Genomic DNA, 95,851 nt, shown 5'->3' on the forward strand with positions numbered 1-95,851 from the left:
GTGGGAGCGCACCGACCGCGTCGACGCGCTGAAGGCGGCCGTCGGCCTGTAGACGGCGGTCGGCCCGCAGGAAGCGGTGCGGCCGGTACGACCGGCTCGGCGGTTCGCCGGGAAACGGGGCGAGGAGGGCGCGGTCACCGCGCCCTCCTCGCCCCGTCGGCTTGTCCGTCCCGTCTGGTAGACAGAAGGCGTGAGCGGCGAGAACGACCCCGGCGCGGGTGGCGAGCGGGCCCCGGAAGGCGGCGAGCAGCTCGCGCTCATCCGGGAGACCGTGCGCAAGGCGAAGGAGCCCCGCGCGAAACCCAGGACCTGGCGCGGGGCCGCCCTCGCCGAAGGCCTGCCGGTGGCGCGCGTGCTGGTCGACAAGGGACTGCTGCACCTCGACCAGTTCTTCGACTACGCCGTGCCCGCCGCCATGGACGCCGACGCCCGTCCCGGCGTCCGCGTCCGCGTCCGGTTCGGCGCCCGCGTCGTCAAGGGGCGCCGGGAGGGCGGCACACTTCACGACGGCTTCATCGTTGAGCGCCGTGCCGACACCGACTTCCACGGTCCGCTCGCCCCCCTCGCCCAGGTGCTGTCCACCGAGCCGGTCCTCAGCCCCCGCCTGCTCGCCCTGTGCCGCCAGGTCGCCGATCGCTACGCGGGCGCGCTCGCCGACGTCGTCCAGCTCGCCGTACCCCCGCGGATGGCGCGGGCCGAGCGCGAGCCCTCGTCCCCGCGGCCCGCTCGCGCCGAGGCGGGGCCGCCCGCGGTGCCCGCGCCCGGCACCTGGGCCCGGTACGCCACAGGGCCGGCCTACCTGCAGGCGCTGGCCCGCGGCGACACCCCGCGGGCGGTCTGGCTCGCGCTGCCGGGCCCGCACTGGCCGCGGGAACTCGCTCTCGCGCTGGCCACCACCCTCGCCTCGGGGCGCGGCGCCCTCGCCGTCCTCCCCGACGGAAGGGCCGCGGCCCGCGTGGACGCCGCCCTGACCGCGCTGGTCGGTGAGGGGCGGCATGTGATGCTGACCGCCGACGCGGGGCCGGAGGAGCGGTACCGCAGGTGGCTCGCGGTCAGCCGGGGCGCGGTCCGTGCCGTCGTGGGCACCCGCGCCGCCATGTTCGCGCCCGTCGCCGACCTCGGCCTGATCGCCCTGTGGGACGACGGGGACACCAGCCACGCCGAGCCGCACGCCCCCCAGCCGCACGCCCGCGACGTCCTGCTGCTGCGCTCCCGCGAGGAACGCACCGCCTTCCTGCTGGGCGGCGTCACGACCACGGTCGAGGGCGCGCAGCTCGTCGACAGCGGGTGGGCGCTGCCGCTGGCCGCCTCCCGCGAGGAGGTGCGCGCGGCCGCGCCCCTGATCCGTACGATCGGCGACGCCGACGAGGCCCGTGACGAGGCCGCCCGCGCGGCCCGGCTGCCGTCGCTGGCCTGGCAGGTCACCAAGGAGGCGCTGACCCGCGGACCCGTCCTGGTCCAGGTGCCCCGGCGCGGATACGTGCCCGGGCTCGGCTGCGACCGCTGCCGCGAGCCGGCCCGCTGCGCCCACTGCTCCGGCCCCCTGGAACTGCGTGACCAGCGCGGCACCCCCGCCTGCGGCTGGTGCGGGCGGCCCGCGGCCGACTGGACCTGCCCGGCCTGCGGGGGCCGCAAGCTGCGCGCGCGTGTCGTCGGGGCCCGGCGCACCGCCGAGGAGCTGGGCCGCGCGTTCCCGCAGGTGCCGGTGCGCACCTCGGGGCGCGATACCGTCCTCGCCTCGGTGGGCGCCGCTCCGGCCCTGGTCATCGCCACCCCCGGGGCCGAACCGGTCGCCGACGAGGGCTACGCCGCCGCCCTGCTGCTGGACGGCTGGGCGCTGCTGGGCCGGCCCGACCTCCGTGCCGGCGAGGAGGCGCTGCGCCGCTGGGCCCTGGCCGCCTCTCTGGTGCGGCCGGCCTCGCGGGGCGGCACCGTGGTCGTCCTGGCCGAGCCCACGCAGCGACCGGTCCAGGCGCTCGTCCGGTGGGACCCGGCCGGGCACGCCCGGCGCGAACTGGCCGAGCGGGCGGAGCTGCGCTTCCCGCCGGTGTCCCGGATGGCCTCGGTCACCGGATCGCCCGCCGCCCTCGCCGACCTGGCGGACACGGTGCGGCTCCCGCCCGGCACAGAGGTGCTGGGCCCGGTGCCGGCGCCGCCTCCCGCCCGCCGCCGCCGACCGGGCGACCCCGCCGCCCCGGACGAACCCCGCGAGCGGCTCCTGCTCCGCGTGCCGCCGGGCAGCGGGGCCGCCCTCGCCACGGCGCTGAAGGAGGCCCAGGTCCTGCGGGCGACGCGGGGGGCGGCGGAACCCGTGGCGATCAGGATGGACCCACCGGACATCGGCTGAGCGCGGCCGCCGGTGACACGCACGGCGCGTACGCCCGGGGGTACGGGTGGCGCGTGCGCCGGTACGGCCGGTACGCGGGCGTGGCCGGGGTGCGGTCGGTGGCGGCCGGGTGCCGCGGCCGGGTGTCGCGGCCGCGCCTCGTTCGGTGGCGGCCGTGCGTCGCTCGGTGGCTGCCGGGTGGCCGCTGCCGGAGGCCGTGCCGGGGCCGGGTGGGCGTTGGTGGGCGTCGGCGGGCGTCGGCGGTGGAGCCGGTTGGGTGGCCGGCGCCCGGCCGTGCCCGCGCCGAGTGGGGTCAGGTCCCGGGCGGGCGCGGCGCAGCCGCTGCGCCGCTCAGCCGCCGCCCGGCACCGCCATGTGCGCCGCACCGCCGTGTGCGCCGCTCAGCCATTGCGTGGGGACGGGACGGAGGCGGCGTCGGGCACCGTCCTGGCCGCCGGGACGGTGGCCGGCCGGGCCGCGGTCTCCTCCGCCGGGGCGGCCGTGCTCGCGCGGCGCCCTCCGTAGCGGCGGTGGACAGCCTGCTTGGTCACGCCGAGGGCGGAGCCCACCGCGTCCCAGGAGAAGCCGAGCGAGCGGTCGAACTCGACCGCGGCCGTCACCAGCGTCTCCACGCTGTCCCTGAGCTCCTGGGCGAGCCGCACGGTGGGCGCCGGCGCCCGCCCGTACACCACGAAGCCGGTGGAGGGGCCGCCGCGGCGCGGCCGGTACACATTGCCCAGCTGGGCGGTCAGCGTGCGCAGCGCGTCCACCTGGCGGCGGACCCGCTCGATGTCCCGCACCAGCAGGTGCAGGCTTGCCCGCGCCTGGGCGTCGGGAGTTGCGTGGTCGGGCATCAACAAGCCTCCGGAGCCGGCGGTACAGGGAGTCAAACGGTCAAACAAGTCAAACTCACTTGACCAACGCGCCACCGCCGCCGGGGGTCACGCACCCAGGGGCACGGTTCCCTCCCGAGGGGCGCACGCCGCGGTGCGCACCCCCTGCCCGCCCCCGGCCTAGAATTGACCGGCCCGTCCCGCCGAACCCAGGAGATGCGCCCGTGTCCGTCAAGCCCATCCGCCTCCTCGGCGATCCGGTGCCGTGCACGACGACTGGGCCGGGCACCACCTTCCAGGCCGGCCCGCGCACCGAGAGGCAGCACCCCGCACGATGAGGCTCGTCTTCGCCGGCACCCCCGAGGCCGCCGTTCCCGCGCTCGACGCCCTGCTCGACTCCGGACGGCACGAGGTCGTGGCCGTCGTCACCCGGCCGGACGCCACCGCCGGCCGCGGCCGCAGGCTGGTCGCGAGCCCCGTGGCGCGCCGCGCCGAGGAGGCCGGGATCGAGGTCCTCAAGCCGTCGCGGCCGCGCGACGAGGACTTCCTGGCCCGGCTCCGTGAGATCGCCCCCGACTGCTGCCCGGTCGTCGCCTACGGCGCCCTGCTGCCCAAGGCCGCCCTCGACGTGCCCCGGCGCGGCTGGGTGAACCTGCACTTCTCGCTGCTGCCCGCGTGGCGCGGCGCCGCGCCGGTCCAGCACGCGGTCATGGCCGGGGACGAGGTGACCGGTGCCTCCACCTTCCTCATCGAGCAGGGCCTGGACTCCGGCCCGGTCTACGGCGTGGTCACCGAGGCGATCGGGCCCGCGGACACCAGTGGAGACCTGCTGGGCCGGCTCTCGCGCAGCGGCGCCCGCCTGCTGGCCGCGACGATGGACGGCATCGAGGACGGCACCCTGGCCGCCCAGCCGCAACCTTCCGACGGGATCACCCTCGCACCCAAGATCACCGTCGAGGACGCCGCCGTGGACTGGACGGCTCCGGCCCTGCGGGTGGACCGGCTCGTCCGCGCCTGCACCCCCGCCCCCGGCGCCTGGACGCTGGTGGGCGGCGAGCGCCTCAAGCTCGGGCCGGTCCGTCCCGTCCCCGAGCGCACCGACCTCGCCCCCGGCGAACTCGCCGTGTCGAAGCACTCGGTCCTCGCGGGCACCGGCAGCCACGCCGTCGAACTCGGCGAGGTCCGGGCCGTCGGCAAGAAGCCGATGTCCGCGGCGGACTGGGCCCGCGGGGTCCGCCCGGCGCCGGGAACCCGGCTGGGGGCCTGAGTACCCGGCCGCCGACCGCCGGGGGCCGCTCGCGGCGGCCCCCGTACCCTTGGGGCGTCACGTCTCACACGCCTCATCGGGATCCGGAGCACCTTCACGCCGTGAACGACCAGCCGCGCCCCCCTGCCCGGCGCAAGCCGCCGCAGCCCACGTCCCAGCAATCCCGCAACCGGCAGTCCCCGCAGTCCCCGCAGTCCCGGCAGGGCGCACCGCGGCGGGGAAGGCCGCCCGCCTCCGGCGGGGGGACCCCGAACCGGCGTCCCCGCAAGGACCCCGTGCGGGTGCTGGCATTCGACGTGCTGCGGGCGGTGGGGGAGCGGGACGCCTACGCGAACCTGGTGCTGCCGGGAATGCTGCGCGCCGCCGAGGAGGAGGCCGCGCGCACCGGCACGCGGTTCGACCGCAGGGACGCGGCGCTGGCCACCGAGCTGGTGTACGGGACGCTGCGCCACCAGGGGACGTACGACGCCGTGATCGCCGCGTGCGTGGACCGGCCGCTGCGCGAGGTGGACCCGCCCGTGCTGGACGTACTGGCGCTGGGCGCCCACCAGCTCCTCGGTACCCGTATCCCGACGCACGCCGCCGTCTCGGCGAGCGTGGAGCTGGCCCGGGTCGTCCTGGGCGACGGCCGGGCCCGGTTCGTGAACGCGGTGCTCCGCAAGGTCGCCGCGCGCGACCTGCCCGAGTGGCTGGACGAGGTCGCCCCGCCCTACGACGAGGACCCGGAGGACCATCTCGCGGTCGTGCACTCGCACCCGCGGTGGGTGGTCGGCGCCCTGTGGGACGCGCTCGGCGGCGGGCGCGCCGGCATCGAGGAACTGCTCGCGGCCGACAACGAGCGGCCCGAGGTGACGCTGGTGGCGCGGCCCGGGCGGGTCACCCCCGAGGAGGTCGCCGCCACGCTGCCCGAGGGCGCGGTCCGGCCCGGCGACTGGTCGCCGTACGCGCTGCGGCTGGCCGAGGGCGGCGACCCGTCGGCGGTCGACGCGGTACGCGAGGGCCGCGCCGGCGTCCAGGACGAAGGCAGCCAGCTGGTGGCCCTGGCCCTGGCCGCCGCGCCCCTGGACGGTCCCGACCGCCGCTGGCTCGACGGCTGCGCCGGGCCGGGCGGCAAGGCCGCGCTGCTGGCCGCGCTGGCCGCGGAGCGCGGCGCCGTACTGGTCGCCGCCGAGAAGCAGCCGCACCGGGCCCGGCTGGTGGGCCGCGCGCTGGCCGGCAACCCGGGGCCGTACCAGGTGGTGGTGGCCGACGGGACGCGCCCGGCCTGGGCGCCGGGAGCCTTCGACCGGGTGCTGGTCGACGTGCCGTGCACGGGCCTGGGTGCGCTGCGGCGCCGGCCTGAGGCCCGCTGGCGGCGCAGGGCCGAGGACGTGCCCGGGTTCGGCCCGCTCCAGCGCTCCCTGCTCACCGAGGCGCTGCGGGCGGTGCGGGTCGGCGGTGTCGTCGGCTACGCCACCTGCTCCCCGCACCTGGCCGAGACCCGCGCGGTGGTCGAGGACGTGCTGCGCTCGCCGCACGCCCCCGCCGCCGAACCCGTCGACGCGCGCCCCCTCCTGCCCGGCGTACCCGCCCTGGGCGAGGGCCCGCACGTGCAGCTGTGGCCCCACCTGCACGGCACCGACGCGATGTACCTCGCGCTGCTGCGGCGCACCGCCTGACGCCCGGGCACCGCCCGCCCGGGGCACGCGGCGGCAGCGCCGGCCCCGGGCGGACCGGCGCTGTCCGTCGGCCAGGACCCGGATCCTCGGATACTCAGATCCTCAGATCCGCAGTTCTTCGGGTCCTCAGGCCCTCAGGCCCTCGGGTCCTCGGGTCCTCAGGCCCTCGGCGCACTACCGACCCCGCTTCACCGCCACGTCCCGGCCGTCCACGGACGACGGCGGGTCCACCCGGTGGCCGGGAGTGCCCAGCTTGCTGGGCAGCCACACGCGGTCGCCCAGGTCGAGGGTGATCGCGGACACCAGGACCGAGCGGACCACGAAGGTGTCCAGCAGGACGCCGAAGGCCACCGCGAAGCCGATCTCGGCGAAACCGACGACCGGCAGCGTGCCCAGGACGGCGAAGGTGCCGGCCAGGACCAGACCGGCCGAGGTGATCACCCCGCCGGTCGCCGCGAGGCCGATGCGCACACCGTCCCGCGTGCCGTGCGTGGCGCTCTCCTCGCGGATGCGGGTCATCAGGAAGATGTTGTAGTCGATGCCGAGGGCCACCAGGAAGACGAAGACGAACAGCGGGAAGGCCGTGTCCTCGCCCTTGAAGTTGAACAGGTGTTCGAAGACGAGCGCGCTCACCCCCAGCGCCGCGGCGAACGACAGCACGACCGTGCCGATCAGCACCAGCGGCGCGACCACCGCCCTCAGCAGCACCGCCAGGATCAGCAGCACCACGAGCAGGATCAGCGGGATCAGCAGCTTGTCGTCGTGGGTCGAGGCGGCCGCGGTGTCCTTGATGACCGCCGTCCCGCCGCCCACCTTGGCGTCCGCGCCCGGGATCCGGTGCAGCGAGGTGCGCGCCCGGTCCACGGTGGCCTTGGCCGCCGCGCTGTCCGGGCGGGAGGTGAGGGTGGCCTCGTAGTAGACCTTCCCGTTCATGACCGGCGAGACGCCGGGCGGGGTGCCGATCGAGGCGGGCACCACGCCGCTGAGCGTGGACAACCGGGACTTCACCTGTGCCGCCGCGCCGGCATTGGCGATGACGACCAGCGGCTGCCCGCCGCCGGCCGGGAAGTACCGCACCTGGACCCGCTGGCCGACCACCGAGTCGGGGGTGTTCGTGAAGCTGTCCGACTGCGCCAGGCCGCTCGCGCTCAGCGAGAACAGGCCGAAGCCCAGCGCGCCCAGCACCGCCACGGTGGTGACCCAGACCGTGCGCGGCCGGTTGCTGATCCGGCCGCCGATCCGGGCCCACAGGCCCGTCCTGGTCGGTTCCGGGGTGCCGACGTGCGGGATCGCCGGCCAGAACACCCAGCGTCCGAAGATCACCAGCAGGGCGGGGAACAGCGTCAGCATCGCGACCAGGCCCACGGCCACGCCCACGGCGGCGACCGGGCCGAGACCCGAGGTGGAGTTCATCTCCGCCGCCAGCAGGCACAGCATGCTGAGCGCCACGGTGGCCGCGGACGCGATGATCGCCGGGCCCGCGCGGTGCAGGGCGAGCGCCATCGCCTCGTGCCGGTCCTCGTGCCTGCGCAGTTCCTCCCGGTAGCGGGCCACCAGCAGCAGCGCGTAGTCCGTACCGGCGCCGAACACCAGCACCGTCAGGATGCCCGCGCTCTGCGCGTTGACCACCAGGCCGGCGTGTCTGGCCAGCAGGTAGACCACGGCCTCGGCGCTGAACAGGGCGCCCACCACGGACACCACCGGCAGCAGGAGCAGGCTCAGACTGCGGTAGGTGATCAGCAGGATCACGACGACCACGGCCAGCGCGGAGTACAGCAGGGTGCCGTCGATGCCCTTGAAGGCGTCGTTGGAGTCGGCCGCGAAGCCGCCGGGGCCGGTGACGTACACCTGCAGCCCGCTGTCACCCTTGCTCGCTGTCGCCTTGAGCTGATCGACCGCGTCCGACAGCGACGTCCAGCCGCTCTTGTCGACCTTGATGGGCACGATGAACTGAGCGGCCTGCGGCGACTGCGGCCGGTTCAGGATCGGGCCGACCGTCCGCGCGCCGAGGATGCCGTGCGCGGTCATCGCCTTGACCGCGGTCACGTCCTGGCCGATCTTCGCGGTGTCGGCCGGCGTCAGCCCGCCGGGCCGGGTGTAGACGACGACCGCGGGCGCCGTCTCGGGCACGAACTGCTTCTGCAGGTCGAGCACCTTCGTCGACTCGGCGTTGCTGGGCAGCCAGCTCGCCGCGTCGTTCTTCTGTGCGTCGGTGAGCTTCTGCGCCAGCGGTGAGACCACCACCAGCACGATCACCCACAGGGCGAGTACCACCCATTTGCTGCGTCGTCCGCAGACGACATGAGCCATCCGTCCAGCTCCGACCGCCATCTGTGCGATCCCCCAGGTTCGTCCGTGGTGTCCCCCTGCCCTCCCGCCGCGCCTGGAACCGCATTCCGGGTGCCGGAGCACGCTTGCCTGGAGAGTGGCCAGGAACAGCATGGCACTCGCGTTCGGAATTCGCTCGGCGGATACGGCGAATGCGTCCGTGCCATGGCGGAGCGCGACCACGCGCGGTCCGCCCCTGTCCCCGCGCGGTCCGCCCCCGTCCCCGCCCGTCCCCGCCGCCGGGACCCCGCGCCCGGGGTACGCGCGCCCGGCGCCCGCCCCCGGCAACCGCCCGTCCCCGCCGCCGTAGCCGTACCTTCACCGGATGTGGACGGTCCGCGTGCCCGAGGCCGCCCGCCGATCTGGTTTGCTGGGCATATGAGCGTGCAGATCAGCCCGAGCATCCTTGCCGCCGACTTCGCCAGGCTGGCCGACGAGGCGCAGGCGGTGGAAGGAGCCGACTGGCTCCATGTCGATGTCATGGACAACCATTTCGTCCCCAACCTGACGCTGGGCCTCCCGGTCGTCGAGTCGCTGCGCAAGGCCACCGGCATACCGCTCGACTGCCACCTGATGATCGAGGAGCCCGACCGCTGGGGGCCGGCCTACGTGGAGGCCGGGGCCGGCTCGGTCACCTTCCACGCGGAGGCGGCGGCGGCGCCGGTGCGGCTGGCCCGGGAGATCAGGGCGAAGGGCGCCCGCGCCTCGATGGCGCTGCGGCCCGCGACCCCGATCGAGCCGTACGAGGACCTGCTGCCCGAGCTGGACATGGTGCTCGTCATGACGGTGGAACCCGGCTTCGGCGGGCAGGCGTTCCTCGACGTCATGCTGCCGAAGATCCGCCGGACCAGGGCGCTGATCGAGAGGTACGGACTGAACATGTGGCTCCAGGTCGACGGCGGGGTGTCCGCCGAGACCATCGAGCGGTGCGCGGAGGCGGGCGCCGACGTGTTCGTCGCGGGTTCGGCCGTGTACGGCGCCGACGACCCGGCCGCGGCCGTGCGCAGCCTGCGCGAGCAGGCCGCGGCGGCCCGCGGGCGCTGACGCGGGCGGTCGGGAGCGGTGCGCGCGCCGATCCGCGGCAGCCGTAACTTACGCGCCCGTAACGTCGGGCGTCTGCGAGGATGGGCGCCGGGGTTGGCCCCGGCGGTGGCTGGTGGACGATCAGATGGCAACTGGGGAGAAGTGACGTGAGCACAGGCCGCACTCAGGTGCGCATGGGCCCCGGCGAGATGGTCCAGGCGGCGGCGATGGCGCGTCGCTTCTACCTGGAGGGAAAGTCCAAGATCCAGATCGCCGAGGAGTTCGGGGTCAGCCGGTTCAAGGTGGCCCGGGTGCTGGAGACGGCGCTGGAGCGCGACCTCGTGCGGATCGAGATCCGGGTCCCCGCCGAACTCGACGCCGAGCGCTCCGACGCGCTGCGCGCCCACTACGGACTGCGGCACGCGGTCGTCGTCGAGACCCCGGCGGAGCAGGCCGACGCGCCCGACCCGGAGAACCTCGGCGCGGTCGCCGCCGGGCTGCTCGGCGAGCTCGTCACCGACGGGGACGTGCTCGGCCTGGCCTGGGGCCGCTCGATCATCACCATGGCCAACGCGCTGGACCGGCTCGCGCCCTGCACGGTGGTGCAGCTCACCGGGGTGTACGACGTGGGCACCGCCGAGCGCGGCTCGGTGGAGGCCGTCCGTACCGCCGCCGCCGTCTCCGGCGGCGAGGCGCACCCGCTGTACGCCCCGATGGTCCTCGCCGACCCGGCCACCGCCGCCGCGCTGCGGGCCCAGAGCCAGATCGCCGCCGCCATGGGCTACTTCGACAAGGTCACCGTCGCCGTGGTGTCGATCGGTTCGTGGGCGCCGGGCATCTCGACCGTCCACGACGCCCTCACCGACGCCGAGCGCGACCACTACGCCGGGCTCGGCGTCGCCGCCGAGATGTCCTCCCACCTGTTCGACGCCCAGGGCCGCAGAGTGGGCCGCGACCTGGGGGAGCGGTGCATCACCATCGAGGCGGACCGGCTGCGCCGCATCCCCGAGGTGCTGGCCATCGCCGGCGGCAAGCGCAAGGCCGCCGCCATCGACGCCGTACTGCGCTCCGGACTGGTCACGAGCCTGGTGACCGACGTCGCCGCCGCCGATCACCTGCTGAACTCCACCGGCCCCGCACCCCGGCCCGCCCTGGACCGGGCGGACCCGGACGGCTCGTGACGCCCCGCTGCCCGTGCGGACCGGGGCTCGTCCCGCGCGGCGGCCCACGGGAGTACGGCTGCACGTGAGGACCGGGCGGCTCGGGCGGGCGGCGCGGCGCGCGGTGCCACCGCCTCGATGATCGTCTGTGGCAGCATCGGCGCATGCCGCCGACCGCCGAGGGTGCCGCGCAGCCGCTGGTCCTGGACCTGACCGGGGTCAGCGACCGGCAGGGGTTCATGGACCGCGCCGCCGCCGATCTGGGCCTGCCCGGCTGGTTCGGGCGCAACTGGGACGCGCTGGCCGACTGCCTCGCCGACCTGTCCTGGTGGCCGCCCGGGCCCGGCGGCCGGCTGCTCCACGTCCGCGGCTGGCGGGAGTACGCCGGCGAGCTCCCGCGCGAGTGGCGCATCGTCAAGGACATCCTGCGCGACGCCGAAGGCTTCTGGCGCCGGGCCGGGACCGCCCTCGCGGTCGTCGTCGAGGACGACGTGGACGACACGGCCGGCGACGGGGAGCGGCCCGCACACCGAACCGGCGCCGCGCCGTCCTGAAGGCCCCCTCGCCGGCCGCCCGGCGCCCACCGGCGGCGTCCCGGCGTACCCGCGGCGCGCCCCCGTACCCGCCGCGCCTGCCCGCGGCGCACCCCGCACCGGCCCGGCGGGCGTTTGGCGGAAAGCACAGCGGGGAACGGGCAGTGTCGGCCGAATCCACAGAAACGGCCCCGGGCGCTCTCGCCCGCGCCCGTCATCGGGGATCATGGGACGAGGAGCCGCAGCCGAGGCCATCGCGAGCCGGCTGACTCCCCGCCCGCCGCCCGAGCAACACCGCAGGTGAGAGAGTCAGCATGCGTTTCCTCAACGACGTGTCCCCGGCGTACGACCTGACGTACGACGACGTTTTCATGGTGCCCAGCCGCAGCGCCGTGGCCTCGCGGCAGGACGTGGACCTGCGGTCGCCCGACGGCACCGGCACCACCATCCCGCTCGTGGTGGCCAACATGACCGCCATCGCCGGCCGCCGCATGGCGGAGACCGTGGCCCGCCGGGGCGCGCTCGCCGTCATCCCGCAGGACATCCCCATCGACGTGGTCACCGAGGTGATCGGCTGGGTCAAGCGGCGCCACCTCGTCCTCGACACGCCCATCACGCTCGCCCCGCACCAGACCGTCGCCGACGCGCTGTCCCTGCTGCCCAAGCGGGCGCACGGCGCGGGCGTGGTGGTCGAGGACGAGCGGCCGGTCGGCGTCGTCACCGAGTCCGACCTGACCGGCGTGGACCGCTTCACCCAGCTCTCCGAGGTGATGTCGCGCGACCTGCTGCTGCTCGACGCGGCGATGGACCCGCGTGACGCCTTCAACGCCCTGGAGGAGGGGCACCGCAAGCTCGCCCCGGCCGTGGACGGCGACGGGCGGCTCGCCGGGATCCTCACCCGTACCGCCGCGCTGCGCGCCACCCTCTACCAGCCCGCCGTCGACGCCGAGGGGCGGCTGCGGATCGCCGCCGCCATCGGCATCAACGGCGACGTGGCGGGCAAGGCCAAGCAGCTCCTCGACGCAGGCGTGGACACCCTCGTGGTGGACACCGCCCACGGCCACCAGGAGACGATGCTCGCCGCCGTCCGCGCCGTGCGCGCGCTCGGCCCCCGCGTGCCCCTGGTGGCGGGCAACGTCGTCGCCGCCGAGGGCGTGCGCGACCTCGTCGAGGCCGGCGCCGACATCGTCAAGGTCGGCGTCGGGCCCGGCGCGATGTGTACCACCCGCATGATGACCGGCGTGGGCCGCCCCCAGTTCTCCGCCGTCCTGGAGTGCGCCGCCGAGGCCCGCAGGCACGGCAAGCACGTCTGGGCCGACGGCGGGGTCCGGCACCCGCGCGACGTCGCCATGGCGCTCGCGGCCGGCGCGTCCAACGTGATGATCGGCTCCTGGTTCGCCGGGACGTACGAGTCGCCGGGCGACCTGCAGCAGGCTGCCGACGGGCGGCTGTACAAGGAGTCCTTCGGCATGGCCTCGGCCCGCGCGGTCCGCAACCGCACGAGCGAGGACTCCGCGTACGACCGGGCCCGCAAGGCGCTGTTCGAGGAGGGGATCTCCACCTCCCGGATGTACCTGGACCCGGCCCGGCCGGGCGTGGAGGACCTGATCGACGCGATCGTCGCCGGGGTGCGCAGCTCGTGCACGTACGCCGGCGCGGCCACGCTCGAGGACTTCGCCGAGCGCGCGATAGTCGGCGTGCAGAGTGCCGCCGGCTACGCCGAGGGCAAGCCGCTGCACGTGAGCTGGACCTGAGGCCGGATAGCCTCGGGGCCGCCGCGGGAGCCGTCCGCGGCGGCCCCGCCCGTCCCGCGCCGTCCCGGCGCACGAGCAAGGACTGCGACCGCCCGCTGTGCCGCTGAACGAACTCGACGAACGCATCGTCCGCGCCCTCGCCGCCGACGCCCGCCGCTCCTACGCCGACATCGGCGCCGAGGTCGGCCTTTCCGCGCCCGCCGTCAAGCGCCGGGTGGACCGGCTGCTCGCGGCGGGCGCCATCACCGGCTTCACCGTGCGCGTCGACCCGGCGGCGCTGGGCTGGCACACCGAGGCGCTGATCGAGCTGTACTGCCGGCACAACACCTCGCCCTCCGACATCAGGCGCGGCCTGGCCCGCTATCCCGAGGTCGCCTCCGCGTCCACGGTGACCGGTGACGCGGACGCGGTGGTGCAGGTCTTCGCCTCCGACGTGCGCCACTTCGAGCAGGTGCTGGAGCGGATCGCGGGCGAGCCGTTCGTGACCAGGACCAAGTCGGTGCTGGTGCTCTCGCCGCTGCTGCGCCGGTACGGCGCGGGCAGCCCGGAGTAGGGGTAATGTCGCCATTAGTGGTGATCGTCAGGTTTCGCCGGTCCCGACGGGGTGACCAAGGCCGGTGAGGCCGGAAGCGACCGGCCGAGGAGGCGACGACATGATCACGCGCGAGCAGATTCCCCGGATCGTGGGCCATCCCGTGTACGACGCCCAGGGCAAGAGGATCGGTCCCGCCAAGCACATGTACCTCGACGACGCGACCGGCGACCCGGTGTGGGTGACGGTCAGGACCGGCTTCCTCGGGAAGCGCGAGATCTTCGTGCCGACCGGCGCCGCGCGGGTCGTCGAGGACCACCTGGAGGTGCCCTTCGTCAAGGAGAAGGTGAAGGGCGCGCCGACCGTCGCCCTGGACACGCAGGGGCACCTGTCCGCCGACCAGGAGCGCAGGCTCTACGGCTACTACGGGCTGGAGGCCGCGGAGCCGTCCGACGCCGCCGCGGGCACCGGGCGCGACCAGGGGGACACCTCCGCGCCCACCACCATGTCCGGCAGCGAGGCGGGCGTCGGAACCGGCCAGGTCCCCGAGGGCGACTGGGCTGCCACCTGCGGCCCCGGCGAGAGCCCCGTGGCCGGCCGCAAGGCCGCCGGCACCGGAGCCGATACGGGAGCCGAAGCCGGCACCGGAGCCGGCACCGGCACGCCGGCGGAGGCCGACCGGCCCGGCCGGGCCGGGCACCAGAGGTGGCCCGAGGCGGAGATGGGCCCGGGCACCGGCAGGCGGCCGGAGGATCCCGACCAGCCCTGACGGCCGGGCGGGCCGCCGCGGATCGCGTCGCCGCGCCCCGGGGGCCCGCACCCCGGTTTCCGCGGGCGGGCCTGCCCGGGCCCCGTACCCGGCCCCGTACCCCGCCCGCCGCGGTCCGAGCGGCGGCGGCGCGCAACGAATCGCCGCCGCGGGGCCCTCGCACGCAACGAATCGACCCCTGAGCCGCAACGATCGTGGCTTGTCGCCCGCCCCACCCTGCCCGTACCGTCGAAGGAGTTCGACCACACCCCACCTGACCAGGCGAAAGAGGGTTCATGACGCCGTTGCGCACCGCGCTGCTGCAAGGGCCGGCCGGTGTGCCGGAAAGCGTGGAGCAGAGCCTGGGGGTGCTGGAGGAGGCGGCCGGGCGGGCCGCGGCGCGCGGCGCGCGCGTGCTGGTGACCAGCGAGATGTTCCTGACCGGGTACGCGGTCGGGGAGCGCGTCGCCGAACTCGCCGAGACGCGGCGCGGTCCGGCGGGGGAGCGGGTGGCGCGGATCGCCGCGCGGCACGGGATCGCGATCGCGTACGGCTACCCCGAGCGCGACGGGCAGGCCGTGTTCAACGCGGCCCGGCTGGTCGGCCCGGACGGCGCCGGCCTCGCGGACTACCGCAAGACGCATCTGTTCGGCCCCTACGAGCGCGCCGCCTTCACCCCCGGTGACACGCAGGTGGTCCAGGCCGGCCTCGACGGCCACCGGGTCGGCCTGCTGATCTGCTACGACGTCGAGTTCCCCGAGGCGGTGCGGGCCCACGCCCTGGCCGGCACCGAGGTGCTCCTCGTGCCGACCGCGCTGATGCGGCCCTACGAGTTCGTGTCCACGACCCTCGTGCCCACCCGCGCCTACGAGAACGGGATCCACATCGCGTACGCCAACAGGTGCGGCCCCGAAGGGGAATGGGACTTCGCCGGGCTGAGCGCCCTGGCCGGACCGGACGGCACGGTCAGGGCGCGGGCGGGGGCGGGCGCCGAATTCCTCGTCGCCGACGCCGACCCGGCCGTGCTGCGCGCCGCCCGCGAGGAGACCCCGTACCTGGCCGACCGCCGCCCCGAGCTGTACCGCACCCACCTCGGCTGACCGCAGCCCGCCCCGCCGCAGCATCAGGAGAGCCATGACGTCCGTGCCCACCGCCGTCCACGACGAGCAGCACGCCCAGGCACAGGCCGAACCCCCGGTCACCATGTTCGGGCCGGACTTCCCGTTCGCCTACGACGACTTCCTCGCGCACCCCGCGGGTCTGGGCGCCGTGCCCCCCACCGAGCACGGCACCGAGGTCGCGGTCATCGGCGGCGGCCTGTCCGGCATCGTGACCGCCTACGAGCTGATGAGGATGGGCCTGCGGCCGGTGGTGTACGAGGCGGACCGGATCGGCGGCCGGCTGCGCACCGTCGGCTTCGACGGCTGCGACCCGGGCCTGACCGCCGAGATGGGCGCGATGCGCTTCCCGCCGTCGTCCACCGCCTTCCAGCACTACGTCGACCTGGTGGGGCTCACCACCCGGCCGTTCCCCAACCCCCTGGCGCCCTCGACGCCTTCCACGGTCGTCGACCTCAAGGGCGAGACGCACTACGCGCGGACCCTGGAGGACCTTCCCGAGGTCTACCACCAGGTGATGGACGCCTGGAACACCTGCCTGGAGGAGGGCGCGGACTTCTCCCGGATGCAGCGGGCCCTGCGCGAGCGGGACGTGCCGGTGATCCGCGAGATCTGGTCCGCCCTGGTGGAAAGGCTGGACAACCAGACCTTCTACGGATTCCTGTGCGACTCCCCGGCGTTCCGCTCCTTCCGGCACCGCGAGATCTTCGGCCAGGTCGGCTTCGGCACCGGCGGCTGGGACACCGACTTCCCCAACTCCATCCTGGAGATCCTGCGGGTCGTCTACACCGGCGCCGACGACGACCACCGCGGCATCGTCGGCGGCAGCCAGCAACTGCCGCTGCGGCTGTGGGAGCGCGAGCCCGACAAGGCCGTCCACTGGCCGCGCGGCACCTCGCTGAGCTCCCTGCACGGCGGCGCGCCGCGCCCCGCCGTCACCGGCCTGCACCGCACCGCCGGCAACCGCATCACCGTCACCGACGCCACCGGCGACATCCGCTCCTACAAGGCGGCCGTCTTCACCGCGCAGAGCTGGATGCTGCTGTCCAAGATCGCCTGCGACGACGCGCTCTTCCCGATCGACCACTGGACGGCGATCGAACGCACCCACTACATGGAGTCCAGCAAGCTGTTCGTCCCGGTCGACCGGCCGTTCTGGCGGGACGTGGACCCGCGCACCGGCCGCGACACGATGTCGATGACGCTCACCGACCGGATGACCCGCGGCACCTACCTGCTGGACGACGGCCCGGACCGGCCGGCCGCGATCTGCCTGTCGTACACGTGGTGCGACGACAGCCTGAAATGGCTGCCGCTGAGCGCGCACGAGCGGATGGAGGTCATGCTCAAGTCGCTCGGCGAGATCTACCCGGGGGTGGACATCAGGAAGCACGTCATCGGCAACCCGGTGACCGTCTCCTGGGAGAACGAGCCGTACTTCATGGGCGCGTTCAAGGCGAACCTGCCCGGCCACTACCGCTACCAGCGGCGGCTGTTCACCCACTTCGTGCAGGACGCCCTGCCCGCCGACAAGCGCGGCATCTTCCTTGCGGGGGACGACGTCTCGTGGACCGCGGGCTGGGCCGAGGGCGCCGTGCAGACCGCGCTCAACGCGGTGTGGGGCGTCATGCACCACCTCGGCGGCGGCACCGACCCGCTCAACCCGGGCCCGGGCGACGTGTACGACGAGATAGCGCCGGTGCTGCTGCCCGAGGACTGATCCGGCCGGGCGTCCCGCGGCCCGGCTACGGGGACGGCCGGCCGGCCCGGCGCGGCACGTCCCCGAGCGGGGTGAGCAGCAGCCGCCCGAGCACGGCGACCGCCGCGTCCAGCCGGGCCGCGCAACTCCCGTACGGGCCGGGGGCGCCGCGCAGCGCCCACAGCAGCCGGGCCGCCGCCCAGGCCGCGTCCCTGGCCCGCTCCAGGCTCCACGCCCCGACCAGGTGGGTCAGCGGCTCGGCCGCCTCCAGCGGGTCGGGGCCCGGCATCAGCTCCTCGCGCACCCGCGTCTCGATCGCCGTCAGCACCTCGCCGACCAGGTCGAAGTCGCCCTCAAGGGCCGCCGGTTCACGGCCGCCGGCCCGGCAGGTGTCCACCACGGCGAGCGCGAGGTCGTGCCCCACATGGGCATTGATACCTGCCAGCGCGAACTGCAGTGGCCGTACGCCCCGGTGGCCGCGCATCCGCAGCAGGGGCCGCCAGCACGCCGGCGTCCGGCGCCCGCCGCGGCCGTCCCCGACCGCCGCCAGGTAACGCCCCGCGAACCGCGCCGCCAGCTCGCCGGCCGCGCCCGGATCGGCGAACCCGCCCGCCGCCAGCCGCCCTTCGACCTCCTCGGTGACCGAGAGGTACACCCGGTTGAAGACCGCCACCCCGTCGTGCCGGGGGAGCGCGGTGTCCAGGGCGCGCATCCGCGCCAGCACCTGCCGTACGTCCTCGGGAGCGGCCTCGCGTACCGTCGTCATGGGACACAGCGTGCCGACCCCCGGGCGGGCCGGCCGTCACAACACCCCGGCGTCCCGCGCCGTCCACACGGACGGGTACAGCGGGCGGAAGCCCAGCTCGTCGCGGATGCGCAGGGTGGACACGATGCCCTCCCAGGGGTCGGGCAGCGGCCGGGCGGCCATGCCGCCGGGCAGCTCGGCGCCGTTCACCAGGTGCAGTTCGACCGCCGTGACGGGCGCGTCGTCGGCGATGTTCCAGATCCGCCCGCCGGGACCCGCGGCGAACAGCACCCGCAGCAGGCCCTGCGCGACGTCCGCGTGGTGGACCATGTGCAGCCGCTGGTGGGCGGCCCACCGGCCGGCCCACCGCAGCGACTGCGCCAGATGCGGATCGCCCTCGCCGTAGACGAACGCCAGGCGGGCCACCCGCACGTCCATGCCGCCCTCGGCGTGCAGCGCCAGCAGGCCCCGCTCGGCCTCCCGCTTGGACGCCGGGTAGGCGCCCCAGCCGGCGGTCCCGGGCGCGGGCTCGTCGTCCTCGGTGGCCGGGCGCCCGAGACCCGCGCCGTACACCAGGTTGGTGCTGACCTGTACGAAGCGGCGGGCGCCTGCCTCCGCCGCGGCCCGCGCGAGGCGGAGGGCGGCGTCCTGGTTGACCGCCCACGCCTCGTCGTCGGGAACGCCCCGGAAGGCGGCGGCGATGTTGACCACCGCGTCCACGCCCGCGACCGCCTCGCGCACGTCGGACGGGTCGCGCAGGTCGCCCAGGGCCACCTCCGCGCCCAGCCGGGCCGACGGCTCGGCCCGCGCCGCATCACGTACCAGCACTCGTACGGAGCCGTCCGCGCCCGCCCGCCGCAGCAGCCGGGGGACGAACCTGCGCCCGACTTCGCCCGTCGTCCCGGTGACCAGGATCCTCATCGCCCACTCCTTGCTCGTGCCGGACGTCTTCGTGCCGGACGTCTTCGTGCCGGACGTCTTTGTGTCGGCCGTCTTCGTGCCGGACGCCGTCCGTGCCGGCCCTTCCGGTCGTGCCGTCCACCGTGCAGGGGGCGCCGCGCGGGCGGGAGAGACCCGTCGATCCAGGGAGTGGCACTCCCTGGATAGCGACCGCGCCGAGCCCCATGCTGGAGCGGTGGACCGACCGGAGCTCGCCGACTTCCTGCGCAGGTGCCGTACCCGGCTCGCCCCCGCCGACGTGGGGCTCGCCGGCGGCGCCAGGCGCCGCACCCCCGGCCTGCGCAGGGAGGAGGTGGCCCACCTCGCGGGCATGTCCGCGGACTACTACACGCGCCTGGAGCAGTCCCGCGGCCCGCGCCCGTCACGGCAGATGCTCGCCGCGCTGGCCAGGGCGCTGCGGCTGACCGCCGACGAGCGCGACCACTTGTTCCACCTGGCCGGCGAGGAGCCGCCGAGGGAGGCCGGCGGCAGCACCCATGTCCGTCCCGGCCTGCTGCTGATCCTGGACCGGCTGCACGACACGCCCGCGCAGGTGCTCAGCGACTTCGGTGACGTCCTCGCGCAGAACGCCATGGCGGCGGCCCTGCACGGCGACGCCTTCTCCCGGCCGCCGCACATGCGCAACATCGTGCGGCGGGCCTTCACCGACAACGACGTGCTCGCCCGGTACCCCGCGGAGGACCGCGAGACCTTGCTGCGCGCCCACGTGGCCAACCTGCGCGCGGTGCTCGCCGCGCGACCGGACGACCCGCGGCCGGCGGCGCTGGTCGCGGAACTGCGCGCGTCCAGCCCGCACTTCGCCCGGCTGTGGGAGGAGCACCGGGTCGCCGTGCGGCGCTCGGACACCAAGCGCGTCCTGCATCCCGTGGTGGGCCCGCTGGAACTCGACTGCGAGGTGCTGCTGAGCGCCGAGCACGACCAGCGGCTCGTCGTCTACACCGCGCGGCCGGGCTCCGACTCCTACGAGAGACTGCGGCTTCTGCGTGTGGTCGGCCTCCAGGACCTGACCGTCGGCTGACACGGCCGGGGTTTGATCCGAGGCAACGGCCTCGCGGTGTACGGCGGGTGGCGGCGCGCCCCCGCCATGGCGTAATCCCGCGAGTGGAATTGACCGGGACCTCACTCGACGCGGCGTGTCCGACCGCTACCGTGGAGTCACGGTCCGGCGGGCTCGATTCCCCCGTGCGCGCCCGCCGGACCCTTCGCCCCCACCTGAGGCGCGCCCATGGCGCCCGGGCCCGGGTGGGGCGGCGTCCGCGCCACGACCACGCCTCCGGCGGGAGCCCCGCGTCCACCGCTACCGCTACCCCCACCGTCCGGCGGCCCCGGCGGCGCGGCGGCCGGTGCCGGGGCCACGACACCGGCCCCCACCACGAGCCCCAGGGTCAGCAGCGCGACGAGCCCGAAGGACACGGTCAGCGAACTCGCCCCGGCGATCCCCCCGATGGCCGCCGGAGCGATCAGGCCCGAGGTGTAGGTGACCGTCGCGACGCCCGCGATGGCCTGGCTCGGCACCGGCCCGCGCCGGCCCGCCGCCGCGAAGCACAGCGGCACCACGACCGCTATGCCGACGCCGAGCAGCGCGAAGCCCGCGATGGCCGGGACCGGGGAGCGGGAGACGACCACCAGCGTGGCGCCGGCCGTGGCGACCACCCCGCCCGCCCGTACCGTCGTGACGGCGCCGAGCCGGCGCACCGCGAGGTCGCCCACCAGCCGGGAGACGGCCATCGTGCAGGAGAACGCGGTGTACGCGACGGCCGCGACCGCGGGCGAGGCGTGCGCGATGTCCCGCAGGTACACCGCGCACCAGTCCGAGGTGCCGCCCTCGGCGAAGACCGCGCAGAAGCCGACCGCGCCGATGACCAGCGCGGCTCGCGGCGGCAGGGCGAACCGCGGCGGCGCCGCCTCGCCGGCCCGGGCACGTACGTCCGGCGCGCGCGAGCCCGCGGCCAGGGCGACACCCACGAGCACCGCCGCCACCGCCGCCAGGTGGACGCGGGCGTCGAGCCCGGCGTGCGCCGCCGGCACGCCTATGGCGGCGCCGATCAGCGTGCCCGCGCTCCACATCCCGTGCAGCCCCGACATGATCGACTTGCCCTTGCGCTCCTCGACGGCGACCCCGAGGGCGTTCATCACCACGTCCGCCGTCCCGGCGCACGCGCCGAAGGCGAGCAGGCTCGCGCACAGCCACGGCAGCCCGGGAGCGAGCGCGGGCAGCGCGAGCACCGCGCACCACAGGCTCAGCAGCAGCCGTATCGCCGCCCGTCCGCCGAGCCGGTGCATGAGCCGCCCGGCCAGCGGCATCGCCAGCGACGAGCCGAGAGCCGGGCAGACCAGGGCCAGCCCGAGCGCGGCGGGACCCAGGCCCAGGTGGTCCTTGATCCACGGGATGCGGGTGGCGAACGTGCCGGCCACGGCCCCGTGCACCGCGAAGGCGGTGGCGACGGCGGCATGGGCGCGGCGCACGTCGAAGGGGGCGCGGGCGGCGGCCTCGGCACTCTGCGGCGAACTCATGCGCGGTAAACTATCAGGAAGCCTGCCTGAAAATTAAGCCCTCGCTCGACCGCGAGGCCGGCCGGAGCCCGCCGCCCGGTTCTGGGAGGATCGCCGCATGACCGTCACCCGTGAGCGTCCGGGGCGCGGAGCGTCGCCGCGCACCGCCCGCGCGATCAACGACCGGCTCGCCCTGCGGCTGCTCCAGGAGGAAGGGCCGCTGACCGCCGGGCAGTTGAAGGAGCTCACCGGGATGTCCCGGCCGAGCGTGGCCGACCTGGTCGAACGCCTCCAGGACTCCGGGCTGATCGAAGTCGTCGGGGAGGCGGGCGAGGCGCGCCGCGGCCCCAACGCCCGGGTCTACGGGATCGTCGCGGACCGGGCCCACGTGGCCGGCCTCGACGTCCGCATCGAGAGCATCGGCGTGGAGGTGGCCGACCTGCTCGGCCGCACCGTCTCGCGCGCCTGCGTACCCGTCGCCGAGGGCGCCGACCCCGCCGGCGTCGTCGAGGACGGGCTGCGGGTCCTGCGCGAGGCCGCGCACGCCGCCGGCGGCGTACCGCTGCACACGGCGGCCTTCGGGGCGCCCGGCCTCGTCGACCCGGTCACCGGGCGGCTGCGGGCCTCCGGCGGGCTGCCCGCGTGGCACGGCGACCTCGTGGACGAGGTACGGCGCCGGCTGGCCATTCCCGTCCTGCTGGAGAACGAGGTGAACCTCGCCGCTGTCGCGGAGCAGCGGGTCCGCGCGGCGGCCGGCGAGGTCGCGGACACCTTCGTCCTGCTGTGGATCGGGGGCGGGGTCGGCGCCGGCGTCGTCCTGGACGGGCGGCTGCGGCGCGGCATCTCCGGCGGCGCGGGCGAGGTCGGCTTCCTGCCGCTGTCCGCGACGGGCGAACTGCCCGAGGCCGCCGACTGCGACAACGGCTACCACGGGCTGGTGGGCAGCCAGGGCGTCTGCCGGCTCGCCGCCGACCACGGGCTGCCCGTCCCCGGCACCGGCGCGGACGCGACCGCCGCGGCGGCGGTGGTCCGCGCGGCCCTGACCGCCGGCCCCTCCGGCGAGCCCTTCCTGCGGGAACTCGCCCTGCGCGTCGCGCTGGGCGCGGCCACCGTCTGCGCCGTCCTCGACCCCGGCCGGGTCGTCCTGGCCGGCGAGGTCGCGGAGGCCGGGGGCGCCGCCCTGGCCGCCATGGTCGCCGAGCGCCTCGCCGGGCTCTCCCCGCTGCGTACCCGGGTGGAGCCGACGGCGGTCGAGGGAGGCGCCATCCTGCGCGGAGCCGTGATCACGGCGATGGACGCGGCCCAGGAGGCGCTGTTCGCCCCCGCGGGGTGAGCGGACCCCCACCGCGCCCCGCGTGAGCCATGACACAGGAAGACCCTGGAAGCCGGGATCCATGGCGTGGCACACTTGACCGCGTACCAAGTGACGTTCGCGCACTCCGGGGTCGGTGAAAGTCCGAACCGGCGGTTACAGTCCGCGACCCGGCCGCAGCCAGTGGCCGGTTGACCAGGTGAAATTCCTGGACCGACGGTTAAAGTCCGGATGGGAGGCAGTGCGCGGCGGGCGTTCACGACGGTGCGCCGCCGTTCGGCGGGCCGCGTTCGCGAGAGCGTGGCCGCGCGGGGTCGGGCGGCTCACCCCCCTGTGGCGTCCGCCAGGTTCGACCGCCCCGGAGTCCGTGCCCGAAGAGGCAGGAGGACCCGGTGGCCACCACCACGGAAACAGACGCGATGCGCCGCGCCGTCGAACTCGCCGGCCGCTCGCTGGGCCACACGGCGCCCAACCCCGTGGTCGGCTGCGTGATCCTGGACGCCTCGGGCGCCGTCGCGGGCGAGGGCCGGCACCTCAGGGCGGGCGGCCCGCACGCCGAGGTGCACGCCCTGACCGCCGCGGGAGCCGCGGCACGCGGCGGCACCGCCGTCGTCACCCTGGAACCCTGCAACCACACCGGACGCACCGGCCCCTGCGCGCAGGCCCTGATCGAGGCCGGGATCGCCCGCGTGGTGTACGCGGTGGCCGACCCCAGCGCCGCGGCGGCCGGCGGCGCCGCCACCCTGCGCGCCGCCGGCGTCGACGTCGAGGGCGGCGTGCTCGCCGCCGAGGCGGAGGCCGTCAACGTCGCCTGGCTGACCGCGATGCGCAAGGGCCGCCCGTACGTGCGCTGGAAGTACGGCGCCACCCTCGACGGCCGGGTCGCCGCCGCGGACGGCACCAGCCGCTGGATCACCTCGCCCGAGTCCCGCGCGGACGTGCACAGGCTGCGCGCCGAGGCCGACGCCGTGGTCGTGGGTTCCGGCACCCTGATCGCCGACGACCCGCACCTGGCGGTGCGCGGCATCGAGGGCGCCACCCAGCCGCTGCGGGTCGTGGTCGACACCCGGGCCCGTATCGCCCCCACCGCCCCCGTACTGGACGGCACCGCGCCCACCCTGGTCGCCGTCGGCAAGGACGCGGACACCGCCCACCTGCCCGGCGTCGACATCGTGCGGCTGCCGTACGCGCGCGGCGGCACGGGGCTCGACATCGCCGCCCTGCTCGCCGAACTGCACGACCGCGGGACGCGCTCGGTGCTGCTGGAGGGCGGACCCACGCTGGCAGGGGCGTTCGTCGCCGCGGGCGCGGTCGACTCGGTCGTCGCCTACCTGGCCCCCGCACTGCTCGGCGCCGGCCCGAACGCCCTGGCCGACGCCGGAATCCCCACCCTCGCGCGGGCGTTGCGGCTCGACGTGACCGACGTCGTCCGCCTCGGCCCCGACCTGCGCGTCACCGCAGTCCCCACCGTCACTCAGGAGAGCTGAAGTGTTCACCGGAATCGTCGAAGAACTGGGTGAGATCACCGCCGTCGAGGACCTCGGCGACGCCTCCCGTTTCACCGTGCGCGGGCCTGTCGTGACCGAGGGCGCCCGCCATGGCGACTCCATCGCCGTCAACGGGGTGTGCCTGACCGTGGTCGACCTCGCCGACGGCGCCTTCACCGCCGACGTCATGGCCGAGACCCTGAAGCGTTCGAGCCTCGGCGCCCTCGCCCCCGGCTCCCGGGTCAACCTCGAACGCCCGATGGCGCTGGGCGGCCGCCTCGGCGGACACCTCGTCCAGGGCCACGTCGACGGCACCGGCACCGTGCTGGAGCGCACCCCGGCCGAGCACTGGGAGATCGTACGGATCTCGCTGCCGGCCGAACTGTCGGCCTACGTCGTCGAGAAGGGCTCCATCACGGTCGACGGCATCAGCCTCACCGTCGTCGAGGCCGGCCCCGACGCCTTCACCGTCAGCCTCATCCCGACCACCCTCGCGCTGACCACCCTGGGCCTGAAGCAGCCCGGCGACCCGGTCAACCTCGAAGTCGACGTCATCGCCAAGTACGTCGAGCGGATGCTCGGCCGCGGCCCGCGCGAGCCGGAGGACGTCAGGTGAGCGCCCTGCACTGGCTGAACAGCGAGGCGTTCACCGCCTTCGACCAGCACGTGATGTGGTCCGACATGATCGGCAACCTGCTGGGCCTGGCCGCCCTCGCGCTGGGCTGGCGGCGGGCGATGCTGACCTGGCCGGTCCAACTCCTGTCCGGCGTCGTGCTCGTGGCCGCGTTCTGGTCGGCCCACCTGGGCGGCGGCGTCGGCAAGCAGTTCGTGGTGATCACCGTCGCGGTGTGGGGCTGGTTCCAGTGGCGGCGCGGCCGGGCCGGCACCGGCCAGGTGGCGGTCCGGTTCGCCACCTGGCGCGAGCGGGCGCTGCTGGTGGCCGCCACCGCGGTGGGCACGATCGCCGTCGCCTCGCTCTTCCTCGCCCACCCGTCGCTGTCCTGGAACCCCTGGCCGGACGCCTACATCTTCGTCGGCACGCTCGCGGCGATGTTCGCCCAGGCCCGCGGCTGGGTCGAGTTCTGGTTCGCCTGGCTCGCCGTCGACGTGGTCGGCGTACCGCTCAACTTCCACAGCGGCCTGCCGTTCTCCGGCCTGGTGTACATCGTCTACTTCGTCCTGGTGATCGCCGGGATGTACGCCTGGTGGCAGCAGACCCGGCGGCCCGCGACGGCGACCGGGGCCGCCACCTTGAACACCGCCCCCACGACCGCCCCCACGACTGCCCCCACGACCACCGCCACCGCCGCCGACGGCGGTGCCCGGCCAGAGACCAGCACCGCCCCGGAGGGAGTGACGGTATGACCACCGTGACCGCACCGCACGGAAAGCTGCCCGGCGAGGAATGGTACGAGGAGGCCGAGCCCCTCGTGCTCGACTCCGTCGAGCGGGCCGTCGCCGACATCGCGGCCGGCCGCCCCGTCGTGGTCGTCGACGACGAGGACCGGGAGAACGAGGGCGATCTGATCGTCGCCGCCGAGCTCGTCACCCCGGAGATCGTCGCGTTCATGATGGCCGCGTGCCGCGGCCTGATCTGCGTGCCCATGCCGGGAACCGACCTGGACCGGCTCGAACTGCCGCAGATGGTCGCCGACAACACCGAGTCGATGCGCACCGCCTTCACCGTCTCGGTGGACGCGGGTGCCGCGCACGGCGTGAGCACCGGCATCTCCGCCGCCGACCGGGCCACCACGATCCGGCTCCTGACCGAACCCGGTTCGCGCCCCGCCGACTTCGTACGGCCCGGCCACGTCTTCCCGCTGCGGGCCCGCCCCGGCGGCGTCCTGGAGCGGCCCGGCCACACCGAGGCCGGGGTGGACCTGGCCCGGCTGGCCGGACTGCGGCCCGCGGCGGCGATCGTCGAGATCGCCCGCGAGGACGGCACCATGGCCCGCCTGCCGGACCTGGTGGTCTTCGCCCGCAAGCACGGCCTGGCGATCATCTCCATCGCGGACCTCGTCGCCCACCGCCGGTCGGCCGAGGCGCCGGTCGTCCTCCGGCCGGCCGAGGAACCCGCCGTCCGCCGGTCGGCCGAGGCGCCGACTGACCTCCGGCCGACCGAGGCACCCGCCGTCCGCCGGGAGGCCAGCACCGACCTGCCCACCGCGTACGGCCCCTTCCGGGCCCACGGCTACCGCGCCGCCGACGGCGTGGAGCACATCGCGCTGGTCGCCGGCGACATCGGCGACGGCGAGGACGTCCTGGTCCGGGTGCACTCCGAGTGCCTGACCGGCGACGTCCTCGGCTCCCGGCGCTGCGACTGCGGCCCGCAACTGCAGCAGGCCCTGCGCAAGGTGGCGGCCGAGGGCCGCGGGGTGGTGGTCTACCTGCGCGGCCACGAGGGCCGCGGCATCGGCCTGCTGTCGAAGCTGCGCGCCTACGAACTCCAGGAGCGCGGCCGCGACACTCTCGACGCCAACCTGGAGCTGGGCCTGCCCGCCGACGCCCGCGACTACGGGGCCGCCGCCCGCATCCTCGCCGACCTCGGCGTACGCTCGCTGCGGCTGATGACCAACAACCCGGCCAAGACCGGGGCGCTGGCCGGTCAGGACCTGCGGGTGCTGGGCCGCGAGCCGATGCCCGTGGCCGCCGGCGAGCACAACCTGCGGTACCTGCGCACCAAGCGGGACCGGATGGGCCACGACCTGCCGTGGCTGGACGCGGCCGGCGGCTGATCCCGCCGCCGGGTCCGGCCCACCCGTAACACAATCCGGCATGTCCGGCCGGTCCCGTGGGGACCGGGCACACGACGCACCACCAAGCACCGAGCACCAAGCACCGAGCACCAAGCACCGAGGAGAGAAGTGAGCGGTAAGGGCGCCCCCGAGCTGACCGTGAAGAACTGCGGCGACCTGCGGGTCGCGGTGATCGCGGCGCAGTGGCACACCCAGGTGATGGACGGCCTGCTGGACGGGGCCACGCGCGCCCTGCGGGACCTCGGCATCGACGAGCCGACCGTGCTGCGGGTGCCGGGCAGTTTCGAACTGCCCGTCGTCGCCAAGGTGCTGGCCGGCCGCGGGTACGACGCGGTGGTGGCCCTCGGGGTCATCATCCGCGGCGGCACCCCGCACTTCGAGTACGTCTCGCAGGGCGTGACCGCCGGGCTGACGCAGGTCGCGGTGGAGACCGGGGTGCCGGTCGGCTTCGGCATCCTGACCTGCGACACCGAGGAACAGGCCCTGGACCGGGCGGGACTGCCCGGATCCGCGGAGGACAAGGGCCACGAGGCGGTCACCGCCGCCGTCGCGACGGCGACCGTTCTCCGATCGGTATCCGAACCGTGGCGGTGAGCGGCGGCCGGTTCCCCGTACGCTAGGACCACCATGGCCAACAAGACATTCGAGGAGCTCTTCGACGAGCTCCGGCACAAGGCCGCCACCGGCGACCCCAGCACGTCACGCACCGCCGAACTCGTCGGCAAGGGCGTGCACGCGATCGGCAAGAAGGTGGTGGAGGAGGCCGCCGAGGTGTGGATGGCCGCCGAGTACGAGGGCGCCGACGCCACCGCCGAGGAGATCTCCCAGCTGCTGTACCACGTCCAGGTGATGATGGTCGCCCGCGGCATCTCGCTGGCCGACGTCTACGCCCACCTGTGACCGCCCCGACCCGCTCCCCGTACGACACCCGCACGCGCGAAGAGAAGGAAACCGCCCCCATGCTGCGCATCGCCGTCCCGAACAAGGGCTCCCTGTCGGCACCCGCGGCGGCCATGCTGCACGAGGCCGGCTACCGGCAGCGCACGGAGTCCAAGGAACTGGTCATGGTGGACCGCGACAACGGGGTGGAGTTCTTCTACCTGCGGCCGCGGGACATCGCGATCTACGTCAGCTCCGGCCGGCTCGACATCGGCATCACCGGCCGGGACCTGCTGCTGGACTCCGGCGCGGGCGCGGAGGAGATCATGCAGCTGGGCTTCGCCCGCTCCACCTTCCGGTACGCGGGCAGGCCCGGCGTCGCGCGGAGCGTCGGTGACCTCGGCGGCATGACGATCGCCACCTCGTACGAGGGCGTGGTCGCCAAGCACCTGGCCGACCACGGCGTGGACGCCTCCGTGGTGCACCTCGACGGCGCCGTCGAGACGGCGGTCAAGCTCGGCGTGGCCGAGGTGATCGCCGACGTGGTGGAGACCGGCACCTCGCTGCGCAACGCCGGCCTGGAGACCTTCGGCGAGCCGATCATGGAGTCCGAGGCGATCGTCGTCCGGCGCACGGGCGCGGACCCCCAGGAGGGCAAGGTCCAGCAGTTCCTGCGCCGCCTGCAGGGCGTCCTGGTGGCCCGGCGGTACGTGATGATGGACTACGACATCCGCGCCGAGCAGGTCGAGAAGGCCGTCGCCCTCACTCCCGGCCTGGAGTCGCCGACGGTCTCCCCGCTGCACCACGAGGGCTGGGTCGCCGTCCGCGCGATGGTCCCCACCAGCGACGCCCAGCGGATCATGGACGAGCTGTACGACCTGGGCGCGCGCGCCATCCTGACCACCGGCATCCACGCCGCACGGCTGTGACGGCGCCATGACCGCCCCGGCGCCCGAGCCCCTGCCCGTGACCTTCCGGCCCGCGGTGACGCGGGCGGTGCTGCTGTCCATCGCGGCCGCGCTGTTCACGACCCTCACGACGGTCGCCGCGCTGATGCCCGAGGAGGGCGCGGAGCCGTGGAGCGTCGGCGACCGGGTCACGGTCGGGGTGGCCGCGGCGGTGATATCCGGTGGTCTCGTGCTGCTGGCCAGGCCCAAGGCGGTCGCCGACGCCGACGGGCTCACGGTCGTCAACGTGCGGGTGACGCGGCGCCTGGCCTGGCCGCAGGTGGTACGGGTGAACCTGCGCGACGGCGACGCCTGGGTCCATCTGGACCTCGCCGACGGCACCACCCTCGCGGTGATGGCCATCCAGCCGGGAATCGCCAGGCGGCGGGCCCTGCGCGACGCCCGGCGGCTGCGGGACCTGGTCGAGGCGCTGGGCGAGGCCCGCGATCCTTCGCGGCTGCGGCCGGAATGACTACCCTGGATCCGAGCGGCGCCCACCGCGCCCGCCCCGCACCTTTTCGGCCGTGCACGCCGCGAACCGTGCCGTACGCGCCGGCGCGCATCCCGCGCGCCGCGGGGCCCCGACCGACCGAGGAGTGACACTCACACCCCGATGGACGAACCGTCCGGTAGTACCTGCGCCGCCCCTCCCTCCGCGCACCAGGGAGCGGCGGCACCATGAGCACCTCGTTGCTGCTGCTCGCAGCCGCCTTCGTTCTGATCCTCGCCAACGGATTCTTCGTCGCCGCCGAATTCGGCCTGGTGACCGTCGAGCGCCCGGCCGCCGAACGCGCCGCGGCCGACGGCGACCGGCGCGCCCGCGGTGTGGTGGCGGCGCTGCGCAACCTCTCCTTCCAGCTCTCCGGGACCCAGCTCGGCATCACCATCACCTCCCTGGTGGTCGGCATGCTCGCCGAGCCCGCCCTCGCCGACCTCCTCGGCGGGCCGCTGCGGGCCGCCGGCGTGCCGAAGGGCGCGGCCCCCGGCTTCGCCGTGGCCGTCGGGATGATGGTCGCCTCCGGCGTGCAGATGGTCATCGGCGAGCTGGTGCCCAAGAACTGGGCCGTCTCGCGCCCGCTGGCCGTCGCCCGGGTGGTGGCCGGGCCCCAGCGTGCCTTCTCCCGCGCCCTGCGCCCGGTCATCGACGTACTCAACCGGGCCGCCAACCGCCTGGTCCGGCTGCTCGGCGTCGAACCGGCCGACGAGCTCGCGTCCGCCCGCACCCCCACCGAGCTGGTCTCCCTGGCCAAGCACTCGGCGCTGGCCGGCGCGCTGGAACAGGACACCGCCGACCTGTTCGTCCGCACCCTCTCGCTCGGCGACCTCACCGCCGAGAACGTGATGACCCCCCGGGTGCGGGTCAGCGCGCTGGAGGACACCGCGACCGCCGCCGACGTCCTCAACCTGACCCGCGCCACCGGCCTGTCCCGCTTCCCGGTCTACCGGGAGCGGCTGGACGACATCACCGGCATGGTCCACCTCAAGGACGCCCTCGCCGTCCCCGCCGACCTGCGCGGCCGCACCCCGGCCGGCCGCATAGCGGTCGCCCCGCTGCTCGTGCCGGAGACCCTGCCCGGACGGCAGCTGCTGGAACTGCTGCGCAGCCAGCAGCCGATCGCGGTGGTCGTCGACGAGTACGGCGGCACGGCCGGCGTGGTCACCCTGGAGGACATCGTCGAGGAACTGGTCGGCGAGGTGCGCGACGAGCACGATGCCGCCGACCTGCCGGAACTCGGCGCCGCCCCCGCCGAGAACGGGCACCCGGCCTGGGACGCCGACGGCGGCTGCCGCATCGACACCCTGGCCCGCATCGGGCTCACCGCCCCCGAGGGCCCGTACGAGACGGTGGCCGGACTCGTCGCCGACCTGCTCGAACGCATCCCGGAGGCGGGTGACACCGCGGTGCTCCCCGGCTGGCTGCTGCGGGTCGAGGAGGTCGGCCACCACCGGGCCGAGCGCGTGCGGATCGTGCGTACCGGGCCCGTCGCGGGGGAGGAGAGCGAACGATGAGCGTTCTCCAACTCCTGTTCGCCGTGCTGCTGGTGCTCGGCAACGCCTTCTTCGTCGGCGCCGAGTTCGCCCTGGTCTCGGTGCGCCGCAGCCAGATCGAGCCGCTCGCCGGGGAGCAGCGGCGGGCCCGTACCGTCCTGTACGGCCTGGAGCACCTGCCGCAGATGATGGCCGCCGCCCAGTTCGGTGTCACCGTCTGCTCGCTGACGCTGGGCGCGGTGGCCGAACCGACCGTCGCCCACCTGATGGAACCGGTGTTCGCCGCCGCGCACGTCCCCGGCGACCTGGCGCACGCCGTCGGGTACGTCCTCGCCCTCGCGCTGGTGGTGTCCCTGCACCTGGTGATCGGCGAGCTGGTGCCGAAGAACCTGGCCATGGCCGACCCGGAGCGGACCGCGCTGCGGCTCAGCCCGGGGCTGGTCGGCTTCGCCCGCGTCTTCCGCCCGGTGATCGTGGTGCTGGGCGCCTGCGCCCGGCTGGTCCTGCGGGCCTTCGGCGTCGAGCCCAAGGACGAGGTCGACGCGGTCTTCACCAGCGCGGAGCTGACCGTGCTCGTCGAGGACGCCCGCCGGGCCGGCCTGCTCGACCGCGACGAGCAGGAGCGCCTGGAGGACGCCCTGGAGCTGGGCACCCGCCCGGTCACCGAGGTGCTCCTCACGCCCGGTGAGCTGGTCACCCTCGAACCCAGCGCGACCCCGCGCGAGGTCGAGGAACTCACCGTGCGCACCGGCTACTCCCGCTTCCCGGTCGCCGCCCCCGCGGCCGACGGGCCCGCCTACCTGGGCTACCTCCACGTCAAGGACGTCCTGGACGTGGAGGACCTCGACGCGCCGCTGCCGCGGCGGCTGTGGCGCCCCATGGTCACCCTGCGGGCCGACCTCCCGCTCGACGACGCCCTCACCGCGATGCGGCGGGCCGCCTCCCACCTGGCCGCCGTCGCCGAGCCGGGCGGGCGGGTGCTCGGGCTCGTCGCGCTGGAGGACGTGCTGGAGATGCTGGTGGGCGAGGTCAGGGATCCCGCCCACCCCGATCCGGAGGTGCCGGGGCCCGCGGCCCACTCGGTCCGCGCGGACCCGGGCGAACTCGTGCGGTGACCCGCGGTCACTGCTCGCCGGGGTCCGGGGGCTGCACGCCCGGGCCCCGGCCCGAGAGCACCTCGCCGTACGCCTGCATCAGGTCGGGCAGGCGCAGCGTCGAGAGTTCCTCGCGGCCCGGCGTCGCGGGGTACTCCGACAGGCGCAGGTCGCGGTAGGCGCAGCTCTTCTCGTACAGGGTGCGCAGGAAGCGGCCGTTGCCGAGTTCGTCGATCCAGCCCTGCTCCACGACGTGGCCGCTGATCGCCCCCAGCTCGTCCAGCGCCTCCTCGTCCCAGTGGTCGCCGTTCTCGGCGGCCAGCACCTGGCCGATGGCGGTGAGCTCGCCGGGCCGGTAGCTGGGGAAATCCACGCGGGTGGTGAAGCGGGACCCGAGGCCGGGGTTGACGGCCAGCAGCCGGTCCATGCCCTCCGGGTAGCCGGCCAGGATCACCACCAGCCGGTCCCGGTTGTCCTCGGCCCGCTTGAGCAGCACCTGCAGGGCCTCGTCGCCGTACGCGTCGCCCTTGCTGTAGCCGGAGTTGGACAGGGCATACGCCTCGTCCACGAACAGCACCCCGCCCAGGGCGGAGTCGATCAGCTCGTTGGCCTTGACCGCGGTCTGGCCGAGGAACTCGCCGACCAGGTCCGAGCGCTGGGCCTCGACCAGGTGGTCGCCGCCGAGCAGCCCGAGGGCGTAGAAGACCCGGCCCAGGATGCGGGCCACCGTGGTCTTGCCGGTGCCGGACGGCCCGGAGAAGACGAAGTGCCGCTTGGGCGGCTGCACCGGCAGGCCCTGCCCGGCCCGCAGCCGGGCCATCCGCAGTTGTGCGGACAGCGCCCTGACCTGTCGCTTGACCGGCTCCAGGCCGACCATCCGGTCGAGTTCGGCCAGCGCCTCGGCAAGCAGCACGGGGCCGGAGCCGCCGAGCGGGAGCTGCGCGGGGCCGGCCGTGGCGGGCGCGGTCCGGTCCCGGGTGCCGTCGTCCAGCGGCCCGCCGGACAGCAGCGACTCGTCCAGGTCAGGGCCGCCCGGGCCGCTCGCGGCGCCCGGCTCGGGCAGCAGCTCCAGGTCGGCGCCGCCCTCGGGGACCGCCTGGCCGGCGCCGGACAGCGGTACGGCGGCCACGCCCGCCGTCTCGTCCAGGCCGTCGTCGGTCTCGTGGATCGCGGCGAGCCGGGCCGCGGTGTCCATGAAGGCCGGGTCGACGCGGTGCACCGCGCGGTAGAGCGGCACGGCGGCGGCGGTGCGGCCGGTGCCCTCGTGGGCACGCGCCAGCCAGTACCGCAGCTCCTTGCGCTGCGGCTGCTCGCTGCGGCAGCGCATCAGGGCGGCGGCCAGCAGCGGTTCGGCCTGTCCGCACATGTCCAGCCGCACCCGCGCCATACCGCCGAACAGGCCCGCCTCGATGCCGAGGACCGGATCACCGAGCAGCGGCTCGGTGTGCCGCACCAGGTGCTCCCAGTCCTTGACCAGGTAAGCGCGGCAGGCGTGCAGGAAGCGGACCTGCGGGTCGGTGTCTATCGGCGGGCAGTCGGCCAGCGCCCGGTCCAGTTCGGCGACGTGGCGGCCGTCGAGCCAGTGCGAGGCGTGCGCCAGCAGCAGGTCGCGGCCGGTCTCCAGCACCGGCTGCACCCACCATCCCAGCCAGTACCAGGAGTTGAGGGTCCTGCGGTGGGCCGCCCGCTGCTCGCCGAAGCGGTCCCGGTGCCGGTACATCTGCAGCAGCGCGGTGGGGGTGTCCGCCCGCAGCGCGTGCAGACCGAGCCAGGCGTCGGCCATCCCGGGGTCCACCCGGACCGCGGCCTTGAACTCCTCCTCCGCCTGGGCGTAGGCGCCCACCGTGTAGGCGTCCACGCCGCGCAGCCACGCCAGATCGGCCGGGGAGCCCGGGCGGCCGGTGCCGAAGTCCATCAAGTCCCCACCCATCCGTCCCCGCCGCGCCGTCTCGCTCACCCCAACCCGGGCGTGCCGGGCAGTAGTTGAGGCGCGCGGTGGTTCCCCAGCCCGTACCGCGGCGCCCTTTTCGCATCGTACCCGCGATGCCTGGAACACCGAAGGGCGCCGTGGCACGCGAGACGGCGGACCGCGGCGGGCGGGGGCGGCCGGCGTGCGCCGGGGCGCGGGAGCGTACGGGCGCCACCGCGTCACGCAGGGTGAGGAGAGGGGGGTCGCAGACCGGACAATACGGGCCCGGGGGCAGGACGGAGCCCCCGGTCACGGGGGAACAACCGGGGGCTCCGTGTTTGCGGAAGCGGCATTCCGGCCGCTTGGTTGAAAACGTAATTGCTGGATACCCCCAGGGTCAAGCAGTGTCGGTCACCCCGGGGGACGCGCCGGCGCGGCGACCGCGCGCCGACGCCGCGCCCTCACTCAGGGTGATCACGGCGGGCCCGCTCGGTGCGGACGGCGGGCCCCGGAACGGCCCGGTAGCCGGACGGGGTCTGATGGACCAGCAGATCGGCGAACGGCCGGGAGGGGTCGGCGGCGAAGTGGGCGTCCTCCTCGCGGGTCCAGCCGGTCCAGAACGCCGCCAGCTCCTCGCCGTCCCTGCGCCGGCCCCGCACCCGCGCGGTCGCCGGGTCCACCTCCAGCCACAGCAGCAGCGACAGGTACGGGCGCAGCGCGGCCCGTCCCGTCCCGACGCCCTCCAGCAGCACCACCGGGGCCGGCGGGACCTCCCGCTGCCCGGTGAACCGGCGGGCCGTCCAGTCGTACACCTCGTGCCCGGCCGTCCGCCCGGCGGCCAGCGGCGTGAGGACCTGCTCGGCCAGCCGGGTGGTCCAGCCGAACGGCTCCTCATGGGTGGCCAGATCGTCCGTGTGGACCACCGGCGCGCCCCCGGCCCCCTCCGCCAGCCGCCGGGCGATCGTGGTCTTGCCCGCCCCGGCGTGGCCGTCCACGGCCACCAGCCGCACCTGCCCGCAGCGCGGGGCCAGGTCGGGCAGCATCGCGGCCAGGTGCGGGAGCGTCAGGTCGTCCATGCGGCCGAGGGTACGGGGGCGCGGGCCCGCGGCACGCCGGGCGGCGCGCGTGCCGCCCGGCGCGCCGCGGACGCGGGGTCCGCACGTAGGGTGCGCGTCGCGGCGGCGCCGATTACGGTGGTCGGGTGACCGAGACCGAGGCCGGCGGGCGAGCCGGCGTGTTGTTCCCGCCGGAGCGGGTGGAGACGGCGCGGCGGGCGACCGAGGACGCCGCGTTCGACGCTCTGCTGGTGACTCCCGGAGCGGACCTGCGGTACCTGACGGGGTACCAGGCGCTGCCGCTGGAGCGGCTGACCTGCCTGGTGGTGCCCGCCCGCGCCGAGCCCTTCCTGGTGGTGCCCGAGCTGGAGCGGCCCGCGGCGCAGGCGTCCCCGGCCGGGAGGCTGGGCATCGAGATCGTCGGCTTCGCGGAGACCGAGGACGCGTACGAGCTCGTCGCCCGGCGGCTGCCGCCGGGGACCAGGCGGTTCGCCGTGGACAACCACATGTGGGCGGAGAAGCTGCTGGCCTTCCAGGACGCCCTGCCCGGCGCCCAGCCCGGGCTGGCCGGGGACGTGCTGTCGGTGCTGCGGATGCGCAAGAGCGCGGCCGAGGTGGCCGCCCTGCGCCGGGCGGGCGCCGCGATCGACCGGGTGCACGACGCGATGGGGGAGTGGCTGCGGCCCGGACGCACCGAGCGCGAGGTCGCGCGGGACATCGCGGACGCGATCGTGGCGGCCGGGCACGACCACGCGGACTTCGTCATCGTGGGCTCGGGGCCGAACAGCGCCAGCCCCCACCACGAGGTGTCCGACCGGGTGATCGAGCCGGGCGACCCGGTGGTCGTCGACATCGGCGGCACGACCGCCGAGGGCTACTGCTCCGACTCCACCCGCACCTACGCCGTCGGCGAGCCGCCGGCCGCGTTCCTGGAGCTGTACCGGGTCCTGCTGCGCGCCCAGACCGCGCAGACCGAGGCGGTGCGGCCGGGCGTCACCGCCGAGGAACTCGACGCGGTGGGCCGGGACATCATCACCGCGGCGGGCCACGGCGAGCACTTCATCCACCGCACCGGGCACGGCATCGGCCTGGAGACGCACGAGGAGCCGTACATCGTGGCCGGGAGCAAGCGGCCGCTGGAGCCGGGCATGGCGTTCTCCGTGGAACCGGGCATCTACCTGCCCGGGACCTTCGGCGCCCGTATCGAGGACATCGCGGTCTGCACGGAAACGGGCGGCGAGCGGCTCAATCTGACGGGACGTGACCTGGTGGTTCTGCCCGGCTGACCGGCCGGACGGCCGCCAGTGGACCAGACCAATATTGGTACCCGGCGCGCCCCGGAAACCCTGGTGGAAACGGCGGGTGAACTGCGATGGTGGTGCGCACCCACCCCGGCCGACACGGACGCGGGCGGGAACTTTCCCGGTTCACGACGAGGGAAAACGAGGGTAATCAGCCATGACCACTCACGCGCCCCGGCGGGCCGTGCTGACCGCCGCGCTCGTCGCGGCGGCGGCCACCGCCACCGCGACGTCCGCCTCCGCCGCGACGTCCGCCTCCGGCGGCGGCCCGGTCGCCCCGCAGGCCGCGCCCGCCGGCTCCGGCCCGGGATCGGACCCGGGCCCCGACGACGCCCCCGTCGACTACCACGCCTGGACGTCGCACGCCGACTGGCTGTTCGGGGAGCACCGCGGCACCGTCCCGGTGGCCGGGCCCCGGCCCGGGGTGCGGATCGGCCGCGCGACCGGCACCTTCGACTACACCGACCCGCACACCGGCACCACCGCGACCTGGGAGTCGGCCTCCTGGACGTCCCCGGCGCACACCGTGCCCCACCCGGCGAGCGAGCTGGTCTCGTCATGGAACGCGCACACCCCGGCCGGCACCTGGATCCAGGTCGAACTGCTGGGCACGTACACCGACGGCACGAGCACTCCCGCGTACGTCATGGGCCGCTGGACCGCGGGCGACGGCCCCGAGGACATCCGGCGCACCTCGGTGGACGGCCAGAGCGACGGCCGGAGCAGCATCTGGACGGACACCTTCGCCATCGACGACACGAGCGCCGGCCCGCTGCTTGCCTCGTACCGGCTGCGGCTGACCCTCTTCCGCAGGCCGGGCAGCGGCCTGACGCCCACCGTGTGGCGGCTGGGCGCGATGGCGTCGGACATCCCGGACCGCTTCACCGTGCCCGCCTCGGTGCCGGGCCCGGGCGGCACCGGTATCGAACTGCCGGTGCCGCGCTACTCGCAGGACATCCACAAGGGCCAGTACCCGCAGTACGACAACGGCGGCGAGGCGTGGTGCAGCCCGACCTCCTCGACGATGGTCATCGAGTACTGGGGCCGCGGCCCGACCGCCGCCGACCTGGCCTGGGTGGACCCGAGCTACGCCGACCCCCAGGTCGACCAGGGCGCCCGCTTCACCTACGACTACCAGTACGAGGGGTGCGGCAACTGGCCGTTCAACGCGGCGTACGCGGCCACGTACCAGGACCTGCAGGGGGTCGTGACCCGGCTGCGCTCGCTGAACGACGTGGAGCGGCTGATCAGGGCCGGCATCCCGGTGATAACGTCCCAGTCCTTCCTGTCCGCCGAGCTGGACGGCGCCGGCTACAGCACCTCGGGCCACCTGATGTGCGTCATCGGCTTCACGCCCGAGGGCGACGTGGTGGCCAACGACCCGGCCAGCCCCACCGACGACGCGGTCCACCACGTCTACAAGCGGGCGCAGTTCGAGACCGTGTGGCTGCGCACCAAGCGGATCAACGCCTCGGGCAAGGTGAGCGGCGGCTCCGGCGGGGTCTGCTACCTGTACTTCCCGGCCCGGCCCAGCCCCGGCCAGCGCCGCGCGCTGGCATCGGTCGGCGTGGTCTGACGGCCGCTCACGGGCCCGGGTCCGCAGCCTCGCGACGAGGCGCGCGGACCCGGGCCCGCCGCTGTCGGGGGCCGGGGCCGGCTCCAAGCGGCTGCAGGGCTGCGAGACAGCGGGCGAGGTCCCGGACAGCGGCCGGTGGTAGAGACCAATTTTGTGGGTTGCTCTAAAGGTCTGGACCAACTCATTGACGGGTTCGCGTCACAGCAGGATTCTGCTGCCACGTTCCCCACAGGAGGTCCGACGTGAAACGTCCCAAAGCCCTCGGTTCCGGCCTGGCGGCCGCCGCCCTGGCCGTCGCGGCGATCGGCACCGCCACCGCGCTGGGCGCGGGGCAGGCCAGCGGCGCCACCGCCTCGGCCGCCGCGCTGAGCAGCCAGTGGTACGCCGCCGCCCCCTACCTCATGCCGCTGGACAACGACCCGCCCAGCGCCACCGCCATCATGGACGCCACCGGCCTGAAGGCGTTCCAGCTCGCGTTCGTCCTGGCCCCGAACGGCGGCGGCTGCAGCCCGACCTGGGGCGGCACCGGTGCGGTGTCCTCCGACACCGCCGTGGCCGGCGTCATCTCGGCGATCAGGGCCAAGGGCGGCGACGTGTCCGTCTCGATCGGGGGGTACGGCGGCACCAAGCTGGGGCAGACCTGTTCCGACCCCGCGTCCACCGCCGCCGCGTACCAGCAGGTCATCGACAAATACCAGCTCCACGCGATCGACTTCGACCTGGAGGAGCCGGAGTACGAGAACAGCGCCGCGGTGCACAACGAGATCGGCGCGGCCAAGATCCTGCAGCAGGACAACCCCGGCCTCTACATCTCGGTGACCACCGCGGGCACCGCGGCCGGCACCGGGTGGTTCGGCCAGCAGATGCTGAACGAGGCCAAGTCGCAGGGCTTCACGCCGAACAACTTCTCCATCATGCCGTTCGACGGCGGCTTCAACGGCGCCGCCTCCCAGACCGCCGCGCTCACCGCGTTCAACGGCCTGCTGCGGTCGACCTTCGGCTGGGACACCGCCACCGCCTACGCCCACGAGGGCTTCTCCGGGATGAACGGCCGCAGCGACTCGGGCGAGTACTTCTACCAGTCGGACTTCCAGACCGTCCTGGACTACGCCACCGGCCACGGCATGGGCCGGTTCACCTTCTGGTCGCTCAACCGGGACCGCCAGTGCAACCCGCCGGACAACAACGGCACGACCTCCGGCACGTGCAGCAGCGTGCCCCAGGCCGCCTGGGACTTCGCCAAGTTCTCGGTCCGGTTCGCCGGTGCCACCCCGCCGGTCACCCCGCCGCCCACCACGCCCCCGCCCACCTCGCCCGGCGGCTCCTGCGCCGGCGTCGCCGACTGGTCGGCGAGCGCGGTCTACGTCGGCGGCAACGAGGTCCAGTGGGGCGGCCACAAGTGGAAGGCCAAGTGGTGGACCACGAACGAGGAGCCCGGTACCACGGGTGAGTGGGGCGTCTGGCAGGACGAGGGCCCCTGCTGAACCCCGGATCAGCCCGGATGCCCGGACCGGCCGGCCGGTCACCCGGATCACCCGGACCGCCGCCGCCCTGACCACCCGCGGCGGCGGCATGGGCACCCGGCCCGGATCTCCGGGCACCGGTCCCCGGGTCCGGCATGATTGCCGGTCCGATTGCCTGCGGCGGCAATCCGCCGCGCGCTCCGAATTCGGCGGCGGGCCGGTGGCGGGAATGCGCCACTGGCCCGCCGCCCCGGTGTGCGCACCCTCGCAGGTGCGCGTTTTCGCATGTGCACATGCCGGTGGTTGTTGACCAAAACGGACGTTCCATCTCCGGTTCGGTGTTTCACTCCGAACAGGTGATCAGTAGCCTCGGGTTGAGCATGACTGCCCCGTACATCCGGACGAAGACCCGTCCCCGGCACCTCCGTTGAGCCCCTTGACCTGGAGACACCGACAGTGACCGACCGTCCCTCCTGGGCACCGCAGGGTATTGATCTCACCGTGCCCAGCGTTTCCCGGATCTACGACTACTTCCTCGGCGGTTCGCACAACTTCGAGGTGGACCGGGAAGCGGCCCGGATCGCGATCAAGGCGTTCCCCAGCATTCCCAAGATCAGCCAGGAGAACCGGGCGGTCATGCGCCGCGCGGTGCGTTTCGCGATGGACCGCGGAATCACCCAGTTCCTGGACATCGGCTCCGGCATTCCGACCTTTGGAAACGTGCACGAGGTCGCGCAGGCGAACGACCCGCGCGCCCGGGTGGTCTACGTCGACAACGACCCGGTCGCCGTCGCCCACAGCCGGGCGGTCCTGGAGGGCAACCCCAACGCCACCGCCCTCGCCGGTGACCTGCGCGACCCGCTGTCGATCCTGGACGCGCCGGAGACCCGGCGGATGCTGGACCTGGACCGGCCGGTGGCCCTGATGCTCGTCGCCGTGGTCCACTTCCTGCCCGACGACGAGCGGCCCGAAGAGATCATCGCCGCCCTGCGCGAGGCTCTCGCGCCCGGCAGCGCCATGGTCATCACCCACGCCACACTGGACGGCCCCACCCCGCAGGGCCAGCGCGGGGCCCAGGAGGTCTACCAGCGCACCGCCACCCCGCTGATCATGCGCAGCCGCGAGGAGCTGGAACGGTTCTTCGAGGGTTTCGAACTGGTCGAGCCGGGTGTGGTGCCGCTGCCCTACTGGCGGCCCGACACACCGCCGAGCGAGGACGACGATCCGGGCGTCACGCACGGCCTGGCCGGTGTGGGGCTGAAGGCGTGACCATGGGGCCGGCGGCGGCCGGGCACGAGGAGGGGACGGTGCCCGAGGGGGCACCGGAGGACAGTATCCGGCGGTTCGCCGCCATCTGGAGCCGGGCGATCTTCCCGGTGACCGCCACGTCGATGACCCGCGTCGAGTTCGAGGACCACCTGGTGCCGCTGGCCCGGGTGCTCAGCGACGCGCTGCGGGCCGCGCCCTTCGACCCGCGGGCCGCCGTCCCTGTCGGCACTGCCCTGGTCGACGCGCATTGCACCGACCCCGAGGCACTGCCCAGCATCCTCGGCGTCATCGACGCCTACCTGGTGCTCTACTGCACCCCCGGCCTGCCCGTGGACGAGGCCCGGGCCCGCTGCTCCCGGCTGCAGCACGCGGTCGCCGTCGGCTTCTCGCAGGCGCTTCGCGAACGCACCCTGCACGAGCAGGAGTCCATCCTGCGTGCCGCCATCACCGCGCAGGCCGAGGCCGAGAAGGCACTGGCCGCCAGCGAGGCGCGGTTCCGCGCGGTCTTCGAGAGCGCCGCCATCGGCATCGGCATCGCCGACCTGGACGGCCGGGTGCTGGAGATCAACGAGGCGCTGACCCGCATGTTCGGCAGCGAGGCGCACGTCATGCGGCGCAACGTCGGCGAGTGGGTGCACCCCGACAACGGCCCCGAGGTCCGCGGCCTCAACGGCGAGCTGGTCCGCGGGGAGCGCGAGGGCTACCACGTCGAGAAGGCGTACCCCCGGGCCGACGGCTCGGTGCTGTGGGCCAACCTCAAGGTGTCGCTGCTGCGCGACGCGGCCGGCCGGCCGCAGTACCAGCTCGCGCTCCTGGAGGACGTCACCGAGCGGCGCGCGCTGCTGCGCCGGCTGCGGCACCAGGCCACCCACGACGCCCTGACCGGACTGCCCAACCGGGCGCACTTCTTCGAGAGCCTGGACCGGGCACTGTCCGGCGGCCCCGGCAGCCGGATCGGGGTCTGCTACCTCGACCTCGACGGGTTCAAGGCCGTCAACGACAGCCTGGGCCACGCGGTCGGCGACCGCCTGCTGGTCGCCGTCGCCGAACGCCTGCACGGCTGCCTGACCTCGCCCGACCAGCTGGTGGCCCGTATCGGCGGCGACGAGTTCGTGGCCCTGTACACCGACCCGCCGGACGCCGCCGAGGTCGTCGCGCTGGCCGAGCGGATCCTGGCCGCGCTGTCCACCCCGGTCACCCTGGACGGCCGCGAACTGCCCGTGCACTGCAGCATCGGCATCGTCCACGGCCCGGCGAACAGCCGCGCGGCCGCCGACGTGCTGCGCAGCGCCGACATCACCATGTACCGCGCCAAGGAACTGGGCGGCAACCGGTACGAGGTGGCCGACCCGGACGCCGACGCCCGCGCCATCACCCGCCACGGCCTGACCAACCGGCTGCCCGGCGCCCTGGAGCGCGGCGAGTTCTTCATCGAGTACCAGCCGCTGATCGGGCTGGAGGACGGCGGGGTACGCGGCGCGGAGGCGCTGGTGCGCTGGCTGCACCCGGTGCACGGGGTGCTCGGCCCCGACCAGTTCATCCCGCTCGCCGAGAGCACCGGGCAGATCGTGCCGCTGGGCCGCTGGGTGCTGCAGGAGGCCGCCCGGCAGGCCCGCTCCTGGACGATGGGGGGCGCCACCTGCTCGCCGCACGTCAGCGTCAACCTCTCACCCATCCAGCTCCACCACCCCGACCTGGTCAGCGAGGTCGCCAGGGCGCTCGACGAGAGCGGCCTGCCGCCCGCCTCGCTGTGCCTGGAGGTGACCGAGAGCGCGCTGATCGGCGCCGACGAGGACGCGCTCAAGCCGCTGCGGCGGATCGCCGACCTCGGCGTCGAGATCGCCCTGGACGACTTCGGCACCGGCTACTCCAACCTGTCCTCGCTGCGCTGGCTGCCGGTCAGCGTCCTCAAGCTGGACCGGGCCTTCACCCGGGGCCTGCGGCAGAACCCGCCGGACCCGGTCGACTCCAAGATCGTCGAAGGCGTCGTCTCGCTGGCGCACGGCCTCGGGCTGACCGTCACCGTCGAGGGCGTCGAGACCAGGACCCAGGCCGAGCACCTGCGCGACCTGGGCTGCGACACCGGCCAGGGCTGGTACTACGCCCGCCCGGGCCCGCCGGAGTCCCTGCACAAGCTCGCCCTGGCCGACGCCGGCTGAGCCGGCCGCGCACGCGCCATGGAGGATGCCCGGTCCGGGTGACGCGCGCCCGCCGATCGGGCATACTCCAACCCTCCGGATTCGTTGATCGCACCGTGCCGTGATCCGGCGCGGAAGGATCGGATCCGGGCAGAGCCCGAGGACGGTTGCGCCACACCCGCGGCGGCGACCGCCTACGCCCCCGACAGGGAGGAGTGTGCCGCCATGCCGCAGCAAGCCCCGTACGGCCCCGGGCCGGTGGTCCGGCAACTGCCCACCGACGAAGCCCGCGACCTGCTGGAGCTGACGCGCGACATCGCCCGGCGGGAGATCGCCCCCGCCGCGGCGGCGCAGGAGGAGGCGGGACGCTTCCCCCGCGAGGTCTTCACCCTGATCGGCCGGGCCGGCCTGCTCGGCCTGCCGTACGAGGAGGAGTACGGCGGGGGCGGCCAGCCGTACGAGGTGTACCTGCAGGTCCTGGAGGAGCTCGCGGCGGCCCGCCTCACCGTCGGCCTCGGGGTCAGCGTCCACACCCTGGCCAGCCACGCGGTCGCGAAGTTCGGCAGCAAGCAGCAGCGGGCCGATCACCTGCCGCACATGCTCGGCGGCGAGCTGCTGGGCGCGTACTGCCTGTCCGAGCCCACCTCGGGGTCGGACGCCGCTTCCCTGCGGACCCGGGCGGTACGCGACGGCGAGCAGTGGACCCTGGACGGCACCAAGGCGTGGATCACCCACGGCGGGGTCGCCGACTTCTACACCGTGCTGGCGCGCAGCGGCGGCGAGGGCGCCCGGGGCATCACCGCCTACCTGGTGCCCGGCGACGCGCCCGGCCTGACCGCGGCCGCGCCCGAGCGCAAGATGGGCCTGAAGGGCTCGCCCACCGCGCAGCTCCACTTCGACGGCGTCACCGTTCCCGACAGCCGCCGGATCGGCGAGGAGGGGCAGGGCTTCGCCATCGCGCTGTCCGCGCTGGACTCCGGGCGGCTGGGCATCGCGGCCTGCGCCATCGGCGTGGCGCAGGCCGCGATGGAGGCGGCGGTCGGCTACATGGGGGAGCGGCGGCAGTTCGCCCATCCGCTCACCGACTTCCAGGGCCTGCGCTTCATGCTCGCCGACATGGCCACCAGGATCGAGGCAGGCCGTGCCCTGTACCTCTCCGCCGCCCGGCTGCGCGACGCCGGCCGGCCGTTCGCCGCGCAGGCCGCCATGGCGAAGCTGTTCTGCACCGACACCGCCATGCAGGTGACCACCGACGCCGTGCAGTTGCTGGGCGGCTACGGCTACACCGCCGACTTCCCCGTCGAGCGCTACATGCGCGAGGCGAAGGTGCTGCAGATCGTCGAGGGCACCAACCAGATCCAGCGCATGGTCATCGCCCGGCACGTCGCGGGACCCGAGACGCGGGACTGACCGGACGCGGGACCGGCCGGACGCGGGACCGGCCGGACGCGGCGCGGGCCGCGCCCGGCGGTGGTGCCGCGCCCCCCGCGGGCGCGGCGTTCTCCTTCGCCGGTCCGCCGTCCGGGAGGCGTTCCCCCATGCGGCGGCTCCGGTGTTTCCGGTGTTGCGGTGTTTCTCGCGGCTCCGGTGTTCCCGCGTTTCCGGCGGCTCCGGCGTCCGGGGCGTCCCGGGCGGCTCAGGCGGCCAGCCGCGCGGCCCGCACCCGCATCGGGCGCGAGCCCGCGCCGCCGACGTGGGAGAAGGGCTGGGTGCGCCAGTCGAGACCGGCGGGCAGCGTCAGCAGCGCGGCCAGGTCCTGCTCGGGGCCGGGCCGCGAACCGTCCGCCACGGGCAGCGCGTCCGTCACCGGCAGGCCCGAGCCACCGCAGACGGTCAGGCCGAAGGGGTTCCAGGGAGTCGGGCACAGGGCGTGCTCGGGGAAGCGGTCCTCGCCGGCCAGGACCGTGATGGGCTGCCGGCATTCCGGGCAGCTCAGCCGCACGGCGTCGGCGAGGTCCTCGTCGAGCGGCTCGTCCGCGTCGTCGGCGTCATCGGCTTCGTCCAGCGGGGCGGCGAGCGCGAGGTCGCGTTCGTCACCCTCCTCGAACGCGGGCTTGTTACGCTCGCTCCGGCTGTTGCGCGCAGAGTTACGCATGCGAATCCCCCTTGGGTGGAGTGCCCTCCATCGGGCCGGCCCGGCGTCACGCTCGCGGCCATAGCGAGCACTTCCCGCCGCGCTACGCGGGTAATCGCGCCACCGGGAGCACTGGGGGCACGCACGGTGTGGCCTTCGTCACATTCTTCGTCATGGCCGGAACGTGCGCCCCCGATGTGCGCCCGCGCACCCCCTGCGCCCCCCCGCGGAGGGGGTTGCGGCGACGGCTTGTACAGTGCCCGGCGGGCGAGGCCGCACGGGCCCGCCGACGTGCGGACGACTGGCGGGACGGCGCTCACGATGCGAACCAACTGGGCGGGAAACCTCGCCTTCTCGGCCGAGCGGACGCACCGCCCGGCGACCCTCGGCGAACTGCGCTCCCTCGTGGCCGGCAGCCGCCGGGTCAAGGCCCTGGGCAGCGGGCACTCCTTCAGCGACGTCGCCGACACCGACGGCGACCTCGTCGAACTCACCGCGCTGCCCCGGGAGGCCGATCTCGACGGCGCCACGGGCGCGGTGCGGGTCTCGGCCGGCATCCGCTACGCCGAACTGGCCGAAATCCTGCACGAAAAGGGCCGCGCGCTGCCCAACATGGCCTCGCTGCCACACATCTCGGTGGCCGGCTCGGTCGCCACCGGCACCCACGGCTCCGGCAGCGCCAACGGCTCCCTCGGCACCGCCGTGCGCTCCCTCGAACTGGTCACCGCGGACGGCGGCACCCGCACCCTCAGCCGCGGCGACGACGACTTCGAGGGCGCCGTCGTGGCGCTCGGCGCCCTCGGCGTGGTCACCCACCTCACCCTGGACACCGTCCCCGCCTTCGACGTCGCCCAGCGCGTCCTGACCGGACTCGCGCTTCCCCACGCCACCGCCCACTTCGAGGCGATCACCTCGGCCGCCTACAGCGTCAGCCTGTTCACCGACTGGCGGGAGCCGCGCTTCACCCAGGTCTGGCTGAAGCAGCTCGCCGGCCGCCCCGTCCCCGACCTGCCGTGGGCCGAACCCGCCACGCGGCCCGTGCACCCCGTACCCGGCATGGACCCCGTGAACTGCACCGCCCAGCTCGGCGAGCCCGGTCCGTGGCACGAGCGGCTGCCGCACTTCCGGCCCGGCTTCATGCCCAGCAGCGGCGAGGAGCTGCAATCGGAGTACCTGCTGGCGCGCGAGCACGCCGTACCGGCCCTGGAGGCGCTGGCGGACATACGCGGGGCCATCGCCCCCGTGCTGCAGATCTGCGAGGTCCGCACCGTCGCCGCCGACCGGCTGTGGCTCAGCCCCGCGTACGGGCGCGACACCGTCGCCCTGCACTTCACCTGGGTCAAGGACCCCGAGGCCGTGCGGCCCGTGCTGGCCCGTGTCGAGGAGGCGCTGCGCCCCTTCGACCCGCGCCCGCACTGGGGCAAGGTGTTCACCATCGCGCCCGAGCGGATACGGGACGCCTATCCCCGCATGCCCGACTTCCTGCGCCTGGTCGCCGCCACCGACCCCGAGGGCACCTTCCGCAACGCCTTCCTGCGGCGGCTGCTGGACCTCTGACCGGGCGCCCGCGCGAACCCGGCGCGATCCATACATGACAGAAACGGCCGGCCTGGCGGTAAGGTCGTCGGCTGTGGAGGAGCTGGACCGGCAGATCGTGGAACTGCTCGTGGCCGACGGGCGCATGAGCTACACCGACCTGGGCAAGGCCACGGGCCTGTCCACGTCGGCGGTGCACCAGCGGGTGCGCAGGCTGGAGCAGCGCGGCGTGATCCGCGGGTACGCGGCCGTCATCGACCCCGAGGCCGTCGGCCTGTCGCTGACCGCGTTCATCTCCGTCAAGCCGTTCGACCCCAGCGCCCCCGACGACATCGCCGACCGGCTCGCCGACGTCCCCGAGATCGAGGCGTGCCACAGCGTGGCGGGCGACGAGAACTACATCCTGAAAGTACGGGTCGCCACCCCCATCGAACTGGAGCACCTGCTCGGCCGCATCCGCACGCTGGCCGGGGTGTCCACCCGCACCACCGTCGTGCTCTCCACGCCGTACGAGGCCAGGCCCCCGCGCGTGTGACGGCCGGCGCGGCCTGGCCGATGACGGTCCGCAGGCCGGCCGCCAGGCCCCCGCGCGTGTGACGGCCGGCCGCGGGAGACACTGGTGGCCATGCACAGCGACTTCGGGGCGCGGCCCCTCGACACCGCCGGCCCCGCCGCCGGCGAAGGCGGCGGCACCGTACTGCTGCGCGGCGGCTTCGTGTACAGCCCCGCCGATCCCTTCGCGACCGCCATGGTGGTGGACGGCGGGGTCGTGGCCTGGGTCGGCTCCGAGGGCGCCGCGGACTCCTTCGCCGACGGCGTCGACAGCGTCGTCCACCTCGACGGCGCCCTGGTCACCCCCGCCTTCACCGACGCCCACGTGCACACCACCGCCACCGGGCTGGCCCTGACCGGCCTGGACCTCGGCGGCGCGGCCTCGCTCGGCGAGGCCCTGGCCCGCGTCGCCGCGCACGCCGCCGCACGCCCCGGCGACCGGGTGCTGCTCGGCCACGGCTGGGACGAGACCCGCTGGCCCGAGCGGCGCCCGCCGAGCCGGGCCGAACTCGACGGGGCCACCGGCGGCCGGCCGCTGTACCTGACCCGTACCGACGTGCACTCCGCCGTGGTCACCACCGCCCTGCTCGACCTCGTGCCCGGCGTCACCGCGCTGCCCGGGTACGCGGCCGCCGGCCCGCTGACCCGCGACGCCCACCACGCGGTCCGTGCCGCCGCGTACGCCGCCGTCACCCCCGCACAGCGCGCCGCCGCCCAGCGGGCCGCCCTCGCGCACGCCGCCGCCCAGGGCATCGGCGCCGTCCACGAGTGCGCCGGCCCCGACATCTCCTCCGAGGACGACCTGACGGCCCTGCTCGCGCTGGCCGCCGAGGAACCGGGGCCGCGCGTACTGGGCTACTGGGCGCAGGCCGTCCAGAGCGCCGAGGACCTGGACCGGCTGCGCGACCTCGGCGCGGCGGGCGCGGGCGGCGACCTCTTCGTCGACGGCTCGATCGGCTCGCACACCGCGTGGCTGCACGCCCCCTACGCCGACGCCCCGCACACCGGCGTGACCCACCTCGACGCCGACACCGTCGCCCGCCACCTGACCCTTTGCACACGGGAAGGCGTCCAGGCCGGGTTCCACGCCATCGGGGACGCGGCCATCGGCGCGGTCGTGGCGGGGGTGCGGGCCGCCGCCGAGGAGGCCGGCGCCGACCGTGTGCGCGCCCTGCGGCACCGCGTGGAGCACGCCGAGATGATGACGCGGGAGACCATCGCGGCCTTCGCCGAGTTCGGCCTGGTCGCCTCGGTGCAGCCCGCCTTCGACGCCACCTGGGGCGGCGAGGACGGGATGTACGCGCGCAGGCTCGGCGGCGCCAGGGCCAGGACCCTCAACCCGTTCGCCGCCATGTCCCGCGCCGGGGTGCCGCTGGCCCTCGGCTCGGACAGCCCGGTCACCCCCCTCGACCCGTGGGGCGCGGTCCGGGCGGCGGCCTTCCACCGCACCCCCGAGCACCGCGTCTCGGCGCGGGCCGCCTTCACCGCGCACACCCGGGGCGGCCGGCGAGCCGCGGGCCGGGACGACGCGGGCGTGCTGGTGCCCGGCGCCCCCGCCGACTACGCCGTGTGGCGCGTCGGCGACCTGGTCGTACAGGCGCCCGACGACCGGGTCGCCAACTGGTCGACCGACCCCCGCTCCGGCACCCCCGGCCTGCCCGACCTCACCCCCGGCCGTGAGCTGCCGACGACGCTGCTCACGGTGGTCGGCGGCCGCACGATCTTCGCACGGCCGAACGGGTGAGCGGCACCGGGCGCATGCCGCCGAACGGTGTGCCCTGGGCCTGTCGGCACGGCCGCGGGCGCCCGCCACTGACCTGCTGATTTGGCGAAACCCCGCAGGTCAAAGGGGTGTTGACAGTTGCTGGTCGAGGGCGAGTAGGTTCGGCGACGTCCACCACAGGACGCCGGACCGGGGGCTCTCCGCGCCCGCGCCGTCCGCGCTGGGCCATGGGGCGTCGCGCCGTACGAGCACGCCGCCACTGGCAGCCAGGTCCAGCTGCGCGGCGCGCAACGCGGCTCGCCAGTGGGCCTCTCCGCCCGTGAGGGCACGGAGGGCGAGGGCCGCCCGATCGGCAGGTGTGACCCGGGAAGGGCCCGGACGCCCAGTAGACAACGGCCTTGGTGCCGACCCGAAGCCATCGGGTCCCAGGTCGGCCCGAAGGGCTTCCGGGCCCGTTCCGTGCGGCCGCCCCGCCCGCCCGGGACGCGGAGCACGGGGCGCCGGGGCGCGTTGTGGCGTGGGCGCGTGCGATGCCACCCTGGTGCGGACGGGCCTTTGCCCTCCCGCGACCCACCGTGCGCCCCCCGCAAGGTACGGTCGCCTTCAACCACCTCTCCACCTGCAGGAAGGCCGCGACCGTGCGCCCGCACCCCGACACCGCCTCCGTGGTCGGCGCCGCCACGCCCGGCCCGGCCGCCGAGGGCGCCGCCCCGCCGGAGTCCGCCGCGGCCTTGCCGCCGGCCGCGCCGCTCCCGCGCCGCAAGCACTTCGCCGCGACCGCCCGCAAGGCCGCGCCGAGCAGCGCCGTGGCGGCGGCCGGCGGAATGGCGCTGGCCCTGGCCTTCCCGCCGTACGGCGTGTGGCCGCTGTCGATCGCGGCGGTGGCCGCCTTGTCGCTGGTGACGCGCGGCCGTACCGTCAAGCAGGGCGCCTGGCTCGGGTTCGCCTTCGGGGTGCCCTTCTTCGTCTGGCTGCTGGCCTGGCTGCGCACGGTGGGCTGGGACGCGGTGGTGGGCCTGTCGCTCATCGAGGCGGCCTTCCTGGCGGGCCTGGGCGCCCTGCTGGTCCTCGCCCAGCGGCTGCCCGGCGCGCCCGTGTGGGCCGCGTGCCTGTGGGTGACCGAGGAACTCGCCCGCGACCGGCTGCCGTTCGGCGGCTTCCCGTGGGGGCGGCTGGCGTTCGCCAACACCGGCTCCCCGTTCACCCCCCTCGCCGCTCTCGGCGGCGCGCCCCTGGTGACCTTCGCGGTGGCCCTCAGCGGCACCCTGCTGGCCGCCGCCGCGCCCGCCGCCGTGCGCGCCGTGCGCGGCACCGGCCCGGGGGTACGGCCGCGCGCCGCGCTCACCGGCGCCGCCGCCCTCGTACTGTCAGCGGGCGTCCTGCTGTCCGGCCTGCTGGTGCCGGTGCCGACCGGCGCGAAGGACCACGTGCGGATCGCCGTCGTGCAGGGCAACGTCCAGCGGCCCGGCCTGCACTTCCTGGGCCGGCCGATGATGATCCTCGACAACCACGTCAACGCCACCCTCCGGCTCGCCGCCGACATCAAGGCCGGCCGCGTGCCCAAGCCCGACCTGGTGCTGTGGCCGGAGAACTCCTCCGACCTCGACCCGTTCACCTACCCGGCGGCATACGACAGGATCAGCCGGGCGGTCAAGGCGGTGGGCGTGCCCGTCCTGGTCGGCGCGCTGGTGGACGGCCCGGACAAGGACCACGTGCAGAACGAGGGCATCGTGTGGGACCCGGCCACCGGCCCCGGCGCCCACTACACCAAGCAGCACCCGGTGCCGTTCGGCGAGTACGTGCCGTTCCGCAAGGAGCTCACCAAGGTCATCAGCCAGCTCAACCAGATCCCGCGCGACTTCTACCCCGGCAAGGCCAACGGCGTCATGCGGATCGGCCCGGCCCGCCTCGGCGACGTGATCTGCTTCGAGGTCGCCTACGACGGTATCGTGCGCGACACCGTCAACGCGGGGGCGCGCGCCATCGTCGTCCAGACGAACAACGCCACCTACGGCCGCACCGGCCAGCCCGACCAGCAGCTCGCGATGTCCAAGCTGCGCGCGATCGAACACGGCCGGGCCGTCGTCACCGCCGCGACCAGCGGGATAAGCGCGATCGTGGCTCCCGATGGCAAGATCGAACAGCGCAGCAAGGAGTTCACCCGGACGGTGCTCAGCGCCGACATCCCGCTGCGCGACCAGATCACGGTGGCCGATCGCGTCGGTGCGTTTCCCGAGTGGACTCTCGCTATCGTGGGGCTCCTGTCCTGTGCGGCCGCCATCGCGCTCGGCAGGCGCGGCATCGTAGGCATCGCGAAAGGGCGACAGCAGCAGTGAACGACGGCGAGCAGCGGACCTTCGGCCCGCTCGGCAGGGTCCTGGTCATCATCCCGACCTACAACGAGGCCGAGAACATCCAGCCGATCGTCCAGCGGGTCAGAAACTCCGTGCCCGAGGCCCACGTCCTGATCGCCGATGACAACAGCCCCGACGGCACCGGCAAGCTCGCCGACGAACTCGCCCTCACCGACGACCAGGTGCACGTCCTGCACCGCAAGGGCAAGGAGGGGCTGGGCGCCGCCTACCTCGCCGGCTTCCGGTGGGGCATCGCCCATGACTACGGCGTGCTCGTCGAGATGGACGCGGACGGCTCGCACCAGCCCGAGGAGCTGCCGCGGCTGCTGACCGCGCTCAAGGGCGCCGACCTGGTGCTCGGTTCGCGCTGGATCGCCGGCGGCCGGGTGGTCAACTGGCCCAAGTCCCGCGAGTTCCTCTCCCGCGGCGGCAGCACGTACTCGCGGCTGATGCTCGACGTGCCGATCCGCGACGTCACCGGCGGCTACCGGGCGTTCCGCCGGGAGACGCTGGAGGGCCTCGGCATGGACGAGGTCGCCTCGGCCGGGTACTGCTTCCAGGTCGACCTCGCCTGGCGCGCGGTGAAGGCGGGCTTCCACGTCGTCGAGGTGCCGATCACCTTCGTCGAGCGCCAGCGCGGCGACAGCAAGATGAGCCGCGCCATCGTCGCCGAGGCGCTGTGGCGGGTCACCGCCTGGGGCGTCGGCGCGCGGGCGGGCAAGGTGACCGGCCGCAAGCAGTGAGGCCCGGCGGCGGGGCCGAGGGGTGAACGAGCGGCAGGGACGAGAGGCAGGGCGTCCCGCGGCCGGGCCCGTCCGGCCGCGGGACGCCGCCCGGCCCCTCACTTGAGGATGTTGACCGCCCGGGCCACCACCAGGACGACCGTGATCAGCGACACCGCGGACTGCGCGAGCATCAGCATCTTCGCCCAGCGGGTCACCGGCATCACGTCGGTCGGGCTGAAGGCCGTGGCGTTGGTGAACGACAGGTAGAAGTAGTCCAGGAACGCGGGTTCCCAGTGCGGGGGCGCGAGCTCGGGGGACTGCATCTGGACGAAGAGGAAGTCGGGCACGTCGTGCTCGCCGGCGGCCCGCGAGACCGGGCCGCCGCGGTCGTACTCCCAGTACCACAGGGCGAAGGCGATGACGTTCGCCAGCCAGATCGAGCCGCCCAGGGCCAGCAGCGGCCCGGCCTCCTTGCCCTCGGTGCCGTGCACCAGGCCGTCCACGAGGTGGCCAAGCGCGATGACGTTGGTGGTGGTCAGCAGCGCGGTCAGCAGGATGGCGGTCCAGCGGTAGGGGCGCGAGCGGCGCTCGATGCGGTGCGGGCTGACCACCACCAGGGCGGACAGCAGCGCCAGCTCCACGGCGGGCAGCAGCCAGTGCGGGCGGGGCAGCAGCCGGGCGGGCAGCGCGAGCTGGATGCCGGCGGCGGCGAGCACGGCGCTCGTGGAGGCCCAGCGCGGTTCGCCCCGGGTGGCCCGCCGCCAGGCCGGCACGAGCCGCTGCTCGGCGTGGATCAGTTCGCCCCGGGCGGGCGCCAGCAGGGCCTCCAGCCGGGCGAGCCGCTCGGCGAGGGCCTCGCCGTGGGCCTGCGGGTGCGCCACGGTCCCGTTCTCGCCGGTTCCGTTGTCGCCGGGCCCGTGCCCCACGATCCCTTGCCCCACGATCCCGTGCTCAACGATCCTGTGCTCCACGGTCCCGCGGTCTCCCGCCTCGACCGGCGGGCCGTTCTCGCCGGCCGCGGCGCTCTCGGTTCCGTTCACGCCGGACATCGTGTCGCCCGGCCCCCCACGGCGTCCACCGCGAAGCCGGCGCCGTGTGCCGCGACCAGCGCGGAAGCCCTGGACCGGCGACGCATCCCCCACCCCTTCTTTGGCACACTTGGGCGTATGACGACGAGTTCACCGCCTCCCGTCCGCCCGCGCCCCGACAGTGCCCGGCCGAGGAAGCGGTCGCGGGTGCGTACGGTGGTGCCACTGGCGGTCGCGGCCTGGGCGGTGCTGGAGATCTGGCTGATGACGGTGGTGGCCGGGGCCACCAACGGCTTCGTCGTGCTGCTGAGCATCCTGGCCGGGTTCGTCCTCGGCGCGGCGGCGGTCAAGCGGGCCGGGCGCAGCGCCTGGCGCAATCTGGCGGCTTCCGTGCAGCAGCCCGGCGCCGAGCAGGGGCCGGAACCCGCGCCCGCCGGCGGCGGACGCACCGGTCTGCACATGCTCGGCGGCATCCTGCTGATCATCCCGGGCTTCCTCTCGGACGCCGTGGGCCTGCTGCTGATCTTCCCGCCGACCCGCAAGGTCGTCGGCGCCCTCGCCGACCGGGGCGCCGCCCGCGCGCTGCGGCACCGGCCCGAGCCGGAACCCGGCTCGCTCGGCGACCTCTACCAGCAGGCGCGCGAGGCCGAGGAGCAGGCCCGCATCCACCGGCCGGACGGCAAGGTCATCCCGGGCGAGGTCGTCGACCGCGACCACCACTGAACCGGGTCGCCCGATCCGTACCGCCCGATCCGTACCGCCGGATCCGCCCGATCCCGGGCGGTACGGGCGCGGTACGAGTCCGGCCGCACCGGGCCCGCCCCGACGGATCCGGCTCCCAGCGATCATTGTCCGCCCGCGACCGCCAGGACGCACGACGCCCGGCGCGGGAGCACGTGGCTCCGCGCCGGGCGGAAGGTCGTGGGGCTCGCTCGGTGGGCGCGGCGAGCCCGGCGGTTCAAGCGCTCTTGCGGTTGTCGCGCGGATGCACCGCGATGTTCATGGCTCCGGAGCGCAGCACTGCCAGCCGCTCGGCCAGCACCTCTTCGAGCTCTTCGAGGGTACGCCGCTCCATGAGCATGTCCCAGTGCGTACGTGCGGGCTTGGCGGTCTTTTCCTCCGGACCCTCTCCGTCCACCAGGAGCGCGGTCTGGCCGCAGGCGCGGCACTCCCACTCCGGCGGAATCTCGGCCTCGACCGAAAACGGCATCTCGAATCGATGTCCGTTCCGGCATGCGTACTCAACGGTCTGGCGCGGGGCCAGATCGATGCCGCGGTCCGTCTCGTAGCTGGTGGCCCCGAGTCGCGTGCCGCGGAGAGCTCGCTCACTCATGAATCGTGCCTCCCGGGCTTGGTCGCCCACAGGACAGGTGTCGCTGTCGTCGTCATCCGGTCAACGTCCGGTCGGCGGTGAAGATTCCCGTTTAGGGATATGCGTCGCCCGTCGTGTCGCCCCTGTTTCTACCCACCAGTGCCCGCTTTGTCACATCTGGGGGATATGTCACCCGCTGTTGTCGTATGTTTTGCGTGCGGTGACGGTCCAGCCGCGGGGCCAACCGCGTACACTACCCGCCCGCACCCGCTGTGGCTAAATCGTTTTCGCCACGACGGGCTCGGGGGCCCGCGCGGGCGCCGGCGGCCGCACCTCCAGGACCCGCAGGAAGAACTGCGCCAGCGGGCCGATCGCCAGCGCGTACAGCACCGTGCCGACGCCCACGCCGCCGCCCAGGGCGAAGCCCGCGGCCAGCACGGACAGCTCGATCCCGGTGCGGATCAGCCGCAGCGAGCGGCCGGTCCTGCGGTGCAGCCCGGTCATCAGGCCGTCCCGCGGGCCGGGGCCGAGGCGGGCGGTGATGTACAGGCCGGTCGCCAGGCCGTTGAGCAGGACACCGGACAGCAGCAGGGGGATCCGCCAGGCCGGCGCCGCGTGGTACGGGAGCAGGGCCAGTGTCGCGTCCATCGCCGACCCGACCAGCACCACGTTGGACAGCGTGCCCAGGCCCGGCCGCTGCCGGAGCGGCCACCACAGCAGCAGGACGGCCGCGCCGACGACAATGGAGACGGCGCCGATGCTGATCCCGGTGTGCCGGGCCAGGCCCTGGTGGAACACGTCCCACGGGTCCAGGCCGAGGGCGGCGCGTACCAGCATCGCGTCGCTCGCCCCGTACAGCACCAGGCCCGTGTACAGACGGACGAGACGGCTGAACATGGGAACCCCCTGGCTGTCGGCTGGACGCGCATGCCACTGTGTGGCCTGTGACGGGATCGCTTCAACGGCCAATCCAGGGAAGGTGGACCGATTTCGATGTCCCAGTGGACCGCGTCGGTGAGTGCGGCGCATCTGGCCCGGCTCCTCGAACCCCGCCCCACCGGCGTCGGCGGCCGGCGCAAGCTGCCCGCCTACCGCGGGCTCGCCGACGGGATCCGGCTGCTGGTGCTCGAAGGGCGGGTGCAGGTCGCCGCCCGGCTGCCCGCCGAACGCGAGCTCGCGCTGGCCCTGCGGGTGAGCCGGACCACGGTCGCGGCCGCGTACGAGGCGCTGCGCGCGGAGGGCTTCGCGCGGTCCCGGCGCGGTTCGGGCACATGGACCGCGATCCCGGAGGGGCAGGTCCCGCCCTCGCGCAGCCTGGAGCCGCTGCCGCCGGAGGCGGCCGGGACGGTGATCGACCTCGGCACCGCCTCGCTGCCCGCGCCCGAGCCGTGGCTGACCCGCGCGATGGAGGGCGCCCTGGCCGAGTTGCCCGCGTACGCCGCCACCCACGGCGACTTCCCGGCGGGCCTGCCGGTGCTGCGCGAGGCGATCGCCGACCGCTACACCGCCCGCGGGGTGCCGACCATGCCCGAGCAGATCATGGTGACCACCGGCGCCATGGGCGCGATCGCCGCCGCGGCCCGGCGGGCGGTCGGCTTCGGCGAACGGGTCGCGGTCGAGGCGCCCAGCTACGCCAACGTCCTGGAACTGTTCCGCGAGACCGGCTCCCGGCTCGTCCCCGTCGCCCTGCGCGACCACTTGGACGGATGGGACATGGACGCCTGGCGCCGGGTCCTGCGGGACGCGGCCCCGCGGATGGCCTACGTCATGCCCGACTTCCACAACCCCACCGGCACGCTGGTCGGCGACGAGCAGCGGCGCGAACTGGTGGAGGCGGCGCGGGTGGCGGGCACGGTGGTGGTCGCCGACGAGACCATGTCGGAACTCGTGCTGGACGGCGAGGAGCCAGGTGTGCGGCCGATGGCCGCGTTCGACCGCGGCGGCACCGTGATGACGGTCGGCTCGGCCAGCAAGTCGGTCTGGGGGGGCCTGCGGATCGGCTGGGTGCGCAGCACCCCGGACGTGGTCCGGCGGCTGGTGTCGGCCCGCGCCTACCTCGACCTCGGCTCACCCGTGGTCGACCAGCTCGCGGTGGCCTGGCTGCTGCGCGGCGACGGCTTCGAGGAGGCGCTGGCGGCGCGCCGCCGGCGGGCCCGCGAGTGCCGGGACGACCTGGCGGCCGCGCTGCGCGAGCACACCCCCGGCTGGGAGTTCACCGTGCCGCGCGGCGGGATGACGATGTGGGTGCGCACCGGCGAGGTCTCCGGCTCCCGGCTCGCCGTGGCCGGCGAGCGGCTCGGGGTGCGCGTCCCCTCCGGGCCGCGGTTCGGCGTGGACGGCGCCTTCGAGTCCTTCATCCGGGTGCCGTTCACGGTCAGCGGATCCGTCGCCAAGGAAGCGGGGGCGCGTCTGGCCGAGGCCGCCGACGTGGTGCGGTCCGGTGGCGGCGCGGAGGGCGAGGGCTCCGGGCTCTTCGTCGCCTGAGGCCCGGCCCGTCCGCGGGCCGCCCGCCCGGGGTCTCCCCGAGGGCCCCGCCCGTCCGGGGCCGCCCCCGCGAGCCGTGCCGCGCGCCCGTCCGGCCCCCGTCCGGCCCGCGTCCGGCCCCCGTCCGGCGGCCGGGCTCCCGCGCCCGCCGGACCCTCAGCCCAGTTCCAGGTCCGCAACCGCGCGCAGGACGGTGGGGTCCTTGCCGAGCGGTACGGGCTCCGGGCCCGGCTCCGGCTCGGGGGCGGGCGCCCGCGAAGGGTGCTTGACCAGGCTCACCGGGGGCGCGCCCGGGAGCAGGGACAGCACCGCCTCCCTCGCGGCGCCCGGTGCCTCCTCGTCGTACGGGTCGGGGGTCGCCGGGACCTGGAGACGCAGGACGGGGCCGGTGCCCAGGCGGGCGTAGCCGCGGCCGGGCGGCACATCGGCGGCGGGTGTGGTGCGCTGCGGCGCCCCCAGCACGGCCTCGACGTGCTCGGGGGCGAGCCGGCCCAGCACCACCCGCGCCCGGGTCTGCGCGATGACGACCGGCGCCAGCGCCTCGGTGGCGTCGAGCTGGTCCGCGACGGCGACGGCCACGCTCGCCGTGCGCCCGTGCCGCAGCGGGACGTCGAGCAGCGTCTGCGGGTCGGGCCGGCCCTCGGCCGCCGCGAGCTGGGTGAGCGCGGTCGGCCGGTCGACGAGGATCCACAGCGGCCGGCGCACGTCGTCGGCGACCCGGCGCCCGGACTGCCGCGCCCGGTTGACGGCGATCAGCCGCCGCTCCGTCTCGTGCGCCGCCCATTCCAGGGTCGCCGAGGCGCCGAGCAGGCCGTTCTCGACGGCGAGCACCCCGGGCCGGCCGGCCAGCGCCGCGTACTCGCCGCTGCCGCCGCCGTCGATCACCACGATGTCGCCGTGCGCCAGCGCCTGCAGCGCGATGGACCGCAGCAAGGTGGTGGTGCCCGTCCCGGGCTGGCCGAGCGCCAGCAGGTGCGGCTCGGTCGAGCGCGGGCCGGTGCGCCAGACCACGGGCGGCGCGTCCCGGGTCACCCGGCCGCCGGAACCGGCGGGAGCGGCGGGGCCCGCGGGGCCGCCCGTACCGTTCGGGTCCGCCGCGCCTCCCGCCACCACCGGCACGGTCCGCCCCACCGCGTCCTCGTCGGTGAACCCGAGCACCGTCTCGCCCGGCGCCGTCACGAAGCGCTGCGCGGCCACGTCCGTCGCCAGCGGCGCCAGGGCGGTGAGGGTGAGGTGGTTCTCCTCCTCGTTCCAGTCGAACCGGTACTCCCGGCCGCGGCCCGCCTTGGCGTGCAGCAGCGCCTCGACGCGGGCCCGCGAGCCGGCCTCGCCGTCGGTGAAGTACGCCGGGTAGCGCAGGGTCAGCCGGGTCAGCCTGCCGTCCTCGAACGCGTAGCCGCCGAACGCCTGCTCCCAGCCGCCGTCGTGGGCGTACAGCGGCGCGGGGTCGCCGGGGTCGGACAGGTAGGGCACCAGCGCCTCGTACAGCGACTGCAGCCGGACGCCCTCGGCCTCGGTCGGTCCGCCGGTGGCGGGCACCCGGCGTTCCCGGCCGAGCCAGGCGGCGGAGGCGACCAGCGCGACGACGGCGAGCGCCGGCCCGTACGGCATGAGGAGGACGACCACCAGCGCCGCGGCCGCCAGCAGGAGCGCGGGGCCGCGCCGGTCCTTGGGGGTGCGGCTCCACCAGGCGCCCGTCCAGGCGGCCTGCCTGCCCATGCCGCGGGCGATGGTGATGACGGGGTGCAGCACGTCGGACGCGCCCACGCCGACGGTGCGCGCCAGCTCCCGGCCGCGGGCCGGCGCCGGCCGGCGCTTGAGGATGCTGGGAAGGGGACTCCTGGCCACGGATGCTCCATGGGTGGTTCGGGTGAGGAGTGCGCTCCCGTACGGCGGCGGTGGCGCGGGGGCGCGGGCGGCGGGGCGGGCCCGGAGCGGAGCGGCGCGCTGCCGGGCCCGGGCGGAACCTCCCCGGTCACGGCACTAGATCCGCAGCCCGCCGATCAGGCTGGCCAGGCTGGCGCCGCCCGCCCTGATGCTGGGGGCGATGGCGGAGCCCGCGAGGTAGAAGCCGAAAAGTGCGCACACCAACCCGTGGGACATCTTCAGGCCGTCCTTGCGGAAGAACAGGAACACGATGACGCCGAGAAGAACGACGCCGGAGATGGACAGGATCATGGGCTCTTCTCCTGGGTGATGGGGACGGTCACCATGAGTTCTTCCAGGCTCACAAAAAGTGAGAGGTCGCGCTCGGTGGCAAACGGGTGATTCGTCGGGAAGTTGCACCACTGGGGTGAGGTGTGCGGCTTGTCCGCCCCACGGGAGGGCGGGGCGCGGTCCGGCCGCCGCTACCGGCCGAACAGGTGAGGGGGCCGTCGGCGCCTTGACGCGGCGGCCGGGGGAGGATGGGCGTGTGCAGCTCACCCCGATCACCTGGCCCCGGCTGGCGCGGGCGCTCGCCGAGCGGGTGGCCGCCACCGTGCCGCCGGTCCGCCCGGGGGAGCACCCCCCGGACCGGAATGCGTGGGCCAGGCTCGCCGTGGACGGCGCGCCCGCCGCCGGCACCGCGGACCTCGCCGACGCCGTGGCGGACGAGCTGCCCGCGCTCGGCCACCCGGTCCTGCGGGTGAGCGCGGCGGGCTTCTGGCGGCCCGCATCGGTCCGGCTGGAGTACGGCCACCAGGACGTGGACGCCTACTACCAGCTCTGGCTGGACACCGGCGCGCTGCGCCGCGAGGTGCTCGACCCGCTCGGGCCCGGCGGCTCCGGCCGCGCCCTGCCCTCGTTGCGCGACCCGGTGACCGACCGCTCCACCCGGGCCGGCTACGTGGACCTGCCGCCCGGCGGGGTGCTGGTGCTCGACGGCCCGCTCCTGCTCGGCCAGGGACTGCCGCTGGACCTCACCGTCCACCTGCGGCTGTCCCCCGCGGCCCTGGAGCGGCGCACCGACCCCGCCGAGCACTGGACGCTGCCCGCCTACGAGCGCTACGACCGCGAGGTGCTGCCCGAGCAGAGCGCCGACGTCCTGGTCCGCGCCGACGACCCCCGCCACCCGGCGTGGACCGGCTGACCCGGAGCCCCTAAGAATGGGCGTGGCGAGCGGGGCGGCCATTCCGTTCGGAGGCGGAGGTCCTGGGGCCGGAACGTGCCGCGCAGACCGGCCGGGAACGCGCGCGTCCACCGGCCGGCGCGGCTCCCGCGGGTGCCTCAACACCCTTGCGGGACAAGGGCTCCCGGGTCGCCTTGCCGTGAGGCGGCGGACCCCGCTAGCGTCCCGGAGCACCATGACTGTCGCCATCGCGCCGCTGACCGCCGAACACATACCCCTGGCCGCGCAGCGGTACGACCGCTGGTTCGCCCGGGCCCGCCGCCCCCCGTCGCAGCGGTCCTGGCTGGCCGACGGCCCGGTGCGCGGCGAGGAACTCCTGGGCAAGCTGCTGACCACGCCGGGCCTTGAGGCGTGCCGCGCCATGGACGGCGACGGCGGCCTCGCCGGGCACCTGGCGGCCGTGCCCGTCGACCTCGCGCGCGACGACCCGGCGGCCCTGCGCGGCCATCCCCGCGCGGCGCTGGTCCCGCACGGCGGCCACGCCCTGCCGTCCGGCCGGGAGAGCGAGGTGCTGCGCGCCCTGTACGCGCGGGTCGCCGAGCGCCTGGTCGCCGACCGGCGGCTGGTCCACTACGTCGAGGTGCCGGCCGGGGAGTCCGCCACCTCGCCCTGGTCGGACCTGGGCTTCGGCCGCGAACTGGTGCACGGCCTGATGGCGGTCAGGGCCCGCGGCCGGCAGCCCCGGGGTGTCGGGGGGCTGGCCATCCGGCGGGCCGGGCCCGGCGACCTGCCGCAGATCGGCCGGATGGCGGCCGAGGCGGCCCGCGGGCAGCGCGGCTCCGCGATGTTCCAGCCGCAGCCCGAGCAGGCCCTGGCCGCCCTGCGCGTCCATTACGCCGACGCGCTCGCCGACCCGAGGTGCGGGGCGTGGATCGCCTCGCGGCGGGGCGAGGAGATCGGCATGGCGGTCGTCGTCCCCGCGGCCCCCGGCCCGGTGACACCGGAGTCCTGCGTCGAGCTGGCCGAGGCGTACGTGGATCCCGCCTCGCGCGGGGAGGGCATCAGCCGGGTGCTGCTGGCCACGGCGCTGGCGTGGGCGTACGACAACGGGCACCGCTACATGTCGGCCCGCTGGCACTCCGCCTCGCCGCTGGCCGCCGGCCACTGGCCGGCCGTCGGCTTCCGGCCGGTGGCCTACCGGCTCAGCCGCATCCTGGACGCGCGGATCGGCGGCGCTCCGGGCACGTACTGAGTACCTGATGACCGGCTGACCGGCTCCGTTCGGCCCCGGCTCGCGGCGCCACTCGCGCCCCCGAAGTGACGAATGCCAACAAGTCCTATAAATCGGACATTTCGGAGTGGTGCACCTCACGCGGCTGACGGCGTGTGAGCGGCATCACGGGACCATCACCGTCCGGGGCCCCGGCGGAGCCCACCGTGGCCGAGGGGGGTCCGATGTCACCCGCCGCCGCGGAGGTGTGTGCGCACCGTGAGGCACTCGTGCACGCAAACCGCGTCGGCGCATGACGGCGAGTCACGCCCGCCGTATCGCAAGAAGTCGGGCATGTCGTACTTGCTTGCCGCTCGATCGGGCCGTCGTCTAGCTTCCTCTGCGGCGGGCCGGATGCCCGCTCTCCCTTCCGCCGGGTGGATCGCCGAATCCTGCCGCCGCCCGGAGACGGATCGTTCGACCAAACCGCACGGCAGGAGCGGGGGACCCAGGTAAGCCGCCGTCCCGGGACACCGGACGGCTCGGGGTGAAGTCACGGCCCGCGCGCACCGCGTGGCCGCCGCGCCCGCCGGCACGGCACCGTGACCGGGCATCTCCTGCCCGAACCCGACAGCTCACCTCGCAGGCGCAGGAGAGGACGTCTTTCATGCCCGCCAAGGGAAAGCACCGCAAACCGCGCAGCCTCAGCCGCCTCACCCGCATCTGCCTCGCCGCCGGCACCGGCGCCGCGGCCCTCGCGCTGCCGCTGGCCTTCACCGGCAACGCCTCGGCCGCCGAGCCCGCCAAGGCCCCGGCCGCCGTCGTGAAGGCCGCGCCCGCCGCGGCGAAGGCGGCCGCCGGCACCGGCTGGACCAAGCCGGTCGGCAACGCCCCGATAGGCACCAAGTACCACCAGGCCGGGGCCCACTGGTCCAGCGGCTACCACACCGGCGTCGACTTCCTGGTGTGGACCGGCACCCCGGTCCACTCGGTGGCCGCAGGCACCGTGGTCCACGCGGGCCCCGACGGCGCCTACGGCAACGACGTGATCATCAAGCACCCGGACGGCAGGTACAGCCTGTACGGCCACCTGTCGCGCGTCGAGGTCTCCGTCGGCCAGAGCGTCACCGAGGGCCGGCAGATCGCCCTGTCCGGCGCCACCGGCAACGTGACCGGCCCGCACCTGCACTTCGAGGTGCGCACCACGCCGTACTACGGCTCGGACATCGACCCGGTCGCCTACCTGGCCTCCCACGGGGTCACCATCTGACCCGCGCCACCCGCGGGGCCGCACAGGCCGTGCCCGCCCGGTTCCCCGACCCCGGGCGGGCACAGCCCCGTTCGCGGTCCCGTGAGCGGGACTAACCGAAGATCGCGGCGAGTTCGCCCCGGGAGACCACGCCCAGCTTCGGATACGCCTTGTACAGGTGGTAGCCGACGGTACGCGGGCTGAGGAAGAGCTGCGCCGCGATGTCGCGGTTGGACATGCCGCGCGCGGCCAGCCGCACGATCTGGGACTCCTGCGGGGTCAGGCCCGCCTCCTCGGCCGGCGACCGGGTGCCCTGCGGGGCCGTCACCGAGGCGCCGGCCGCGCCCAGTTCGCCCAGTGCCCGTGCCGCCCACGGCCTCGCGCCCAGCCGCTCGAAGGCGTCCAGCGCCTCGCGCAGCCGGCCCTGCGCCTCGCTCTTGCGCCGCACCCGGCGCAGCCACTCGCCGTACAGCAGCGCGGTACGCGCCGTCTCCATCGCCCGCAGATGCGGGTCGTGGGCCGCGAGGGCCTCGGTGAAGTACGCCTCCGCCTCCGCCTCGGGCGCGCGCAGCGCCCGGCAGCGGGCCACCAGGGCCCGCGCCCACCGCTGCCCCGAGCGCGCCGCCCACGCCTCGAACCGGGCCAGCGGCTCGTCGGCCCGCTCCGGCACCCCCAGGCGTACCGCCGCCTCCACCAGGTCGGGGACGCTGCGGGTGGCCGAGATGTGGTGCCGCACCGACTCCCCGGTCAGCAGGGACAGCCGGTCCAGGGCCGCCTGGGCGCGGCCCAGGCCGAGTTCGAGCAGGCCCTGTGACCAGTACGCCCACGGCGCGCCCGGCGCCATCGCCCCGCTCGCGCCGGCCGACAGCGCCATGTCCACGTGCCCGCGGCACTCCTCCTCGTCGCCCCTGATCGCCGCCACGTGCGCCAGCGCGCTGCCGAGCTGGCTCACCCACTGGGCCTGCCCCGCGTCCCGGGAGATCCGCAGCCCCTCGGCCGCGGTGGCGTACGCGTCCTCGTACCGCGACTGGAAGATCTCCGCCTCCGCGTGGAAGAACATCAGCGTGGTCAGCCGCCCCAGGCCGCCGCTCTCCCGGCTCTCCGCGATGAGCGCGGTGGTCAGTTCGTACGACTGCGCGTCCTGGCCCAGCGCCAGGCCGACCCCGCACAGCATCACCAGGTCCCGCGGGTCGATCCGGCCGCCCCGCGCCGCCCGCGCACCGGCCGCGGCCGCGTCGACGGCCGGGGGCGCGTGGCCCGCGGCCCCGCTGCCCAGCGCGCCGGTCAGGAACTCCGCGACCGGCCGGATCGGCGCGTCCTCGGGCAGCCGCAGCGCCCGCAGCCGGTCCAGGGTCTGCGCCACCTCGTCGCCTCCCAGGTACCACGCGGTGTGCGTGGCCTGCACCAGCATCCGCGCGGCGCGCTGCGGATCGGCGCCGGCCACCAGGCCCGCCCCTTCCAGGAGCACCCGGTGCGCGGCCGGGAACGCCCCCTGCCAGAAGTCGGCGAGCCCCCGCACGTGGAGGGTGCGGGCCCGCAGCACGGCCGAGCCGGGCCGCTCGCCCGGGGAGCCGCCCGGCCCGGCGTCACCTGTTCCTTCCAGGGCGCGGGCCGCCTGCTCGGCGAAGCTCCGGGCGCGGGCGAGTTCGCCCGCCTCCGAGGCCGACTCGGCGGCGAGCACGAGGCGTTCGACGCGGGCGGCGGGGTCGGTGCTCAGGCGGGCCGCGCGCTCGTAGGCGGCCATGGCGGCGGCGTGGCCGCTGCGTTCCCTGGCCCGGTCGGCGGTGTCCTGGAGGACGGCGGCCACGGCCTCGTCGGGGCCGGTGGCCGCTGCCGCCAGGTGCCAGGCGCGGTGGTCGGGGTCGGCGACCGGGTCGGCCGCGTCCGCCAGCGCGCGATGGGCGGCCAGCCGGTCGGGCAGCGGCGCGCGCTGGTAGATCGCCGCCCGCATGAGCGGGTGACGGAACCGCAGCCGGTCCTCCTGGTCGACGAAGACCAGCCCCGCCTCCTGCGCCGGCGGCAGGTCCGACAGGCCCAGCCCGAGCGCCGTCGCGGCCCGCAGCAGGAGCTCCGGGTCCCCCGAGTGGTCGGCCGCGGCCACCAGCAGCAGCATCTGCGTGCCGGGCGGCAGATGGCTGACCCGGCCGTGGAAGGCCATCCGCAGCCTGCTGGTCAGCGGCAGTCCGCCGGGTCCTGCGGGCACGGATTCCGCGCCCGTGCCCATGCCCGCGCCCGCGGACGCCGACGCCGACGCCCCGCGCAGCGCCGTCGGCAGTTCGAGCAGGGCCAGCGGATTGCCCTGGGCCTCGGCCAGCACCCGGCGGTGTACGGGATCGGGGAGCGGCTCGCCGCCGGCGGCCAGCAGCGCCTCGGCGGCGCCCGCGTCCAGCGGGCCCAGACCCAGCTCCGGCAGGCCCGCGGCGGGGAAGGCGCCCTCGCCGTCGCGCACGGCGAAGACCATCGCCACACCCTCGGCGTCCAGCCGCCGGGCCGCGAAGACCAGCGCATCGACGGAGGCCCGGTCCAGCCACTGGGCGTCGTCGACCACGCACAGCAGCGGACCCTCGCCCGCGTGGTCGGACAGCAGGGACAGCACGGCCAGACCCACGAACATGGGCTCGCCCGCGCCGCCCGAGGCCAGACCGAACGCCGCCGCCAGGGCCCGGCGCTGCGGCTCGGGCAGCGCGTCCAGCGACCCCATCGCCCTGCGCAGCAGCAACTGCAGTCCGGCATAGGGGAGTTCGGCCTCGAACTCGATGCCCGCGCCGCGTACGAGCGTCATCGGCGCGACCGCCTCGCCGCTGTCGCCTGTACCGTCGCCCTCGGCGCCCGCCCCGGCCTCCCGCCGTGCCTGCCCGCCGCCCTGCGCGCGCGCCACCGCGTACTCCAGCAGCGCGCTCTTCCCGATGCCGGCGTCGCCGCGCAGTACGAGCACGCCGCTGCGCCCGGCCCGCGCGTCGTCGAGCAGCGCGTCGATGGCGGCGGCTTCCCTGTCCCGTCCGTAGAGCATGAGCATGCCGGGCACGCTAGCCGACACCACCGACGGCGCGGGCACCCGACCGTACGCGGCGCGGTCCGTGTCCCAACTCCGTGTCCCCAGCCTTGTCCTCAGTCGCGTCCCCGATCGTGTCCCCAGCCGTGTCCCCGCCGGGCCGTCTCCCCGCGTGGCTCCCGGCGCGGGATCGTGACGCGCGGCGGGGGGAGCGGACCGCCGCGTTCGCGGGGGTGGCCGGTACGGGGGCTCTTCGCCGCGCGTGCCCGGATCATCCCTCGCCCGGGAAGGTGCCCCGGACCTTGCGCAGGAAGGCCGCGTTGTCGGGGGTCTGCTTGATGCGGTCGAGCAGGACCTCCGAGGCGGAGTGGGGGTCGCGGCCGAGCAGGGCCCGGCGCAGACCGTGCACCACGGCCAACTCGTCGGCCGGCAGCAGCAGTTCCTCGCGGCGGGTGCCGGATCGGGCGAGGTCGACCGCGGGAAAGATCCGGCGCTCGGCGAGGGACCGGTCCAGGTGCAGCTCCATGTTGCCGGTGCCCTTCAGCTCCTCGTAGTAGAAGTCGTCGGCGCGCGAGCCGGTGTCGACGAGAACCGTCGCCAGGATGGTCAGCGAACCGCCCTCCTCGGCGGCGCGGGCCGCGCCGAAGAACCGCTTGGGCCCGAGCAGCGCCGCCGCGTCGACGCCGCCGGACAGGGTGCGGCCGCTGCCGCCGCCCGCGGTGTTGTGCGCGCGGCACAGCCGGGTCAGCGAGTCCAGCAGGACCACCACGTCCTGCCCGCGCTCCACCAGCCGCTTGGCCCGCTCGACGGCGAGGTCCGCGACGGCGATGTGCTGCTTGGCGGGCTGGTCGAAGGTCGAGGCGATCACTTCGCCCCGCACCGCACGGCGCATGTCGGTGACCTCCTCCGGGCGCTCGTCGAGCAGGACGACCATCAGGTGGGCGCCGGGATGGTTGGCGGCGAGCGCGGCGGCGAGGTTCTGCAGCAGAACGGTCTTGCCGGCCTTGGGCGGGGCCACGATCAGGCCGCGCTGGCCCTTGCCGACCGGGGCCATCAGGTCGATCAGCCGCCCGGCCGCGGCGCCCGATCCCTTGAGCACCTCGCTCTCCAGGCGCAGCCGGTGGGTCGGGTGCAGCGGGGTCAGGTCCGCGAAGCGCGGCCGCCGGCCGCCCGGCGGCAGCCCGCCCACCCGCACGACCTCGGTGAGGGCGCCGGACTTCGCGGCCATGCCCTCGACCAGGTCCCCCTTGCGCAGGTCGTGCCGCTGGACGAGCTGCCGGGGAACGGAGACGTCGTCGGGCGACGGGAGCAGCCCGTGGCCGCGCAGGCGGCCGCCGCCCTGGCCGCCGGTGAGGTCGAGTACGCCCGCGACGTGCCGCGCGGGGGACTCCCGCCGGTCGGAGGGGCGTTCGAGACGCTGGAGTGTGTCGGTCATGGGGTCGTCCTCTCGGGACGGGGAAAGGGAAGCGAAGGAAAAAGGAGGCGTTCGAAAGGGGGAGGGCAGGAAGGGAAGGCGGCGCACGGCGTCGAACATGCGGGCGCGGGCGGGGCCGTCACGCTCCGCGTACCGCGGGAACCACCGGGGGACCGGTGCGAGGGGGGCCCGGCGGGAGGCCCGCGGGGCGGGGCGTCCGCCGGATCGCGCACACGGCGCGGACGGCCGGGAAAGGCGCCGGGCCGGTGGATTCGTACGAGTGGTCCGAGGGGCCGGTGAGAGGGACTCAGGTGCCGAAGCGAGGCACGGACTTATACGTCCCTGCCTTCACGATAGCACAGTGACCGTGCCGGGTCGGTGGACGCCGGGTCGGTGGTGGGGTGGTTCGGCGGAGGGTGCGTGGGGTGGGCCGGTGGTGCGGCGGAAGGTGCGTGGGGGCCCGGTCCGGCAGCAGTGCACGGTCGGGCCGGGAGCGGGGTGCGGCGGTCGGGCCGCCTCACTCCACCTCTATGCCGTGCTCCTGGACCAGGTCGACCAGGCCGCCCGGGCCGGGGTAGCCCTTGCCGCCGGGTACGAAGTCCCAGTTCCCGCCGGGGCGTTTGCGGAAGGAGCCGAGGACGAGGGCGGTCTCGCCGGGGCGGCCGTCGGAGACCTCCAGCCGGTCGGCCTCCGCCCCGGAGGGGTCGGTCAGGCGGATACGGGCGCCGGTGAAGCCGGACAGGTCCGCGCCGGGATCGGCCTCCGGGTCGATCGCGGCCACCAGCACCACCCGGTCGGCGCGGGCGGGCAGCCGGTCGAAGCTCACCCATATCGCGGCCTTGTCCCCGCCGAGGGCCGGCATCATCCGCACGCTGCCGTCGGGCGTGCGCGGGTTGTTGAAGAAGACGAAGTGGTCGTCGCCCAGCGCCCGGCCGCCGTGGCAGACCAGGGCGCACACGTCGAGCCGCACCGGCCCCTCCCACCACAGGCCCAGCACGCTGGCGTCGGGCTCGTCGTCCGGGCCGCCCGCCGCCGCGCCGGCCGTTCCCGGCGCGTCCGTGCCGGAGGCCACCGCCGATGCCCCTGCCCCCGCCGGCGCCGGGCCGAGCCGCCCGGCCAGGCCGTGCTGGTGCAGCAGTTCCACGAGGTCGGTGCCCGACACCAGGGTCAGCGGCTTGCCACTGGCGAAGGCGTACGAGGTCGGGCCGAAGCCGGAAGTGGTGATGAGGACGCCCTTGTTGGCGCCGATGCTCTGCACGGTCCCGTACAGGTCGCGCACGTACGTGGGTGCCACCGTGTTGCGGTAGCGCTTGACCTGCACCACTATCTTCCCGCCCCTGATCGGGTCGGGGTCGAGGGCGTCCACGTCCACCCCGCCGTCGCCGGACCGCACGGTGGTCACCGCCTGCATGCCCATCGCGCGGAACAGCTCGGCGACCAGTTCCTCGAACTCCAGCGGGTCCATCGCCAGCAGGTCCGGCTCCTCCCCGCCGCCGTGCGTGACGACCGCGCGGCCCGCCTCGCCCGGCAGCCGGACCGGGGTGACCGGCACCCGCTTGTCCGGCCGTGCGGACAGCTCGCCGCCCAGCGCCTGCTCCAGGCAGTCGACCGGCTCGACCCGGGAGAGGTTGATCGCGGCGAAGTCGGCGCGCGAGGCGAGGACGGAGGCCAGGAAGACCGGTACGCGGTGGCCGGTGGCCGGGTCGGTGTCGTCGACGAAGCCGCTGAGCAGCACCGAGTCCAGCAGCTCGAACCGGTCGGCGCCGAACAGCTCGCGCAGCACCAGCAGCACGCACTGGGCCAGCAGGCCGCGGTAGGCGGAGCGGCGCTCGGCGGCCGGCCGGGCCACCTCCTTGTCCCGGTCCGCGGTCGGCATGTAGCGCACCGCCGCGGCCTGCGGCACCACCGAGTACGGGGGCAGCTCCCAGGTCAGCACCAGCCGCCGCTCGGGCGCCTCGTACGACGCGGAGACCTGCCGGGGCAGTCCCTCCGGCCAGGCGGGGGAGGCGTAGAGCGCGGCGGTCAGGTACTCCTCCACCGCGTCGGGCTCGCGCCGGCCGAGGGCGGCCAGCGTCGCGCGCACCCCCTCGTTGTGCCGGCGTATGTCCGCCAGCCGCTGCTCCGCCCAGCGGCGGTACTGCTGCTCGTAGTCCGCCAGCATCCGCTGCCTGCGGGCCTCGGCGTCGCGCGCGGCCCGCAGGTCGTGCTCGTACCGCGCCCGGGCCTCCCGCTGCTCCTGCCGTCCGCCCGGGCCCCAGCCGGAGTGCCGCGCCACCCCGTACGCCTCCGGCCGCGGCATCGCGATCGGCTCGGCCAGCCGGCCCGGGGCGAACGGGTCGAGCCGTTCGGGGACCAGCATGGCGTCGGGGGAGAAGAGCGGCGCCCGGCAGCCGGTACGCAGCAGGTCGCCCAACTCGGCGAACCTGCGCTCCAGTTCCTCGGTCCTGCGGCGCGCGTCCTCCTCGCGGCGGGCCCGGTACGCCGCCTTCTCCTCCTGCCGGCTGCGCGCCAGCGCCCGCTCGGCCGCCCGCCGCTGCCGCTGCTCCTCGCGCTCGGCCTGCGCCCCGGCCCTGCGCTGCGCCTCCGCCTGCCGCTGCTGCTGACGCTGGATCTCGGCCCACGTGGACACCAGTCCGGGAGGACGACGGCTCATGCGGTGACGGCTTCCTTTCGGCGGCGGCAGGCGCGCACGGGCAGCCTCAACTGCCGGGCGGACCGAGGGTACTGCCGACGATACGACCACGTCGCCGCCGTGTCCCGAACCACCCCGCCGCCACCGCTCGCACCCCCGGCGTCCCGCCTCCGCGTACCCCCCGGCACCCCGCGGCGCCGCACCGGACCCGCACGTGCCGGGCCCGCACTCCCGTCCCGTGCCACGCGCCTGCCGCGCGCTCGTGCCGCGCACGTTTCCCGCCCGGACCACCCGCCCGCGCGGTGCGCGGATAGGGTGCGCCGGGCCGGGCCGGCCGGCTCCGTCAGCGGGCCCGCGCCGGGCCGCGGCGGCGCAGCAGGAGCACCGAGACCGCCGCCGCCAGCACCAGCGCGCCGCCCACGTACCAAGCGGTGGGCGAGGCGACGGCGGAGCGGGACGGGGAGGACGGTTTCGCCGGGTGGGTGGCAGTCGTGGCGCGGCCGTTGTCCGCGGGCGCGTGGTAGGCGGCCGGGACGGCGTTGAGGGTGCCGACGGAGCCGGTGCGCCCGGCCGCCCGGAACCCCCAGTCGAGCAGCGCGGCCGCCTCCCGGTACACGGCCTGCGGAACGCCCGACTGGGGGTTCATCACCGTGACGATCAGCGTCCGCTCCCCGCGCCGCGCCGCCGCCACCAGGGTGTTGCCGGCGTGCGTGGTGTAGCCGTTCTTCACACCGATGATCCCGGGGTACGGGGTGACCCCGTTGGCCCCGGTGAGCAGCCGGTTGGTGTTCTGGATGCCGAACGGCTTCGCGCAGTGGCCGTGCGCGTCGCAGCCGCCGGGGAACACGGCCGTCGCCGTCGAGACGTATCCGGCGAACTCCGGGTTCGCCAGGCCCGCGCGGGCGAAGAGCGCCAGGTCGTACGCGGACGACACCTGCCCCGGCATGTCGTAGCCGTCCGGCGAGACCACGTGGGTGTCGTACGCGCCCAGCATCCGCGCCTTGGCCTGCATCTGCGTCACCGTCAGCGGCACCGAGCCGTTCATGTGCGCCAGGACGTGCACCGCGTCGTTGCCCGAGGCGAGGAACACCCCGCGCCACAGGTCCGACACGGCGTAGGTGTGGCCGACCTGGACGCCGACCATGCTGCTGCCCTCGCCGATGCCGGCCAGGTCCGACTCGGTGACCGTGTGCCTGGTGTCGGCCGGCAGGCGCGGCAGCACGGTGTCCGCGAACAGCGTCTTCAGGGTGGAGGCGGGCGGCAGTGCCCGGTGGGCGTCCTTGGCGGCCAGCACCTGACCGGTCCGCGCGTCGGACACCAGCCAGGACAGCGCGGACAGCCCGGACGGCAGGTCGGGCGTCCCGTCCTGGGGCCGCACCTGCACCCCGGGCGCGGACAGCAGCGGCCCCCCGGCCGGCGCCTCGGCCGCCGCGGCGACGGCGCTCCCGGGCTCGCGTACGGAACCCGCCCCGGCCTCGGACCCGGCGGCCCGCGCCCCTGCCTCGGATCCGGCCCGCGAACCGCCCCGAGAGGCGGCCTCGGGCCCCGCCCCCTGCCCTGTCCCGGAGGCGGCCGGAACACGGCCGGCCGCGACCCGCGCGGCGGCGGCCGGAGCGGACGGGACCCGGGCGGACGCGGCCTGCGCGGCCGACGCGACGGGCAGCGCGGCCAGGCAGCAGACGGCCGCCAGCGTGGCGGTGCGCGGACGGGTGCGCGCCCGCGAGGTGGGACGGAAGGCAGTCATGCGGTCACCGTAAGAACAGAAGTCCCCGCTCGGCACGACGGCGCCGCCCATCCCGGTGAGGGAAGCCCGCGACGGTGACCCGATTGGGCGGACCGGACGGGCCGTCACCTGCCCGCATCCGCATCGGGGCTGACAGGACGTCGGCCCGCGTGCGGCACGGCGGCCGGCCCGGGCGCGCTGCCGTACCTCTCCCGGCCGGGTGCTCGAACGGTGACGGGGCACGGAGTACGGGGCCCGGCGCCCCCGGCGTCAGCGCACGAGCGCGGCCAGCAGGCGGTAGGACTCCAGCAGCGCGGCCCGGTCGTACGTACTCGTCGTCACGAGGAACTCGTCCGCGGCGCTGCGCACCAGCAGCGACTCCAGGGTCTTCGCCACGTCCTCGGGGGCGCCGTGCACATGGCCGGTCATCGCCTCGTCGAAGCGCTCGCGCTCCCGCGCGCTCATGCCGCGCGCCATGACGGACCCGTAGGAGGAGAGCGCGGGGAAGACGCCGTGGGTACGGGACCAGGCGGCCGACCACGCCTCGGGGACCAGCAGCCGCCGCGCGCTGTCCGGGTCGGCGGCCACCGCGACCGTGCCGGAGAGCACGACGTACGGCGCCGCCGCCCAGGGGGACGGCCGGAAGGAGGCGCGGTAGCCGTCGATGGCCCGCAGCACCGCCTCCTCGCCGCGGACACCGCCGATCACCAGCGGCAGTCCGTGCGCGGCGGCCAGGTCGGCGCCGCTGCCCACGGCCAGCAGGAACGGCGCCGGGCGCAGGCCCTCGGCCGGCCAGGCGTGCACCCCCGGGTGGGCGCGCTGCGTGCCGCTGAACCAGCCGAGCAGCTCGGTGAGCTGGTCGCCGAACTCGTCGGCCGCCTCCTTGCCCCGGCCCAGCGCCTTGCGGACGCCGTCGGTGAATCCGACCGAGCGGCCCAGGCCCATGTCGATCCGCCCCGGGTACAGCGACTCCAGCACCCCGAACTGCTCGGCCACCACCAGCGGCCGGTGGTTGGGCAGCATCACCCCGCCGGTGCCGACCCGGATCCGCGATGTCGCCGCGGCGAGCGCGGCGGCCAGCACGGTCGGCGCCGAACCGGCCACCCCGGGCACGCCGTGGTGCTCGGACACCCAGAACCTGCGGTAGCCGAGCGCCTCCGCCTCCCGGGCGAAGGCGACCGTCTCCCGCAGCGCCGTCGGCGCGTCCTCGCCCTCCCGGGTACGGGACCGGTCCAGCACGGAGAACGGCGCGTCACGCAGTACGGAGCTCACCCTTCTTCCAACACCTGCCGGCCGGCCGGATTCCCGGCCGCGCCCCCGCGCCGGCGGGAACGGTGGTACGGCGGCGCTTCCGGTGACCCCGGGTACACCCTTGTGTGCCGGTCCGTGACGGGCCTACGCTTTGGCCGCCCCAAGCCCGCCGGGCACGGGGCCACCTCCAGGAGAGGACTCGTGCCATGTCCTTACGTGGGCGCCACCGCCGCTACCGGCCCAGCCGGGTCTCCCAGGCATCCCTGACCGTCACCGCCGGCGGCGCCGGCCTCGCGCTGCCCCTGATCGGGCTGAGCAGCGCGCACGCGGCGGGCGCGAACGTATGGGACAAGGTCGCCAACTGCGAGTCCTCCGGCGACTGGAGCGTCAACACCGGCAACGGGTTCTACGGCGGGCTGCAGTTCGCCGCCAGCACCTGGAAGGCCTACGGCGGCTCCGCGTACGCCCCCCGCGCCGACCTCGCCACGAAGAACCAGCAGATCGCGGTCGCCGAGAAGGTGCTCCGCGGCCAGGGCCCGGGCGCCTGGCCGGTCTGCTCGGTCGAGGCGGGGCTGACCCGGCAGGCGGCCTCGGCCTCGCACCTCGTCCAGGTGGCCACCGTCAGGCCCCGGCCCGCGCCGCACCGCACAACGAAGCCGGCGGCGGCCGAGGCGCGCGAGATCCCGGCGCACACCCGCAGCGCCGACCGTACGCCCGCGCACCCCGCGCCGCACACGGCGGACGCGCGCTACACCGTCGTCGCCGGCGACACGCTCTCCGGCATCGCCGCCGACCACCATGTGCACGGCGGCTGGCCGGAACTGTACGACGAGAACCGCGCGGTCGTCGGCGCCGACCCCGACCTCATCCTCCCCGGCCAGCGGCTCGCGCTCGCCGCCCCCGCCGCGCCGGCGAAGGCCCCCGCCAAGCCGGTCCACCACCGCACCACCGCGAAGCCGGTGCCCGAGCACGAGTCCAAACCGGCGGCCGAACCCGCGCACAGGCCCGCCCCGGCGTCGAAACGCGGCGGCGGCACCCACGCCCCGGAACGGCACACCGCCCACACCTCCACCCCCGTACGTACCGACTACACGCTTCCCGTCGAGCACGCGCCCATCGGAACGCCGTACCACGAGGAAGGCGGCAACTGGGCCAGCGGCTACCACACCGGGGTGGACTTCCTGGTCTCCACCGGCACCGCCGTCCACGCGGTCGCGGACGGCACGGTGGTCACGGCCGGCTGGGGCGGCAGCTACGGCTACCAGGTCGTGATCAAGCACGCCGACGGCCACTACAGCCAGTACGCGCACCTGTCGCAGATCTCGGTGAAGGTCGGCCGGCGGGTCACCGCGGGCCAGCGGATAGGGCGCTCGGGGTCCACCGGCAACACCACCGGGCCGCACCTGCACTTCGAGATGCGCACAGGACCGGTCTACGGCGACGACATCGACCCGCTGCGTTTCCTGCGGGCTCACGGCGTGTCGGTCTGATCCTCCCGCCCGTGCCGCTGCGGTCCGCCCCCTTCCCGGTGCTGCCCGGTGCCGCGGTCGTCCCCGTCCTCCCCGGTGTCCCCGTCCTGCCCCGTGTCCCCGTCCTGCCCCGTGTCCCCGTCCTGCCCCGTGTCCCCGTCCTCCCGGGTGTCGCGGCCGTCGGCCACGTACGTCAGCAGCGGCAGGGTCACGGCCAGCCAGAACCCGGCGAACAGCCAGCTGCCGAGCACGTCGGTCGGCCAGTGCACGCCCAAGTACACCCGCGAGCAGCCGACGGCGACCGCGACCAGGCAGCACAGGACCGCCGGCCAGCGGGCGCGCAGACCCCTGAAGCCGGGGGCGCGATCGGGCCGCAGCCGCAGCAGGCCCCAGGTCAGCAGGCCCGCGGCGATGGCGCTCGACGAGGTGTGCCCGGACGGGAAGGAGTGGCCGCTCGCGTGCACCGCCCAGTCCGCGACCGGCGGCCGGCCGCGCCGCAGCGCCGCCATCAGCCCGGTCCGCACCGCCTGCCCGGCCAGCAGGACCACCAGGGCGAGCAGCGCCATCGGCACGGCGCGGCGCATCCGTGCCGCCCGGTCGCCGGCCGCCGCGACCTTCGCGGAAGCCGGACCGCCGCCGTAGGCCGCCAGACCCGCGAGCCAGCCGCCGAGCGCGGCCACCAGCGGCGGGAAGACGCCGGTGCCGGTGTCGGTCACGAGCCGGGCGGCGACGGCTGCCGCGTGCGGGCGGTGGTCGACGGACCAGCGGTGCGGCCCGGTGTCCACGGCGTACGGATGGTGGCTCAGCACGACCCAGGCGAGCAGCGCGAAGGCCGCGGCGAAGGCGGCCGGCGGCAGCAGCCGCGACCAGGGGACGCGGGCGGTCATCGGGCCCCTTCCTCCGGGGACCGCGCGGGCCCGCCCGGCCATGATCCGACTACAGGGTTGTAGACAGACTACGCCGGGCGGCCCGCGGAAGCGGAGCCGGGTGCCGGGTGCCGGATGTTGGATGCCGGATGCCGGGCTTACGGACGCCGGGCTTACGGACGCTGCGCCGGCACGTTGTCGTGCACGCGCTTGGGGTCGGTGACCGCGACCGGGGCGAGTATCTCCTCGATCCGGGCCATCAGGTCCGCCTCCAGCCGCACGCCGGACGCCTTCACGTTCTCCGCCACCTGGTCCGGGCGGGAGGCGCCGACGATCGCGGCGGCCACGTTCGGGTTCTGCAGCACCCAGGCGACGGCGAGCTGCGCCATCGTCAGCCCCGCCTCGGCGGCAAGGGGCCGGAGCAGTTGCACGCGCTCCAGCAGGTCGTCCCGCATCCAGCGGCTGATCATGTTCGCGCCGCCCTTGTCGTCGGTGGCGCGCGAGCCCTGCGGCGGCTGCTGTCCCGGCAGGTACTTGCCGGTCAGCACGCCCTGCGCGACCGGCGAGAACACCACCTGACTGATGCCGAGTTCCTCGCAGGCGGGCACGACCTCGCCCTCGATGACCCGCCACAGCGCCGAGTACTGCGGCTGGTTCGACACCAGCGGGACGCGCAGCTCGCGGGCGAGCGCGTGCGCCCGGCGGATCTGGTCGGCCGTCCACTCCGAGACACCGATGTAGTGGGCCTTTCCCGCGTGCACGATGTCGGCGAACGCCTCCATCGTCTCCTCCAGCGGGGTGAACCGGTCGAAGCGGTGCGCCTGGTAGACGTCGACGTGGTCGGTCCGCAGCCGGCGCAGCGAGTTGTCGATGGACTCCATGAGGTGCTTGCGCGACAGGCCGCGGTCGTTGCGGCCGGGTCCGGTCGGCCAGAACACCTTGGTGAGGATCTCCAGCCCCTCGCGGCGCTCGCCCTTGAGGGCGTTGCCCAGGACGGACTCCGCCCGGGTCTGGGCGTACGTGTCGGCGGTGTCGAACGTCGTGATGCCCGCGTCGAGCGCCGCGCGCACGCACGCGGTGGCCGCGTCCTCCTCCACCTGGGAACCGTGGGTGAGCCAGTTTCCGTAAGCGATTTCGCTGATGATCAGGCCGCTGCGGCCGAGGTGACGGTATTCCATGGCGCTCGACTCTAGGGCGGCCGTGGCGGAACATCAGCGGCGGGGGCTGACCAGCAGGTATGCGGAGCCTTCGCGGGTACGGTGCAGGGTTGGCTGCCAGCCGCGGCCGGGCAGCAGGGCGGCGACGCGGTCCAGCGGGCCGGGGCGGCTCGGACCGGGGTCCGGCTCGGGCCCGGCGCCGGGCCGGTGCGGGTCCTTCCAGGCCAGGCGGACCGCGCCGGGGTGGGGGGACGGCGTCACCGTGTAGCCGGGCGTGTCCGGCCGGGCCGGGGGGCAGCCGGCGGCTTCGAGGGCCAGCGCCACGGCGTGCACCTGGCGTTCGAGCTCCCAGGGGGCGGGGCGGTCGGTCCGGCCGTCCAGCAGCACCTCGCGGATCCGCAGCAGCCCCTCCCAGGCGGTGGCCACCTCGGCGGCGCGGCCGGGCGCGGGCGGCGCCTCGCCCGTGCCGTCGTCCGCGGTGAAGCCGACGCCCGCCCGGGCGTTTTCCCGCGCGCCGGAGCCGGGGGCGGGGGAGGGGACGTCCTCCCGTGGCGGCGCACTCAGCGAGGAACGCAGCCGCAGCCCCTCCGAGGTCAGGTAATAGGCGTGATGGCCGCCCCGGCCGTGCGGCGCCGCCAGCCCGGCCGCGACCAGCCGCACGCACACCTCGGGCCGCGCCGACAGCCGCCCGGTCGCCGGATCCGACTCGGCGACGGCCCTGCGCTGCGCCGCGGTCAGCCCCTTGCCCATGGCCTGGACCCTACCGCCGGGCGCCGACAGCGCCGCTCGTACCGCGATCCCGGCCCCGCGACCGGCCGCCGCTCGTACCGCGACCGTTCGCCGACGCCATGCGAACCGGCCACGAGGACCCCGCGCCTCAAGCCCCCGCGCCTCAAGCCCGCGCGCCTCAAGCCCCCCGCGCCCCGAGGGCTCCCGCCCCGAACCCTGTGAGATGCCGGGGAAACGCCCGCCTCCGGCCGGGCGGCAGGGCGCGGCCGCCTACGATCGGGGGATGGATCTTCGCATGCCGCGCCCGAGCCGCCTCGGCCGTGCGAGCAGGCCCGGCCGTCCGGGCCGCTTCGGGCGCCTCGGCCGCCGCGGGCGACGGCTCGCCGTCGCGGGCGCGCTCGCCGTGCTCGTGGCCGGCGGGGCGGCGGCCGGGGGAGCGGTCGCGGCGGGGGGCGGTCCCCGGGTGCACCGGGTGGACGCGATGCTGAGCGGCGCGGGCGGGGTGCGCCTGGACACCTCGTACTTCACCGCGGGCGGCCCGGGACGGCGGCCCGCGGTGCTGCTCGGCCACGGCTTCGGCGGCAGCAAGGACGACGTGCGCGGGCAGGCCGAGGCGCTCGCCCGGCACGGGTACGCCGTGCTGACCTGGTCCGCCCGGGGCTTCGGGCACTCCGGCGGCCGGATCGGGCTCAACGCCGCCGACGGCGAGGTCGCCGACGTCAGCAGGCTCGTGGACTGGCTGGCCGCCCGCCCCGAGGTCCGGCTGGACGCGCCGGGCGACCCCCGGGTCGGCGTCTCGGGCGTCTCGTACGGCGGGGCGGTCTCGCTGCTCGCGGCGGCGTACGACCACCGGATCGACGCCATCGCGCCCCGGCTGACGTACTGGAACCTCGCCGACGCGCTGTTCCCGGACGGCGTCTACAAGAAGCTGTGGGCCGGGATCTTCTTCTCCGGCGGTTCCGCGCCCACGGTGTCCGGCGCGGTCCCGGCGGGCCCCGCGGCGACCGACGGGCCCGCGGCCGCCTCCGGCCCGCCGGCCGGCCACGGCGCGGGCGGCGGCGGCGACCCGGTGTGCGGGCGCTTCGAGCCCTCGATCTGCGCGATGTACGAGAGGGTGGCGAGCAGCGGCACGCCGGACGAGGCCGCCCGGCGGCAGCTCGCCGCGCTCAGCCCCGCCGCGGTCGCCACGCGCCTGAAGGTGCCGGCCCTCCTCGTGCAGGGGCAGGGCGACTCGCTGTTCACCCTCGCCCAGTCCGACGCGATGGCCCGGGCCATCAGGGCGAACGGCGCGCCGGTCGCGGTCGACTGGGTCAGCGGCGGCCACGACGGGGGCGACACCGAGGACGGCCGGATCGACCGGCGGGTCACGGCCTGGTTCGACCACTACCTGAAGGGCGGGACCGGCCGCGGCACCGGCCCCGCCTTCCGGGTCACCCGCACCGGCGGGCTCGACTCCAGCGACGGCAGCGTAGTGCTGCGCGGCGCGAGCGGCGGCGGCTACCCGGGACTCGACGGCACGGCGCGGCTGCGCACGGCGCTGTCCGGCCCGCCGCAGCGGATCACCAACCCCGCCGGCGGCTCACCGCCGGCCGTGTCGGCGGTGCCCGGCGCCGGCGCGCTGACCGGACTCTCCGTGTTCGGCACGGGCCTGACGGTCGACTTCCCCGGCCAGTACGCCCACTTCGACTCGGCCCGGCTGACCCGGAGCGTCACCGTCACCGGCGCCCCGGCCGTCACGGTGCGCGTCGCCACCACCGCGCCCGACGCGGTGCTCTTCGCCAAGCTGTACGACGTGGCGCCCGACGGCAAGCAGAGCCTGCCGTCCTCGCTCGTCACCCCGCTGCGCGTCGCCGGCTCGCCGGCCGGGGCCGTCGTACGGATCAGGCTGCCCGCCGTGGACCACCGGTTCGCCGCCGGGCACCGGATGCGCCTGGTGCTGTCCACCACCGACCTGGAGTACGCCTCGCCGGCCGCCGCCTCGTCCGTGACCGTCTCGCTCGCCGGTCCCGGGCTGACCGTGCCCACCGACCCGGCGCTGCGGGCCGACGCGCCGCCGCTGCCGTGGTGGGTGTGGGCCCTGCCGCCGCTCGCGGTGGCCCTCGCGGCCGCCCTGCTGGCCGCCGGCCGCCGCCCGGTCCGGCCCCGCCCGGCCGATCCGGCGACGGCCGCGGTCCCGCTGCAGATCACCGGGCTGAGCAAGCGGTACGCCAAGTCCGCCGACCGGTACGCCGTGCGCGACCTGTCGTTCCGGGTCGAACCGGGCCAGGTGCTCGGCCTGCTCGGGCCCAACGGCGCGGGCAAGACCACCACCCTGCGCATGCTGATGGGCCTGATCCGGCCGGACGAGGGCGAGATGAGGATCTTCGGCGAGGCGGTACGGCCGGGCGCGCCGGTGCTGTCGCGGGTCGGCGCGTTCGTGGAGGGCGCCGGCTTCCTGCCGCACCTGACCGGCCGCGCGAACCTCGACCTGTACTGGCAGGCCACCGGGCGCCCGGAAGCCGACGCCCACCTGGCCGAGGCCCTGGAGATCGCGGGCCTCGGCGACGCGCTGGACCGCGCGGTGCGCACGTACTCCCAGGGCATGCGGCAGCGCCTGGCGATCGCGCAGGCCATGCTGGGGCTGCCGGACCTGCTGATCCTGGACGAGCCGACCAACGGCCTGGACCCGCCGCAGATCCGCGAGATGCGCGAGGTGCTCATCCGGTACGCGGCGGCCGGACGGACCGTCATCGTCTCCAGCCATCTGCTGGCCGAGGTCGAGCAGAGCTGCACGCACCTGGTGGTGATGGACCGCGGCCGGCTGGTCACCGCCGGCCCGGTCGCCGAGATCATCGGCTCGCAGGACACCGTCCTGGTCACCGTCGCGGGCGAGGTCACCCAGAGCCTCGTCGACAAGGTGGCGGCCCTGCCCGGGGTGGCGACCGCGGTACGCGAGGAGGACGGGCTGCTCGCCGTGCTGGACGGGATGACGGCGCCGCGGCTGGTGGCCGAACTGGTCAGGCTGGACGTGCCGGTGGCCCGGGTCGGCCCGCACCGCCGCCTGGAGGACGCCTTCCTCACCCTGATCGGAGGCTCGGCATGAGCACCCTGCCCACGCTGCCGCCGGCCCGCGCGAGCGCGCCCGGCTACCGGCCCGGCCGCACGCTGCGGCTGCGCGTCGAGGCACGGCGCCAGGTGCGCAGGCGCCGCACGATGATCGTGGCGGGGCTGCTGGCCGCGCTGCCGCTGATCCTCATGGCGGCGTTCGCGATCGGCGGCACGCCGAACGGCGACGGACGCAACGGCCCGACGCTCATCGACACCGCCACCACCTCGGGCGCCAACTTCTGCGCCACGTGCCTGTTCGTCTCGGCGGGTTTCGTGCTGGTGGTGCCGGTGGCGCTGTTCTGCGGGGACACGGTGGCCTCCGAGGCGGGCTGGTCGAGCCTGCGCTACCTGCTCGCGGCCCCCGTGCCGCGGGCCCGGCTGCTCGGCGTGAAGTTCGCCGTGGCGCTCGGCTTCAGCGCCGCCGCCGTCGTCCTGCTGCCGGCCGTCGCGCTGGCCGCGGGCACCGTCGCGTACGGCTGGGGCGACCTGCAACTGCCCACCGGGGGCACGGTGGCCGCGGGCGCCGCGCTGCCGCGCCTGGCAGTGTGCGTCGGCTACATCTTCGTCAGCTCCCTGGTCACCGCGGCCTTCGCGTTCTGGCTGTCCACCGTCACCGACGCCCCGCTGGGCGCGGTCGGCGGCGCGGTGGGGCTGACCATCGTCGGCAACGTGCTGGACGCGGTCACCGCGCTCGGCTCGTGGCGGGAGGCGCTGCCGGCGCACTGGCAGTTCTCCTGGGCCGACGCGATCCAGCCGGACATGGAGTGGTCCGGGATGATCGAGGGCACCTCGGTGTCCCTGTCGTACGCGGTGGTGCTGACCGCGCTCGCCTTCCGCGGCTTCCGCGCCAAGGACGTCGTCTCCTGACCGGCGGGCGACCGGCGAGTGAGCGGTGGACGACCGGTGGACGACCGATGGACGACCGGTGGGGGCGCCATCGGCCGCCGTCAGTCGCCGGTCGCCCGCCGTCGGCCGACAGCGCGTCAAGTGATCGTAAAGAAATAGGCTGATCGGGTAAAACGACCGGCAGTTGCGGCGTATCGCCTTGTCCTGCGCATGATCTCCGGCTGAGATCGCGGCAGCCGCTGTGTGCGGCCGAGATCCAGCCGAGGAGAGCCGAGGAGAGCTCCACACCGAGGAGAGTCCATGCGCAGACCCCGTCCGCGGCCCCGTGCCGCGGCCGCGGCGGTCGGAGCCACCGCTCTGACCGCCGCCGCTTTCATAGCTGTTCCCTCCACGGGAGCGGCCACCGCCGCTCCCGGCCGCGCCGCGCCGGTCAAGGCGGTGCCGGCCGTCACCGGGCACCAGTTGGTCAAGGGCGCGAGCAGCCCGCTGACCATCGCCCAGTGCCAGGCCAAGTGGGGCATCAACTGCTACACCCCGCTGCAGTACCGCCAGGCCTACGACCTCAAGCCGCTCTACCGCGCCGGGGTGACCGGCAAGGGGCGCACCATCGTGATCGTGGACTCGTTCGGCTCGCCGACGGTCCAGCACGACCTGGACGTCTACAGCGCGCAGTTCGGCATCCCCAGCACGCACGTGCAGGTCGTGAAGTGGGGCGACGTGCCTCCGTTCGACCCGAAGAACCCCGACCACACCGGCTGGGCGGGCGAGACCACCCTGGACGTCGAGATGGCGCACGCGGTCGCGCCCGACGCGCACATCGTCCTGGTCGAGACCGGGGTCGCCGAGACCGAGGGCGTCACCGGCCTGCCGGAGATGATGGACGCGGAGAAGGCCCTCATCGACCACGGAGTGGGTGACGTGATCACCCAGAGCTTCGGGGCCACCGAGAACACCTTCCCGGGCTTCGACAAGGGCGACTTCTCCAGCATCCAGAACCTGCGGTACGCCTTCCAGGACGCCGAGCGGCACGGGGTGACCGTGCTGGCCTCCTCCGGTGACGGCGGCGCGACCGACGCCGTCGAGGACGGCAGCCACAACTACCCGTACCCGGTGAACTCGTGGCCGTCGGCCGACCCGCTGGTCACCAGCATCGGCGGCACGCAGCTCCACCTCGACGACGCGGGCAACCGGGTCAAGCCGGACAGCGTGTACAACGACTACGGCGCGGGCGGCGGCGGCCAGTCGCACGTCTTCGCCAGGCCGCGCTACCAGAACTCCGTGAAGTCCGTCGTCGGCGACCGGCGCGGCACGCCGGACATCTCGATGGCGGCGGCCGTGGACGGCGGCGCGTGGGTGTACTCCAGCTACGACCCGACGGCCGTCGGCTGGGACGTGTACGGCGGCACCAGTGAGGCGAGCCCGCTGTTCTCCGGCATCGTCGCGCTGGCCGACCAGCTCGGCGGGCACCGGGTGGGCGACATCCACCAGGCCCTGTACGCGCTGGAGAAGGGCAGCCCCAAGTTCACCGGGATCGTGGACGTCAACGACGGGACGAACAACTCGTACGACGGCGTCACCGGCTACACCGCGGTGAACGGCTACGACATGGCCACCGGGGTCGGCACCGTGGACGCGGCGCGCTTCGTCCCGGCGCTGGCCGTGACCAGCTGGCGGCCCTGACCGCCGCACGCGGGTGACCAACGGGCCGCCGCCGCGCCGCGAGGGCACGGCGGCGGCCCTGTTCCGTGAACCGGCGCGGTGGGCGTGACCGGCGGCGCGGTGGCGTGGCGGACCGGGGCCGGTGGCGCGTCCCCGAACTCCCGTGCCGCCAGTATCTGTTAGGACCCTTGACAGTTGGGTGGCCCAGGCCAGCATATTGGTCCAGACCAGCACGCCCTCCCGTGCCGGCACCCCCACGTCGAAGGGAGCGCGGTCCATGACCGGACGCGTTCGCAGCACCTTCCCACGGACCCGCAGGCGGCCCTGGGCCCGTCCGCAGGCCCTGCTCACCGGGCTCGCCACCGCCGCCGCCTCCGCCGGGCTCGCCCTGCTGGGCGGCGCGGGCACCGCGCACGCCGCGACTGCGCTGCCCTCCCACGTCTTCGCCCCCTACTTCGAGGCGTACAACGGGGACAGCCTCTCCGGCCTGGCCTCCGCCTCCGGCAACAAGTACCTGACCATGGCGTTCCTCCAGACACCGGCGAAGGGCTCGTGCACGCCGTACTGGAACGGCGACACCGGGATGCCGATCGCCTCCTCCAGCTTCGGCGCCGACATCTCCGCCATCAAGGCGGGCGGTGGCGACGTCATCCCGTCCTTCGGCGGGTACGCGGCCGACAACGGCGGCACCGAGATCGCCGACAGCTGCACCGACGTCAGCGCCATAGCCGCCGCGTACGAGAAGGTCGTCACCACCTACGACATCAGCCGGATCGACATGGACACCGAGGACAACTCGCTGACCGACAGCGCCGGCATCGACCGGCGCAACAAGGCGATCAGGATGGTCGAGGACTGGGCGGCCGGCAGCGGGCGGACCGTCCAGTTCTCGTACACCCTGCCCACCACCACCGGCGGTCTGGGCAGCAGCGGTCTGAAGGTCCTGCAGAACGCGGTCTCCAACGGCGCCCGCGTCGACGTCGTCAACCTCATGACGTTCGACTACTACGACGGAGCCGCGCACGAGATGGCCGACGACACGAAGTCGGCCGCGCAGGGCCTGCACGACCAGCTCGCTTCGCTGTACCCGGCCAAGAGCGACGCGCAGCTGTGGGGCATGGTCGGCGTCACCGAGATGCCCGGCATCGACGACTACGGCGCCGCCGAGACCTTCACCACCGCCGACGCCGCGGCGGTCGAGAGCTGGGCGGCGGGCAAGGGCATCAATACCCTCTCCTTCTGGGCCCTGCAGCGCGACAACGGCGGCTGCCCCGGCACCGGCGGCTCCGACTCCTGTTCCGGGGTGTCGCAGAGCACCTGGCAGTTCAGCCACACCTTCGAGCCGTTCACCGGCGGCGCGACCACACCTGTGAACGATTTCTCGCTCTCGCTGTCCCCGGCGTCGGGCTCCGTGGCACCGGGCGGCTCCGCGTCGGCGACCGTGAACACCGCCGTCACTTCGGGCTCCGCGCAGTCCGTGGCCCTCGCGGTGAGCGGCGCCCCGGCGGGTGTCACCGCCTCCGTCGCCCCCGCCTCGGTCAGCGCGGGCGCCGCCGCCACCCTCTCGGTCGCCACCACGTCCTCCGCCGCGCCGGGGACGTACACCCTCACGGTCACCGGCACCGGCGCCTCCGGCAGCCGCTCCGGCACCTACACCCTCACCGTGACCGGCTCCGGGGGCGGCTCGGGCGGCGTGGTCAACGGCGGCTTCGAGACCGGCGGCCTGGCGCCGTGGACGTGCCAGAGCGGTGGCGGTGTGGTGAGCTCGCCCGCGCACTCCGGTACGTACGCGCTGCACGTCGCCCCGACGTCCTCGCAGACCGGCGAGTGCGACCAGACCGTGGCCCTGCAGCCCGGCCACTCCTACACCCTGACCGCCTGGGTGCAGGGGCCGTACTCCTACCTCGGGGTCAGCGGCGGGGCCTCGGCCGACACCTGGACCACGGGTACCTCGTGGACCAAGCTGTCCGTCCCCTTCACCACCGGGTCCAGCGGTACCGTCACCGTCTACCTGCACGGCTGGTACGCGCAGGGCGCGGTCTACGGGGACGACTTCTCCGTCTCCTGACCGTCACCGCCCCGCCACTCGGACGGGTGAACCGATCCTCTAAAATCACACCGGACGTCTACACGAATGTAGTCGTGGCGGACCGGGCGGCGCGACGCCGTGCCACCCGGTCCGTACGGTGCCCAAGGCCTCGCGCGGCGGGCCGCACCCACCGCCGGCAGGATCCAGGGGACGGGAACACCCATGAGCGTCATCGGCACCGGCCAGGCCGTCGTACTCGGAGTCGTGGAAGGGCTGACCGAGTTCCTGCCGGTCTCCTCCACCGGTCATCTGAAGATGGCCGAGGGGCTGATGAACATACCCGTCGACGACGACGCCGTGGTGGGCTTCACCGCCGTCATCCAGGTCGGCGCCATCGCGGCCGTCTTCGTCTACTTCTTCCGCGACATCGCGCGCTTCGTCGGCGCGTGGCTGCGCGGCCTGACCGACCGGAGGCAGCGCGACAACCACGACTACAAGTTCACCTGGTGGGTGATCTACGCGACCCTCCCCATCGTGGCGGTCGGCCTGGCCGCCAAGCCGCTCATCGACGGGCCGCTCGGTTCGCTGTGGGTCGTGGCCGTCTCGCTGATCGTCGGCAGCGCCGTGATGTGGTGCGCCGAGCAGATGGCCCGCTTCAAGCGCGGTGAGGACGACGTCACGGTGCGGGACGCCATGGTGGTCGGCACCTCGCAGATCCTGGCGCTGCTCTTCCCCGGCTTCTCCCGGTCCGGCGCCACCATCTCCACCGCGCTGATCCGCGACCTCGACCGGGTCGCCGCCACCCGCCTGTCCTTCTTCCTGGGCCTGCCGGCACTCACCGGAGCCGGACTGTACGAACTGAAGGACGCCACCAGCGGCGGGGTGAGCGCCACCGCGCTCGCCGCCGGGACCCTGGTCTCGTTCGTGGTCGCCTACGCCTCCATCGCCTGGCTGCTGCGGTTCGTCCAGCGGCACTCCTTCAACTCCTTCGTGCTCTACCGGATCGTGGTCGGCGTGGTGCTGATCGGCCTGCTGAGCACGCACGTCCTCGACTCCTGAACCGGCCCGCCCGCGGCCCCGGTCCGGGTGCGACCCCGGTCCGGGTACCGGCGCGCCAGCAATAATTCACGGCTTAATTTTTCCTGTGTATTGACTCCCCGGTGGATCGGCCCCTAGCGTCCGATCCGCATCGCGCCCCCCACAACGCGACCGAGGAGCCACGTGTGACCCACGTTCCCACCAGGCCCACCCACCCCCGCCGCCTCCGCAGACGCACAGCCGCCGTGACGGCGGCCGTCCTGCTGCCGGCCGCGGCCGGCCTCGCGGTACTCACCGCGTCCGGCGCGCAGGCCGCGACCGTACCCACCGGCCCCACGACCGTCGTCAACGCCGGCAGCGGCAAGTGCGTCGACGCCCGCGCCGCGGCCACCGCCGACGGCACGGCGGTCCAGCAGTACACCTGCAACGGCACCACCGCCCAGTCCTGGCAGCTCACCGCGACCGACAGCGGCTACTACCGGATCGGCGCGGCCTCGGCGCCGGACCAGGTCTGGGACGAGACCGACGTCTCCACCGCCGACGGCGCCCCGACCCAGCTCTGGCTCTACGGCGGCGGCGCCAACCAGCAGTGGCTGCCGGTGGCCGAGTCCTCCGGCGCCTACCACTTCGTCAACCGCAACAGCGGCAAGTGCCTCGACGTGCCCGGCGCCTCGACCGACGACAGCGTCCAGCTGCAGCAGTACACGTGCAACGGCACCGCCGCCCAGTCGTTCACCCTCTCCGGAGGCGGGAGCACCACCCCGCCGCCGAACACACCCGACTTCGGTCCCAACGTCACGGTGTTCGACCCGTCGATGCCGGCTTCCGCCATCCAGTCGAAGATCGACTCGGTCTACGCCACCCAGCAGAACAACGAGTTCGGCACCCAGCGCGACGCCCTGCTGTTCACCCCCGGCACCTACGACGTCGACGTTCCCGTCGGCTACTACACGCAGGTCGCCGGGCTCGGCCTGTCGCCGGACCAGGTGACGATCACCGGCGGCGGCGTCCATGTCGCCGGCCACACCAGCGACGGCAACGCCACCCAGAACTTCTGGCGCGACGCCGAGAACATGTCGGTCAGCCCGAGCTCGGGCAGCACCATGTGGGCCGTCTCCCAGGCCGACCCGTTCCGGCGGATGGACGTGCACGGCGGCATGAAGCTGTGGGACGACACCCACGGCACCTCGACCAACTGGTCCAGCGGCGGCTACATCGGCGACTCCCGCGTGTCCGGGCAGATCAGCTCCGGTACGCAGCAGCAGTTCCTCACCCAGGACACCGCCATGAACGGCGGCTGGACCGGGCAGAACTGGAACATGGTCTTCGTCGGGGACACCGGCGCCCCGGCGACCGGCTTCCCCAACCCCCCGTACACCACGGTCGCGCAGAGCCCGGTGATGCGCGAGAAGCCGTTCCTGTACGTGGACTCCTCCGGCGGCTGGCAGGTGTTCGTACCCGCCCTGCGCTCGGGGGTGCAGGGCCCGGACTGGACCGGCGGCGCCGCCCCCGGAACCTCGCTGCCCATCGACCAGTTCTACATCGCCAAGCCGGGCGACACGGCAACGACCATCAACGCGGCTCTCGCCGCGGGCAAGAACCTGATCGTCACCCCGGGCGTCTACCACCTGTCCACGGCCCTGGACATCACCCGCCCCGACACCGTGGTGCTGGGCCTCGGCCTGGCCACCTTGGTACCGGACAACGGCGCCACCGCCATCACCACCGCCGACGTGGGCGGCATCGACATCGCCGGCCTGCTGATCAGCGCGAACACCACCAACTCGGCGGTGCTCATGCAGGTCGGCCCGGCGGGCTCGACCGCCGACCACAGCGCCGACCCGACCGTCCTGCACGACGTGTTCTTCCGGGTGGGCGGCGACATCGCGGGCAAGGCCACCCAGTCGCTCGTCGTCAACAGCAACGACGTCATCGGGGACGACCTGTGGCTGTGGCGGGCCGACCACAGCAACGGCGTCGGCTGGACCGTCAACCCGGCGGCGAACGGACTCGTCGTCAACGGCGACAACGTGACGATGTACGGCCTGGCCGTTGAGCACTACCAGAAGTACCAGACCACCTGGAACGGCGACGGCGGCCGCACGTACTTCTACCAGAGCGAGACCCCCTACGACGTGCCCGACCAGGGCAGCTGGACCACCAGCGGCGGGGACCTGGGCTACGCCTCGTACAAGGTGGCCAACTCGGTGACCTCCCACGAGGCCTGGGGGCTGGGCGTCTACGCCTACCTGCGCGACAACCCCTCCGTGGTGCTCGGCCACGCCATCGAGGTGCCCACCACCTCGGCGGTGAGGTTCCACAGCATGGTCACCACCGTGCTGGGCGGCGACGGGACCATCAACCACATCATCGACGGCACGGGCGACCAGGTCACCCCGAGCCACAACGTCGCGGACCTCGTCGGGTACCCCTGAGCCGTCCGCGGCCACGCGGGAAGCGGCTCACCCGCCCGGGCGCCTGACCGGGGCGCCCGGAAGGACGGGCGCCCGGCAGGGGGCGTGACCGGGTGAACCGCACCGCGCACGAAGCGGGGGCCGGCCGGCCCAGGGGGCGCATCCCGCCGGCCGGCCCCTCACCCGCGCCGCGAGCCGCGCCCGCGGTGTCCGGTGATCGGGCCGGTGTCCGTCCGGTGTCCGCCCGGTGGACGCCGGGCGGGCGCCGGGCGGGCGCCGGGCGGGCGCCACCGGACGTGGGACGGACGGCCACCGGACGCCGGGCGGTGATCAGGCCGGATCCGCGGTCATGGCGTGCGCGAACGACTCGGGATCCGTGTCGAAACCGCGCACCATGCGGCGGAACTCCCAGTCCCCCGACCGGTTCCGGATGAACTCCGCGACCGTCGCGGCCGTCGCCCCCGGCACCTGCGTGAAGTCGACGGCGGCGAGCTGGCTGTAGCCCTCGACGACCTTGACGGTGGGGCTGGTGACGTCGGCGAACACCAGCCGGCCACCGCGCTGCTGGATGGCCACGCCGACCACGACCCGGCCGTACTCGGCGCTGAGCCGGTCCAGTTCCAGGGTCAGGGTCTCGTCCGCGCCCAGCCCCTTCCCTGTGCGGTTGTCGTGGTCCAGGAAGATCGTGCCGTCCGGCGACCGGCTGTCGAAGTGCACCAGGTACGCCGGATCGCCGGCCGGATCGGCCGCGAAGCACACCCCTGCCACCAGGTCCAGGTCGCGGTCCGGTTCGCCGGGCGGGCCCGGGTCCCACGCCAGCCGCACCTCCACCCGGCCGATTCCCTTGTTGAAGCTCTTCACGGCCCCTCTTCCACCCGTAACGCCACCGTCGAGACCTTCCCACCTCGATGAACCACGGCGTGTGACGGTCTGTCAACACCGCCTCGCACCGCCCTTGTCACCGACGGTACGCGGCGACGGCGGGTCCCGTCCGGCCTTTTCCGCGACCTCACCCAGGGCGCCTCGACGGCTCGCCGGCGACCTCCGGGCGGGTACTCCCGGCGGCCGCCCCCGGCCGGGACCGGTGACAACCGCGACCTGGGTTGCTTCAATGCCGGCAAGCGCTTTCTGCCGACCGCTCGGAGGCGTACCGTGCAGATCTCCCGCCGTGCCCTGCTCTCCGCGCTCCCGGCGGCCGGCCTGCCGGCCCTGGCCGGCGCGCCGCGGGCCCGCGCCGCGTCCGCCCGCCCCGCCGCCGACTCCGCCGCCGACCACGCCCGCCTGATGAGCAACACCGTGGCCGTGTTCGCCGGCACCGCCGAGTCCAACGCCCGCCCCGAGGCCGCCGCCAAGCTGTCCGCCATCGCCCGGGCCGCCCGGTCGCACCTCGCCGCGATGGACGCGGCGGGGACCGGCGAACTGTTCCGCGGACTCCCGCTCGGCACCAGCGACACCAACCTCACCACGTCCTTCCAGTACCTGTACGAGACCGCCCTGGCCACCCGCGCCCCCGGCGACGCCACCGCCGACCTGCGCGGCGACCCCGCCCTCCCGCGCCGGATCGCCGACGCCCTGGCCCTGCTGTACGACGGCACTTACGGCGACCAGTCGAAGGGCTACTACGGCAACTGGTTCAACTGGGAGATCGCGATCTCCTCGCACGTCAGCAGGACCCTGGTCCTGCTGGCCGGCACCCTGGCCGGGTACCGCCCCGACCTGACGGCCGCCTATGTCGCCGCCATGGACGGCTACCTGCGCAACGGCACCGACGGCGACGTGAACCTCGACTCCCGCTTCCACACCGGCGCCAACCTCGCCGACATCACCGCCAACCGGATCCTGCAGGGCGCCGTGCTCGGCGACGACGCCCGCGTCGCCAAGGCCGTCGCCGACCAGCTCACCGTCTGCGCGACCGTGGACCCGTACCACCCGCGGCACGGCGTCACCGACGGCTTCTACGCCGACGGGTCCTTCGTCCAGCACGCGAGCGTGGCCTACACCGGCACGTACGGCACCGGCCTGCTCACCCGCCTGGTCCAGACCGTCAAGACGCTGGCGGGGACCTCGTACGCGAGGGGCGGCGGGCCGGCCGGCGTGGTCCAGGGCTGGATCCGCGACTCCTTCGCCCCGGTGGTGTTCGAGGGCTGGATGATGGAGACCGTCAAGGGCCGGGCCGTGTCGAGGCCCACCACGGGGTACGCGGACGCCGCCGCCGTGGTGGAGGCCGCGGTGGATCTGTCGGACCACGCGACCGACGCCGACTGGGCCCGGCTGCTGCGCGGCTGGGCCAAGTTCACCGCCGGCGCCGCGCCGACCCCGCCCGACCCGGCGGCGTTCGTCTCCCCGGTGACCGCCGTCCGCTTCGCCGACATCATGGCCGACCCGGCCACCCCCGCCCGCGACCTCAACCCGCCCGCCTCCCACAGCGTCTTCGCGGCCATGGACCGCACCGTCCACCGCCGCCCCGGCTTCGCCTTCGCCCTGGCCCGCAGCTCCACCAGGATCAGCGAGTACGAGTACATGAACGGCGAGAACCTGCTGCCCTGGTTCCAGGGCCAGGGCGCCCACCACCTCTACCTGTCCGGCCAGGACCAGACCCGCGCGTTCGGCGTGGACCATCTCACCGCCGTTTCGCCGTACGCCCTCGCCGGCGTCACCGCGCCGGTGGAGACCCGCCTGTCGGTGCCTCAGCTCTACGGCACCGCGTGGTACGACAACCCGGCGCTCGGCTTCACCTCGTCCTCGCAGTCGCAGAACACCTACGTCTACTTCCCGCGCGCCACCAACGACTTCTCCGGCGGCGCGGCCCTGGGCGCGTACGGCGTCGCCGGGTTCGTGCAGTCCGTCGACGCCGCGTGGGCGGCCGAGCAGGCGGGGCTGCTGCCCGGCGACTTCGTCGCGTACCGCAACGCCGACGCCACCAAGTCCTGGTTCTTCCTGGACGACGAGATCGCCGTGCTCGCGGCGGGCGTCGGCGACGGCGCCGGCCGCCCGGTGACCACCACCCTCGACACCCGCGTCGCCGACCCCGCCGCCTCCCTCGCGCTCGACGGGGAACTGCGCGACGGCACCGCCTGGTCCGGCCCCGGCACCGCGCCGCTGTCCTGGCTGCGGTACGCCGACCCCGCCCAGTGCACCGCGATCGGCTACGTACTGCTCGACCTCCCCGACGGGCAGCGGCCCACCGTCACGCTCGACACGGTCGTCCGCAGCCGCCGCACGGTCCGCACCGCCAACCCGGACACGCCCGTCACCAAGCTGGTCTTCGCCCTGTCGGTCGGTCGCCCGGCCGGGGCCCCGCACACGTCGATGGCGTACGCGATCGTGCCCGGCGCCACCGCGGCACGCCTGCGCGGGTACGCCCGCGGCCCGCTCGCGGTCGTCGCCAACACCACCCGCCTGCAGGCCCTGGCCCACCGGGGCCTGCGCCTGCTCGCCGCCAACGCCTTCGCCCCGGGCACCCACCGGGCCGAGCGCCTGGTCCTGGACGGCCCCGCCTCGGTGATCCTGCGCGAGGAGGGCGACGGCACCACCTCGCTGGCGGTCGCCGACCCGACCACGAGGCGCGACACGGTGACCGTCGTCGTGCGCGGCCGCGCCCTGGGCGCCGTCCGCGCCGACCCGGGGGTCGAGGTCCGCCGCGTACCGGGCGGGACCCGCCTCGACGTCGCCACGAGGCAGTCCTACGGCCGCAGCTTCGAGGCGGTTCTGCGGTGACCGCGGAAGGCCGCGAAGCGGTAGCGGTCTTTTCAAGAGCGACACAAGGGGGTCGCATTCTCTCCAGAGGTGACTGTTAGCGTTTTCGCCGCTGCCCGGTCGCGGGCGAACGTGAGCGTGCCGCCGTCCTCCTCCCGGCGGCGCGGGCCGGCCACAGAAAGACCGCGAATGGACTCTTGCTCCTCATGCCGCCGTCCCCTCAACGGCGCGCTGGTGTGCCCCGGTTGCGGCGCCTACGCCCCCGACATAGACCCCCGCAGCACGACCTCCCGGGCGCGCCGCCCGGCCGCCACGACGGCCGTCCGCGAGAAGCCGGCCCCGGCGGGAGACGTGGACACGGTCGCGGAGCCGGACGTGGACGCGCTCGTGCGGGCGGGTGTACGCGAGGTGGGAGCGGTCGTGCGCGTCGCGGCACCGGCCGGCGGGGGACGGGCCGCCGCGGCCGGCGGGGGGCAACCCGACGAGGGACACGAGGAGTACGAGGAGCACGAGCAGGACGCGGCCGGGGCGGGTTCGGCAGGCGCGGACGCGGGACTTCCCGCGTTGCACGGTGGGCGGGCCGGGCGGCGGCTGCAGTTGGCGCGCTGGAGCCGCAGCAGGAGGCGCGCCGCCGCGGCGACCGCGCTCGCGCTGCTCGGGGGCGGGATAACGCTGGGGGCGATGGCCTCCGGCCCGGCCAGGGCGCCGCATCCCGCCTCGGCACCGGACCCCGCGGCGCCCCCGCCCTCCGCGGCGCCCGCCACGAGCGCGGGCGGCGCCACAGCCCGGACCGCACCGGACCACCAGGCGCCGCCGAGCACCGCAGGTGCCCTCTCGCCGTCGGCGGGCGGCGGCCACCCGCCGTCCACCCCGCCCGGCCCCTACGACCCGGCCGCCACCGCCCGCACACCGCAGGCCGGCCCGTGGCGCACGGCCCCCGGAACCGCCGATGACCCGACGTCCGGCGCCAGTACCGGCACCGGCACCGGCACGCCCTCCGCCCCGGGCACCCCCGATACCCCCGGCACCCCCGGCACTCCCGGCACCCCCGGAACCACGCCGCCCACCGCGCCGACCCCGAGCCCTTCGCCGCACCACTTGTGCATCCTGCTGGTCTGCCTGCCCTGAAACGGCCGGCACCCGCGGCCGCGCCTCTTCCCCCGGGCCGGGGCCGGGGTCGGCGGGAGTACGGTCAGCGCCACTCCGTCTCGTGGCCGACCCGGTGGTGGGAGGTGTCGTACTGGTCGACGGCGGCGATGGTGCGCCCAGAGGGGATCGCCACCGCCCAGGCGCGGTAGGCGGTGGCGGCGACCTCGACGGTGCGCCCGGTGAGCTGCGTGCCGTCGGTGAGGGTCACCACGCCGTAGGCGACGTCCGGGCCGGGGGAGGCGACGAACAGGCGCAGGCCGCTGGTGCCCTTCTCGTGCAGGCCCCACAAGCCCTCGTCGCCGTCGCCGTTCGTGATGTCGCGGGCGCCGGACACCACGTCGCAGTCGGCCCAGGGCCCGCCCTGATGGTCGATCAGCACCCCGCCGACGCTCATCCGCTTGCACAGCAGACCGTCGCGGGCCGAGCCCGGCGCGCCGGCTCCGGCCGCGGCCGCGGCCGGGTGGTACTCCAGGCGCACCGACCAGGTCCTGCCGTCCACCGTGCCGCGGCCCACATCGGCCGTGACCGCGGCGGCGGGCACGGTGCGGTGCGCGGTGGGGCCGGGGCCGGCCGGCAGGGGGCGGGCCGGACCGCCGTGCCGGCCGAGCGGAAGGGCCAGACCCGCCACGGCGGCCACCGCCACGGCCGCGCCCACGACGGCGGCGCGGCGCCTGCGGGCCCTGCGGGCCCGGCCGGCCGCCAGGATGCGCTCGACGGGGGCGGGCGGGGAGGTGTACGCGCCGACCGAGCGGGTCAGCGCGGCACGCAGCCGCTCGCCGGGGTCGTGCTCGAAGGTCATCGCGGGTCTCCAAGGCCGCTGGGCAGCGGAAGGTCGGCGGGGTGGGAGAGGTCGGCGAGGGCGGGGTGACCCCGCAGCTTGGCCAGCGCGCGGGACGCCTGGCTCTTCACGGTGCCGACCGAGCAGCCGAGCGTCGCCGCGACTTCCTCGGCCGGAAGGTCCTCCCAGTAGCGCAGCACCACGACGGCCCGCTGCCGCTCGGGCAGGTCGGCCAGCGCCCGCATCAGTACGTCCCGGTCGCCCCCGCCCCCGACGCCCCCGCCGTGCTCCACGGCGGAGGCGTCGGGCAGCGTCGGCAGCAGCAGATGGATCACCCTGCGCCTTCGGTACCGGCTGCGGTTGGTGTTGACCAGAGCTCGCCGCACATAGTGCTCGGCGGTCTCCGGACGCACCCGCCGCCACGCCGGGTACACCCGGGCCAGCGTGGTCTGCACCAGGTCCTCCGCCTCGTGGAAGTCGCCGGTGAGCAGATACGCGGTGCGGGTCAGCGCCCGCCAGCGGGCGGCGACGAACCGGGTGAACTCCGCGTCCGGTCCGCCGGCCGCGGTGGGGTCGTCAGGCTGCTGCACGGAGGGGGCGTCCCGTCCTTCTGTCGGTTGCCGTTGCATGCCGTTACTCGATGTCACGTGCTTTCACGTGCTGTCACGTGCCGTCACCGCGGTGCCGGCCGCCGCGGTGACACCGCGTCAGCGCCACTCGGTCTCGTGGCTGACGCGGTGGTGGGAGGTGTCGTACTGGTCGACGGTGGCGATGGTGCGCCCGGAGGGGATCGCCACCGCCCAGGCACGGTAGCCGGTGTGCGGGACCGTGACCGTGCGCCCGGTCAGCCGGGTGCCGTCGGAGAGGGTCAGCACCCCGTACGCGACGTCCGCGTCGGGCCTGGCGACGAACAGACGGGTGCCGCTGGTGCCCTTCTCGTGCAGGCCCCACAGGCCCTCCCCGCCGTTGCCGGCCGGGTCGTGGGCGCCGACCAGGCCCTCGCAGTCGGCCCAGGGCCCGCCCTGGTGGTCGATCAGCACCCCGCCGACGCTCATCCGCTGGCACAGCAGCGAGGTGGGCCGGGGCGCCTTCGCCTGCCCGGGCGAGGACGGAGGCTCGTACCCCTTGGGAAGGGTGCGGTGGTACTCCAGCGTGACCGACCAGGCCAGGCCGTCGACCCGCCCGTGCGCGATCGGCTGGGTGACCACCGCGGGGGTCGTGTGCCGGACGGCGGGGGCCGGGACGGCGGTGTGCCGGACGACGGCGGACCCGGGCGTCGTGCCGGTGGCGGCGCCGGCGCCGGAAGCCGGACCGGCGGCGAACGCGTGGGCGCCGAACGACAGCCCGCCGATCGCGGCGACGGCGGCGCCGGCAGCGGCGGCCTTCCTCATGCGGCTGAGAGCCACGGACGTATCTCCTTTGCGTCACTTACGTGTTCCCCGCCCGGCGCGTTCGCCGGGCGGATGCGTCGGCCGGCCCACCGGGCCCCGTGAACCGGCCGCCGGCGACCGCGAGGGCCCCCGGAAACGGACATCCACCCCTCCCTACTCCCGCCCCCCGCCCCGGGGTTGCACGCTTCCGGAACTCCTCTCCCGCCCGCGCCCGGGGCCTTTGCCCGCCGCCCGGTCGGCGTCGGGCAGGGGCTCCGTGACGCGTTTCGCCCCACTACCACCCCAGTCTGTGGTGGCACTGTGCAAAGCCTGTGGAAAGGCCGGGCCCCCGCTCATTGACCTGATCACGTCAACCTGCTTCTCTTCTCGCAGCACCTCACGCCCCACCTGCCGGAACGCCGAAAGCCGGTACCGCAAGGGGGTTTCCGCTCGTCCCACCGCGGAACCGCCGGAAGGCGCCGCGGAGCGCGCCGACACGCAGTGGTCCGACTGCCAGTGCCCACCTCTGTGCAGACACCGCGTGGCCGGAACGACTCCGAGGTGTCCCGCCGCCTTGCCTCCGGCCGCGGCGGACCGGCCGGAGGGCCGGGCCCGCCTCAAGCACCAGGGCCCGCGGTGCCGTGCTCCTCCTGTCCCGAACCGCCGGCGCCCCCCACCGAAAGGCGTCCGGCGCACACCCAGAGAGGTCCCCCTCAGCATGGGCAAAACCCTCCTCGGAGCTACGCGTGTAGCCCTCACCGGACTCGCCGCGGCTTCCCTCGCATCAGGCGCGCTGCTCCTCGCCTCACCCCTGGCGTCGGCCGCGCCGGCCTCCTCCGACACGGGCGGCCACTCCGTGGCCAACCCGTACAGCCCCGCGTACCAGCACCCGTACCGGCACGGTGTGGTGCCGACCCTTCAGCAGCACGCCAAGATGCAGAACTGGGCCGCGAGCCAGGCGTCGCCCGCCGCGACCGGGCCGGAGACGCTCTCGTACGGCGGCGGCATCGACGGCATCGGCGTGCAGAGCGGCCACTCCAAGGTCTACCTGGTCTTCTACGGCACCCAGTGGGGGACGCAGAGCACCAACGGCAGCGGTGACATGACCTTCTCCGGCGACCCGGACGGCGCCGCCCCCGTCGCCCAGGAGATGTTCAAGGGCATCGGCACCGGCAACGAGCTGTGGTCGGCCGACCTGACCCAGTGGTGCGACGGCCCCAACGTGGCCAGCGGCGCGACGAGTTGCCCCTCGAACGCCAACTTCGTCCCGTACCAGAGCGGCGGCGTGCTCAGCGGCGTGTGGTACGACAACTCGGCCGCCTCGCCCAGCGCCGCCACCGGCCACCAGCTCGGCGTGGAGGCCGTGAAGGCCGCGAGCCACTTCGGGAACACCTCGGCCGCGCTCAACCGGGACGCGTACTACGTCATCCTGTCCCCGCACGGCACCAACCCCGACAGCTACCAGGGCCAGTACTGCGCCTGGCACGACTACAACGGTGACAGCACCCTCACCGGCGGCGCCGTCTCCTCGTCGGTCGGCGACGTGGCCTTCAGCAACCAGCCGTACAACATGGACTCCGGCGCCGGCTGCGGCGTCGGCTTCGTCAACTCGCCCGGCACCCTCGACGGCTGGACGATGACGCTCGGCCACGAGTGGCACGAGATGATGTCCGACCAGAACCCGGCGGGCGGCTGGACGAACCACACCGGCAGCTCGTACGACGGCCAGGAGAACTCCGACGAGTGCGCCTGGATCTCTCCCGGCCAGGCCGGCGGCGCGGCCAACGTGTCGATGGGCACCGGCACCTTCGCCGAGCAGGCGAGCTGGTCCAACGACACCAACTCCTGCGCCATCTCGCACCCGATCGTCGGCGGCGGCTCGACGGGCAACACGGTGTCGGTGT

The 95,851-nt window shown here is 75.0% G+C and carries 73 protein-coding genes, 1 pseudogene and 2 riboswitches; of the genes and pseudogenes, 49 read left to right on the forward strand and 25 right to left on the reverse strand.

The window, feature by feature from the left end:
* Positions 1-190: 190 nt before the first annotated feature.
* Positions 191-2,347 carry a primosomal protein N' gene (locus K7G61_RS26865; RefSeq protein ID WP_225849578.1) on the forward strand — a complete coding sequence of 719 codons (2,157 nt, stop codon included), beginning with the start codon at positions 191-193 and terminating at the stop codon, positions 2,345-2,347.
* 380 nt (positions 2,348-2,727) lie between these two features.
* Here the strand turns inward: K7G61_RS26865 and K7G61_RS26870 are convergent, their stop codons facing one another.
* Positions 2,728-3,180, reverse strand: coding sequence for a hypothetical protein (locus tag K7G61_RS26870; RefSeq protein ID WP_225849579.1), 453 nt, complete (start codon positions 3,178-3,180; stop codon positions 2,728-2,730).
* A 313-nt stretch (positions 3,181-3,493) separates the two neighbouring features.
* Here K7G61_RS26870 and fmt point away from each other — a divergent pair, with 313 nt between their 5' ends.
* Both fmt and K7G61_RS26880 read left to right on the forward strand, forming a co-directional pair.
* Positions 3,494-4,426, forward strand: a complete 933-nt coding sequence (fmt, locus tag K7G61_RS26875; protein ID WP_225849580.1) for a methionyl-tRNA formyltransferase — start codon at positions 3,494-3,496, stop codon at positions 4,424-4,426.
* A 275-nt stretch (positions 4,427-4,701) separates the two neighbouring features.
* Positions 4,702-6,084, forward strand: a complete 1,383-nt coding sequence (locus tag K7G61_RS26880) for an RsmB/NOP family class I SAM-dependent RNA methyltransferase (RefSeq protein ID WP_225849581.1) — start codon at positions 4,702-4,704, stop codon at positions 6,082-6,084.
* A gap of 174 nt (positions 6,085-6,258) precedes the next feature.
* Here K7G61_RS26880 and K7G61_RS26885 read toward each other — a convergent pair whose 3' ends face one another.
* Positions 6,259-8,394, reverse strand: coding sequence for an MMPL family transporter (locus K7G61_RS26885; RefSeq protein ID WP_308190713.1), 2,136 nt, complete (start codon positions 8,392-8,394; stop codon positions 6,259-6,261).
* Positions 8,395-8,790: 396 nt separating this feature from the next.
* On the opposite strand from K7G61_RS26885, the gene rpe reads away from it, so the two are divergent.
* From rpe to K7G61_RS26925, 8 genes are all read left to right on the forward strand, one after another.
* Positions 8,791-9,456, forward strand: a complete 666-nt coding sequence (gene rpe, locus K7G61_RS26890; RefSeq protein ID WP_225849583.1) for a ribulose-phosphate 3-epimerase — start codon at positions 8,791-8,793, stop codon at positions 9,454-9,456.
* Positions 9,457-9,629: 173 nt separating this feature from the next.
* Positions 9,630-10,616, forward strand: coding sequence for a sugar-binding transcriptional regulator (locus K7G61_RS26895; protein WP_225849643.1), 987 nt, complete (start codon positions 9,630-9,632; stop codon positions 10,614-10,616).
* A 143-nt stretch (positions 10,617-10,759) separates the two neighbouring features.
* A complete protein-coding gene (locus tag K7G61_RS26900; protein ID WP_225849584.1) occupies positions 10,760-11,149 on the forward strand; it encodes a barstar family protein in 390 nt (129 codons plus the stop codon).
* 293 nt (positions 11,150-11,442) lie between these two features.
* Complete coding sequence (locus K7G61_RS26905) at positions 11,443-12,882, forward strand: GuaB1 family IMP dehydrogenase-related protein (RefSeq protein ID WP_225849585.1); 1,440 nt, start codon at positions 11,443-11,445, stop codon at positions 12,880-12,882.
* A 97-nt stretch (positions 12,883-12,979) separates the two neighbouring features.
* On the forward strand, positions 12,980-13,435 hold the full coding sequence (locus K7G61_RS26910) for an Lrp/AsnC family transcriptional regulator (RefSeq protein ID WP_225849586.1): 456 nt from the start codon (positions 12,980-12,982) through the stop codon (positions 13,433-13,435).
* A gap of 100 nt (positions 13,436-13,535) precedes the next feature.
* Positions 13,536-14,183, forward strand: coding sequence for a PRC-barrel domain-containing protein (locus K7G61_RS26915; protein WP_225849587.1), 648 nt, complete (start codon positions 13,536-13,538; stop codon positions 14,181-14,183).
* A 275-nt stretch (positions 14,184-14,458) separates the two neighbouring features.
* Positions 14,459-15,262 (forward strand): carbon-nitrogen hydrolase family protein, encoded by an 804-nt coding sequence (locus tag K7G61_RS26920; protein WP_225849588.1) that lies wholly within the window; start codon positions 14,459-14,461, stop codon positions 15,260-15,262.
* Positions 15,263-15,296: 34 nt separating this feature from the next.
* Positions 15,297-17,000 carry an NAD(P)/FAD-dependent oxidoreductase gene (locus K7G61_RS26925; protein ID WP_225849589.1) on the forward strand — a complete coding sequence of 568 codons (1,704 nt, stop codon included), beginning with the start codon at positions 15,297-15,299 and terminating at the stop codon, positions 16,998-17,000.
* A 25-nt stretch (positions 17,001-17,025) separates the two neighbouring features.
* Here the strand turns inward: K7G61_RS26925 and K7G61_RS26930 are convergent, their stop codons facing one another.
* Both K7G61_RS26930 and K7G61_RS26935 read right to left on the reverse strand, forming a co-directional pair.
* On the reverse strand, positions 17,026-17,745 hold the full coding sequence (locus K7G61_RS26930) for a DUF5995 family protein (RefSeq protein WP_225849590.1): 720 nt from the start codon (positions 17,743-17,745) through the stop codon (positions 17,026-17,028).
* A gap of 36 nt (positions 17,746-17,781) precedes the next feature.
* Complete coding sequence (locus tag K7G61_RS26935; RefSeq protein ID WP_225849591.1) at positions 17,782-18,645, reverse strand: NAD(P)-dependent oxidoreductase; 864 nt, start codon at positions 18,643-18,645, stop codon at positions 17,782-17,784.
* A gap of 214 nt (positions 18,646-18,859) precedes the next feature.
* Between K7G61_RS26935 and K7G61_RS26940 the strand changes: the two genes are divergently transcribed.
* Entirely contained in the window at positions 18,860-19,702 is an 843-nt protein-coding gene (locus K7G61_RS26940; RefSeq protein WP_225849592.1) for a helix-turn-helix transcriptional regulator, read from the forward strand.
* 137 nt (positions 19,703-19,839) lie between these two features.
* Here the strand turns inward: K7G61_RS26940 and K7G61_RS26945 are convergent, their stop codons facing one another.
* Positions 19,840-21,198, reverse strand: coding sequence for an MFS transporter (locus K7G61_RS26945; protein ID WP_225849593.1), 1,359 nt, complete (start codon positions 21,196-21,198; stop codon positions 19,840-19,842).
* Positions 21,199-21,295: 97 nt separating this feature from the next.
* On the opposite strand from K7G61_RS26945, the gene K7G61_RS26950 reads away from it, so the two are divergent.
* From K7G61_RS26950 to K7G61_RS27000, 11 genes are all read left to right on the forward strand, one after another.
* Positions 21,296-22,510, forward strand: coding sequence for an ROK family transcriptional regulator (locus tag K7G61_RS26950; RefSeq protein ID WP_225849594.1), 1,215 nt, complete (start codon positions 21,296-21,298; stop codon positions 22,508-22,510).
* Between the two features lie 97 nt (positions 22,511-22,607).
* A riboswitch (FMN riboswitch) is annotated at positions 22,608-22,738 on the forward strand.
* A gap of 170 nt (positions 22,739-22,908) precedes the next feature.
* Positions 22,909-23,976, forward strand: coding sequence for a bifunctional diaminohydroxyphosphoribosylaminopyrimidine deaminase/5-amino-6-(5-phosphoribosylamino)uracil reductase RibD (ribD, locus tag K7G61_RS26955; protein ID WP_225849644.1), 1,068 nt, complete (start codon positions 22,909-22,911; stop codon positions 23,974-23,976).
* Between the two features lies 1 nt (position 23,977).
* The gene (locus K7G61_RS26960) at positions 23,978-24,592 is read left to right on the forward strand and encodes a riboflavin synthase (RefSeq protein WP_225849595.1); all 615 of its coding nucleotides are present in this window, start codon (positions 23,978-23,980) and stop codon (positions 24,590-24,592) included.
* Positions 24,589-25,341 carry a nicotinamide mononucleotide transporter family protein gene (locus K7G61_RS26965; RefSeq protein ID WP_225849596.1) on the forward strand — a complete coding sequence of 251 codons (753 nt, stop codon included), beginning with the start codon at positions 24,589-24,591 and terminating at the stop codon, positions 25,339-25,341. The genes K7G61_RS26960 and K7G61_RS26965 overlap by 4 nt, the downstream gene beginning before the upstream one ends.
* Complete coding sequence (ribA, locus tag K7G61_RS26970) at positions 25,338-26,711, forward strand: GTP cyclohydrolase II (RefSeq protein ID WP_263984915.1); 1,374 nt, start codon at positions 25,338-25,340, stop codon at positions 26,709-26,711. The genes K7G61_RS26965 and ribA overlap by 4 nt, the downstream gene beginning before the upstream one ends.
* A 129-nt stretch (positions 26,712-26,840) precedes the next feature.
* Positions 26,841-27,326 carry a 6,7-dimethyl-8-ribityllumazine synthase gene (ribH, locus tag K7G61_RS26975; protein WP_225849597.1) on the forward strand — a complete coding sequence of 162 codons (486 nt, stop codon included), beginning with the start codon at positions 26,841-26,843 and terminating at the stop codon, positions 27,324-27,326.
* Positions 27,327-27,359: 33 nt separating this feature from the next.
* Positions 27,360-27,632: a phosphoribosyl-ATP diphosphatase gene (locus K7G61_RS26980; protein WP_225849598.1), complete on the forward strand. Its 273-nt coding sequence runs from the start codon at positions 27,360-27,362 to the stop codon at positions 27,630-27,632.
* Between the two features lie 59 nt (positions 27,633-27,691).
* Positions 27,692-28,540 (forward strand): ATP phosphoribosyltransferase, encoded by an 849-nt coding sequence (gene hisG / locus K7G61_RS26985; RefSeq protein ID WP_225849599.1) that lies wholly within the window; start codon positions 27,692-27,694, stop codon positions 28,538-28,540.
* A gap of 7 nt (positions 28,541-28,547) precedes the next feature.
* Positions 28,548-29,030: a PH domain-containing protein gene (locus tag K7G61_RS26990; protein WP_225849600.1), complete on the forward strand. Its 483-nt coding sequence runs from the start codon at positions 28,548-28,550 to the stop codon at positions 29,028-29,030.
* Between the two features lie 206 nt (positions 29,031-29,236).
* Positions 29,237-30,568 carry a hemolysin family protein gene (locus K7G61_RS26995; RefSeq protein WP_225849601.1) on the forward strand — a complete coding sequence of 444 codons (1,332 nt, stop codon included), beginning with the start codon at positions 29,237-29,239 and terminating at the stop codon, positions 30,566-30,568.
* Entirely contained in the window at positions 30,565-31,662 is a 1,098-nt protein-coding gene (locus tag K7G61_RS27000; protein ID WP_225849602.1) for a hemolysin family protein, read from the forward strand. The genes K7G61_RS26995 and K7G61_RS27000 overlap by 4 nt, the downstream gene beginning before the upstream one ends.
* Before the next feature lie 7 nt (positions 31,663-31,669).
* Here K7G61_RS27000 and K7G61_RS27005 read toward each other — a convergent pair whose 3' ends face one another.
* Positions 31,670-33,556, reverse strand: a complete 1,887-nt coding sequence (locus K7G61_RS27005) for an AAA family ATPase (protein WP_225849603.1) — start codon at positions 33,554-33,556, stop codon at positions 31,670-31,672.
* 455 nt (positions 33,557-34,011) lie between these two features.
* Complete coding sequence (locus K7G61_RS27010) at positions 34,012-34,626, reverse strand: uridine kinase (RefSeq protein WP_225849604.1); 615 nt, start codon at positions 34,624-34,626, stop codon at positions 34,012-34,014.
* Positions 34,627-34,784: 158 nt separating this feature from the next.
* Between K7G61_RS27010 and K7G61_RS27015 the strand changes: the two genes are divergently transcribed.
* The 6 genes from K7G61_RS27015 (at position 34,785) to K7G61_RS27040 (ending at position 43,762) form a co-directional block, all read left to right on the forward strand.
* Complete coding sequence (locus K7G61_RS27015) at positions 34,785-35,891, forward strand: M24 family metallopeptidase (protein ID WP_374204251.1); 1,107 nt, start codon at positions 34,785-34,787, stop codon at positions 35,889-35,891.
* A gap of 172 nt (positions 35,892-36,063) precedes the next feature.
* Entirely contained in the window at positions 36,064-37,482 is a 1,419-nt protein-coding gene (locus K7G61_RS27020; RefSeq protein WP_225849606.1) for a peptidase C39 family protein, read from the forward strand.
* Between the two features lie 242 nt (positions 37,483-37,724).
* Entirely contained in the window at positions 37,725-38,966 is a 1,242-nt protein-coding gene (locus K7G61_RS27025; protein WP_225849607.1) for a chitinase, read from the forward strand.
* A 435-nt stretch (positions 38,967-39,401) separates the two neighbouring features.
* The gene (locus tag K7G61_RS27030; RefSeq protein WP_225849608.1) at positions 39,402-40,214 is read left to right on the forward strand and encodes an SAM-dependent methyltransferase; all 813 of its coding nucleotides are present in this window, start codon (positions 39,402-39,404) and stop codon (positions 40,212-40,214) included.
* Between the two features lie 2 nt (positions 40,215-40,216).
* A complete protein-coding gene (locus K7G61_RS27035) occupies positions 40,217-42,373 on the forward strand; it encodes a bifunctional diguanylate cyclase/phosphodiesterase (protein WP_225849646.1) in 2,157 nt (718 codons plus the stop codon).
* 204 nt (positions 42,374-42,577) lie between these two features.
* Positions 42,578-43,762, forward strand: a complete 1,185-nt coding sequence (locus K7G61_RS27040) for an acyl-CoA dehydrogenase family protein (protein ID WP_225849609.1) — start codon at positions 42,578-42,580, stop codon at positions 43,760-43,762.
* Between the two features lie 226 nt (positions 43,763-43,988).
* Here the strand turns inward: K7G61_RS27040 and K7G61_RS27045 are convergent, their stop codons facing one another.
* Positions 43,989-44,447: a hypothetical protein gene (locus tag K7G61_RS27045; RefSeq protein ID WP_225849610.1), complete on the reverse strand. Its 459-nt coding sequence runs from the start codon at positions 44,445-44,447 to the stop codon at positions 43,989-43,991.
* A gap of 300 nt (positions 44,448-44,747) precedes the next feature.
* Here K7G61_RS27045 and K7G61_RS27050 point away from each other — a divergent pair, with 300 nt between their 5' ends.
* From K7G61_RS27050 to K7G61_RS27070, 5 genes are all read left to right on the forward strand, one after another.
* Positions 44,748-45,983 carry a D-arabinono-1,4-lactone oxidase gene (locus K7G61_RS27050; RefSeq protein WP_225849611.1) on the forward strand — a complete coding sequence of 412 codons (1,236 nt, stop codon included), beginning with the start codon at positions 44,748-44,750 and terminating at the stop codon, positions 45,981-45,983.
* 73 nt (positions 45,984-46,056) lie between these two features.
* Entirely contained in the window at positions 46,057-46,497 is a 441-nt protein-coding gene (locus tag K7G61_RS27055; protein WP_225849647.1) for an Lrp/AsnC family transcriptional regulator, read from the forward strand.
* Positions 46,498-46,710: 213 nt separating this feature from the next.
* On the forward strand, positions 46,711-48,258 hold the full coding sequence (locus tag K7G61_RS27060; protein WP_225849648.1) for an amidohydrolase: 1,548 nt from the start codon (positions 46,711-46,713) through the stop codon (positions 48,256-48,258).
* A gap of 617 nt (positions 48,259-48,875) precedes the next feature.
* On the forward strand, positions 48,876-50,573 hold the full coding sequence (gene lnt, locus K7G61_RS27065; RefSeq protein ID WP_374204246.1) for an apolipoprotein N-acyltransferase: 1,698 nt from the start codon (positions 48,876-48,878) through the stop codon (positions 50,571-50,573).
* Positions 50,570-51,334, forward strand: coding sequence for a polyprenol monophosphomannose synthase (locus K7G61_RS27070; protein WP_225849612.1), 765 nt, complete (start codon positions 50,570-50,572; stop codon positions 51,332-51,334). Before lnt ends, K7G61_RS27070 begins: the two co-directional genes overlap by 4 nt.
* Before the next feature lie 98 nt (positions 51,335-51,432).
* On the opposite strand, the gene K7G61_RS27075 is transcribed toward K7G61_RS27070, so the two are convergent.
* Positions 51,433-52,356, reverse strand: coding sequence for a hypothetical protein (locus tag K7G61_RS27075; protein ID WP_225849613.1), 924 nt, complete (start codon positions 52,354-52,356; stop codon positions 51,433-51,435).
* Between the two features lie 126 nt (positions 52,357-52,482).
* Here K7G61_RS27075 and fxsA point away from each other — a divergent pair, with 126 nt between their 5' ends.
* Entirely contained in the window at positions 52,483-53,067 is a 585-nt protein-coding gene (gene fxsA / locus K7G61_RS27080) for an FxsA family membrane protein (protein ID WP_225849614.1), read from the forward strand.
* A 235-nt stretch (positions 53,068-53,302) separates the two neighbouring features.
* Here fxsA and K7G61_RS27085 read toward each other — a convergent pair whose 3' ends face one another.
* Together K7G61_RS27085 and K7G61_RS27090 are read right to left on the reverse strand one after the other, a co-directional pair.
* Complete coding sequence (locus K7G61_RS27085; RefSeq protein WP_225849615.1) at positions 53,303-53,677, reverse strand: RNA polymerase-binding protein RbpA; 375 nt, start codon at positions 53,675-53,677, stop codon at positions 53,303-53,305.
* A 255-nt stretch (positions 53,678-53,932) separates the two neighbouring features.
* Positions 53,933-54,553 carry a YitT family protein gene (locus K7G61_RS27090; protein WP_225849616.1) on the reverse strand — a complete coding sequence of 207 codons (621 nt, stop codon included), beginning with the start codon at positions 54,551-54,553 and terminating at the stop codon, positions 53,933-53,935.
* Positions 54,554-54,649: 96 nt separating this feature from the next.
* On the opposite strand from K7G61_RS27090, the gene K7G61_RS27095 reads away from it, so the two are divergent.
* On the forward strand, positions 54,650-56,140 hold the full coding sequence (locus tag K7G61_RS27095) for a PLP-dependent aminotransferase family protein (protein WP_225849617.1): 1,491 nt from the start codon (positions 54,650-54,652) through the stop codon (positions 56,138-56,140).
* Positions 56,141-56,296: 156 nt separating this feature from the next.
* Here K7G61_RS27095 and K7G61_RS27100 read toward each other — a convergent pair whose 3' ends face one another.
* Positions 56,297-57,988 (reverse strand): ATP-binding protein, encoded by a 1,692-nt coding sequence (locus K7G61_RS27100; RefSeq protein WP_225849618.1) that lies wholly within the window; start codon positions 57,986-57,988, stop codon positions 56,297-56,299.
* 135 nt (positions 57,989-58,123) lie between these two features.
* Positions 58,124-58,318: a hypothetical protein gene (locus K7G61_RS27105; RefSeq protein ID WP_225849619.1), complete on the reverse strand. Its 195-nt coding sequence runs from the start codon at positions 58,316-58,318 to the stop codon at positions 58,124-58,126.
* A gap of 235 nt (positions 58,319-58,553) precedes the next feature.
* Between K7G61_RS27105 and K7G61_RS27110 the strand changes: the two genes are divergently transcribed.
* The 3 genes from K7G61_RS27110 to K7G61_RS27120 all read left to right on the forward strand — a co-directional run bounded on the left by K7G61_RS27110 (position 58,554) and on the right by K7G61_RS27120 (position 61,669).
* Positions 58,554-59,210 carry a uridine kinase gene (locus K7G61_RS27110; RefSeq protein WP_225849620.1) on the forward strand — a complete coding sequence of 219 codons (657 nt, stop codon included), beginning with the start codon at positions 58,554-58,556 and terminating at the stop codon, positions 59,208-59,210.
* Between the two features lie 214 nt (positions 59,211-59,424).
* Positions 59,425-60,441: a GNAT family N-acetyltransferase gene (locus tag K7G61_RS27115; protein ID WP_225849621.1), complete on the forward strand. Its 1,017-nt coding sequence runs from the start codon at positions 59,425-59,427 to the stop codon at positions 60,439-60,441.
* Between the two features lie 426 nt (positions 60,442-60,867).
* Positions 60,868-61,061: riboswitch (cyclic di-AMP (ydaO/yuaA leader) on the forward strand.
* Between the two features lie 5 nt (positions 61,062-61,066).
* The gene (locus tag K7G61_RS27120; RefSeq protein WP_225849622.1) at positions 61,067-61,669 is read left to right on the forward strand and encodes a M23 family metallopeptidase; all 603 of its coding nucleotides are present in this window, start codon (positions 61,067-61,069) and stop codon (positions 61,667-61,669) included.
* A gap of 91 nt (positions 61,670-61,760) precedes the next feature.
* Here the strand turns inward: K7G61_RS27120 and K7G61_RS36625 are convergent, their stop codons facing one another.
* The 5 genes from K7G61_RS36625 to K7G61_RS27150 all read right to left on the reverse strand — a co-directional run bounded on the left by K7G61_RS36625 (position 61,761) and on the right by K7G61_RS27150 (position 71,681).
* A complete protein-coding gene (locus K7G61_RS36625; protein WP_263984918.1) occupies positions 61,761-64,664 on the reverse strand; it encodes a LuxR family transcriptional regulator in 2,904 nt (967 codons plus the stop codon).
* Positions 64,665-64,911: 247 nt separating this feature from the next.
* A complete protein-coding gene (rho, locus tag K7G61_RS27135; protein ID WP_374204248.1) occupies positions 64,912-66,174 on the reverse strand; it encodes a transcription termination factor Rho in 1,263 nt (420 codons plus the stop codon).
* A 397-nt stretch (positions 66,175-66,571) separates the two neighbouring features.
* Positions 66,572-68,707: a restriction endonuclease gene (locus K7G61_RS27140; RefSeq protein ID WP_225849624.1), complete on the reverse strand. Its 2,136-nt coding sequence runs from the start codon at positions 68,705-68,707 to the stop codon at positions 66,572-66,574.
* Between the two features lie 322 nt (positions 68,708-69,029).
* Positions 69,030-70,430, reverse strand: a complete 1,401-nt coding sequence (locus tag K7G61_RS27145; RefSeq protein ID WP_225849625.1) for a D-alanyl-D-alanine carboxypeptidase family protein — start codon at positions 70,428-70,430, stop codon at positions 69,030-69,032.
* A 249-nt stretch (positions 70,431-70,679) separates the two neighbouring features.
* Positions 70,680-71,681 carry an LLM class flavin-dependent oxidoreductase gene (locus K7G61_RS27150; RefSeq protein ID WP_225849626.1) on the reverse strand — a complete coding sequence of 334 codons (1,002 nt, stop codon included), beginning with the start codon at positions 71,679-71,681 and terminating at the stop codon, positions 70,680-70,682.
* 185 nt (positions 71,682-71,866) lie between these two features.
* Here K7G61_RS27150 and K7G61_RS27155 point away from each other — a divergent pair, with 185 nt between their 5' ends.
* Positions 71,867-73,150, forward strand: a complete 1,284-nt coding sequence (locus K7G61_RS27155; RefSeq protein ID WP_225849627.1) for a transglycosylase family protein — start codon at positions 71,867-71,869, stop codon at positions 73,148-73,150.
* Here the strand turns inward: K7G61_RS27155 and K7G61_RS27160 are convergent.
* The 3 genes from K7G61_RS27160 to K7G61_RS27170 form a co-directional block, all read right to left on the reverse strand.
* Positions 73,132-74,016, reverse strand: coding sequence for a phosphatase PAP2 family protein (locus K7G61_RS27160; protein WP_225849628.1), 885 nt, complete (start codon positions 74,014-74,016; stop codon positions 73,132-73,134). The two genes, K7G61_RS27155 and K7G61_RS27160, sit on opposite strands and share 19 nt — an antisense overlap.
* Before the next feature lie 152 nt (positions 74,017-74,168).
* The gene (locus K7G61_RS27165; protein ID WP_225849629.1) at positions 74,169-75,173 is read right to left on the reverse strand and encodes an aldo/keto reductase family protein; all 1,005 of its coding nucleotides are present in this window, start codon (positions 75,171-75,173) and stop codon (positions 74,169-74,171) included.
* A 33-nt stretch (positions 75,174-75,206) separates the two neighbouring features.
* Complete coding sequence (locus K7G61_RS27170) at positions 75,207-75,902, reverse strand: hypothetical protein (protein ID WP_225849630.1); 696 nt, start codon at positions 75,900-75,902, stop codon at positions 75,207-75,209.
* Between the two features lie 262 nt (positions 75,903-76,164).
* On the opposite strand from K7G61_RS27170, the gene K7G61_RS27175 reads away from it, so the two are divergent.
* The 6 genes from K7G61_RS27175 to K7G61_RS27200 all read left to right on the forward strand — a co-directional run bounded on the left by K7G61_RS27175 (position 76,165) and on the right by K7G61_RS27200 (position 86,975).
* A complete protein-coding gene (locus tag K7G61_RS27175; protein WP_225849631.1) occupies positions 76,165-78,963 on the forward strand; it encodes an alpha/beta fold hydrolase in 2,799 nt (932 codons plus the stop codon).
* Entirely contained in the window at positions 78,960-79,835 is an 876-nt protein-coding gene (locus K7G61_RS27180) for an ABC transporter permease (RefSeq protein WP_225849632.1), read from the forward strand. The genes K7G61_RS27175 and K7G61_RS27180 overlap by 4 nt, the downstream gene beginning before the upstream one ends.
* 279 nt (positions 79,836-80,114) lie before the next feature.
* Positions 80,115-81,494: a S8 family serine peptidase gene (locus K7G61_RS27185; protein WP_225849633.1), complete on the forward strand. Its 1,380-nt coding sequence runs from the start codon at positions 80,115-80,117 to the stop codon at positions 81,492-81,494.
* 256 nt (positions 81,495-81,750) lie between these two features.
* Positions 81,751-83,541 carry a carbohydrate binding domain-containing protein gene (locus tag K7G61_RS27190; RefSeq protein WP_225849634.1) on the forward strand — a complete coding sequence of 597 codons (1,791 nt, stop codon included), beginning with the start codon at positions 81,751-81,753 and terminating at the stop codon, positions 83,539-83,541.
* A gap of 183 nt (positions 83,542-83,724) precedes the next feature.
* Positions 83,725-84,561 carry an undecaprenyl-diphosphate phosphatase gene (locus K7G61_RS27195; RefSeq protein ID WP_225849635.1) on the forward strand — a complete coding sequence of 279 codons (837 nt, stop codon included), beginning with the start codon at positions 83,725-83,727 and terminating at the stop codon, positions 84,559-84,561.
* A gap of 164 nt (positions 84,562-84,725) precedes the next feature.
* Positions 84,726-86,975 (forward strand): RICIN domain-containing protein, encoded by a 2,250-nt coding sequence (locus tag K7G61_RS27200; RefSeq protein WP_374204249.1) that lies wholly within the window; start codon positions 84,726-84,728, stop codon positions 86,973-86,975.
* Positions 86,976-87,284: 309 nt separating this feature from the next.
* On the opposite strand, the pseudogene K7G61_RS27205 reads toward K7G61_RS27200, so the two are convergent.
* Positions 87,285-87,839 (reverse strand): annotated as a pseudogene (locus K7G61_RS27205) (TerD family protein); the annotation flags it as partial.
* Positions 87,840-88,106: 267 nt separating this feature from the next.
* Between K7G61_RS27205 and K7G61_RS27210 the strand changes: the two are divergent.
* Both K7G61_RS27210 and K7G61_RS27215 read left to right on the forward strand, forming a co-directional pair.
* Positions 88,107-90,671, forward strand: a complete 2,565-nt coding sequence (locus K7G61_RS27210) for a polysaccharide lyase family 8 super-sandwich domain-containing protein (RefSeq protein ID WP_225849637.1) — start codon at positions 88,107-88,109, stop codon at positions 90,669-90,671.
* A 168-nt stretch (positions 90,672-90,839) separates the two neighbouring features.
* Positions 90,840-91,778: a hypothetical protein gene (locus K7G61_RS27215; RefSeq protein WP_225849638.1), complete on the forward strand. Its 939-nt coding sequence runs from the start codon at positions 90,840-90,842 to the stop codon at positions 91,776-91,778.
* A gap of 64 nt (positions 91,779-91,842) precedes the next feature.
* Here K7G61_RS27215 and K7G61_RS27220 read toward each other — a convergent pair whose 3' ends face one another.
* From K7G61_RS27220 to K7G61_RS27230, 3 genes are all read right to left on the reverse strand, one after another.
* Complete coding sequence (locus K7G61_RS27220) at positions 91,843-92,598, reverse strand: hypothetical protein (RefSeq protein ID WP_225849639.1); 756 nt, start codon at positions 92,596-92,598, stop codon at positions 91,843-91,845.
* Positions 92,595-93,167 (reverse strand): SigE family RNA polymerase sigma factor, encoded by a 573-nt coding sequence (locus tag K7G61_RS27225; RefSeq protein WP_225849640.1) that lies wholly within the window; start codon positions 93,165-93,167, stop codon positions 92,595-92,597. Before K7G61_RS27225 ends, K7G61_RS27220 begins: the two co-directional genes overlap by 4 nt.
* Positions 93,168-93,284: 117 nt before the next feature.
* The gene (locus K7G61_RS27230; RefSeq protein WP_225849641.1) at positions 93,285-93,983 is read right to left on the reverse strand and encodes a hypothetical protein; all 699 of its coding nucleotides are present in this window, start codon (positions 93,981-93,983) and stop codon (positions 93,285-93,287) included.
* 682 nt (positions 93,984-94,665) lie between these two features.
* Here K7G61_RS27230 and K7G61_RS27235 point away from each other — a divergent pair.
* Positions 94,666-95,851, forward strand: a 1,186-nt coding sequence (locus K7G61_RS27235) for a hypothetical protein (RefSeq protein ID WP_225849642.1), incomplete at its 3' end; no start/stop codon positions are given.

Source organism: Streptomyces sp. HPF1205 (assembly GCF_020400825.1).
Lineage (GTDB): Bacteria > Actinomycetota > Actinomycetes > Streptomycetales > Streptomycetaceae > Actinacidiphila.

What these genes read in the sequence shown, in the direction of transcription:
- K7G61_RS27180 (WP_225849632.1), top strand. Translation starts at nt 78,960, where the DNA reads ATGAGCACCCTGCCCACGCTGCCGCCGGCCCGCGCGAGCGCGCCCGGC.
- ribD (WP_225849644.1), top strand. Translation starts at nt 22,909, where the DNA reads ATGCGCCGCGCCGTCGAACTCGCCGGCCGCTCGCTGGGCCACACGGCG.
- K7G61_RS26920 (WP_225849588.1), top strand. Translation starts at nt 14,459, where the DNA reads ATGACGCCGTTGCGCACCGCGCTGCTGCAAGGGCCGGCCGGTGTGCCG.
- K7G61_RS27035 (WP_225849646.1), top strand. Translation starts at nt 40,217, where the DNA reads ATGGGGCCGGCGGCGGCCGGGCACGAGGAGGGGACGGTGCCCGAGGGG.
- K7G61_RS27165 (WP_225849629.1), bottom strand. Translation starts at nt 75,173, where the DNA reads ATGGAATACCGTCACCTCGGCCGCAGCGGCCTGATCATCAGCGAAATC.
- K7G61_RS27090 (WP_225849616.1), bottom strand. Translation starts at nt 54,553, where the DNA reads ATGTTCAGCCGTCTCGTCCGTCTGTACACGGGCCTGGTGCTGTACGGG.
- K7G61_RS26945 (WP_225849593.1), bottom strand. Translation starts at nt 21,198, where the DNA reads ATGAGTTCGCCGCAGAGTGCCGAGGCCGCCGCCCGCGCCCCCTTCGAC.
- K7G61_RS27215 (WP_225849638.1), top strand. Translation starts at nt 90,840, where the DNA reads ATGGACTCTTGCTCCTCATGCCGCCGTCCCCTCAACGGCGCGCTGGTG.
- K7G61_RS27190 (WP_225849634.1), top strand. Translation starts at nt 81,751, where the DNA reads ATGACCGGACGCGTTCGCAGCACCTTCCCACGGACCCGCAGGCGGCCC.
- K7G61_RS26930 (WP_225849590.1), bottom strand. Translation starts at nt 17,745, where the DNA reads ATGACGACGGTACGCGAGGCCGCTCCCGAGGACGTACGGCAGGTGCTG.
- K7G61_RS26925 (WP_225849589.1), top strand. Translation starts at nt 15,297, where the DNA reads ATGACGTCCGTGCCCACCGCCGTCCACGACGAGCAGCACGCCCAGGCA.
- fxsA (WP_225849614.1), top strand. Translation starts at nt 52,483, where the DNA reads ATGACGACGAGTTCACCGCCTCCCGTCCGCCCGCGCCCCGACAGTGCC.
- K7G61_RS27045 (WP_225849610.1), bottom strand. Translation starts at nt 44,447, where the DNA reads ATGCGTAACTCTGCGCGCAACAGCCGGAGCGAGCGTAACAAGCCCGCG.
- K7G61_RS27195 (WP_225849635.1), top strand. Translation starts at nt 83,725, where the DNA reads ATGAGCGTCATCGGCACCGGCCAGGCCGTCGTACTCGGAGTCGTGGAA.
- K7G61_RS27155 (WP_225849627.1), top strand. Translation starts at nt 71,867, where the DNA reads ATGTCCTTACGTGGGCGCCACCGCCGCTACCGGCCCAGCCGGGTCTCC.
- ribA (WP_263984915.1), top strand. Translation starts at nt 25,338, where the DNA reads ATGACCACCGTGACCGCACCGCACGGAAAGCTGCCCGGCGAGGAATGG.
- K7G61_RS27170 (WP_225849630.1), bottom strand. Translation starts at nt 75,902, where the DNA reads ATGGGCAAGGGGCTGACCGCGGCGCAGCGCAGGGCCGTCGCCGAGTCG.
- K7G61_RS27040 (WP_225849609.1), top strand. Translation starts at nt 42,578, where the DNA reads ATGCCGCAGCAAGCCCCGTACGGCCCCGGGCCGGTGGTCCGGCAACTG.
- K7G61_RS36625 (WP_263984918.1), bottom strand. Translation starts at nt 64,664, where the DNA reads ATGCTCATGCTCTACGGACGGGACAGGGAAGCCGCCGCCATCGACGCG.
- K7G61_RS27020 (WP_225849606.1), top strand. Translation starts at nt 36,064, where the DNA reads ATGACCACTCACGCGCCCCGGCGGGCCGTGCTGACCGCCGCGCTCGTC.
- K7G61_RS27160 (WP_225849628.1), bottom strand. Translation starts at nt 74,016, where the DNA reads ATGACCGCCCGCGTCCCCTGGTCGCGGCTGCTGCCGCCGGCCGCCTTC.
- K7G61_RS27115 (WP_225849621.1), top strand. Translation starts at nt 59,425, where the DNA reads ATGACTGTCGCCATCGCGCCGCTGACCGCCGAACACATACCCCTGGCC.
- K7G61_RS27105 (WP_225849619.1), bottom strand. Translation starts at nt 58,318, where the DNA reads ATGATCCTGTCCATCTCCGGCGTCGTTCTTCTCGGCGTCATCGTGTTC.
- K7G61_RS27000 (WP_225849602.1), top strand. Translation starts at nt 30,565, where the DNA reads ATGAGCGTTCTCCAACTCCTGTTCGCCGTGCTGCTGGTGCTCGGCAAC.
- rpe (WP_225849583.1), top strand. Translation starts at nt 8,791, where the DNA reads ATGAGCGTGCAGATCAGCCCGAGCATCCTTGCCGCCGACTTCGCCAGG.
- K7G61_RS26935 (WP_225849591.1), bottom strand. Translation starts at nt 18,645, where the DNA reads ATGAGGATCCTGGTCACCGGGACGACGGGCGAAGTCGGGCGCAGGTTC.
- K7G61_RS27140 (WP_225849624.1), bottom strand. Translation starts at nt 68,707, where the DNA reads ATGAGCCGTCGTCCTCCCGGACTGGTGTCCACGTGGGCCGAGATCCAG.
- K7G61_RS26885 (WP_308190713.1), bottom strand. Translation starts at nt 8,394, where the DNA reads ATGGCTCATGTCGTCTGCGGACGACGCAGCAAATGGGTGGTACTCGCC.
- rho (WP_374204248.1), bottom strand. Translation starts at nt 66,174, where the DNA reads ATGTTCGACGCCGTGCGCCGCCTTCCCTTCCTGCCCTCCCCCTTTCGA.
- K7G61_RS26870 (WP_225849579.1), bottom strand. Translation starts at nt 3,180, where the DNA reads ATGCCCGACCACGCAACTCCCGACGCCCAGGCGCGGGCAAGCCTGCAC.
- K7G61_RS27095 (WP_225849617.1), top strand. Translation starts at nt 54,650, where the DNA reads ATGTCCCAGTGGACCGCGTCGGTGAGTGCGGCGCATCTGGCCCGGCTC.
- K7G61_RS26990 (WP_225849600.1), top strand. Translation starts at nt 28,548, where the DNA reads ATGACCGCCCCGGCGCCCGAGCCCCTGCCCGTGACCTTCCGGCCCGCG.
- K7G61_RS27120 (WP_225849622.1), top strand. Translation starts at nt 61,067, where the DNA reads ATGCCCGCCAAGGGAAAGCACCGCAAACCGCGCAGCCTCAGCCGCCTC.
- K7G61_RS26980 (WP_225849598.1), top strand. Translation starts at nt 27,360, where the DNA reads ATGGCCAACAAGACATTCGAGGAGCTCTTCGACGAGCTCCGGCACAAG.
- K7G61_RS26900 (WP_225849584.1), top strand. Translation starts at nt 10,760, where the DNA reads ATGCCGCCGACCGCCGAGGGTGCCGCGCAGCCGCTGGTCCTGGACCTG.
- K7G61_RS27175 (WP_225849631.1), top strand. Translation starts at nt 76,165, where the DNA reads ATGGATCTTCGCATGCCGCGCCCGAGCCGCCTCGGCCGTGCGAGCAGG.
- K7G61_RS27010 (WP_225849604.1), bottom strand. Translation starts at nt 34,626, where the DNA reads ATGGACGACCTGACGCTCCCGCACCTGGCCGCGATGCTGCCCGACCTG.
- K7G61_RS26950 (WP_225849594.1), top strand. Translation starts at nt 21,296, where the DNA reads ATGACCGTCACCCGTGAGCGTCCGGGGCGCGGAGCGTCGCCGCGCACC.
- K7G61_RS27005 (WP_225849603.1), bottom strand. Translation starts at nt 33,556, where the DNA reads ATGGACTTCGGCACCGGCCGCCCGGGCTCCCCGGCCGATCTGGCGTGG.
- K7G61_RS27145 (WP_225849625.1), bottom strand. Translation starts at nt 70,430, where the DNA reads ATGACTGCCTTCCGTCCCACCTCGCGGGCGCGCACCCGTCCGCGCACC.
- K7G61_RS27085 (WP_225849615.1), bottom strand. Translation starts at nt 53,677, where the DNA reads ATGAGTGAGCGAGCTCTCCGCGGCACGCGACTCGGGGCCACCAGCTAC.
- K7G61_RS27050 (WP_225849611.1), top strand. Translation starts at nt 44,748, where the DNA reads ATGCGAACCAACTGGGCGGGAAACCTCGCCTTCTCGGCCGAGCGGACG.
- hisG (WP_225849599.1), top strand. Translation starts at nt 27,692, where the DNA reads ATGCTGCGCATCGCCGTCCCGAACAAGGGCTCCCTGTCGGCACCCGCG.
- K7G61_RS26905 (WP_225849585.1), top strand. Translation starts at nt 11,443, where the DNA reads ATGCGTTTCCTCAACGACGTGTCCCCGGCGTACGACCTGACGTACGAC.
- K7G61_RS26995 (WP_225849601.1), top strand. Translation starts at nt 29,237, where the DNA reads ATGAGCACCTCGTTGCTGCTGCTCGCAGCCGCCTTCGTTCTGATCCTC.
- K7G61_RS26895 (WP_225849643.1), top strand. Translation starts at nt 9,630, where the DNA reads ATGGGCCCCGGCGAGATGGTCCAGGCGGCGGCGATGGCGCGTCGCTTC.
- K7G61_RS27185 (WP_225849633.1), top strand. Translation starts at nt 80,115, where the DNA reads ATGCGCAGACCCCGTCCGCGGCCCCGTGCCGCGGCCGCGGCGGTCGGA.
- fmt (WP_225849580.1), top strand. Translation starts at nt 3,494, where the DNA reads ATGAGGCTCGTCTTCGCCGGCACCCCCGAGGCCGCCGTTCCCGCGCTC.
- K7G61_RS26915 (WP_225849587.1), top strand. Translation starts at nt 13,536, where the DNA reads ATGATCACGCGCGAGCAGATTCCCCGGATCGTGGGCCATCCCGTGTAC.
- K7G61_RS27060 (WP_225849648.1), top strand. Translation starts at nt 46,711, where the DNA reads ATGGTGGTGGACGGCGGGGTCGTGGCCTGGGTCGGCTCCGAGGGCGCC.
- K7G61_RS27220 (WP_225849639.1), bottom strand. Translation starts at nt 92,598, where the DNA reads ATGACCTTCGAGCACGACCCCGGCGAGCGGCTGCGTGCCGCGCTGACC.